General features: G+C 58.1%; 105 protein-coding genes, 2 tRNA genes, 4 pseudogenes and 1 riboswitch. Of the genes and pseudogenes, 60 read left to right on the forward strand and 51 right to left on the reverse strand.

The window, feature by feature from the left end; translation table 11 throughout:
- The first annotated feature begins 375 nt into the window (after positions 1-375).
- Positions 376-567: riboswitch (cobalamin riboswitch) on the forward strand.
- Between the two features lie 153 nt (positions 568-720).
- The 3 genes and pseudogenes from ACR0NZ_RS11425 to ACR0NZ_RS11435 all read left to right on the forward strand — a co-directional run.
- Entirely contained in the window at positions 721-1725 is a 1005-nt protein-coding gene (locus ACR0NZ_RS11425) for an ABC transporter substrate-binding protein (RefSeq protein WP_480475675.1), read from the forward strand.
- A complete protein-coding gene (locus ACR0NZ_RS11430) occupies positions 1722-2771 on the forward strand; it encodes a FecCD family ABC transporter permease (RefSeq protein ID WP_480519006.1) in 1050 nt (349 codons plus the stop codon). Before ACR0NZ_RS11425 ends, ACR0NZ_RS11430 begins: the two co-directional genes overlap by 4 nt.
- Positions 2768-3278: pseudogene (locus ACR0NZ_RS11435) on the forward strand (ABC transporter ATP-binding protein); the annotation flags it as partial. The gene ACR0NZ_RS11430 and the pseudogene ACR0NZ_RS11435, both read left to right, overlap by 4 nt.
- 891 nt (positions 3279-4169) lie before the next feature.
- Here the strand turns inward: ACR0NZ_RS11435 and ACR0NZ_RS11440 are convergent.
- The gene (locus ACR0NZ_RS11440; RefSeq protein WP_480482085.1) at positions 4170-5120 is read right to left on the reverse strand and encodes a GlxA family transcriptional regulator; all 951 of its coding nucleotides are present in this window, start codon (positions 5118-5120) and stop codon (positions 4170-4172) included.
- A gap of 166 nt (positions 5121-5286) precedes the next feature.
- Between ACR0NZ_RS11440 and ACR0NZ_RS11445 the strand changes: the two genes are divergently transcribed.
- From ACR0NZ_RS11445 to ACR0NZ_RS11460, 4 genes are read left to right on the forward strand one after another with little or no spacing between them, the layout of a single operon-like run.
- Positions 5287-5997 (forward strand): GntR family transcriptional regulator, encoded by a 711-nt coding sequence (locus tag ACR0NZ_RS11445; RefSeq protein WP_480493700.1) that lies wholly within the window; start codon positions 5287-5289, stop codon positions 5995-5997.
- Positions 5998-6004: 7 nt separating this feature from the next.
- A complete protein-coding gene (locus tag ACR0NZ_RS11450; protein ID WP_480493698.1) occupies positions 6005-6922 on the forward strand; it encodes a dihydrodipicolinate synthase family protein in 918 nt (305 codons plus the stop codon).
- A gap of 5 nt (positions 6923-6927) precedes the next feature.
- Positions 6928-8424: an aldehyde dehydrogenase gene (locus tag ACR0NZ_RS11455; RefSeq protein WP_480519008.1), complete on the forward strand. Its 1497-nt coding sequence runs from the start codon at positions 6928-6930 to the stop codon at positions 8422-8424.
- Entirely contained in the window at positions 8421-9761 is a 1341-nt protein-coding gene (locus tag ACR0NZ_RS11460; protein ID WP_480519010.1) for an NAD(P)/FAD-dependent oxidoreductase, read from the forward strand. Before ACR0NZ_RS11455 ends, ACR0NZ_RS11460 begins: the two co-directional genes overlap by 4 nt.
- 9 nt (positions 9762-9770) lie before the next feature.
- Here ACR0NZ_RS11460 and ACR0NZ_RS11465 read toward each other — a convergent pair whose 3' ends face one another.
- Entirely contained in the window at positions 9771-11318 is a 1548-nt protein-coding gene (locus ACR0NZ_RS11465) for a trimethylamine methyltransferase family protein (RefSeq protein WP_480519012.1), read from the reverse strand.
- Between the two features lie 228 nt (positions 11319-11546).
- Between ACR0NZ_RS11465 and ACR0NZ_RS11470 the strand changes: the two genes are divergently transcribed.
- From ACR0NZ_RS11470 to ACR0NZ_RS11480, 3 genes are all read left to right on the forward strand, one after another.
- Complete coding sequence (locus tag ACR0NZ_RS11470; protein ID WP_480519015.1) at positions 11547-13013, forward strand: flavin-containing monooxygenase; 1467 nt, start codon at positions 11547-11549, stop codon at positions 13011-13013.
- Positions 13014-14015: an alpha/beta fold hydrolase gene (locus tag ACR0NZ_RS11475; protein ID WP_480519017.1), complete on the forward strand. Its 1002-nt coding sequence runs from the start codon at positions 13014-13016 to the stop codon at positions 14013-14015.
- Between the two features lie 55 nt (positions 14016-14070).
- Positions 14071-14147: transfer RNA gene (locus ACR0NZ_RS11480), tRNA-Met, on the forward strand.
- Between the two features lie 58 nt (positions 14148-14205).
- Here the strand turns inward: ACR0NZ_RS11480 and ACR0NZ_RS11485 are convergent.
- Positions 14206-14763, reverse strand: a complete 558-nt coding sequence (locus ACR0NZ_RS11485; RefSeq protein ID WP_480519019.1) for a ZrgA family zinc uptake protein — start codon at positions 14761-14763, stop codon at positions 14206-14208.
- Positions 14764-15011: 248 nt separating this feature from the next.
- Between ACR0NZ_RS11485 and ACR0NZ_RS11490 the strand changes: the two genes are divergently transcribed.
- The 10 genes from ACR0NZ_RS11490 (at position 15012) to speB (ending at position 26043) form a co-directional block, all read left to right on the forward strand.
- A complete protein-coding gene (locus ACR0NZ_RS11490) occupies positions 15012-16283 on the forward strand; it encodes an imelysin family protein (RefSeq protein ID WP_480519021.1) in 1272 nt (423 codons plus the stop codon).
- A gap of 93 nt (positions 16284-16376) precedes the next feature.
- Positions 16377-16670 carry a (2Fe-2S)-binding protein gene (locus ACR0NZ_RS11495; RefSeq protein ID WP_480476910.1) on the forward strand — a complete coding sequence of 98 codons (294 nt, stop codon included), beginning with the start codon at positions 16377-16379 and terminating at the stop codon, positions 16668-16670.
- Positions 16618-17103, forward strand: coding sequence for a bacterioferritin (gene bfr / locus ACR0NZ_RS11500; protein ID WP_480519023.1), 486 nt, complete (start codon positions 16618-16620; stop codon positions 17101-17103). The genes ACR0NZ_RS11495 and bfr overlap by 53 nt, the downstream gene beginning before the upstream one ends.
- A complete protein-coding gene (locus ACR0NZ_RS11505) occupies positions 17063-18610 on the forward strand; it encodes a di-heme oxidoreductase family protein (RefSeq protein ID WP_480519025.1) in 1548 nt (515 codons plus the stop codon). Before bfr ends, ACR0NZ_RS11505 begins: the two co-directional genes overlap by 41 nt.
- A 3-nt stretch (positions 18611-18613) precedes the next feature.
- Positions 18614-19624 (forward strand): imelysin family protein, encoded by a 1011-nt coding sequence (locus ACR0NZ_RS11510; RefSeq protein WP_480519027.1) that lies wholly within the window; start codon positions 18614-18616, stop codon positions 19622-19624.
- A 3-nt stretch (positions 19625-19627) separates the two neighbouring features.
- Positions 19628-20713 carry a DUF1513 domain-containing protein gene (locus ACR0NZ_RS11515; protein ID WP_480519029.1) on the forward strand — a complete coding sequence of 362 codons (1086 nt, stop codon included), beginning with the start codon at positions 19628-19630 and terminating at the stop codon, positions 20711-20713.
- A 100-nt stretch (positions 20714-20813) separates the two neighbouring features.
- The gene (gene speA, locus ACR0NZ_RS11520) at positions 20814-22703 is read left to right on the forward strand and encodes a biosynthetic arginine decarboxylase (RefSeq protein ID WP_480519031.1); all 1890 of its coding nucleotides are present in this window, start codon (positions 20814-20816) and stop codon (positions 22701-22703) included.
- A 22-nt stretch (positions 22704-22725) separates the two neighbouring features.
- Entirely contained in the window at positions 22726-23949 is a 1224-nt protein-coding gene (locus ACR0NZ_RS11525; RefSeq protein ID WP_480519033.1) for a saccharopine dehydrogenase family protein, read from the forward strand.
- An 85-nt stretch (positions 23950-24034) separates the two neighbouring features.
- Positions 24035-25204 carry a carboxynorspermidine decarboxylase gene (gene nspC, locus ACR0NZ_RS11530; RefSeq protein ID WP_480519035.1) on the forward strand — a complete coding sequence of 390 codons (1170 nt, stop codon included), beginning with the start codon at positions 24035-24037 and terminating at the stop codon, positions 25202-25204.
- Entirely contained in the window at positions 25201-26043 is an 843-nt protein-coding gene (speB, locus tag ACR0NZ_RS11535; RefSeq protein WP_480519037.1) for an agmatinase, read from the forward strand. The genes nspC and speB overlap by 4 nt, the downstream gene beginning before the upstream one ends.
- Here the strand turns inward: speB and ACR0NZ_RS11540 are convergent.
- Entirely contained in the window at positions 26040-26630 is a 591-nt protein-coding gene (locus tag ACR0NZ_RS11540) for an HD domain-containing protein (RefSeq protein WP_480519039.1), read from the reverse strand. The genes speB and ACR0NZ_RS11540 overlap by 4 nt on opposite strands.
- A gap of 101 nt (positions 26631-26731) precedes the next feature.
- Between ACR0NZ_RS11540 and ACR0NZ_RS11545 the strand changes: the two genes are divergently transcribed.
- Positions 26732-27565 carry a LysR family transcriptional regulator gene (locus tag ACR0NZ_RS11545; protein ID WP_480519041.1) on the forward strand — a complete coding sequence of 278 codons (834 nt, stop codon included), beginning with the start codon at positions 26732-26734 and terminating at the stop codon, positions 27563-27565.
- Positions 27566-27567: 2 nt separating this feature from the next.
- Here ACR0NZ_RS11545 and lptF read toward each other — a convergent pair whose 3' ends face one another.
- Positions 27568-28707 carry an LPS export ABC transporter permease LptF gene (lptF, locus tag ACR0NZ_RS11550; RefSeq protein ID WP_480519043.1) on the reverse strand — a complete coding sequence of 380 codons (1140 nt, stop codon included), beginning with the start codon at positions 28705-28707 and terminating at the stop codon, positions 27568-27570.
- Between the two features lie 442 nt (positions 28708-29149).
- Between lptF and ACR0NZ_RS11555 the strand changes: the two genes are divergently transcribed.
- Positions 29150-29362, forward strand: coding sequence for a hypothetical protein (locus tag ACR0NZ_RS11555; protein ID WP_480493678.1), 213 nt, complete (start codon positions 29150-29152; stop codon positions 29360-29362).
- A 164-nt stretch (positions 29363-29526) separates the two neighbouring features.
- Here the strand turns inward: ACR0NZ_RS11555 and ACR0NZ_RS11560 are convergent.
- Positions 29527-29602: transfer RNA gene (locus tag ACR0NZ_RS11560), tRNA-Trp, on the reverse strand.
- Between the two features lie 141 nt (positions 29603-29743).
- On the opposite strand from ACR0NZ_RS11560, the gene ACR0NZ_RS11565 reads away from it, so the two are divergent.
- Positions 29744-30448 carry a lysophospholipid acyltransferase family protein gene (locus ACR0NZ_RS11565; RefSeq protein WP_480506017.1) on the forward strand — a complete coding sequence of 235 codons (705 nt, stop codon included), beginning with the start codon at positions 29744-29746 and terminating at the stop codon, positions 30446-30448.
- Here ACR0NZ_RS11565 and ACR0NZ_RS11570 read toward each other — a convergent pair.
- The 5 genes from ACR0NZ_RS11570 to ACR0NZ_RS11590 form a co-directional block, all read right to left on the reverse strand.
- Positions 30445-30690 carry a MoaD/ThiS family protein gene (locus ACR0NZ_RS11570; protein WP_480519045.1) on the reverse strand — a complete coding sequence of 82 codons (246 nt, stop codon included), beginning with the start codon at positions 30688-30690 and terminating at the stop codon, positions 30445-30447. The genes ACR0NZ_RS11565 and ACR0NZ_RS11570 overlap by 4 nt on opposite strands.
- Positions 30683-32938, reverse strand: a complete 2256-nt coding sequence (locus tag ACR0NZ_RS11575; protein WP_480519047.1) for a xanthine dehydrogenase family protein molybdopterin-binding subunit — start codon at positions 32936-32938, stop codon at positions 30683-30685. Before ACR0NZ_RS11575 ends, ACR0NZ_RS11570 begins: the two co-directional genes overlap by 8 nt.
- Complete coding sequence (locus ACR0NZ_RS11580; RefSeq protein ID WP_209504694.1) at positions 32938-33417, reverse strand: (2Fe-2S)-binding protein; 480 nt, start codon at positions 33415-33417, stop codon at positions 32938-32940. Before ACR0NZ_RS11580 ends, ACR0NZ_RS11575 begins: the two co-directional genes overlap by 1 nt.
- On the reverse strand, positions 33414-34280 hold the full coding sequence (locus tag ACR0NZ_RS11585; RefSeq protein ID WP_480493673.1) for an FAD binding domain-containing protein: 867 nt from the start codon (positions 34278-34280) through the stop codon (positions 33414-33416). The genes ACR0NZ_RS11580 and ACR0NZ_RS11585 overlap by 4 nt, the downstream gene beginning before the upstream one ends.
- 125 nt (positions 34281-34405) lie before the next feature.
- Positions 34406-37618 (reverse strand): reductive dehalogenase, encoded by a 3213-nt coding sequence (locus ACR0NZ_RS11590; protein WP_480519049.1) that lies wholly within the window; start codon positions 37616-37618, stop codon positions 34406-34408.
- Between the two features lie 75 nt (positions 37619-37693).
- On the opposite strand from ACR0NZ_RS11590, the gene ACR0NZ_RS11595 reads away from it, so the two are divergent.
- Both ACR0NZ_RS11595 and ACR0NZ_RS11600 read left to right on the forward strand, forming a co-directional pair.
- Entirely contained in the window at positions 37694-38596 is a 903-nt protein-coding gene (locus ACR0NZ_RS11595; protein ID WP_480519051.1) for a LysR family transcriptional regulator, read from the forward strand.
- 130 nt (positions 38597-38726) lie between these two features.
- Positions 38727-39428: an SDR family oxidoreductase gene (locus tag ACR0NZ_RS11600; RefSeq protein WP_480487665.1), complete on the forward strand. Its 702-nt coding sequence runs from the start codon at positions 38727-38729 to the stop codon at positions 39426-39428.
- A gap of 2 nt (positions 39429-39430) precedes the next feature.
- Here ACR0NZ_RS11600 and ACR0NZ_RS11605 read toward each other — a convergent pair whose 3' ends face one another.
- The 3 genes from ACR0NZ_RS11605 to ACR0NZ_RS11615 all read right to left on the reverse strand — a co-directional run bounded on the left by ACR0NZ_RS11605 (position 39431) and on the right by ACR0NZ_RS11615 (position 42742).
- Complete coding sequence (locus tag ACR0NZ_RS11605) at positions 39431-40702, reverse strand: NAD(P)/FAD-dependent oxidoreductase (protein ID WP_480519053.1); 1272 nt, start codon at positions 40700-40702, stop codon at positions 39431-39433.
- A 176-nt stretch (positions 40703-40878) separates the two neighbouring features.
- The gene (locus ACR0NZ_RS11610; RefSeq protein WP_480482138.1) at positions 40879-42036 is read right to left on the reverse strand and encodes an acyl-CoA dehydrogenase family protein; all 1158 of its coding nucleotides are present in this window, start codon (positions 42034-42036) and stop codon (positions 40879-40881) included.
- A 142-nt stretch (positions 42037-42178) separates the two neighbouring features.
- The gene (locus ACR0NZ_RS11615; protein ID WP_480519055.1) at positions 42179-42742 is read right to left on the reverse strand and encodes a TetR/AcrR family transcriptional regulator; all 564 of its coding nucleotides are present in this window, start codon (positions 42740-42742) and stop codon (positions 42179-42181) included.
- Between the two features lie 303 nt (positions 42743-43045).
- On the opposite strand from ACR0NZ_RS11615, the gene ACR0NZ_RS11620 reads away from it, so the two are divergent.
- Complete coding sequence (locus ACR0NZ_RS11620) at positions 43046-43510, forward strand: nuclear transport factor 2 family protein (protein WP_480519057.1); 465 nt, start codon at positions 43046-43048, stop codon at positions 43508-43510.
- 11 nt (positions 43511-43521) lie between these two features.
- The gene (locus ACR0NZ_RS11625; protein WP_480519059.1) at positions 43522-44142 is read left to right on the forward strand and encodes a pyridoxamine 5'-phosphate oxidase family protein; all 621 of its coding nucleotides are present in this window, start codon (positions 43522-43524) and stop codon (positions 44140-44142) included.
- Between the two features lie 220 nt (positions 44143-44362).
- Here ACR0NZ_RS11625 and ACR0NZ_RS11630 read toward each other — a convergent pair whose 3' ends face one another.
- Positions 44363-45025: a TetR/AcrR family transcriptional regulator gene (locus ACR0NZ_RS11630; protein ID WP_480519061.1), complete on the reverse strand. Its 663-nt coding sequence runs from the start codon at positions 45023-45025 to the stop codon at positions 44363-44365.
- A 65-nt stretch (positions 45026-45090) separates the two neighbouring features.
- Between ACR0NZ_RS11630 and ACR0NZ_RS11635 the strand changes: the two genes are divergently transcribed.
- The 8 genes and pseudogenes from ACR0NZ_RS11635 to ACR0NZ_RS11670 all read left to right on the forward strand — a co-directional run bounded on the left by ACR0NZ_RS11635 (position 45091) and on the right by ACR0NZ_RS11670 (position 56076).
- Complete coding sequence (locus ACR0NZ_RS11635) at positions 45091-46407, forward strand: flavin-containing monooxygenase (protein WP_480519063.1); 1317 nt, start codon at positions 45091-45093, stop codon at positions 46405-46407.
- On the forward strand, positions 46404-47306 hold the full coding sequence (locus ACR0NZ_RS11640) for a bile acid:sodium symporter family protein (protein WP_480475601.1): 903 nt from the start codon (positions 46404-46406) through the stop codon (positions 47304-47306). Before ACR0NZ_RS11635 ends, ACR0NZ_RS11640 begins: the two co-directional genes overlap by 4 nt.
- Positions 47303-48235 (forward strand): SDR family oxidoreductase, encoded by a 933-nt coding sequence (locus ACR0NZ_RS11645; RefSeq protein WP_480519065.1) that lies wholly within the window; start codon positions 47303-47305, stop codon positions 48233-48235. The genes ACR0NZ_RS11640 and ACR0NZ_RS11645 overlap by 4 nt, the downstream gene beginning before the upstream one ends.
- The gene (locus ACR0NZ_RS11650; RefSeq protein WP_480519067.1) at positions 48232-48996 is read left to right on the forward strand and encodes an SDR family NAD(P)-dependent oxidoreductase; all 765 of its coding nucleotides are present in this window, start codon (positions 48232-48234) and stop codon (positions 48994-48996) included. Before ACR0NZ_RS11645 ends, ACR0NZ_RS11650 begins: the two co-directional genes overlap by 4 nt.
- Positions 48997-49074: 78 nt before the next feature.
- Positions 49075-51543, forward strand: a complete 2469-nt coding sequence (locus tag ACR0NZ_RS11655) for a heavy metal translocating P-type ATPase (protein WP_480519069.1) — start codon at positions 49075-49077, stop codon at positions 51541-51543.
- Positions 51540-51929, forward strand: coding sequence for a Cu(I)-responsive transcriptional regulator (cueR, locus tag ACR0NZ_RS11660; RefSeq protein ID WP_209504709.1), 390 nt, complete (start codon positions 51540-51542; stop codon positions 51927-51929). Before ACR0NZ_RS11655 ends, cueR begins: the two co-directional genes overlap by 4 nt.
- 95 nt (positions 51930-52024) lie before the next feature.
- Positions 52025-52903: pseudogene (locus ACR0NZ_RS11665) on the forward strand (NAD(P)-dependent oxidoreductase); the annotation flags it as partial.
- Between the two features lie 107 nt (positions 52904-53010).
- Complete coding sequence (locus tag ACR0NZ_RS11670) at positions 53011-56076, forward strand: aminotransferase class III-fold pyridoxal phosphate-dependent enzyme (protein WP_480519071.1); 3066 nt, start codon at positions 53011-53013, stop codon at positions 56074-56076.
- Positions 56077-56125: 49 nt separating this feature from the next.
- Here the strand turns inward: ACR0NZ_RS11670 and ACR0NZ_RS11675 are convergent, their stop codons facing one another.
- A complete protein-coding gene (locus ACR0NZ_RS11675; protein ID WP_480519073.1) occupies positions 56126-56602 on the reverse strand; it encodes a hypothetical protein in 477 nt (158 codons plus the stop codon).
- Entirely contained in the window at positions 56599-56766 is a 168-nt protein-coding gene (gene hemP / locus ACR0NZ_RS11680) for a hemin uptake protein HemP (protein WP_209504713.1), read from the reverse strand. The genes ACR0NZ_RS11675 and hemP overlap by 4 nt, the downstream gene beginning before the upstream one ends.
- Positions 56767-56983: 217 nt before the next feature.
- On the opposite strand from hemP, the gene gph reads away from it, so the two are divergent.
- Complete coding sequence (gene gph / locus ACR0NZ_RS11685; protein WP_480519076.1) at positions 56984-57643, forward strand: phosphoglycolate phosphatase; 660 nt, start codon at positions 56984-56986, stop codon at positions 57641-57643.
- 329 nt (positions 57644-57972) lie between these two features.
- Positions 57973-59676 (forward strand): SulP family inorganic anion transporter, encoded by a 1704-nt coding sequence (locus ACR0NZ_RS11690; RefSeq protein ID WP_480519078.1) that lies wholly within the window; start codon positions 57973-57975, stop codon positions 59674-59676.
- A gap of 7 nt (positions 59677-59683) precedes the next feature.
- Here the strand turns inward: ACR0NZ_RS11690 and ACR0NZ_RS11695 are convergent.
- The 4 genes and pseudogenes from ACR0NZ_RS11695 to ACR0NZ_RS11710 all read right to left on the reverse strand — a co-directional run.
- Positions 59684-59872: pseudogene (locus ACR0NZ_RS11695) on the reverse strand (D-lactate dehydrogenase); the annotation flags it as partial.
- A 34-nt stretch (positions 59873-59906) separates the two neighbouring features.
- Positions 59907-60356, reverse strand: a pseudogene (locus ACR0NZ_RS11700) (integrase core domain-containing protein); the annotation flags it as partial.
- Positions 60357-60472: 116 nt separating this feature from the next.
- The gene (locus ACR0NZ_RS11705) at positions 60473-61039 is read right to left on the reverse strand and encodes a tetratricopeptide repeat protein (protein WP_480519080.1); all 567 of its coding nucleotides are present in this window, start codon (positions 61037-61039) and stop codon (positions 60473-60475) included.
- A 30-nt stretch (positions 61040-61069) separates the two neighbouring features.
- A complete protein-coding gene (locus ACR0NZ_RS11710) occupies positions 61070-61552 on the reverse strand; it encodes an Lrp/AsnC family transcriptional regulator (RefSeq protein WP_480519082.1) in 483 nt (160 codons plus the stop codon).
- Between the two features lie 108 nt (positions 61553-61660).
- Here ACR0NZ_RS11710 and putA point away from each other — a divergent pair, with 108 nt between their 5' ends.
- On the forward strand, positions 61661-65059 hold the full coding sequence (gene putA / locus ACR0NZ_RS11715; protein WP_480519084.1) for a bifunctional proline dehydrogenase/L-glutamate gamma-semialdehyde dehydrogenase PutA: 3399 nt from the start codon (positions 61661-61663) through the stop codon (positions 65057-65059).
- Between the two features lie 42 nt (positions 65060-65101).
- Positions 65102-65845, forward strand: a complete 744-nt coding sequence (locus tag ACR0NZ_RS11720) for a rhomboid family intramembrane serine protease (protein WP_480519086.1) — start codon at positions 65102-65104, stop codon at positions 65843-65845.
- A gap of 18 nt (positions 65846-65863) precedes the next feature.
- Here ACR0NZ_RS11720 and ACR0NZ_RS11725 read toward each other — a convergent pair whose 3' ends face one another.
- Both ACR0NZ_RS11725 and ACR0NZ_RS11730 read right to left on the reverse strand, forming a co-directional pair.
- Complete coding sequence (locus tag ACR0NZ_RS11725) at positions 65864-66649, reverse strand: inositol monophosphatase family protein (protein ID WP_209598002.1); 786 nt, start codon at positions 66647-66649, stop codon at positions 65864-65866.
- A 98-nt stretch (positions 66650-66747) separates the two neighbouring features.
- Positions 66748-67653 carry a LysR family transcriptional regulator gene (locus tag ACR0NZ_RS11730; RefSeq protein ID WP_480475573.1) on the reverse strand — a complete coding sequence of 302 codons (906 nt, stop codon included), beginning with the start codon at positions 67651-67653 and terminating at the stop codon, positions 66748-66750.
- Positions 67654-67747: 94 nt separating this feature from the next.
- Here ACR0NZ_RS11730 and metF point away from each other — a divergent pair, with 94 nt between their 5' ends.
- Positions 67748-68614, forward strand: a complete 867-nt coding sequence (metF, locus tag ACR0NZ_RS11735; RefSeq protein ID WP_480519088.1) for a methylenetetrahydrofolate reductase [NAD(P)H] — start codon at positions 67748-67750, stop codon at positions 68612-68614.
- 229 nt (positions 68615-68843) lie between these two features.
- Positions 68844-69509, forward strand: coding sequence for a DnaJ domain-containing protein (locus tag ACR0NZ_RS11740; RefSeq protein WP_480519090.1), 666 nt, complete (start codon positions 68844-68846; stop codon positions 69507-69509).
- Positions 69510-69557: 48 nt separating this feature from the next.
- On the opposite strand, the gene ACR0NZ_RS11745 is transcribed toward ACR0NZ_RS11740, so the two are convergent.
- Entirely contained in the window at positions 69558-70076 is a 519-nt protein-coding gene (locus tag ACR0NZ_RS11745; protein WP_480519093.1) for a YHS domain-containing (seleno)protein, read from the reverse strand.
- 248 nt (positions 70077-70324) lie between these two features.
- Here ACR0NZ_RS11745 and yghU point away from each other — a divergent pair, with 248 nt between their 5' ends.
- The gene (yghU, locus tag ACR0NZ_RS11750; RefSeq protein WP_480519095.1) at positions 70325-71203 is read left to right on the forward strand and encodes a glutathione-dependent disulfide-bond oxidoreductase; all 879 of its coding nucleotides are present in this window, start codon (positions 70325-70327) and stop codon (positions 71201-71203) included.
- A gap of 59 nt (positions 71204-71262) precedes the next feature.
- Here yghU and ACR0NZ_RS11755 read toward each other — a convergent pair whose 3' ends face one another.
- A complete protein-coding gene (locus ACR0NZ_RS11755; protein ID WP_480519097.1) occupies positions 71263-72051 on the reverse strand; it encodes an SseB family protein in 789 nt (262 codons plus the stop codon).
- Positions 72044-72631 carry a uracil-DNA glycosylase family protein gene (locus ACR0NZ_RS11760; protein ID WP_480519099.1) on the reverse strand — a complete coding sequence of 196 codons (588 nt, stop codon included), beginning with the start codon at positions 72629-72631 and terminating at the stop codon, positions 72044-72046. The genes ACR0NZ_RS11755 and ACR0NZ_RS11760 overlap by 8 nt, the downstream gene beginning before the upstream one ends.
- Before the next feature lie 249 nt (positions 72632-72880).
- Here ACR0NZ_RS11760 and ACR0NZ_RS11765 point away from each other — a divergent pair, with 249 nt between their 5' ends.
- From ACR0NZ_RS11765 to ACR0NZ_RS11780, 4 genes are read left to right on the forward strand one after another with little or no spacing between them, the layout of a single operon-like run.
- On the forward strand, positions 72881-73540 hold the full coding sequence (locus ACR0NZ_RS11765) for an ABC transporter ATP-binding protein (RefSeq protein ID WP_209504732.1): 660 nt from the start codon (positions 72881-72883) through the stop codon (positions 73538-73540).
- Complete coding sequence (locus tag ACR0NZ_RS11770) at positions 73518-75101, forward strand: capsule biosynthesis protein (protein ID WP_480519101.1); 1584 nt, start codon at positions 73518-73520, stop codon at positions 75099-75101. The genes ACR0NZ_RS11765 and ACR0NZ_RS11770 overlap by 23 nt, the downstream gene beginning before the upstream one ends.
- A gap of 5 nt (positions 75102-75106) precedes the next feature.
- Positions 75107-75940, forward strand: a complete 834-nt coding sequence (kdsA, locus tag ACR0NZ_RS11775; protein WP_480475557.1) for a 3-deoxy-8-phosphooctulonate synthase — start codon at positions 75107-75109, stop codon at positions 75938-75940.
- A gap of 15 nt (positions 75941-75955) precedes the next feature.
- Complete coding sequence (locus ACR0NZ_RS11780; protein WP_480519103.1) at positions 75956-77452, forward strand: phosphomannomutase/phosphoglucomutase; 1497 nt, start codon at positions 75956-75958, stop codon at positions 77450-77452.
- A 47-nt stretch (positions 77453-77499) separates the two neighbouring features.
- On the opposite strand, the gene ACR0NZ_RS11785 is transcribed toward ACR0NZ_RS11780, so the two are convergent.
- A complete protein-coding gene (locus tag ACR0NZ_RS11785; protein ID WP_480519105.1) occupies positions 77500-79455 on the reverse strand; it encodes an AsmA family protein in 1956 nt (651 codons plus the stop codon).
- A 95-nt stretch (positions 79456-79550) separates the two neighbouring features.
- On the opposite strand from ACR0NZ_RS11785, the gene rimO reads away from it, so the two are divergent.
- Complete coding sequence (rimO, locus tag ACR0NZ_RS11790) at positions 79551-80939, forward strand: 30S ribosomal protein S12 methylthiotransferase RimO (RefSeq protein ID WP_480519107.1); 1389 nt, start codon at positions 79551-79553, stop codon at positions 80937-80939.
- A 138-nt stretch (positions 80940-81077) separates the two neighbouring features.
- Here rimO and ACR0NZ_RS11795 read toward each other — a convergent pair whose 3' ends face one another.
- On the reverse strand, positions 81078-81266 hold the full coding sequence (locus ACR0NZ_RS11795) for a hypothetical protein (RefSeq protein ID WP_209504738.1): 189 nt from the start codon (positions 81264-81266) through the stop codon (positions 81078-81080).
- A 226-nt stretch (positions 81267-81492) separates the two neighbouring features.
- Between ACR0NZ_RS11795 and ACR0NZ_RS11800 the strand changes: the two genes are divergently transcribed.
- Complete coding sequence (locus ACR0NZ_RS11800) at positions 81493-81735, forward strand: CDGSH iron-sulfur domain-containing protein (protein ID WP_480519109.1); 243 nt, start codon at positions 81493-81495, stop codon at positions 81733-81735.
- Here the strand turns inward: ACR0NZ_RS11800 and ACR0NZ_RS11805 are convergent, their stop codons facing one another.
- The 5 genes from ACR0NZ_RS11805 to ACR0NZ_RS11825 all read right to left on the reverse strand — a co-directional run bounded on the left by ACR0NZ_RS11805 (position 81736) and on the right by ACR0NZ_RS11825 (position 83672).
- Positions 81736-81996 carry a DUF6455 family protein gene (locus ACR0NZ_RS11805; protein WP_480475547.1) on the reverse strand — a complete coding sequence of 87 codons (261 nt, stop codon included), beginning with the start codon at positions 81994-81996 and terminating at the stop codon, positions 81736-81738.
- Complete coding sequence (locus ACR0NZ_RS11810; RefSeq protein WP_480493648.1) at positions 81996-82265, reverse strand: DUF6455 family protein; 270 nt, start codon at positions 82263-82265, stop codon at positions 81996-81998. The genes ACR0NZ_RS11805 and ACR0NZ_RS11810 overlap by 1 nt, the downstream gene beginning before the upstream one ends.
- Positions 82266-82279: 14 nt before the next feature.
- Entirely contained in the window at positions 82280-82531 is a 252-nt protein-coding gene (locus tag ACR0NZ_RS11815; protein WP_480475543.1) for a DUF6455 family protein, read from the reverse strand.
- 68 nt (positions 82532-82599) lie between these two features.
- The gene (locus tag ACR0NZ_RS11820; protein WP_480475541.1) at positions 82600-82968 is read right to left on the reverse strand and encodes a YigZ family protein; all 369 of its coding nucleotides are present in this window, start codon (positions 82966-82968) and stop codon (positions 82600-82602) included.
- Complete coding sequence (locus ACR0NZ_RS11825; RefSeq protein ID WP_480493647.1) at positions 82965-83672, reverse strand: M48 family metalloprotease; 708 nt, start codon at positions 83670-83672, stop codon at positions 82965-82967. The genes ACR0NZ_RS11820 and ACR0NZ_RS11825 overlap by 4 nt, the downstream gene beginning before the upstream one ends.
- Positions 83673-83793: 121 nt before the next feature.
- On the opposite strand from ACR0NZ_RS11825, the gene ACR0NZ_RS11830 reads away from it, so the two are divergent.
- Complete coding sequence (locus ACR0NZ_RS11830) at positions 83794-84033, forward strand: hypothetical protein (RefSeq protein WP_480493646.1); 240 nt, start codon at positions 83794-83796, stop codon at positions 84031-84033.
- On the opposite strand, the gene ACR0NZ_RS11835 is transcribed toward ACR0NZ_RS11830, so the two are convergent.
- Positions 84030-84305, reverse strand: coding sequence for a DUF167 domain-containing protein (locus ACR0NZ_RS11835; RefSeq protein WP_480519110.1), 276 nt, complete (start codon positions 84303-84305; stop codon positions 84030-84032). The genes ACR0NZ_RS11830 and ACR0NZ_RS11835 overlap by 4 nt on opposite strands.
- Positions 84306-84439: 134 nt before the next feature.
- Between ACR0NZ_RS11835 and ACR0NZ_RS11840 the strand changes: the two genes are divergently transcribed.
- Both ACR0NZ_RS11840 and ACR0NZ_RS11845 read left to right on the forward strand, forming a co-directional pair.
- Positions 84440-85018 (forward strand): nitroreductase family protein, encoded by a 579-nt coding sequence (locus tag ACR0NZ_RS11840; RefSeq protein ID WP_480519112.1) that lies wholly within the window; start codon positions 84440-84442, stop codon positions 85016-85018.
- The gene (locus ACR0NZ_RS11845; RefSeq protein WP_480519114.1) at positions 85015-85713 is read left to right on the forward strand and encodes an EI24 domain-containing protein; all 699 of its coding nucleotides are present in this window, start codon (positions 85015-85017) and stop codon (positions 85711-85713) included. The genes ACR0NZ_RS11840 and ACR0NZ_RS11845 overlap by 4 nt, the downstream gene beginning before the upstream one ends.
- Before the next feature lie 6 nt (positions 85714-85719).
- Here ACR0NZ_RS11845 and ACR0NZ_RS11850 read toward each other — a convergent pair whose 3' ends face one another.
- Positions 85720-85992, reverse strand: a complete 273-nt coding sequence (locus ACR0NZ_RS11850; protein ID WP_480519116.1) for a DUF1467 family protein — start codon at positions 85990-85992, stop codon at positions 85720-85722.
- 24 nt (positions 85993-86016) lie between these two features.
- Positions 86017-86421: a methylmalonyl-CoA epimerase gene (gene mce / locus ACR0NZ_RS11855; protein ID WP_480519118.1), complete on the reverse strand. Its 405-nt coding sequence runs from the start codon at positions 86419-86421 to the stop codon at positions 86017-86019.
- Positions 86422-86557: 136 nt separating this feature from the next.
- On the opposite strand from mce, the gene ACR0NZ_RS11860 reads away from it, so the two are divergent.
- On the forward strand, positions 86558-87277 hold the full coding sequence (locus tag ACR0NZ_RS11860) for a response regulator (RefSeq protein WP_480519120.1): 720 nt from the start codon (positions 86558-86560) through the stop codon (positions 87275-87277).
- Positions 87278-87457: 180 nt separating this feature from the next.
- Here ACR0NZ_RS11860 and aspS read toward each other — a convergent pair whose 3' ends face one another.
- From aspS to ACR0NZ_RS11880, 4 genes are all read right to left on the reverse strand, one after another.
- Positions 87458-89233: an aspartate--tRNA ligase gene (gene aspS, locus ACR0NZ_RS11865; protein WP_480519122.1), complete on the reverse strand. Its 1776-nt coding sequence runs from the start codon at positions 89231-89233 to the stop codon at positions 87458-87460.
- A 79-nt stretch (positions 89234-89312) separates the two neighbouring features.
- Complete coding sequence (locus ACR0NZ_RS11870) at positions 89313-89834, reverse strand: CPBP family intramembrane glutamic endopeptidase (RefSeq protein WP_480519124.1); 522 nt, start codon at positions 89832-89834, stop codon at positions 89313-89315.
- Entirely contained in the window at positions 89831-90478 is a 648-nt protein-coding gene (locus ACR0NZ_RS11875; RefSeq protein WP_480519126.1) for an aminotransferase class IV family protein, read from the reverse strand. The genes ACR0NZ_RS11870 and ACR0NZ_RS11875 overlap by 4 nt, the downstream gene beginning before the upstream one ends.
- Entirely contained in the window at positions 90433-91560 is a 1128-nt protein-coding gene (locus ACR0NZ_RS11880) for an aminodeoxychorismate synthase component I (RefSeq protein ID WP_480519128.1), read from the reverse strand. The genes ACR0NZ_RS11875 and ACR0NZ_RS11880 overlap by 46 nt, the downstream gene beginning before the upstream one ends.
- Positions 91561-91738: 178 nt before the next feature.
- Here ACR0NZ_RS11880 and carB point away from each other — a divergent pair, with 178 nt between their 5' ends.
- Positions 91739-95092 (forward strand): carbamoyl-phosphate synthase large subunit, encoded by a 3354-nt coding sequence (carB, locus tag ACR0NZ_RS11885; RefSeq protein WP_480475517.1) that lies wholly within the window; start codon positions 91739-91741, stop codon positions 95090-95092.
- Between the two features lie 65 nt (positions 95093-95157).
- On the opposite strand, the gene ACR0NZ_RS11890 is transcribed toward carB, so the two are convergent.
- Genes ACR0NZ_RS11890 through ACR0NZ_RS11900 form a run of 3 tightly spaced genes read right to left on the reverse strand, consistent with a single transcriptional unit; the run spans position 95158 to position 99718 of the window.
- On the reverse strand, positions 95158-98205 hold the full coding sequence (locus ACR0NZ_RS11890; RefSeq protein ID WP_480519130.1) for an efflux RND transporter permease subunit: 3048 nt from the start codon (positions 98203-98205) through the stop codon (positions 95158-95160).
- 11 nt (positions 98206-98216) lie between these two features.
- Positions 98217-99254, reverse strand: a complete 1038-nt coding sequence (locus tag ACR0NZ_RS11895; protein WP_480493636.1) for an efflux RND transporter periplasmic adaptor subunit — start codon at positions 99252-99254, stop codon at positions 98217-98219.
- The gene (locus ACR0NZ_RS11900) at positions 99251-99718 is read right to left on the reverse strand and encodes a MarR family winged helix-turn-helix transcriptional regulator (RefSeq protein WP_480475511.1); all 468 of its coding nucleotides are present in this window, start codon (positions 99716-99718) and stop codon (positions 99251-99253) included. The genes ACR0NZ_RS11895 and ACR0NZ_RS11900 overlap by 4 nt, the downstream gene beginning before the upstream one ends.
- Positions 99719-99879: 161 nt before the next feature.
- On the opposite strand from ACR0NZ_RS11900, the gene ACR0NZ_RS11905 reads away from it, so the two are divergent.
- A complete protein-coding gene (locus ACR0NZ_RS11905) occupies positions 99880-101004 on the forward strand; it encodes a beta-ketoacyl-ACP synthase III (protein ID WP_480493634.1) in 1125 nt (374 codons plus the stop codon).
- Between the two features lie 26 nt (positions 101005-101030).
- Here ACR0NZ_RS11905 and ACR0NZ_RS11910 read toward each other — a convergent pair whose 3' ends face one another.
- Both ACR0NZ_RS11910 and ACR0NZ_RS11915 read right to left on the reverse strand, forming a co-directional pair.
- On the reverse strand, positions 101031-102833 hold the full coding sequence (locus tag ACR0NZ_RS11910; protein ID WP_480519132.1) for a hypothetical protein: 1803 nt from the start codon (positions 102831-102833) through the stop codon (positions 101031-101033).
- Positions 102834-102992: 159 nt separating this feature from the next.
- Entirely contained in the window at positions 102993-103454 is a 462-nt protein-coding gene (locus ACR0NZ_RS11915) for a hypothetical protein (RefSeq protein WP_480475505.1), read from the reverse strand.
- A 355-nt stretch (positions 103455-103809) separates the two neighbouring features.
- On the opposite strand from ACR0NZ_RS11915, the gene ACR0NZ_RS11920 reads away from it, so the two are divergent.
- Positions 103810-104388 (forward strand): thymidine kinase, encoded by a 579-nt coding sequence (locus ACR0NZ_RS11920; protein WP_480519134.1) that lies wholly within the window; start codon positions 103810-103812, stop codon positions 104386-104388.
- On the opposite strand, the gene ACR0NZ_RS11925 is transcribed toward ACR0NZ_RS11920, so the two are convergent.
- The 5 genes from ACR0NZ_RS11925 to ACR0NZ_RS11945 all read right to left on the reverse strand — a co-directional run bounded on the left by ACR0NZ_RS11925 (position 104385) and on the right by ACR0NZ_RS11945 (position 107592).
- A complete protein-coding gene (locus ACR0NZ_RS11925; RefSeq protein WP_480519136.1) occupies positions 104385-105335 on the reverse strand; it encodes a 2-hydroxyacid dehydrogenase in 951 nt (316 codons plus the stop codon). The genes ACR0NZ_RS11920 and ACR0NZ_RS11925 overlap by 4 nt on opposite strands.
- Positions 105335-105673, reverse strand: a complete 339-nt coding sequence (locus ACR0NZ_RS11930) for a tRNA-binding protein (protein ID WP_267362951.1) — start codon at positions 105671-105673, stop codon at positions 105335-105337. The genes ACR0NZ_RS11925 and ACR0NZ_RS11930 overlap by 1 nt, the downstream gene beginning before the upstream one ends.
- Entirely contained in the window at positions 105666-106481 is an 816-nt protein-coding gene (gene proC / locus ACR0NZ_RS11935; protein WP_480519138.1) for a pyrroline-5-carboxylate reductase, read from the reverse strand. Before proC ends, ACR0NZ_RS11930 begins: the two co-directional genes overlap by 8 nt.
- 39 nt (positions 106482-106520) lie before the next feature.
- Positions 106521-107021, reverse strand: a complete 501-nt coding sequence (locus tag ACR0NZ_RS11940; RefSeq protein ID WP_209598027.1) for a type III secretion system chaperone family protein — start codon at positions 107019-107021, stop codon at positions 106521-106523.
- A 322-nt stretch (positions 107022-107343) separates the two neighbouring features.
- Positions 107344-107592: an accessory factor UbiK family protein gene (locus tag ACR0NZ_RS11945; protein WP_050604795.1), complete on the reverse strand. Its 249-nt coding sequence runs from the start codon at positions 107590-107592 to the stop codon at positions 107344-107346.
- Positions 107593-107689: 97 nt separating this feature from the next.
- Between ACR0NZ_RS11945 and lgt the strand changes: the two genes are divergently transcribed.
- From lgt to ACR0NZ_RS11970, 5 genes are all read left to right on the forward strand, one after another.
- On the forward strand, positions 107690-108580 hold the full coding sequence (gene lgt, locus ACR0NZ_RS11950; protein WP_480519140.1) for a prolipoprotein diacylglyceryl transferase: 891 nt from the start codon (positions 107690-107692) through the stop codon (positions 108578-108580).
- Positions 108577-109644 carry a class I SAM-dependent methyltransferase gene (locus ACR0NZ_RS11955; RefSeq protein WP_480519142.1) on the forward strand — a complete coding sequence of 356 codons (1068 nt, stop codon included), beginning with the start codon at positions 108577-108579 and terminating at the stop codon, positions 109642-109644. Before lgt ends, ACR0NZ_RS11955 begins: the two co-directional genes overlap by 4 nt.
- Positions 109641-110399: a peptidoglycan editing factor PgeF gene (gene pgeF, locus ACR0NZ_RS11960; protein WP_480519144.1), complete on the forward strand. Its 759-nt coding sequence runs from the start codon at positions 109641-109643 to the stop codon at positions 110397-110399. Before ACR0NZ_RS11955 ends, pgeF begins: the two co-directional genes overlap by 4 nt.
- A 270-nt stretch (positions 110400-110669) precedes the next feature.
- Positions 110670-110798, forward strand: a complete 129-nt coding sequence (locus tag ACR0NZ_RS11965; RefSeq protein ID WP_267362961.1) for a hypothetical protein — start codon at positions 110670-110672, stop codon at positions 110796-110798.
- 329 nt (positions 110799-111127) lie between these two features.
- A complete protein-coding gene (locus tag ACR0NZ_RS11970) occupies positions 111128-111910 on the forward strand; it encodes a Hint domain-containing protein (RefSeq protein ID WP_480475489.1) in 783 nt (260 codons plus the stop codon).
- Positions 111911-112029: 119 nt separating this feature from the next.
- Here ACR0NZ_RS11970 and ACR0NZ_RS11975 read toward each other — a convergent pair whose 3' ends face one another.
- Positions 112030-112530, reverse strand: a complete 501-nt coding sequence (locus ACR0NZ_RS11975; RefSeq protein ID WP_480493624.1) for an Lrp/AsnC family transcriptional regulator — start codon at positions 112528-112530, stop codon at positions 112030-112032.
- Between the last annotated feature and the right edge of the window lie 132 nt (positions 112531-112662).

Here is a 112662-nt window from a genome sequence, read left to right on the forward strand (position 1 = left end):
AGCGGTCCAGTCCTGCGCCACTGGGCGGTCGAGCTAGCGGTCTCGTCAGCGCCGGTTAGCGGTTCTCTAGCGGTCTCGTAACGGGTCTCTCTAGCGGTAAAAATACCCGTCGCTTCGCTCAGCAGAATGCCCCCGAAACCGCCCCAGTTTCTCGGGCTAGTTGGAAAAGCTCTTGGGTTTCATCGGACGGCAAGGATTCCTACCACCCCAGCCATGATTTTCCTATATATCACACACCGACGTCCTCGGGGCGGATTGTAGCGCCTTCTCAGCGGCTTGTCTGACGTCAGCACCATGTTGAGACGCGCAGGTTCATGCCCTTGGGAGAAAATGGGAAAGACCCCCGAGTTTTTTCTTGCCGCAGAGTAAGTGTTAAGGTACCCGCGTTTTACCGGTCCCGATGTGGCTAAGAGGGAATCCGAGGTGCCTTTTGGTGCCAACCGGAACTGCCCCCGCAACTGTAGGCGGCGAGCGCTGTCCATTCCGTCACTGGGCCATTTCGGTCTGGGAAGACAGGACAGACAAAGACCCGTCAGTCAGGAGACCTGCCGGTATGAAACCGAAACACACCGGGCGGGGTTGTCCGGGGAGGTTGCCGAAGAAACGCGCCGGGCGGGCTATGTACCACTCTGCGCTCACAGCAGGCAGAAAAGCGTCTGTTGCTTCGGTAAATGCCCATTCACCCGTTCTCTGGTCATTGACACATGGAGATCGATTGTCATGTTTCTACGCACTGGCCTGATTGGCCTTTCCTTGCTGGCTACCAGCGCTGCCGCCGAAGGAAACTTTCCCTTAACCATCGAAAACTGCGGTCACTCGGTCACGTTTGACGCGCCAGTGACGTCGTCAGTCACGGTCGGCCAAGCCGCGACCGAGGTGCTTTATGCGCTGGGTCTGAGTGAGCAGGTTCTTGGAACTTCGGTCTGGTTCAACGAGGTGCTGCCTGAATATGCCGAGGTGAATGCCAAGGTAGAGCGTCTGGCAGACAATGATCCCAGCTTTGAAAGCGTTGTTGCCAAGCGGCCGGGACTGGTCGCAGCGCAATATGAATGGCATGTCGGACCCGAGGGCATCGTCGCCACGCGTGAGCAATTTCACGAACTGGGTATTCCAACTTACGTGATGCCTGCGGATTGCGTCGGCAAAGACAATACGGTCGGCGGCGATGGCACCCGCCTGCAAGCGTTCTCGACCGATACGCTGTATCAGGGTATCGAAGAACTGGCGGCAGCCTTTGATGTGTCCGAACGCGGCACGGACCTGGTTGCCGAGTACAAGGCCCGTGAAGCCGCAGCCGTCGCCAAGGCGCAAGCCGTGAAGCTGGACGATGTGTCCGCCGTATTCTGGTTTTCCTCTCCTGAAATGGAAAGCGATCCGTTTGTGGCCGGGCAGAAGGGCGCACCGGGATACATGATGAGCACATTGGGCATCCGCAACGTCGTCGAGACGGATGAAGAATGGCCAACAGTGGGCTGGGAAACCATTGCCAAGGCCAATCCGACGGTGATCGTGATTGCCAAGATGGACCGCCGTCGCTTTGCTGCGGACGACTACCTGAAAAAGCTGGAGTTCCTGCGCGCTGATCCGGTGACCAGCCAGATGGATGCGGTCAAGAATGACCGGATTGTCGTTATGGATGCGCAGGCCATGGACGCCACCATCCGCGCAATCCCGGCACTGGAGGATCTGGCCGAGAAGCTGGATACCATCGGAAACAACTTGTGAACGAGGTCGCCGCAATCTTTCGGCAGGGTTTCAAGGCCGCGTGCCTAACTGTGCCACTGTTGATTGCGGCGGTCCTTGCGGGCGCGATGATCGGGGAAACCTCGTTGTCGCCCGATTTGGTTCTCTCCGTTCTGGTCAACAAGCTGGCCGGAGCGGACCTGCCCGTCGACCCAATTGATCAGGGTATTATCTGGAGCTACCGGATTCCTCGCGCTCTGGTCGCTGCGTCCTGCGGTGCCGGTCTGGCTGTCGCAGGGGTCGTGTTGCAGGCATTGCTGCGAAACCCGTTGGCTGACCCTTATATTTTGGGCATTTCTGCCGGGGCCTCGACGGGTGCCGTGGCTGTTACCATCGCTGGTTTGGGCGGGGGAGCTTTGTCGCTGTCTTTTGGCGCGTTCAATGGCGCGCTTTTGGCTTTCGGTTTTGTCGCGTTGCTGGCCCGAGCCTCCGGCGCAGGCGGCGGGCGGGCTGCGACGGCGCAAATCGTTTTGGCGGGAATTGCCGGGTCTCAGTTGTTCAATGCGCTAACGGCCTTCATCATCGCCAAATCCGCCAATGCCGATCAGGCGCGCGGGATCATGTTCTGGCTGATGGGAAACCTCAGCGGCGTGCGCTGGCCGGATGTATATCTGGCCATTCCGGTGGCCCTTGCCGGCTGGCTTATTTGCCGCTTTCACGCCAGAGCTTTGGACGCATTTATTTTCGGCACTGATTCAGCGGCCTCGCTGGGCATACCGGTGCGGCGGGTGCAGGCAACCCTGATCTTCGCCACCGCGCTGACAACAGCGGTCATGGTTTCGATCGTCGGGTCCATCGGCTTTGTCGGGCTGGTCATCCCTCATGCTGCCCGGTTCCTTGTAGGACCGGGGCATCGCAGGCTTATCCCAACGGCCGCCTTGATCGGAGCGGTCTTCCTGATCGGCGCCGATATAGTGTCGCGCATCATCATCCCGGGTCAGGTTCTGCCGATTGGGGTGGTTACCGCCCTGATCGGTGCGCCTGCCTTTGCCGTAATTCTGGTGCGCGGCCAGAGGAACGCCCAATGAAGATCGAGGCGCAAAACCTGACATTTTCGGTTCGCGGCAAGACTTTGCTGTCAGACGTATCGTTTGTCGTGGAGCCCGGCGAAACACTGGCTTTGGTCGGACCCAACGGTTCGGGCAAATCAACTCTGATGCGCCTGTTGGCGGGTTTGGCACGTCCGGTTTCGGGAAAAGTCGTCATAGCGGGCCATCCCGTTTCGCATTTGTCGCGCAGACAGATTGCCCAACGGATTGCCATTGTTGAACAACAGGCTGATACAGCCGAACGCGTAACTGCACGGTCCGTGGTCGAGCTGGGCCGCACGCCCTGGCTGTCGGCCTTACGGCCCTGGCGCGCCGAAGATACCAGGCAAGTCGACAAAGCCCTGCAAACTGTGGAAATGGCCGATATGGCACACAGAGAATGGGCAACATTGTCTGGAGGAGAGCGCCAGCGGCTGCACATCGCGCGGGCTTTGGCGCAGCAACCGGGCCTTTTGCTTTTGGACGAACCGACCAACCATCTGGACATACATCACCAACTGTCGATCCTGGACTGTGTTCGAATTCTAAAAGTGACAACGGTGATGGCACTGCACGATCTGAATCAGGCAATGGCCTGTGATCGCGTGGCTGTTTTATCAAAAGGACAGCTGGTTTCTCTTGGCCCGCCCAAACAAGCCTTGTCTTTGCAAACCGTTTCAGAAGTTTTCGGTGTCAAAGCACAGTGGGGGTATAGTGCCGGCAGGACAGAACGGTTTCTGTCCTATCATCTGGACTGACGGATCCCGATCGCTTCTGGTCGCACAGGATATCAGCGTCGTCAGCGCGCCATGCCAGATACGTACAATCTACGGCCTCGAAGGCGTATTCCAACGGCGAGCAAGCTTGATCTGGGTTTCCTCACAAACTGCAAAATTGCTCGTCGAATGCTGTCTAGATTCTAACAGAAATAGGATTTGTTCGTTTTCTTGCCTTCCAAGATGATCGGCAGGCGCGTCGTCCGAGCGTTGGTCGACCAAACCCTTATGGTATGTTCACTACTTGATTTGAACCGTGAAACAGATTCCTTTCGGAAACCACTGGGACCTGACCCAATTCTCGAAACGCCATCAGCTTGAACAGATTGCGGCGACCGCACGTCGATATTGCAGATTACCCACAATCAAAGCCTCAACTTGAGCCTTAAATTAACGGTAGATTAACGAAACAGGGCACAACAAATCTCTGGATGACAAGTTCTTGATATACTTATGCCTATATCGAGATTTATTGGTGGGTAATCCTGCCGGTCTGTTGACTAGTCCAGTTTTTAACGAGGGGGTATCCCGGCAGGATCAGGGGGTGCCAGATCGGGCCAGTTCGAGGCCAACAGATCGCGGCACCCCCGCCGGTAAGCGCGAACCAGCAACTCATCTTTCTTCAGTTGATCTTGTTGCGCTGCGCGTGGGGTGTGATGCCAAAACTGGATCGGTATACCCGAGAGAAATGCCCCGGATTTTCGAAGCCGCAGGCCACGGCGACTTCGGTAACCGACGCCTCGGTTTGCAATAGCAGTTTCCGGGCCCGTTCCAGCCGCATCTCCATAAAGTATCTTTTGGGGGAAGTATTAAGGTATTTGCCGAACAACCGTTCCAGTTGACGGGTGGAAATACCCAAAACACCGGCAATGAAGGATGGTGAGACAGGAGTTTCGAGACTGTCCTGCATAATATCTATCGCTTTTGCCAGATGGGCATTGCGCATTCCATTGCGCGATTGCAGCGAGACGCGCTGCTTGGCGGTCGCATTACGCACAGTGTTATAGACCATCTGATCCGCAACATCAGTGGCCAGTTCTTCGCCATGGTCGCGTTCGATCAGATGCAGCATCAGGTCTGCGGTCGCGGTTCCACCTGATGCGGTAATGTGTTTTTCGTCGGCGACAAAGACGCTGCGCACCAGATTGACATCCGGAAACGCCTCCATGAATGCGTCGTGGTACTCCCAATGGATCGCCGCCTGCATACCATTGAGGAACCCGGCCTCGGCCAGCAACCACGCCCCGGAACACAATGCCCCGATCCGCGTTCCGCGCGCGCGTTCGCGCCGCAGTGCAGCCAGAAGGGAACGAGTCACGTGGTCACGCATGTGAATGCCCGACAAAACAAAGAGTTGATCGCACTTGGGCAGTTCCTCAAGTCCGGAATGCACAAGAGTGACGGATCCATTGGAAGACACGGCCTGCTCGCCCTGTTCGGATACAAAAGACCAGCGATACAGCTCATCGCCACTCACTAGGTTGGCGATCCTCAGCGGTTCGACCGCACAGGAAAAGGCGAGGTGCGAAAACTCCTCGACAAGGATGAAGGCGAAGTGCTGCGTCTGAAGCATGAGCAGGACCATTTCCAAACTGGGCCGACGCCCAAGCGTGAGTCTATTTTGCAGACACCCATGCTGCACGAGATTTTTTTGTATACAAGTTGTATTTTTTAGAAATACAAAAATACGACCACCGCGATTCGGACACGGCAGCCAGAGGACATAGTGAGGCCAAAGGATGAAAGACGAAGCCAAGTCGCGCAAAAATGCGCTCAGAGAACACCTGAAGATGTCCATCCTGACGCTGCGCCTTGGTCCAGGTGACGATCTGGATGAGGCGCATTTGTCCGATGAATTCGGCCTGTCGCGCACGCCTCTGCGCGAGGTGTTTCGTCAACTGGCAGGCGAAGGCTATCTGGATCTGCGAAAAAACCGCAGCGCCCGTGTTTCGGAAATGTCCTACACCACACTGCGCGATTTCTTCCTTGCCGCGCCGATGGTCTACGGGGCCATCCTGCGTCTGGCGGCAGTGAACGCGACTAACGCGCAAATCGAAGAATTGAAAGCGGCTCAGCACGCGTTCAAAGCTGCCCTTCGTTCAGGGTCGGTCGAGGATCGCGCACTTGCCAACAACCGTTTTCATGACGTGACCGGAGAGATGTCCGGCAATGTCTACCTGCTTCCGTCATTCAACCGGCTGCTGATCGATCATGCACGGATTGGCATGACGTTTTATCGGCCGCAGACAGTTGAAATGTCGGAAAACCTATCGCTGGCCAGCCAACAGCATGACGCGATCATCGCAGCCATCAAGGCACGCGATGAAGCTGCGGCGGCGAAACTGGCCGAGGATCACTGGAACCTGTCCCGGGATCAGATCGGGATGTTCGTGATGCCTGACGCACTGGATGTCGCAATGGGTATCCCGCCACTTTCGAAGCCCGCATGAGGACGAAATGAACCCGATTTTCAAGTTCGAAGGAATTTATACTCCTGTGGTCACCCCCTATCACGACGATGGCAGCGTGAACTGGGACACCCTGTCCGACGTGATCGAATACCTGATCGAAAATGGTGTGCACGGCCTGATTTCCGGCGGATCCACGGGTGAGAATTATGCCCAGACCGTGCCGGAGCGGCTGGAACTGGCCAAATTCACGCATAAGCAACTGAAAGGGCGGTTGCCCTTGGTCGTTGGCACGGGCGCGATGCTGACTTTGGACTCGATTGCACTGGCCGCTGGCGCGCGCGATATCGGCGCGGACGCCATCCTGTTGGCCAGCCCGCCCTACTCGGTGCCGACGGATCGCGAAAACGCGCTGAATGCACTGGCCATCGACAAGGCCGCCGACCTGCCGGTGATGCTGTACAACTATCCGCACCGTACCGGCACAATGATGGGAGAAGAGTTCCTTGACCGCGTAGGTCGTAGCCGAAATTTCTGCGGCATCAAGGAAAGCTCGGGCGATATCAACCGGGTGCATCTGTTGGCCCGGGATTATCCGCATATCCAGCTGGGCTGTGGCATGGACGATCAGGCACTGGAGTTTTTCGCCTGGGGCGCACCATTCTGGGTCTGCGGCGGTTCGAACTTCCTGCCAGCGGAACATGTGGCGCTGTATCAGGCCTGCGTGATCGAAGGCAACTTTGCCAAGGGGCGTCGGATCATGTCAGCGATGATGCCGCTGATGCGGGTGCTGGAACAGGGCGGCAAGTTTATCCAGACCATCAAGCATGGCGTCACCATGAACGGGATCGACGCGGGTATCATGCGGCCTCCGCTGAAGGGCCTGAACAAAGATGACAAGCGCGCGCTAGAACAGGTGACGCGCGTGCTGAGAAAGACAATCGCCGACATCGTGGCTGAGGGGTGACAAACATGGATCTGCTGACACAGGACGAGTACAAATCCATCGCCGCAGGTCTGAGCCTGCCGACAGGCGCCTTTATCGACGGCGCGTTTCGTCCGGCGGTTTCGGGCCAGACCTTTGCGACAGAGAACCCTGCAACCGGTGAAAAGCTGGCCGATATCGCATCCTGTGGCGCGGAGGATGTGGACTTTGCCGTCAAGAAAGCTCGTGAGGCGTTCGACGATGGCCGCTGGTCCAAACTGCACCCCGCCGAGCGCAAGGATGTGCTGATCCGGCTGGCCAAACTGATGGCTCGCAGCGCCCGTGAACTGGCGGTAATGGAGAGTATCGACAGTGGCAAGACCATCTACGACTGCGAAACTGTTGATGTGCTTGAGACAATCCACTGCCTGAAGTGGCACGCTGAGGCGATTGACAAGATTTACGATCAGGTTTCGCCCGCCAGCGACGATCACATCGCCATGGTGGTGCGCGAGCCAATCGGCGTTGTGGGTCTGGTGCTGCCGTGGAATTTTCCGCTGCTGATGCTGGCATGGAAGATCGGGCCAGCGCTGGCGGCAGGCTGTTCTGTTGTTGTAAAACCGGCGATGGAAACCACTTTGACGGCCCTGCGCCTTGCCGAATTGGCGATGGAGGCCGGCTTGCCGCGCGGTGTCTTGAACATCGTTCCCGGTGGCGGGGCCGAGGTGGGCGAACCCATTGGGCGGCACATGGATATCGACATGGTGTCCTTCACAGGCTCAACCGTGACCGGCAAACGTTTTCTGACCTATTCGGCAGAAAGCAACGCCAAAGAGGTGGTGTTGGAGATGGGGGGCAAGAACCCTGCTATCGTCATGGAGGATGCCGAAAACCTCGACCGTGTGGCGGCGCATATCGTCAATGGCGCATTCTGGAACATGGGTGAGAACTGCTCGGCCTCGTCACGCCTGATCGTGCATAAGAAAGTGAAGGCTGAGCTGCTGGAGCGCATCGCGCATCACGCCAAACAATGGAACATCGGCGACCCGCTCGACCCCGAAACCCGCATGGGCGCACTGGTGAGCGAAGACCACTACACCAAGGTTTGTGGCTATCTGGATCAGGCCGAGAACGTGGTGATCGGTGGCAAAGCGGACAACGGGTTTGTCGAGGCCACCGTGGTCGAAGTGCCCGGCAATGACGCTACTTTGGCGCGCGAGGAAATCTTTGGCCCTGTCTTGTCGGTAATTGAAGTCTCGGGCTTTGATGAAGCGATCCAGATCGCGAACGACACCGACTATGGCTTGTGCGCCTCAATCTTTACGGCCAATGTCAAACGTGCCATTCGTGGTGCGCGGATGATCCGCGCAGGCACCGTGACAGTGAACAGCTTCGGCGAAGGTGACATCACGACACCTTTCGGTGGCTACAAGCAATCGGGATTTGGTGGCCGTGATAACTCGATCCATGCTCATGACCAGTACACACAGTTGAAAACCATCTGGATCGATCTGGCCGATGACGCGGATGAGGCCGTCGGTTGAGCCGACACGACGCCAAAAGGCTACCCCGGCAGACAGGCCCGTCGGGATGGAATACGATTCTGCCGCCCCAAACACCTCTGGCGGTGCTGGAACGGGACCTGACCGCGGATATCACAATAGTTGGTGGCGGGTTTGCCGGGCTCAGCGCGGCGCGGCGGCTGCATCAATTGGATCCTTCTCTGAAAATCGTTCTGCTGGAAGCCGGTCGTTTCGCGGAGAGCTCGGCAGGCCGGAATTCTGGGTTCATGATCGACCTGCCCCATGACTTGGCCTCGGACAACTACGCAGGCAAGGGGTCGGACGCGGATCGCGCCATCATTGCGCTGAACCGCAAGGCCATTGCCTTTGCGACAGAAGTGGCCTCCGATTGCGGGCTGCCACAGGAAATGTTCGACCCCTGCGGCAAATACAATGCAGCCGCCACCAAAGCGGGCGACGCGTATAACCGCGCCTTTGCCGCGCATCTGACCAAACTGGACGAGCCGCATAAGCTTTTAGATCAGCAGCAGATGCAAGAGGTCACGGGCAGCCCGCACTATACCTCGGGGCTTTATGCGCCGGGGACAGTGATGATTCAGCCGGCGGCATATGTGCGAGCGCTGTCCGCCCGTCTGGCCGGGCAGATCGAAGTGTTCGAGCATTCACCCGTTACCGGTTTGGAACAACAAGGCGCAGGCTGGGTGGTCAGCACCAACAAGGCCAAGGTGAGCACCGGGCGGATAATTCTGGCCAATAACGGCCACCTGGAGAGCTTTGGGTTCTACCAGCGGCAATTGATGCACATTTGCCTTTACGCCTCGCTCACAGCCCCGCTGAACGAGGCGCAGATCAAGACACTGGGCGGGAAGTCGCGCTGGTCGGTGACGCCAGCGAACCCGATGGGGACGTCAGTACGGCGCATTTCCGGCAGCTATGGGGATCGCATCCTGATCCGCACCTGCTCCAGCTTTCATCCAACAATCGAGACCAGTCCAATGCGACTGCGCAATGCAGGCTGGGTGCATGACCGAAAGTTCAGGGAACGCTTCCCGAATCTGCCGGATGTGCAGATGGAACATCGCTGGGCCGGGATGCTTTGCCTCAGCCGCAATGGATCGGCCGCGTTCGGTGAGCTTGAGGACGGTGTCTACTCTGCCTGTTGCCAGAACGGTCTGGGCATCGCACGGGGAACACTGCAAGGCATGGGCATCGCTGAACTGGTGCTGGACCGGCGGTCTGACATCGCCGATCATTTTCTGGCGCAGCCGGACTTGCCGCGTTTGCCGCCCGAGCCATTCGCCTCGCTTGCCGCCAACAGCTATCTGATCTGGAAAGAGTGGCGATCCGGCAAAGAATGAACTTGACCGTCAGTAATTCTGGTTCAACTCATCCGCGGCCGGGATTTCTCTCTCGCGGCGGGCGATATAGTCCAGAAGGGCGTCGTTCTTGGCCTCATCCAGCTTGGGTTCCTGATACTCGGCCAAAAGCTTCCTCGCGTAGTTCAGGGCGCGCTCGGTGATTTCAACTTCGCCTTCCGCCACCCATTGTTCGATCGAGTTGTTGTCAAACAGTTCGGGCATGAAAAAAGCCGTCTGAAAATTCTCCTGGGTGTGCGGATGCCCCAAATAGTGCCCGCCGGGACCTACATCCGGAATTGCGGCCAAGCCTTCGTCAAAATCATGCCATTTAGGCCCCTCCGCCATCCGATAGGCCATCGCGCACTGTTCCGCGTCCACAACAAACTTGGCGACCGAACAATGCATCCCCGCCTCGTTCCAGCCTGCCGAATGCCAGATGTAGTGGGCCCCTGCATGCAGAACAGCGCCCAGAGTTGTCGCGGATTCGTACCCGGCCTGCGCGTCAAACGTCTTGGCCCCGCCCAGCGTGTTCGAGGTGCGCCATGGCACATCGTAAAAGCGCGCCATCTGGCCAATCATGAAATTCATCAGACTGATTTCAGGCGTCCCTGCCATCGGCGCACCGGATTTCATCGAAACGGTTGACAGATAGTGCCCCCAAATCGCCGGACAGCCCTTGCGGATCACCTGCGTATAAGCCAGCGCCGAAAGCGCCTCAGCGGTCAGCTGTGCCACGGTTGCGGGTACCGATGCGGGCGTATTGGCACCGCCCAGAACGAAGGGCGAGCACAAAACCGGCTGATTCCGGCGGCAGAAGGCGCGCATTGCACCCAGCATGGTTTCATCCCAGACCAGCGGGCTGTTGCCATTGCAGTTGCCCGTTGTAACCGGGTGGTCATCAATGAACCCTTCGCCGAAAAGGATATCGCACATGTCCATCACGTCTTCGGCATTCCTGGGCGAGGTGGTCATTCCCATGAAGGTTTTGTCCGAGTATTTCATCGACGAATAAGTGATGCGCAGGTGCCGCTGGCTGATCGGGTGATCGTAAGGTTCGACGATATGATGGGCCGAACTGTGCAGTGCGGGCATCATGTGCGACAGTTTATGAAACATCGCCAGATCGTCCAGCGTCGGGTTCCGGCGCACGTCGTCAAGATCACGCAGAAACGGCGCGCCGGTCATCGGCACGAAGATCGAGTGCTTGCCGCCGAGAGCGAGGTTCTTTTGCGGATCGCGTGCGTGATAGGTGAATTGCGCCGGAATGGTCGCGATCAGCTCGCGCACCATGTTGCGGTCCAGAAAGACCAGCTCTCCGTCAACCTTCGCGCCCGCTTTTTTCCAGTCTTCCACTGCGGTCGGGTCGCGAAACTGGACACCAACGTTCTCCAGAATATTCATGGCGGCCTTGTCGATAAGCTCAATCTGGCTTCCGTTCATAACTTCGCAATGCGGGATGCCGCGGGTCAAACCCGGCAGCATGTCGAAGTTCGGCGCGGTGCGAAGAGCGCGGCGCGCCGAACGCCCACCGGCGCGTGCAAGAGTACGGGTCGACAAGGGGCAATCCTCCTGTTTTGAATCAGACTGACGGAAATACGCCGCGTTCACCTCTCTGATTGCGATATGTGTTTGCAGGAAGCGACACCGCCCTGATGACGGTTTTTCGCCGCGCCTGTTCACGTAAGGTCGTTCGGTCATTTTATCTTGTGTGACCTACTTCACTGCCAATCACGTGCAGACATCTGCAACAGAAATCCATAAAGTTGTTTCAGGAGGGGCACTTCAATGCACCACGCGACAGAGATGCTGATCATCGGTGCCGGGTTCTCAGGGCTGACGATGGCGCTTGAGGCACGCAAACACGGCATCAAAGATATCGCCATTCTGGAAAAGGCTGAAGATATCGGTGGCACGTGGCGCGAGAACACCTATCCTGGCGTCGCCTGCGATGTGCCTTCACATCTGTATTCCATGGCGACCCACCCTAATCCGTACTGGAGTCGCGCCTATGCCGGTGGCGCAGAGATACAGGAATATCTGCAAAATGTCGCGCATCAGGAAGGATTGTATGATCTTTGCCATTTTGGGCAGGAGTTGAAATCGGCGAAATGGGATGGCACGCTTTGGCAGGTTGAAACCATGGATGGCCAGTTCTGGTCGGCCCGGTTTCTGGTCTCGGCCATTGGCGCGCTGCATCATCCCAGCATTCCCGACATTCCCGGCACCGACAGCTTTCCCGGCCCCTGTTTTCATTCGGCCAAATGGGATCACACCGTCGATCTGACCGGAAAGCATGTGGCCGTTGTCGGCACCGGGGCGTCAGCCGTTCAGTTCGTGCCCGAGATTGCCAAGGTTGCGCGCTTCGTCACCGTTTTTCAGCGCAGCGCGCCTTACGTTATGCCGCGCCCTGACGGCCCGATCGCGCCATGGGTGCGCAAACTTTATGCCTACCTTCCCCTGCTTCCCCGCATCCGGCGCAAACTGATTTTCATGTTCTTCGAGTTCCGTCACCGCGTGTTCAGGGGCGAGGAACGCGCGATGAACTTTGCCCTAAAAATGTGGCGCAAGTCGCTGGAAGGCGCGATTGCGGACCCCAAAGATCGGCGCATTCTGACCCCGGACTATCGAATTGGGTGCAAACGCATTCTCAGTTCAAATGACTGGTATCCGGCCCTGGCCCGCGACAATGTCAGCGTCATTCCGCACGGCGTCGCCAGTATCGATGGAAACAGCATCCTGGCGACAGATGGCACCAGGACAGAGGCAGACGCGCTGATCTGGGGCACCGGGTTTCAGGTCACCAATGTCGTTGAAAGGTTGGATATCACCGGCACAGATGGGCTAACGCTGCGGTCGGCCTGGGCGAATGGGATGTGTGCACATCTGGGTACAGCGATAGCCGGTTTTCCCAACTTTTTCATCCTTCTGGGGCCTCATACCGGGTTGGGGCATAATTCGGTCGTGCTGATGATTGAAGCTCAGGTCGGGCATATCGGCCGGGTTCTAATCGAGATGCAACGCAAGGAACTGTCGGTGATCACTCCCGATGCGGTGAAACAGGCGGCCTTTACGCAGGAAATGCATGACCGCCACGCGGACAGTGTCTGGCAGATCGGAGGCTGTACATCCTGGTACATTGATGCGAAAGGGCAAAACACGACGCTTTGGCCCGGAACAGTTGCCGAGTTTCAGAAACGCATGGCACAATCAGGATTGGAGCAATACAACCCCGTTAGGACCGGAGACAGCTAGATGACATTTATTCTTAGCGTGGTTACGGCCTTTGCCGTCTTTCTTCTGGCCATGGCCCTGTGGACCCGGCGGATAACCCGTCAGGGGCTTAAAACCGTGCCGCAGATGGGCCAGATCGTGTCCGTGCAGGGCGGCAGCATCCACTATGTGGAAATGGGCAATCCGGACGCGCAGACGGTTGTTCTGATTCATGGCCTGGCTGGGCAGTTACAGCATTTTACCTACGCGTTGGCGGATCAACTGGCCGAGGATTACCACGTCATCGCGCTGGATCGCCCCGGTTGCGGATATTCAACCCGGGATACGGCAGAACTCGCACAATTGCCGCAGCAGGCCGCGATGATAGCTGAGTTTCTTGAAACCAAAGGCGTGAATCAGGCCGTGCTGGTCGGGCATTCACTGGGCGGTGCGGTGTCGCTGGCACTGGCTTTGGATTACCCCGAGCGGGTATCCAGCCTCGCTCTGTTGGCACCACTAACGCACAGGCTGCCTGAAACACCGGTGATCTTCAAGCCGCTCGAAATCCGGACCAAATGGCTGCGCAGCCTGATTGCCAACACGATTGCGGTTCCCATGGCCTCAAAAACAGCACCGCACAGTCTGGGTGTGGCATTTGACCCTGAAACCCCTCCAAATGACTTTCTGGACCGTGCTGGTGGTGCGCTAGGGCTGCGCCCGTCGGCCTTTGTCACGGCCTCGCAGGACGTTATCGGGTTGGATGCCAGCTGCGATGCGCTGGTGGCCAGATACCCCGAGCTGTCTGTCCCCGGCGGGATATTGTATGGCCGCCAGGACGCGCTTCTGTCCCCTGCCCTTCACGGACCGCCGATGGCCAAATATGGTCTGAGCTATGAAGAGCTTGACGGTCTGGGTCATATGATCCTGATCACAGAACCGGAAATATGCGCCGCGTTTATCCGCAGGATGGTGGACGCCACGATATTCCGTCAGACGTCCTTGCAGGACCCGGTGACAGAGCCCGTGAAAGAATTCCCCGGTTAGGGCGATTTCCCTCTTGACCCTCCCCGGCCCCTCGCTTACATCGCCTCTCACTCACGGCGGAGTAGCTCAGTTGGTTAGAGCAGCGGAATCATAATCCGCGTGTCGGGGGTTCAAGTCCCTCCTCCGCTACCAAAATCCCCCGACCTTCGAACTAAAACACCACTTCTGGTTTCTCCTTGAATTTCAGCGTTCATCGATCCGGCCGAAGATCGAGATATGGTGCCGCGCGTGTAATTTCGACAGCGTCCTGAACCCCGCTCGTATTCAAGTGGATGTTCAGCTGGTCAGTCCCACTGAACCGCGCGAAATAGGCGAACTCGATCATGTTCAGCCCACCCATATCTTGACACTGAATGACATAGTCTGCCTGAAACTCCGAGTGACTCTCTGCCGTTGTGGAGCCTGTGACTGCGTTCGCCTCACCTTTCTGCTGTGTGATGCCGTATGTCAGAACCACATGGGCGGCCACCGTAGAGCACCCAGCTTCGGGCGGGGTTACGAACAGGTCTAGCGGGTCGGAAAGTTCTGACATTGCTATGGCCACACGCGTGCGGTTGTCATCGTTTTCAACCGGGGATTCAAACCCGACGATGTCCATGCTTGGCACCCTCAGCGCCAAGGCGAACCCGGTGTCAGAAAACACGATATCGATCTGGCCCGAACCATGGTGATGAGGCGTGGAAATCTGCGTTGCTTGCGCCGCAAGTGCCGCAGGAAACAGGAACAAGGCCAGAACCACGCGCTTCATGAACCACAAACCACCTACAAAGAATCACTTGGCTGATTTTAGCCGGAAACATGTACCGCACAATGTCATCCGCCGGATCAAGACCTCGTCAGATATGGGGATGGTGACCACCAGGCCAGCAACTCCATTTCCCGATAAAAAAACTCAGATTGACAATGTTGACTTTTTAACTCAGTTATTTCAGCGAAAGCCGCCGCGGGAACAAACCCGCCTGATCTGACAGTTCTGACTAGAAAGTAATGACCTCAATGACCAAGTTGTTTGCAACAGCCAGCGCTTTGACATTTGCGACAGCCACTTTTGCTTTTGCAGGGGATGTGCCTGCAAAAGCGGATATTCTGGAAACCTATGCCGATATTGCCGAAGCCAAGTATGACGACAGCCTGATTGCGGCAAAGGCTTTGCGGGATGCAGTCGATGCGCTGATTGCAGAACCCTCGGACGTGACTCTGACTGCGGCACGGGCAGCATGGGTTGCAGCGCGTGTGCCCTATCAACAGACCGAAGTTTATCGCTTTGGCAATGCAATCGTTGATGACTGGGAAGGCAAAGTAAACGGTTGGCCGCTGGATGAAGGTCTGATTGACTACGTCGACGCGGCCTATGGTGGTGCGACGGATGAGAACGAATTTGCGGTTCTGAATGTCATCGCCAACCCCAGCTTCGAACTGTCGGGCAAAACCATTGACGCCAGCACGATTACTCCGACCCTGCTGAGAGAAACCCTGCACGAAGCTGATGGTATCGAAGCCAACGTCGCAACCGGCTACCACGCTATCGAGTTCCTGCTGTGGGGTCAGGACATGAATGGCCACCGGGCAGGTGCAGGCAACCGTCCAGCCACTGATTATGCAAACGGCGATGCCTGCACCGGTGGCAATTGCGACCGTCGTGCCCAGTATCTGAGCGCCGCAACCGACCTGTTGGTCAGCGATCTGACCTGGATGACCGATCAATGGAAACAAGGCGGCGCGGCGCGCGCGGCGCTGATGGAAAATGAAACGGCGGGTGTCAGTGCGATCCTGACCGGTATGGGTTCACTGTCCTACGGTGAACAGGCGGGTGAGCGGATGCGTCTGGGCCTGATGCTGAACGACCCGGAAGAAGAGCATGATTGCTTTTCGGACAACACCCACAACAGCCATTACTACGATGGGCTGGGCGTTCAGAACGTCTATCTGGGCAGCTATACCCGCATCGATGGAACACCTGTATCGGGCGCATCACTGGCCGAATTGGTAAACGCAACAGACCCGGAACTGGACGCCGAGATGAAAGCGAAACTGGCCGTCACGATGCAAGCCCTTGGCAGGATCAAATCGACCGCGGAAGCAGGGTTTGCCTATGACCAAATGCTGGAACGCGGCAACGAAGGCGGTGAAACCCTGATCATGACCGGCGTCAACGGCCTGATCGACCAGACCAAGACAATCGAGCGCATCGTGACCGCACTGGAACTGGACCAGATTGAATTTGAAGGATCAGACAGTCTGGATAACCCCGACGCGGTATTCCACTAAACAAGAACGCGCGCCGGGGGCTTGCCTGCCCCCGATACACTCAACACGCTGACCCGCCAGCCCACTGAGCCACACAAACTCAAGCCAACATCCATGATTGTCTGCCACTGCACCAACATCTCGGACCACGACATCCGCGCCGCCATCGACTGGATGCGGACAGCCGACCCCCGAACCATCATCACCCCGGGCAAGGTTTACCGTGCTCTTGGAAAATCGGCGGATTGCGGCGGATGCATGCCTCTGTTTCTGGACACGATGCGGTCAAGCGATAATCTCGAAGTACCCATGCAACTCCGCGCCCTGCGCGCGGCAGTATCACAGGAGAGTGCAGATGAAGGGCGATCCAAAAGTCATCGAATATCTCAACAAATCTCTGCGGCATGAACTGACTGCTGTCAGCCAATACTGGCTGCACTACCGGTTGCAGGAAGACTGGGGACTTGGCCACATGGCCAAGAAAAGCCGCGAGGAAAGCATCGAAGAGATGGGCCACGCGGACATGCTAATCGAACGGATCATCTTTCTGGAAGGCTACCCCAACCTTCAGAAGCTAGACCCGCTTCGGATAGGTCAAACACCAAAGGAAACGCTGGAATGTGACCTTGCGGCCGAGATTGATGCACGGGCCTTGTACAAGGAAGCGCGCGAATACTGTCGGGATGCCGGCGACTATGTCTCGATGTCGCTGTTCGAGAAGTTGATGTCCGATGAAGAGGGTCATATCGACTTTCTCGAAACGCAGCTCGACCTCTATGAAAGGATCGGCGAAGCCAATTATGCGCAACTCAACGCATCGAAAATGGACGAAGGCGAATAGCTTTGTCGCCCTGTCGGTGGTCGCCTTTGCGGCCACCCCTTCCCTGTCAGCCGAACTGGTGGATCTGCATCTGAACGTCACCCCCCGCACTGACGATGAACGCGCCCGGATTGCCGTTGTCACGGCGCCGCCCCAGGATTTCAGCGCACCGCAGCAATTTGAAGAACTGCCCGCCGGGGCCGCGACAGTTCGAGTTCGTACGGACGCGGATGCGTTCTCGCAACCCTCAGACAACTTGAGCTTTGAACAGGAGCTGAATTTCAAGGTCGGAAACGGGCTGTTCAAGAAGGTTTGGGTTTCGTCGCCCTCATCGACGCTCGCCTCTGACGGGTTGGGGCCGCTCTATAACGCGCGGTCATGCCAGCGCTGCCATATCAAGGATGGGCGCGGGCACACGCCAAACGGGCCCGATGACAACTCGGTTTCGATGTTCCTGCGGGTCTCGATCCCCGGCACGTCGGAAGATGGCTATGCAGCGATCGAAGAATACATCGCCACTGTGCCCGAGCCTACCTATGGTGGGCAAATGCAGGATTTCGCACTGGCAGGTCATCCAGCGGAATACCGGCTGGACATCTCGTACGAAGAAATCCCGGTAGCGCTTTCTGACGGTGAAACCGCCTCACTGCGCCGCCCGACTTATCAGGCAGCCGGTCTGGGTTATGGTCCGCTGCACCCGGACGCGATGCTAAGCCCACGGATCGCGCCGCAGATGATCGGGCTTGGCCTGTTGGAAGCGATCCCGGTCGAAGACCTGCTTGCCAGGGCCGACCCCGACGATTTGGATGGGGACGGCATATCGGGTCGCCCGAATATCGTCTGGTCGGTCGAGTTTGACACCCCAATGATGGGCCGGTTCGGTCACAAGGCGGGGATGCCGACAGTTATGGAACAATCGGCTGCTGCTTTTGCCGGGGATATCGGCATATCGAACCCGCTCTACCCTGCTCCGCACGGGGACTGCACCAATGTGCAGGTGAACTGCATCAAAGCCCCGCACGGCGACGATGATGAGCGCGGCTTTGAGATCGATCATCAGGGTATGGACCTGGTCGCTTTCTACAGCCGCAATCTGGGCGTGCCGGGTCGCCGCGACGTGGACAACCCCAAGGTTTTGCGCGGCAAAGAGGTATTCCATGCGACCGGCTGCGCGTCATGCCACACACCGTCACACGTCACCCATCGGATGGAAGACCGGCCCGAGCACAGTTTTCAGTTGATCTGGCCCTACACCGACCTGTTGCTGCATGACCTGGGCGAAGGTCTGGCCGACAATCGCCCCGAGGCCCGAGCGACAGGCCGGGAATGGCGCACGCCGCCTTTGTGGGGCGTTGGCCTGACCGAACGCGTCTCGGGCCACACGGAGTTTCTGCATGACGGGCGGGCGCGCACCTTGCTAGAGGCGATCCTGTGGCATGGCGGTGAAGCACAGGCTGCCCGTGATGCCGTAGTCTCGATGCCCAAGGCAGACCGTGACGCCCTGATCAAATTTCTGGAGAGCCTGTGACCCATGCGTTTTCTTACCCTTGTTGCAGTGTTGTTGATGCCACTTGCCGCGCAGGCACAGGATCGCGCACCGGTCCTGATGGATGTGACTGAAACGCATATCCTGCCCCGGTTCGACACCCTTCCGGTAATGACCGGCGCGCTTGTCGGCACATCATTGGTTGTGTGCGACCCGACCTCACCGACGCTGCGCGCGGCCTACGATGCGGCTTTCGACAGCTGGATTTCAGCCAGCCACCTGAGGTTCGGTCCGACTGAGGTCGATGATCGCGCTTTCGCCATGGCTTTCTGGCCGGACACGAAAGGGTTCACATCCAAAACTCTGTCCCAGCATATCGAGGCTCAGGATGAAGCCGTGCAAAGCCCGGACGCCTATGCCGAAACGTCAATCGCAGGGCGCGGGTTCTTTGCCCTCGAACGGATGTTGTTCGATCCCACCTTCGCGGAACAGGGCAATGCCGAATATCGTTGCGCGCTGATCAGGGCGATCACGGCGGACATAGATGCCAATGCCCGGGCGATGGCGCAGGACTGGCACAGCTATTCCCCTAGCCTTACCCAACCCCGAGAGAACAGCCGCTACCGGACGCAGGACGAAGCGATGCAGGAATTGTTCAAGGCCCTGTCTACCGGCCTTGAGTTCACGGCTGACACTCGGCTGGGTCGCCCCATGGGGACATTTGACCGCCCCCGTCCGAACCGGGCAGAAGCGTGGCGGTCCGGGCGGTCTTTACGCCATGTAGAACTGTCGCTGATATCCTTGCGAGATTTAGCCGCACGGCTGTCTTTTGATCACCCCGAAATCGCGTCGGAACTGGACGCTGCGTTTGCACGTGCCATCCAGAACGCTCAATCCATTGACGATCCCTCGCTGGCCGGGGTTTCAGATCCCCAGGCCCGGTTCCGGATCGAGGCGCTTCAACAGTCGATCCACGATATCAGCACCATCGCCGTGACCGAGCTGGGTCCGACATTGGGGATCAGCGCAGGATTCAACTCGCTGGACGGAGACTAACCCATGACGTCACGCCGCCATTTTCTTGCCGGTCTTGCCGCGACCACGATTTCCCCGATCCGCGGGTGGGCCTCGGCCGGTTCGCCTGATTTTCTGGCCGCAGGGCTGTTTCCCGACGGGTCCTTTCGACTTGCCGGGTTGAGCACATTGGGCGCGATCGTGTTCTCCGTGCCTCTACCCGGACGCGGACATGCGGCCGCTGCCCACCCGCACAAAGCTCTGGCGGTCGCGTTTGCCAGGCGTCCGGGCACCTTTGCCATCGTCATCGATTGCGCAACCGGCGCGCAGATTGCGCAGCTAAAGGCCCCTGAAAGCCGACACTTCTATGGCCACGGCACATTCTCGGCAGATGGCGCGTATTTTTATGCCACCGAGAACGACTACGAAGCCGGGACAGGTATTATCAGTGTCTGGGACGCAGAAAGTTTTTCGCGTCTGGGTGAGTTTTCATCGGGCGGAATAGGCCCGCATGACATGCGCCTGATGCCCGACGGGGAAACGCTGGTGATTGCCAATGGCGGGATCGAAACGCACCCCGAAACCGGGCGCACAAAGCTGAACCTGCCGACGATGGCACCCAACCTGAGCTATCTCACCCTGTCGGGCAGGATCCAAGAGCAGGTGTCGTTACCTGACGAGCTTCACAAGAACTCGATCCGCCATCTGGCGGTGCGGAGCGACGGTCTGGTTGGCTTTGCCATGCAATGGCAGGGCAGCAAGTCCGAACACCCGCCCCTGTTGGGCCTGCATCGTCAGGGTGAAGCCCCGCGCCTGCTTGCCGCGCCGGATCACGAACAAAGCATGTTGCAGGGATACGCTGGCAGCATCGCATTTTCAGCCGACGCCGAGACGATCGCAATCACCTGTCCGCGCGGCAATGCGCTGCACCAGTTTGACACAACCAGTGGCACATTCATCGGCGCCTTCGCGCTTGAGGATGTCTGTGGGCTTGGGGCCGGTGCGAACGGGTTGGTCTTTACCACGGGAACAGGCGCCTTCGGGACATTGACGGGCGCGCGCCCAGCTGTTCGAACCCGCGCCGAATGCCAATGGGACAATCATCTGATCCCAATCCACCCGTCCGCGTAAAATTCGGAATCCCCAATCAGATAGTTTACACTTGGAAGAATCAAACTGCTGCCGTATTGGCGGGCGCGAAACTGGCACCCTACGTTAAGGACCGACTTGATTGAAACAGACGCCCGACGCACCGCATTCCATCTACGGAGTTGAGAAATGGGGCAAAGGCCTCATCGAGGTGACCGAACAGGGCGAGATCGGTCTGCGCAATCCCATGGCCCCCGAGACAGCGGCGATCAGCCTGCCCGGTATCCTCAGCGATCTGGACGACCGCGGCATCAAGGCACCGATGGTCCTGCGAGTCGCGTCTTATCTGGAACACGAAATCGCCCATCTGAACGAGAGCTTTCGTGATGCGATTGCGCGCGTGGGCTATAATGGCAGCTATCGCGGCGTATTCCCGATCAAGGTGAACCAACAGGCCCAGGTTGTTGACCGGATCGTCGAGTTTGGAAAGAAATATAACTATGGGCTCGAGGCCGGCTCCAAACCTGAACTGGTGATTGCGCTTGCGCATCGCCTGGCCCCTGACGCGCTGATCGTGTGTAACGGTGTCAAAGATGCCGAATTCATCCAATTGGCTATTCTAAGCCGCAAGATCGGGTTCAACACGGTCATCGTTCTGGAAAGCCCGAAAGAGGCCGACACGGTAATCGAAGTTTACAACGAACTGGGCATCGAGCCCCTGATCGGTGTTCGGGTGAAGCTGACCAACCAGATCAGCGGCAAATGGGAAGAAAGCTCGGGCGACCGCTCGGCCTTTGGGATGAACACCGATCAGCTTATCGCCACGGTAGACAAGCTGAAAGACGCAGGCTTGCTGCATTGCCTCAAGCTGCAGCATTCACATCTGGGCAGCCAGGTTCAGGATGTCAACGATGTGCGCCGTGCTGTGGGCGAAGCCTGTCGCTATTACACCGAGCTTACGCGCGAAGGCGTGCCATTGACTCACCTGGATCTGGGTGGCGGCATGGGGGTCGATTACACCGGCGAAAAGAAAGCTGCCGAAAACTCGATCAACTACACGGTCGAAGAATACTGCGCCAATGTCGTCGAAACCGTGGCCTACGCCATGGACGAGGCAGAGGTGGGCCATCCGACACTGGTCACGGAAAGTGGGCGCGCGGTGGTGGCGACGTCCTCGATGCTGGTCTTCAACGTGCTCGAAAGCACGCTTTACGATGCGCCCAATGGCCCCGAGGTTGATCCGGATGACCACCACTTGGTCTCGGACCTCGCCGCGGTGCACGGATACCTCTCCCGCGACCGTCTGCAGGAATGCTGGAACGACGCCACCTTCTATCGTAACGAGCTGCGCGCCCTGTTTCGTCGCGGCTATGTCGACCTGCGTCAGATGGCGCGGGCCGAACGGATATACCTGTCGCTGATGGCCCGGCTCAAGGCATTGGCCGCGTCAGAGGATCTGGAAACGGACCTGAATGACCAGCTTGAAAAGGTTGCTGATATCTATCACTGCAACTTCTCGCTGTTCCAGTCGTTGCCAGATGTCTGGGCCATCGACCAGCTGCACCCGATCGTGCCGTTGCAATATCTGAACCAGATCCCCGACCGTCGCGCCGTGCTGTCCGATATCACCTGCGACAGCGACGGCAAGATCGACCGGTTCATTCTGGCCGACGGTGTTTCCCCCAGCCTGCCGGTGCATTCCCTGCCCGAAGAGGACGAATACTTCATGGGTGTCTTCTTCGTCGGCGCCTATCAGGAGACCTTGGGCGATCTGCACAATCTCTTTGGTGACACCAACGTCGTCACCATAGACCTGCGTCGGGACGGTGGCTTTGACCTGCTGCACGAACAAGAGGGCGACACGATCAGCCAGGTTCTGTCATATGTCGAATTCGACCCGCAGGATTGCGTCGCCGCCTTCCGCAAAATGGTGGATGAGGCGATCTCGACCGGCACCTTGAAAGCCAAGGACCGCAAAACCCTGATGAGCGCTTACCGCGACTCGATCAATGGTTACACCTATTACGAATAACCCCTGAGAGGAGATCACCCCCATGGGAACTTTGAGTGGCAAAACACTGGTTGTCGGCGCAGGTGGCGTATCCCACGCTGCCGTGCACAAGATGGCAATGAATTCAGATATCTTCACCGAAATCACGCTGGCCAGCCGCACGAAATCGAAATGCGACGCTATCGCCAGGTCGGTGAAAGACCGTGTGGGCGTTGATATCGCGACCGCCGAGTTGGACGCCTACAAGGTCGAAGACACTGTAAAGCTGATCAAGGAAACTGGTGCTGAAATCCTCGTAAACCTCGCCCTGCCCTATCAGGATCTGGTGCTGATGGACGCATGCCTTGAGGCGGGCATTCATTACGTTGACACCGCGAACTATGAGCCCGAGGACGAGGCCAAGTTCGAATACCACTGGCAATGGGCCTATCAGGAACGGTTTAAGGCGGCCGGTTTGACAGCCATCCTTGGTTCGGGCTTCGATCCCGGGGTCACATCGGTCTTTGCCAAATGGTTGAAAAAGCACAAGCTGGACACCATCCGCCAGATCGACGTGCTTGATGCCAATGGCGGTTCGAACGATCAGGAATTTGCCACCAACTTCAACCCCGAAATCAACCTGCGCGAAGTACTGGCCGAAGTGCGCCACTGGGAAAACGGCGAATGGAAACATTCTCCCGCCATGACCCACAAGGTCGAGTTCGATTTCCCCGCCATCGGCCCCAAGAACATGTACCTGATGTATCACGAGGAACTGGAATCGCTCTCGACCCACTTCCCCGAGATCGAGCGTGCCCGTTTCTGGATGACATTCGGCGACGCCTATATCATGCATGCCAAGGTCTTGGAAAACGTAGGCATGACCCGCATCGACCCTGTGATGCATGACGGTAAGGAAATCATTCCGATCCAATTCCTGAAAACCCTTTTGCCTGATCCCGGTGATCTGGGCGCGGAAACCAAGGGCAAGGCCTGCATCGGCGATATCGCCACAGGTCAGGCCAAGGATGGCTCGGGCGAGAAGACCTATTACATCTACAATATCTGCGATCATCAGGAATGCTATGCGGAAGTCGGCAGCCAGGCCGTCAGCTACACCACCGGTGTCCCCGCCATGATCGGCGCGGCGCAGGTGCTGAAAGGCAACTGGACCGAGCCCGGCGTATGGAACATGGAACAGCTCGACCCGGACGACTTCATGGCCATGCTGAACGAACATGGCCTGCCATGGCAGGTCCATGAACTCGACGGCCCGGTCACCTTCTGATCCGCTTCAGCTTCATCTGGCCCTAAATATCCCGGGGGTCCGGGGGCAGCGCCCCCGGCCTCTCCACCAAACGGAGACGCCGGTTATGTCCGACATGATGACCACACAGGCCGGAGACGCCGGTGCCTTCCGCAATTTCAACCTCTCCCGTGTACCCAGCCCTTGCTTTGTGGTCGACGAAAAAGCGGTTGAACGAAACCTGAAAATCCTCGCTGATGTCGGAACCCGTTCCGGCGCGCATGTTCTCAGCGCGCTCAAGGCGTTTTCAATGTTCTCACTGGCCCCGTTGGTGCGCCGACACCTTGTGGGCACCTGCGCCTCGGGTATCTATGAGGCCCGGCTGGGCCGCGAGGAATATGGCGGCGAGGTTGCCACCTTCTGCGCCGGGTACAAAGACGCGGATTTCGACGAAATCCTGTCGTTGTCCGATCACGTCATATTCAACTCCCCTGCCCAAAAGGATCGGTTTCTCGCCAAAGCCCAAGCCGCCAAAGTGCACATTGGCCTGCGCATTAATCCGGAACATTCCGAAGGCGAGGTTCCGAAATACGATCCCTGCGCCCCGTGCTCGCGCCTTGGCACACCGGTCAGCCAACTGACCGTCGACACCCTGCGCGGTGTTGACGGGCTGCACATGCATACGCTTTGTGAACAAGGGTTTGCGCCTTTGCAGCGCACCTGGGACGCTGTCGAACCGAAGCTCAAACCGTACCTTGATCAGCTCAAGTGGCTGAACTTCGGCGGTGGCCACCACATCACCCGCGACGATTATGACCGCGACGGGCTGGTGGCCTTCATCCAAACCATCCGAGAAACTTACGGTATAGATGTCTATCTCGAACCCGGTGAGGCTGTGGCGCTGGACGCAGGTGTTCTGATCGGTGAAATCCTCGACCTGCCGACCAACGGCATGAACCTCGCGATCACCGATATTTCGGCCACATGCCACATGCCCGACGTGATCGAGGCCCCCTATCGCCCTGCCCTGATGGATGAGGCCGAAACAGGCCATACCTATCGCCTTGGCGGCCCGTCCTGTCTGGCGGGTGACGTTATTGGCGACTACACCTGGGACAAGCCGCTGGAGATCGGGCAACGTTTTGCCTTCCTCGATCAGGCGCACTACTCGATGGTCAAGACGAACACTTTTAATGGCGTCCCCCTGCCCACAATCGCCCTGTGGAACAGCGAAACGGACGAGCTGAAGATCATCCGGCATTTCGGATATGACGACTTCAAGGACAGACTCTCATGAGCATTTTTCTCGACAGCGAATTGACCACATCCGAACGCACCGAAGATGCCCGCTTTCGCGTGATCCCGGTGCCTTTGGAGCGCACGGTCTCTTACGGTTCCGGCACGGCCAAAGGCCCCGAAGCGATTATCGAGGCCAGCAATGAACTGGAACGCATCACCGGTCACGCGGAGCCCTGTGTCGAAGGGATTTTCACCGAAGAACCGCTGAATTGTGACGGCCCGTTGCCCGAGGTGATGGAACGCCTTGCGCACCGCACCGAGGCTGCAATTCGGGCCGGAAAGGTGCCGGTCACTTTGGGCGGCGAGCATTCCCTCAGCTATGGCGCAGTGATAGGTGTAGCCCGTGCGCTAAACCAACCCATCGGCATCGTCCAGATCGACGCCCATGCCGACCTGCGCAACGCCTATCAGGGCGAAAAACACTCCCACGCCTCAGTGATGCACCTGCTTGCCGAAGAAGGCGTGCGGCTGGCCCAGTTCGGTGTCCGCGCTTTTTCAACTGAAGAGGCCCAAAGCCGACTGAAAAACCACGTCTTTCACGTGGATGCCGAGGAACTGGTGACAGGTAACATCCATTCGGTTGACCTGCCTGCAGACTTCCCCGAGCTGGTCTATGTCAGCTTCGACGTTGATGGGTTGGATCCATCGCTGATGCCCGCCACCGGAACACCGGTGCCCGGAGGGTTAGGCTATTATCAGGCGCTGCGGCTGGTCGAACACGCGCTCAAGGGGCGCAGATGCGTGGGCTTCGACGTGGTTGAGCTGGCCCCGGACGGCAATGCCGCCTGGGACTTCACCACAGCTCAGATTGTCTATCGCCTGATGGCCGCCTGTTAATCTTCGGCAGTTTCGTTCAGCTCCATATGGCCTTCGCCCTTGCTCAGGATGCGGCGCAGCATGGGTTCAAAAAACTCCAGCGGTTTCGTCGGATAGTCTGGGTCAAACGCCTTCTGATCATATTCATGGCAGAAATAGCGACAGTCTTCCCAATGGGGGCTGTCGCGATACTTGTCGCGCGCGTTGCGGTCGCCGCCAAGGTGGTGATTGTAGTAGTAACCCTGAAACACGCAATGGTGTTCGAGTATCCAATAGGTTTTCTCGCTGACATAGGGCTTCATCATCGCCGCTGACAGCTCTCCATGGTTGTAGGGTGACAGAATATCGCCGGTATCGTGGATCAGAGCGGCGACCACCAACTCCTCATCCGCGCCATCCTCATAAGCCCGGGTCGCGGCCTGAAGGCTGTGCTGATACCGGTTGACCGGATAGGGTGTCCATTCCTCGTCCAACGACCGAATAGCGTCGAGGATGCGATCCGGCAGAGCCGCATTATACGCCTCTTCATAATCCATAACGGCGTCCCAGTCGGCCTTGGTGGCATTCTCAAAACTGGTCCAGGTCGGTTTGTGGCTTTTGTCCAGCATGGCTGATCCCTTGGCGTGTTTCCTGAAGTCGACAATATTACGAGTCGCAACTTCAAAAAAATGAATTGATTTTATCACAATGATCAAAAAATACTCTCGATATGCGAACCAAAGCTTTGGAAACCTTTCTATGTGTGGCAGAAACGGGTGGTTTTCATGCCGCTGCCCGTAAGCTGAATGTGACTCAAACGGCCGTCAGCGCGCGCATTCATCTGATCGAAGAAGAAACCGGCAGACCACTGTTTACCCGCGGCGCCGGTGGTACGGCGTTGACCGAGTTTGGCAGACAATTCAAACCGTATGCAGAACAAATATTGTCCCTTTGGGCCTTCGCGTCGCGCGATTTACCGTTGCAGACACAGAACCGTCCGGCGCTGCGGTTAGGTGGTCAGCTCAGCATCTGGGACCCTTTGCTCGTGGATCTGGCTGTTCGGTTCGAACAGCGCTTTGACAAACTGCTGCTGACACTGAATTACGATCACGATCTGAACATGGTTGAAGCTGTGGCGACCCATGTGCTGGACGTGGCGATCACGCATGAAACGCCATCAGACCGACGCGTCACCTATCACGAACTGGAACCGGAGCTTCTAACCCTCGTCAGAACCCCGCAAGCAGCAACGGCAGAAAACGATTTGGTCTTCGTCAATCTTGAACTTGGAGAGATCTACCAAGATCACGTTAGATCGGCTGCGCGACGTGCCTCAGGGCAGACCTTGTTTCTTGGCAATTGCATGATGGCGCTACGATATGTCCTGCAAAGAGGCGGATGCGGCTACTTCCCCGACTACGTCATTTCGCAACATCTGGCTTCGGGTGCGCTCGAACGGGTCGAAGACAGTGTAAGCCTGCCGTTGCCGATGTATTTGGTCGCCCGTGGCGATCGCGAAGAATTCGACGACATTCGTTGTTGTCTGAAAGAACTTCGAACCTGAAATCAAGCGGGTGTTGGGATGACCTCGGACCCGCGCGCACGTTTCCGCAATAGCGGACGACCTGCGACAAGCAGAAAACAGCACGAGATCAACACACCCATAACGGCAGGAAGGTAAAGCAGTGCCCAAAGCTTCGGGTCATCGATCACAACCGGGGACACAAACCCGCGTACGCCTTCAAGCAGCACAAGAATGGTAAAGGCACCCAAAATCTGAGGCCACAATCCAAACCGTGAAAAGCTGCCCAGCATCAGGGTTGAATACCCCGCCAGCGACACGGCGATGCAAATGGCTATCCAGGAAAATCGCTGATGCAGTTCTTCGATCAATTTACCCTGGCTGAACCCCTCGGTTTCTGAAATCGTATCCCGGTTGAGGATCAGATCAGAGGTCGGAATGGCTTCGAGGCTGCGGTTCGTCAACGGGCTTGCGTTCGTCAGTTGCGAAATGTCGTATGATGCGTCCTGAAACAGGGTCGAGGAGAGAACCCTGCCCGCCTTGTTCAGGCGCAGCGCCACCCCGTCGACCATCACCAGATGAATTCCCGCGTCGTTATTGACCAGATAGGCCGTCACACTGGAATAGCTGACTGCGTTTTCCGGGTCGCGCCGATCGGATACGAACACCTCGTGCAACGTACCGTCCAAATCGATGCCACCGATGTAAACCGTAACATCTTCGGCGGGGTGCAGAAATTCGCCTTCATTCAACAACTGCGCTGTCACATCTCCTGCTACTTCGGCTTGCCGGTATTCCAATTGTTGGACCGATGCAGGGCGCAGGAACACACTGATGGCAGCCATCATCAGACCGGTGATCACACCGAACAAAACAACGGCCCGCGCTAGTCGCCACGGGCTTGACCCGGTTGCCAGCATCACTGTCATCTCGCTTTCGCGACTCAATCTGTTGGTCGCATAGACGGCAGCCGCAAATACCGCCATCGGCATAACCGTACGAACAAGCGTTGGCAGGGTAAGCGCGGTGAATTCAAGAAACACCATAGCGGACTGGCCACCGCTGATGACTTTGTCAAACAGGCTGACAGAACGGGTGATCCAGAAGACACCCACCAGGACGAGGGTGAAGAAGCCGAATAAAACCAGCAATTGCCGCAGAAAATATCCATCAAAACGCGACATATATCCTCATCCGGCTGATTGCGTCGTGGCCGGACAATAAGTCAATCGCCCACCCAAGGAAACCTCGATTACCGCCTCAGAACCGGCATCGACGGCAACCTAGTTATTCGGACATAGGAAGGGCGCGCTCAACCACAAGCGCGCCCCGGCCACAGGAGGGAAAAACAAAACAGCGTCATGTACCGAACGTGAGCGCCAACTCGTAACAGTTGTAAGTAAAGCGGGATTCTAGTGATTGGTCTGTGATTTAGTTCACCTTTGAACCGGTCACATGAACACTCTTATGGACAAGAACCCCAGCAAAAAGTTAACGACACGTTAACGCCTTGTTTCCAGCCCATTCACTGTACTACCCACATAGTGATACCTGTCGGTTTTGGGAATGTCCGTGACAGGACGATTGCAAATAACAGTATCAGTTGGCACAAGGGGTCCGATGGCAATGCATAAACCTTCGACATCAGAAGCCGCTGCACTGAATGCGCAATTACTGAAAAAGACCGACTCGGATTACGATGTCGCTATGTGGGCCGCGTGTGCATTGATGGCGCTCCACTCAGACAAACCAGCGGTGTTTCAAGAATATCAGAATATGTGGGCTGAAAAACTGGATGCGGTACGCCCGCACGAAAAAACAGGTGCCAACAAAAGATAACAACAGGTCACGATGGCCTCGCGTCATTGTAGCAGTGTTGTCGAAGCCAATGCTGCGACTAGTATTGATCCAAGCGCGAAATAGCTGAAGACAGGTATAGCGAACTCAAAGGCTGAAACCCGTTCATCCTTGGAAATCACAACTTAGTATTCGGACAATTTCAATGGCAGGGGCAGCAGGGTTCGAACCCGCGACCTACGGTTTTGGAGACCGTCGCTCTACCAACTGAGCTATACCCCTGTAGTGAGCCCCAGATATGCCAGCCGCGCGGCGGACTCAAGAGGCTTTTTCAGATTCCGATCCACGAAATGTCCGGACAAACAAGTTGCGCAAAATGCGTGGTGCGCTAAGACAAGGACCGGTTAGCAGAAGGAACCCGGCGTGAACCTCCGTAAGAAGATTGCAGACAGCGAAGCTGTGCTAAACTGGGTGGCGCGTCGGATTGCAAATTATATTCGGCTGGTACACCGCAACACACGTTGGCAGCGCATCGGCTATGAAGAACTGGACCAGTTGGCCGAACAGGGTGAGCCGGTCATCGTTGTTCTCTGGCATCAACGGCTGGTGCAGTCGCCTTATTTTTTCCCGCTGGACAAGGGGCGCATCTGTTCGATTACATCTTCTGCGCGGGCTGGCAGCATGGTGGGTCGCGTGCAAAAGTTGTTTGGAATGGACACCATTGCCATGGCCAGCAAGGCACGCCATGTCGCCCTGTCGCGACAGGTATTAGGCAAAATGAAACAGGGGATATCCATTGGCATAGCGGCGGACGGCCCCCGTGGGCCAGAGCGGGTTTTGTCGACGGTTCCTCTGGTTTGGGCGCGAACATCGGGTAAACGTGTTTTTGGTATTACCTTTTCGGCGAAACATGGGCGCGAAGCAGGAACATGGGATCATCTTTTGATGCCCCGGCCATGGGGTAACGAGGGGGTATTTCTGTGCCGGGAATGGACAGAAACAGTTCCTCGGAAAGCCAGCGAAGACGAAATAGAAACGCTGCGTTTGAGTCTCGAACAACACATGAACGATATCACGGCCGAGGCAGACCGAATGGTCGGGCGCGAGCCTTGGTCGCCTGACGCTTAACCGCCCCTCAGTCTTTGCATCAAATAGACTTCACTGCCTTCGGGAATCGGTTCGGTCAGCCCGGTCGCGATCACGCGCCCGTCGACAGCGATAGATACGCCAGCGTCGATGGGTGCTTGAAGCTGCGGATACGCACGCACGAGCGCACGCAGCAACTCTCCGGTGGTTTTGGCCTCGACCTCAACCACCTGCTGGCCCCCGGTCAGTGACCGGAGGCCGGACCAGAGGTGAACCTCAACCATTGCCCTTGAGAGCGGCCAGAATGCGTGGCGGCGACATCGGCAGCCGCTTCATTCGCACGCCAGCCGCGTTGGACACAGCGTTGGCGATGGCGGCCAGTGGCGGCACGATACCCGTTTCGCCCACACCGCGAACTCCAAATGGGTGGCCCGGATTCGGAACCTCGACGATCACGGTGTCGATCATCGGCAGGTCGCTGGCCACCGGGATGCGGTAGTCGAGAAAGATCGAGTTCTGCAATCGACCGTCTTCGCCGTAGATATATTCCTCGTTCAGGGCCCAGCCGATACCTTGCGCGGCACCGCCCTGATACTGGCCTTCGACATAGGTCGGGTGGATCGCTTTGCCCGCGTCCTGAATGACCGTGTAGCGGGTCACACTGGTCTTACCGGTTTCCGGGTCAACCTCGGCATCGACGATGTGGGTGCCAAAGGACACGCCAGCACCTTCGGGGGTTGCCTCGAAATGGCCCGAGATCGGACCACCGGTTCGGCCCATATCAGCGGTGATATCGGCCAGCGGCATCGGATCGAAATCGCCTGCATTCGGGCCTGAGGGCACCGCACAGCCGTTTTCCCATTTCACCGCATCAACCGGGATGCCCCATTTGGCCGCAGCCCGTTCGCACAGTTTCTCGACCGCGTGCCTCGCAGCCTTGATAGTTGCCAGCCCTGACGCATAGGTCACGCGAGAGCCATGGCTTACGTCATTGTAGCCCAGTGTGGCCGTATCGGCGATGGTCACCCGGATATTCTCATACGGGATGCCCAGAACCTCGGCCGCCATCAGGGCCATCGATGCGCGCGAACCACCGATATCAGGCGTTCCGACCATCACCTGAGCCGAGCCATCCTCGGACAAGGCAAGCGACACGCTGGTCTCGCCACCATGGTTGAACCAGAAGCCACAGGAAATACCGCGCCCCTGCCCCGGCTTCAGCGGAGCCGAATAATGAGGATGCGCCTTGGCTGCTTCTAGCGTTTCGACAAGACCGATGCGCTCGTAGGTCGGTCCATAGCTGGCCTTCGTGCCCTCATGCGCGGCGTTTTTCAGGCGTACCTCAACGGGGTCGAGACCCAGCTTGTTGCACAACTCGTCAATCACCGACTCGACCGCAAAGGCACCCATCGGTGCACCCGGCGCGCGGTACGCTGCCTGCTTTGGGCGGTTGGCCATAACGTCATAGCCGATCTGCTTGACGTTGGTCAGGTTGTACGGCGCAAAGGCACACATGGCAGTCATGTCGCCCGGCGCGCCGGGAAAGGCTCCGCCCTGAAGGCGGAAGATGCCCTGAGCCGCCGAGATCGTGCCGTCTTTCTTCATGCCGATTTTGACGTCCATCGAGGCAGACGAAGTCGGACCAGTAGCCCGGAACACCTCGGACCGGGTCATCACAAGCTTGACCGGGCGATTGGCCTTACGGCTGAGCGCTAATGCGACGGGTTCGATGAAAACGGTTGTCTTACCGCCAAACCCTCCGCCGATCTCAGACGCAGTGACACGCAACTGCGAGGTTTCGATCCCCAGAAGCGCGGCACAGGTTTTCTGCGCAATCCAATGCCCCTGCGTCGTGCACCACAACTCACCCTTACCGTCATTACCCAATATGGCCAAACAAGCGTGCGGTTCGATATAACCCTGATGCGTCGCTTCGGTGACGAAACTGTCTTCGATGACCAGATCAGCTTCGGCAAATCCGGCCTCGACATCGCCGTGACCGCTTTCATGGTAGCGGACAACGTTCGGGTGCATTCCTTCCGGCACGGAATAATCCGCAGCTCCTTCGCGGATGACAGGCGCATCCGGTGCCATCGCCTTATCCACATCGGTGACGTGGGGCAGCACTTCGTACTCGACCTCGATCAGCTTGAGCGCGTCACGAGCCGCCAATGCCGAAGTCGCAGCAACCGCTGCAACCGCGTGCCCGTCATATAGCGCTTTCTCACCGGCCATAACGTTTTCCAGAACGTTATAGAATTCGCCTTCCAGACCGGGTTTGAACGGCACGTCAGCAAAGTCGGCACGCGTTACAACAGCTTTGACATCCTTATGCGCCTCGGCTTTCGACGCGTCGATCTTCACAATCCGCGCATGAGCATGAGGTGAGCGCAGGATCGCGCCATGCAGCATTCCCGGGGCGTAGGCATCCGCACCGAATTTGGCGCGACCTGTCACCTTGTCCAGACCGTCCGGGCGGTTGGGGCGGGTGCCGACAAAAGTGAAATCTGATTTACGATCGTCCAGAGCCATTACGACGCCTCCCGCATCTCAGCCGCCGTATCCATCACGGCGCGAATGATCTTGTCATATCCAGTACAACGGCAGAGGTTGCCTGCCAGCCAATACCGCGTTTCTTCCTCGGTCGGGTTCGGGTTTTTCTCCAGCAGAGACTTGGCCGCCACCAGAATGCCTGGCGTGCAGATGCCGCATTGCAGGGCGGCGTATTCGATCATCTTCTTTTGCAGCGGATGCAGAATATCACCGTCGGCAATGCCTTCGACGGTTTCGATCTGCTTACCCTCGGCCTCGACACCCAGCATCAGACATGAACAGACCAGACGGCCATCAACGGTGACCGAGCATGCGCCGCAATCGCCGGTGCCACACCCCTCTTTCGCGCCTGTCAGGTTCAACTTGTCACGCAGACAATCCAGCAGGGTTTCACGCGGATCACACAGGTATTCGACCGCATCGCCATTCACGGTGGTGGTTACGTGGAACTTTTTCATGCGTCTTCTCCCTTCGCGCGGGCATAAGCAATTTTTGCGGCGCGCTTGGCCAGAACGCCTGCGACCTCGGTACGGAACGCGATCGTGCCGCGCTTGTCGTCAATCGGGTTACAGGCGGCAGAGGCGGCGGCGGCCAGCGCTTCCAGGGCTGCATCATCCAGCGTGCTGCCGATAATGGCCTTGGCACAGTCTTCGACCAGCAGAACGGTCGGGGCCACAGCGCCCAGTGATACACGGGCCTCGGTGATGGTGTCGCCGTCAAGACGCAGGTTCACGCCAACGCCAACCACAGCGATGTCCATTTCGGTGCGGGGGATGAACCGCAGATAGGCATCGCCGCCGTTTTCTCCACGTGCCGGGATATTGACCGCCGAGATCAGCTCGCCTTTGGCCAGCGAGGTTTTGCCGGGGCCGGTCGGAATATGCTCGACCGCGACTTCGCGAGTACCGTCCGGACCGGTCACGGTGACGGTCACACTAGCTGCGACCATGGCGGGCACGGAATCAGCCGCAGGTGAGCCGTTACACAGGTTACCGGTCGGTGTTGCGCGCCCCTGCACCTGGGTTGATCCGATCAGGTCCATCGCCTCGACCACACCGGGCCAGTCACGACCCAACTCTGGATGCTCGCTCATTTCGGCACCGGTTGCGGCAATTCCCAACGTCCAGCTTCCATCAGCGTTGCGGGTGATGTCGTGTACACCGTTGATTTTCTTGATGTCGATCAGCGTATCAGGCGTCACCAACTCCGAGCGCAGCTGCACCAATACGTCAGTGCCGCCCGCCAGAAAGCGCGTGATGCCCGTCGCATTTGCGGCCAGAGCCGAAGCCTCGGCAAAGCTGGCGGGGCTGTGATAATCCATAATGCTACCTCGCACCTGTTGGTCAGGGATATCTGGGTTCCGGGCGACGTTAATTCACCACCCACCTGACGTCCATGGGCCGAGCGACCAAATTTCACCGTCCAAAGGTCGCTTTCTGACCATGCTTACAGATCGAGCTCGATCACACCATCCGGCGCCACAGCGCGGCTTTGGCACAGAATCATGGCCCCTTGGCGCTGCTTTTTGGACAGCACGAAATCCCGATGCTCGACCTCGCCCGAAAGGACACCACATTTGCACACACCACAGATACCATCGGCACATTTCACATCCACGTGGAAACCCGCCTCGTTCAGAACCTGCGCGGCATCCTTGTCTGCGGGCACCGGCAGCGTTCTACCAGAACGCGCGAGTTTCAGGGTAAATGGGTGATTTTCGTATTCCGGGGTTTCCGGGACAGAGAAATATTCAAGATGTCGGGCCTCTTCGGGGAAACCCTGATGTTCGGCCGCCTGCATGACGCCATCCATGAACCGATCAGGCCCGCACGTATAGACGTGCCATCCCTGCTGATACCCCGAAAGGATCGCATCCAGATCAGCGCGCGTGCCTTCATCCGAGAAATGGTAGTGGACGCGGTTCGCCCAGGGCATCCCCGCCAGATCATCCAGATACCCCGCACCGCCCCGCGTCCTGGCCGAGTAGTGCAACTCGAAATCCATGCCCAATGCATGCAGGCGATGAGCAAATGCGATCATCGGAGTGATACCGATACCACCCCCCATCAAAATGGTTCTGGACGCCTCTTCGTCCAGTTCGAAATGGTTGATCGGTTTCGATATGAAAACCTTGCGCCCTACGTTGAAAATTCGGTGCAGCAATGCCGAGCCACCCCGCCCTTCATCCTCGCACAGAACACCGATCTGATAGGTTCCCCGTTCTGACGGGTCGCCGGACATGGAGTATTGTCGCAGGAACTCTGGCGCGATAAGCACATCCAGATGCGCGCCTGCGGACCATTCCGGAAGCGGCGCACCGTCAAGGGAGGCAAATTCATACTTGGTGATGTCAGCGGTCATCTTGTCGACCTTAGTCACAGCGACCCTCATCACCGGCGCATCACCTGCGACCTGATAGCGATGAATGATCGACATATCCCCCGCAGCTTTGCGCGCCTTGTACTCTTTGGCTGTCACCAAAGCCTCATAGGCGGCAATTCCTGCCTCGCGATCCATTGCAAACGGATAGGGCCAAGGGTGCGGGGCCAAATAGGCCGGGTAGACCGCCAATGTCTGATCCTCGTATCTAAGGTCCAGATCCTTTTGCAGATCGCGCCGGTTCAAAGGGTGTGTTGTTGGCCGATACGCCCCGTCGGGCTGCAACTCGATATCCCACCACCATTTCTTGGTGTCGTTCAGACCGCCATTGCCAACCGCATCATCCAGCTTGGCCAATGCAGGCGCCGCAGAGGGGATGTTCATCGCGGCCCAGCGGAACGGGCGTTCCTTGAAGATACCCTCAAGGTTCCAGGGGCAGGTCTTCATGCACCGCCCGCACATCGCGCCGCCCGGAGTGGTCACGCGGTAGGTCGCGCATTTCTGGCTGTCGGATTTCCAGATTTCATAGCCGTTGAACATCAGCTTTGGCCCAGCCGTGATCGCGCCCGATGGGCATTCGCGCGCGCATTTGTTGCAAGACTCACAAAAGCTTTGCAGACCGAAATCAATGGGCCTGTCATGCGCGATCGGCATATCGGTGGTCACCACGCCTGATTTCAGGCGGGGCCCCAGATAGGGGTTCAGGATCACTTCGCCGATCCGGCTGACTTCGCCCAGACCGGACAGCAACAAAAGCGGAGGTTGCAGAACTTCGCCATCCATCACCGTGTGCGCCTTGGCTTTGTAGCCCAGATTGCGGATCTGCTGAGCAATCACGCCACCCAGCAAGGAGAATCTCAGATAGGCGCGCATCGATTGAGCGACGCTGATCCAGTCGTCGCCGCTGGCACCCTCCATAGTCTCATATCCCTGATCGATGATCATGCTGACGGCCTGATCATGGGGCGGTACGATTTCTTCGCCGGTCGCGTCATGGGAATACCAGGCCCATTCCGGGCAGCGGCTGAGACCCACCGCATCGACCCCCAGAAAATAAGTCGCAGCCTTGAAGTTTGCTGCGTTGCGTTGCGCGTCAGATTGCTTGGACGCGTCAGCGCTTTCACCGTCCTGCAACAGCACAAACGCACCCAAAGCGCGGCGTTGGGCAAAACTCGGTGCTGCCTTGCGTACGTAGTACCCACCTTTGGCCGCGTCCTGTAGCGACTTGCCCATATCTCCAAACTGCGCCCGGGCAAACATATCCGCACGCTTGGGCACGCGAGCGACATTCTCTTCGTCAATAAAGGTCGTAGGTGTCTCGACCCGTTTGAGTTTCTCAAACGGATGTGCCCCGTCCACATAGCGCCGCTTGGCATAGGGGTCACGGTTGAGGGCGTTCTTGGCAAAGCCCGTTCCCAACCACCATGCCGGCCCCTGCGTCCGGAACCAGGGCTGATCGGCCATAGGCTTGAGCGGTTTGTCATGGGCGATCGGCATCTCAGTCGTCACAGCGGCCAAACCAAAGCGCTTGCCCAGCCAGGGCACGACGACCTCGCCATTCTCGACCGAAGCCAGCCCAGCGGCAACCGCCAGCTTGCCCAAATCAACGTCGGTCGACATCATGCTGTGCGCCCGCGCGTCAAAGCCCAAAAGGCGGATGTAATTGGCGATGACCACCGCGTTCTCGGTCGCCAGCAGACAGGCACGATGATCCTGGGCGTCGACAATCCAATCAGCTCCGGGTTCGGACAGGTCGGGGTCGCGGTTGTGTTCGTAAAGAAAGACAATGCTGTGCCGATGGCTGTCGATTGGCTTGGGCGCGGCCTCCATACTGTCTTTCAGATCAGCCATGATGACGTCGATCCCGGATGCCAGCGTTTTGGTCTGACGGGTGCGCAAAGCGTGGGCAAGCCGGTCAATATCGGGATTGCGGCGGGCCTCGGGCAACAGCGCATCAGATGGCAGCGGTCCGCACCCCATCATCGACGCATCGTTGAAATAGCCGAATGCTTTAATGTGGTTGGCCCGTTCCTGCGGGTTCGATGGAATCTCCGAGGCAACCGGGTTCACCATTCCGTCGCGGATGGCGTCCATCATCGCCTGAAACTCACCCATCGCATTGACGATGCTGTCAGGGTGTTCCGGTCGGCGGAAACTCAGCTCGGCCAAAGGGGGCACAAGCGACAGATCCGGCATGTCATTTTGCCGGGCCAAACGCTCCAGCGGGTAACCGCCCATATGAACGGGCCGGTTTTTGTCCGAGAATAGACGGATCCCCATCGAATATCTCCTGTTGATGCCCGTCCCGTACCCCGCCATGGACAGCAATACCATTCATGATTAATCATAAATAGTATGAGCAAAATTGATTTCACTGACCTTGATGGCAAGGTTCTACGCATTTTTTTGACGATACTCGAGGAAAGCTCGGTCTCGAAAGCCGCAGATCGGCTGGGGGTTACGCAATCTGCGATCAGTCATACACTGGCCAAACTACGGCAGGTTCTGGGCGACCCGCTCTTTGTTCGTTCAGGTCAGGGTCTGACGCCTACCGAACGCGCCCTGTCCCTGAAAGAGCCTGCGCAAAAGGTGCTGGACGGGATGCGCGCGCTGACCGACGGCCGACCGTTCGATCCGTTGTCGGAACAGATCAACATCCGCATTGCCACTAATGACATGCCACGAGAGCTGATCTTTCCACAGCTGCTGCGTCACACCCGCGCCGAAGGCGCGCGCCTGCGGTTGGAATTCATCCCATCGGGTGTGCCCGATCCCGAGTTGTTGCGCAGCGACCGGTGCCAGTTGATGCTGACCCCGCTGCCGCCCGACGGACCAGATATTTTCCAGAAAAGACTGATCGAAAGCCCGCTGATGGTGTTCTACGACTCGACGCAACGCCGACCACCGGGCAGCTGGCAGGACTATTGCCACAGCGACCATGTCGAGGTGCGATTTGCCGATGGCCGAAACGCCCGTGCCGTGATGCGCGGCGTTGATCAAAGCCAGATCAATCCTGCGGTTGTAACCCTGCCGCATTTCAACGCGATCCCGGCCTTTGTGCAGGGCAGCGACCTGATCTCGACAGATACGGCACTGATGAAACAGGGCCCACTTGCCGCGCTGGATTGCGCACCGTTACCTTTCGCCTGCCCGCCTGTGTCCATCTATATGGTCTGGCATCAAAGATCGACCAATGACCCCGCCCATCGCTGGTTACGCGGCCGGATAGAAGCCATCGCAACGTCCCTTCAGACCTGAGACAGCCGTCAGCTGCGCATGACCCGGGCCAGGTTCGGCTGCGGACACGGTCACGAGTACTCAACAAAACTGATTGGTCAAACCGCAAATCATTCGCCATCCTGAAACCAAATCAAAACGGAGATCTCAGATGGAGAAAGTAGCACTCATCACAGCAGGCGGCAGCGGCATGGGCGCGGATTCCGCGAGGCGGCTGGCCGCAGACGGTTTCAAGGTCGGGATTATGTCATCCTCGGGCAAGGGCGAAGCGCTGGCGCATGAGTTGGGAGGCGTCGGTGTAACCGGCTCGAACCAGTCCACGGTGGATCTGCAAAAGCTTGTTGATGCGGCCATGGCCCATTGGGGGCGCATTGACGTCTTGGTCAATTCCGCCGGCCACGGCCCCCGTGCTCCGATCCTTGAGTTGACGGACGAGGATTGGCACACCGGTATGGACGTCTACTTTATGAATGCGGTCCGCACCACGCGGCTTGTGACACCGATCATGCAGGCGCAGGGCGGTGGATCGATCATCAATATCTCGACCTTCGCTGCATTCGAACCTGACCCGGTTTTCCCGACCTCAGGTGTGTTTCGCGCCGGGCTGGCCGCGTTCACCAAACTGTTCTCGGACAAATACGCTGCCGAAAACATCCGCATGAACAACATCCTGCCCGGTTTCATTGACAGCCTGCCCGAAAAAGAAGAATTCCGCGCTCGCATTCCCATGGGGCGCTATGGGCGCAGTTATGACGAGGTCGCCTCGGTCGTGGCCCTGCTGGCATCCGAAGGCGGTGGCTACATCACCGGGCAGAATATCCGGGTTGATGGTGGCATTACCCGCTCGGTCTGAATTCAGATCCGCGCCTTTATCAGATGCGTCAGCGCCGCGCCGGATTCAAAAAAGGCGCGGCGCACGCGCGTCCAGCTTTCGCGATGCTCATGCACCGCAGGAACGGGCAAAAGCGAAAGCTCACCTGCAAGAAGACTTTCGGCCATCATTCGCCCGAACACCGTGCCAGGGCCGATACCACGGCCGGAATATCCGTGCGCGGCCAGAGCGTTGGGGCCAATCTGCGTGATTTTCGGGATATGGTCCGAGGTCATGGCAATCCGCCCGTGCCAACCCTGTTCAAACGGCTGATCGGCAAGCTGAGGATAAAGCTCAGCCAGTTTGCGTCGGACCCATCCGGTATGCGCGCTGCGTCCTGCATTCCCCAGATCACCCATGCCGCCAATGATCATCCGCCCCGCCTGATCCAGCCGGAAGGACGTCATGATCAGCCCGGTATCCCAGCATCCTTCTGCCTGCGGCAGAATGCTGGCGCGCAGATTATGCGACAGCGGGGCCGTAGCGTATTGAAAGTAATAAACGGGAACATAGGCAGGCGCAGTATCTGGCAAGCCAAGGTGATAGGCGTTGGTTGCCTGAATGACGGACTTGGCCCTTACAGTCCCGCTCGGTGTGGTCAACACCCATTGCCCACCTTCGTGCCGAAGGGTCTGCACCGCGCTTTGTTCATGGATCTGCACCCCGGCCTGAGACGCGGCACGCGCCAATCCCATGACATAAGCCAAGGGTTGTATTGTTCCTGCGCGAGGGTCGAACAACGCCCCATGAAAAGCATCGCTGCCGGTCCGGTCACGGGCCTGATCCGCCGACAGCAGCGCTACCGGCGCGCCAGACCCGCTTAGCTGCGCATGTCGCGTTTGCAGGTCCTTCAGGCCCGAGGCGGAATGCGCGCAATGCAGGGTTCCGTTGCGAATGGGCTCACATGTGATGCCGTGTTCTTCGATCAGGGAAAAAACGTCTGACGGTGCTTTGCCCAGCAGATCGATCAGGCGATCACCAGCCTCTGCACCGATATGCGCGCGGATCTCATCCGGTGGCAGCCACAGCCCGGCATTGACCAGACCGACATTGCGCCCTGACCCGCCAAACCCGATCTTCTGCGCTTCAAGCAAACAGACCGAAGCGCCGGTACGGGCTGCCGTCAAGGCAGCTGAACACCCGGTATATCCGCCACCTATAATGGCCAGATCGACAGTTTTGTCACTGCTCAGCGGCAGAGCAGTGACTGCTTCGGTACATGTAGTCCGCCACAAGGCTTGTTCGGGATCGTTCACGTCAGACCTCTGAGTCTTTTCGGCGGATCATCATACCGCTGCACGTCCTTTGCAAGTGGGCAACTGTGGTCGGGTCAACAACGAAAAAACCCCGCAAGCACGGGCCTGCGAGGTCCAACAGAAGCGAGCATTCCGTCAGGAATGATGACATCAGGCAAGAGGCCGCCCGGATACCTTCAAACGTCAAGCGACCGTGCGATCACCTCTTTCATGACCTCGTTGGTGCCGCCGTAAATCATCTGCACGCGGGCGTCTGCGTAGAGACGGGCAATTGGGTACTCCATCATAAAACCGTATCCGCCGAACAGTTGCAGGCACTCGTGCATGATTTCGTTCTGCACCTCCGAGCCCCAGTATTTGGCCATCGAGGCGGTGGCCGCGTCCAGTTCGCCTGCCTCCAGTTTGCCGATACAGTCATTGACGAAACTGCGCAGAACCTCGGCCTTGGTCTTGCATTCTGCAAGTTTGAAACGCGTGTTCTGGAAATCCATCACCCGCTGACCGAACGCTTTGCGCTCCTGCACGTACTTTACCGTTTCGGCAATGGCAAAATCGATCGAACCCAGCGCCATGATCGCGATATTCAGCCGTTCCCATGGCAGTTGCTTCATCAGCTGATAAAACCCCTGACCTTCCTCAGCCCCCAGCAGGTTCGTCATCGGTACTTTGACATCTTCAAAAAACAGCTCGGCCGTGTCGTTGCCCTTCATCCCCAGTTTTTTGAGGTTGCGCCCCCTGCGAAACCCCTCGGCCCCTTCGGTTTCGACCACGATCAATGACACACCCCGCGCGCCCTCGGACTTGTCAGTCTTGGCGGCCACGATGATCAGATCCGCCGTCTGGCCATTCGTGATGAAGATTTTCGAGCCATTCAGCCGGTAGGAGTTTCCGTCTTTCTCGGCCGTTGTGCGCACAGCCTGAACATCCGAGCCGGTGCTGGGTTCCGTCATGGCAAGTGCACCGACCATTTCGCCCGAAGCCAGTTTGGGCAGCCATTTCCGTTTTTGATCTTCGCTGCCATAAGCGGTAAGATAATGGGTCACGATCGACTGAATACCATAGCCCCAGCCGGCGTCGCCCCGTGCGCCCTGTTCGTACGCGGTGATGGCGTCAAAGCCCATACCACCGCCGACGCCGCCATATTCTTCGGGGATTGCACCAGCCATCAGGCCGGTTTCACCCGCTTTGCGCCAGAAGTCGCGATCAACGGCCCCGTTTTCAACCCAGGTTTCGATATTCGGCGACAGTTCGTCATCCATGAACCGGCCAGCCATATCCGCGAACATGCGGTGTTCGTCGGTGACCCATGCCGCGGTCGAAGTGAAAAGTGACATCAAAGGCTCTCCAAACAGTCTTTCGCAAAAGCCTAACGGTCGGCCCGATTCCCGCCAATCCACGTGACGTGGCGTTCCGACTTCGAACAACGCAACGTTTCTTTGCTAAGTAACTAAAAGAACCTGCTTGTTTTTAAGGAAATTAACTCAGCGCCAATGCCAGCAATTGCTGTGCTGCATCCCTGGCGTCTTCCGCAGGATCACAATTCTTGAGCAAAACCGCGGACACGATTGCCCCTTCCTGCAACAACACGATCTGGCTGGCGAGTTTCTGAGGATCACGCGCACTAGCCTGTTCAGCGACGGACGTGAAATGCTCCAGCAACAGCTGCTTATGTTCGGCAGCCTGCACATGGATCGGATGATCTGTATCCTGATATTCAGCCCCGGCCTTGATGAACATGCAGCCCCGGAACCCATCCTCCTCGAACCATTCCTTCAAGGCATCAAAACTAGCGATGAGTTGCTCGGCCGGTGTTTCTGCCATCTCTTCGATGCGCCGATAGAACCACTCGCGAAAATTCTCATCCCGCAGGCGCAGAGCGGCTACGATCAGGTCTTCCTTGGTGCGGAAATGTTTGTACATCGACGTTTTCGACACGCCCGTTTCGGTCACCAGCTTATCCATGCCGGTCGCGTGAAACCCGTCGCGGTAAAAAACCTTCAGGGCTTTGCTGACAAGTTCATCCCGTTTGTTTGGACGCATGATTCGGCTCCATGGTGTACCGTTCTGTACATATTACCCCGAAACATGAAGTACAACCGGCCTAACACAACTCATTGTTTTCATTAGAATTCATGGCTCGCCTTAAACCGCGCGGGAAATTTTCTGCTTTTCCCCTTGCAAAAGTTAACAGATCGGTACACTTTATTAGAAAGTTAACCGATCAGTACACCAGAGGATTTGACCGATGAAACGTCGCGCCAGCATATTCCCCCCTCAGTACGTTCCATTTCTTCTGACACTGGCCATCCTTGCCGCCTCTCTGACCTGAAAGCCCCCTGCACCATGTCCCGCCCCCCACTTCCCCCCTTCACGTTCGAAACTGCCACACAAAAAGTACGCATGGCCGAAAACGCCTGGAACAGCCGCGATCCCGACCGCGTCACCCCCGCATACACAGATGACAGTCAGTGGCGTAACCGGGCGGAATTTCTGTCAGGACATGGCGAAATTCACGCCTTCCTAAGCCGTAAATGGCACAAGGAGCTGGACTATCGACTGATCAAGGAACTCTGGGCCTTTACCGGTAATCGCATCGCCGTTCGTTACGCTTACGAGTGGCACGACGATAGCGGTCAGTGGTTCCGGTCTTATGGCAACGAGAATTGGGGATTTGCCGAAGACGGGCGCATGTCGCATCGGCATGCCTCGCTGAACGATCACCCCATAGCCGAAAGCGACCGCTTGTTCCATTGGCCATTGGGTGAACGCCCCGATGACCATCTCGGGCTTTCTGATCTGGGTCTTTGAAAGGACATACCGTGCCGCGTGCGTTTTCCGAACTGACCTTCACCCCTACCGTCCGTGCCCATCAGGAGCGGATGGGATCGGCAAAAACCTATGCCAAATTCATTGAAAGTGGCCCGCAACAGGGCCATTTGTTCGGCGAGCCGGAAAAACAGTTCATTCAGGCGCGCGACGGGTTTTATCAATCCTCGGTGTCTGAAACAGGCTGGCCTTATGTGCAGTATCGCGGCGGGCCGGTCGGGTTTCTGAAAGTACTGGGGCCCCAAACCATCGGATATGCCGATTTTTCGGGTAACAAACAGTATATCTCGCGCGGGAATCTGGACGGCAACGATCGGGTCGCGTTGATCCTGATGGATTACGCCAATCAACGTCGTTTAAAGATCCTGGGGCGTGTCGAATTCACGGAGGGTCAAGCCGCCGCTGCCAGCTTGTATCCAGAAGAGGCCGAAGCCCCTGCAGAGCGGGCGGTGATCATACGTGTTGAGGCGCTTGACTGGAACTGCCCGCGCCACATCACGCCGCGTTTCACCGAAGCCGAACTGCGACCGCATCTGAACAGTTTGGGCCAGCAACTCGCGCAGTTGCAGGCTGAAAATGAAAGGCTGAAACAAGAGCTGTCAAAGCTCTCGTGACGCGTAAGACACCACAGATTTTATTGAGTATAAACAGGGAATAAGCCAATGGTTCGTTCGGTCTTTCAGCTTTCTGCGGCGTGCCTTGCCGGAGCGGCCCTGATCCTTATGATAATGATGTTTGGTTTTTTTGCTTCGCCTAGCGCCGTCCGAACATCACCACCTTCTGTGTTCAGCACCATCCTGTTCAACCATTTGCAGCAATAGCAATGCCGCGCGTTCAACCTCGACTGGTCTGAACCATCGCTTCGATACCGGCTGCACAAAAATCGATCAGGCGTTCCACTTCTGACACCCTGCCGCCTTGCGACAGGGCCCCGACCCGCCAGCCACTGTTGAGATGCGCCAGCATTGCCGAAACGGAATAGACCTGGCCGCTGGCCAGCAGCGCAGGGTCAACATCTGGATAAAGAGCAGCGATTTCGTCGATAAAAAGCCGGGCGGTCGGATCGAAACACTCTGCCGCGACATCGCGCCAGCGGGGATCGACCGAGACATGCGCCACAAGGCGCCCATAGGCCATCCATCCCGAACCGCCTGTTTCTGCCAGTTCCACATAAGGCCGGATAAAACTGTCCAAGATTCCGCGCAGTGTCAGTGGACCCGCCCCTTTGGCCCTGTTCAGCGCATCGGTTCTGATCTGTGCCAGCTTGCCAGCACGACGTGCTATGGCGCGAAAAAACAGCTCCTCCTTGCCGCCGCCATGGTGATGAACAAGGCCAACCTGAACGCCTGCAAGCGCAGCGATATCGCGGATCGACGCACCTTCGAATCCGCGTTCAGCAAAGACTGTTTCGGCGGCATCCATGATCCGCGCTTTGGTTTCCAAAGACCGCTTGGACGGTGCCCTTTGTCTTGGTTTTTCTACGTTTTTCAGCGTCATGAATTTCATCTTGCCTTATTTTGGTCGTTCGTTCAATTTAAACCTCACGAACTTTGGGAGGGTTCATGACAGAAACGCGCGACGAATTCGCCCTGATCGGGGCGGGACCAATGGGTTTGGCCGCGGCCAAGGTGCTGAAAGAACAGGGGATCGCATTCCAGGGGTTTGAGTTGCATTCGGATGTGGGCGGTCTGTGGGATATCGATGCCCCAAGATCAACCATGTACGAGTCGGCGCACCTGATCTCGTCCAAACGCATGACCGAATTTGCGGATTTCCCCATGGATGACGCGGTCGCCGAGTACCCCTCGCACCGGGCGATGCGCGACTATTTCCGCGCATTTGCGGATCGTTTCGGGTTGCGTGAGAATTACAAATTCCATGCAGAAGTCACTCAAGTCTCTCCGCTGGGCAATCCGGGTGACGGTTGGCGCGTGTGCTGGCGGGATCAGGATGGCGACCATCAGGCCAAATATGCCGGCGTACTCATTGCGAACGGCACCCTGTCGGAACCGAATGTACCCAGCTTTCCGGGTACGTTTGACGGCGAGTTGATCCATGCCTCACAATATCGGTATCCCAGTCAGTTCGACGGCAAGCGTGTGTTGGTTGTGGGCGCGGGTAATTCCGGCTGTGACATCGCAGTGGACGCGATCCATCACGCGAAACGCTGCGATCTGTCGATGCGGCGAGGGTATTATTTCGTCCCGAAATACGTCTTTGGCAAACCCGCTGACACAATGGGCGGAAAGATCCGTCTGCCGATGTGGCTGAAGCGTAAGGTCGACAGCCTGATCCTTGGCTGGTTTGTCGGCGATCCGCAGAAGTACGGCTTTCCCAAACCGGATTACAGGCTGTACGAAAGCCACCCCGTGGTGAATTCGCTGGTTCTGTATCACGCAGGCCATGGCGATCTGAGAATCCGCCCGGACATTAAACGGCTGGAAGGCCACACCGTGCATTTCAAGGACGGCTCCTGCGACGACTATGACATGATCCTCGCCGCGACCGGATACAAACTGCACTACCCGTTTATCGACAAGGACCTGCTGAACTGGCAGGGCGATGCCCCGCATCTGTATCTGAACACAATCCATCCCGAACGGGACGATCTGTTCGTGCTGGGCATGGTCGAGGCCACAGGTCTGGGCTGGCAGGGCAGGCACGAGCAGGCCGAGATGGTGGCGCGCTACATCAAGGGGCTTCGACACGGCTGCCCCGTGGCAGCCGATCTGCAAGCAGAAAAGCAAAAAGACTATGCGCGCGCCACCGGAGGCATGAACTATATCGACCTGCCCCGCATGGCCTATTACGTGGACAAGAATACGTACAGAAAGGCTGTCACCGGCTGGATCGACCGACTGCGGAAGGCCATCGCATGAGTGGCATTGACCAGATCACACTGAATTTCAGTCCGGCGTCTCTGACGCTGTTGAATGCCATTCTGGCAATCGTGATGTTCTCGATTGCCATCGACCTGACGCCTCGGGATTTTGACCGTTTAAGGCGCGCGCCCAAACCAGTGGTTGTCGGATTGATTTCACAACTCGTCGTCCTGCCTGCGCTGACCTTTGTGATGGTGTGGATTACCGCACCGCAACCGTCAATTGCGCTTGGCCTGATCCTTGTCGCGGCCTGCCCAGGGGGCAATATCTCGAACTTCATCACCCACCGCGCGGGCGGGAATGCAGCGCTTTCGGTGTCGATGACAGCCTTCGCCACCATCGGTGCAATCTTTATGACACCATTCAACATTGCGCTTTGGGGCGGGCTTTACCCACCGACCCGCGCAATCCTGCAACAGACCCAGATCGACCCAATGCAGATCGCAATCCTGGTCGGTCTGATGCTGATCCTGCCGCTGGTTCTGGGAATTACGCTGAATCAACGCCTTCCCGCCTTGACGGCACGGTTACGCGCACCGCTGCAACTTCTGTCTATGGGTATCTTTGCTGGGTTTATCGTACTTGCTCTGGCTGCCAACTGGGGGTTTTTCCTTGGGTTTGCCGGGGCTGTTGCCGGGCTTGTGATCCTTCACAATGCCCTGGCGCTGGGGGGCGGTTGGGTTGTGGCCACTCTGACCGGGCTGTCCCCCTTTGACCGCCGCGCCATCACCATTGAGACCGGAATTCAGAACTCTGGACTTGGGCTTGTCCTAATCTTTGCATTTTTCAACGGTCTTGGCGGCATGGCCGTGGTCGCCGCATTCTGGGGAGTATGGCACGCTATCTCGGGCCTGGCTTTGGCGTCGGTCATGGCACGAACCGAGGCCGCACGATGACCCGCATCCTGATTACCGGCGCTGCCGGGATGGTCGGGCAAGCGCTGTTACCCGAATTTGTGGGGCACGAGGTCTTTGCAACCGATCTGAAACGCCCGGATAACCTGCCGGAAGACGTCTCATTTTTGTCCATGGATGTTACTACCGACGCTCCTGCACGTGTGATTGCCAATGTGAAACCGGATGTGATTGTGCATTTGGCTTCTGTCGTGACGCCGCCACCGAAGATGGCGCGCGCCGTAGCCTATGCTGTCGATGTCGAAGGCACGCGCAATGTGGTGAATGCCGCTATCGCAAACGGAGTGCGCAGATTGGTCGTTACGTCGTCCGGTGCCGCTTATGGCTATCATGCAGACAATCCTGTGCCGTTGCGCGAGGGCGATTCATTGCGCGGCAACCCCGAGTTTCCTTATTCAGATCACAAGTGCCAGGTCGAACAGATTCTGGCCGAAGCCCGCAGCGCCGCCCCCGATCTTGAGCAGGTTGTTCTGCGCGTGGGCACGGTTCTGGGGGCTGGAACCGAAAACCAGATCACCGCCCTGTTTCTCAAGCCACGTTTGCTGGCGGTATCCGGCAGCGACAGCCCGTTTGTCTTTATCTGGACCCGGGATCTGGCACGCATCCTTCAGCGTGCAGCAACCGACGGGCCAGCCGGGATTTACAACGTCGCCGGTGACGGCACGATGGGCGTGACCGACTTGGCCCGCGCCTTGGGAAAACCGGTTCTGCGCCTGCCCGCATGGGTGTTGAAAGCGGCCCTAGCCGTAGCGCGCCCACTGGGTTTATCTCGCTATGGGCCGGAACAGGTACGGTTCCTTCAATATCGGCCAGTTCTGGACAACTCCGCCCTGAAATCTGAATTCGGCTATGTGCCCGAAAAAACCAGCGCCGAGGTTTTTGCGCTCTGGCAACAGCAGGCCGGGTTATGAAAACCGCGGTCATCTCCGGCGGTGCGGGCGGTTTGGGACAGGCTCTAAGCCGCGCATTGCAAGCCCGTGGGTGGCGGGTGGTGCTGTTGGATCTTGATGTATCCGGTCTGCAAACAGAACCGAACCAACTGCCAATTGCCTGTGATCTGACTGACCCCGAACAGCTCGCCAACGCAGCTCAAAGGGCGATCACGTCAAGCGACAGCATTGATCTGGTCATCTACAACGCCGGGGTTACTCAAATTCGGGGGTTTGATCAGGCTGACACGGCCAGTCACCGTGCACTGTTCGATATCAACTATTTTGCAGCCGTTGAGATGGCTCGTGCATTCTTGCAGCCTCTCCGCGTGTCAAAGGGAACGCATCTGGCTATCTCGTCGGTGGCTGGTTTCGCTCCGCTTTGCCATCGCACGGCTTATGCAGCCTCGAAACACGCGCTTGAGGGTTTTTTCAAATCGCTTCGATCCGAAGAAAAGCCACATGGTGTTCAGGTTCAGATTGCAGCGCCGTCTTTTGTGGCCACCAACCCTGACAACGCAATGGAGCAACCCGACGGAACCGCGCGCCCCGGATCGGCCAAGGACGGAATGGACGAAATGAGCCCCGAGAGCGCCGCCGTGGCGATCCTGCGCGGACTGGACAAATCGCAGCCCATGATCCCGGTCGGACGCGTTGCACACATGTCGTGGTGGCTCAACCGTCTGTCACCACGCCTGTATCAGCGCTTAATGGAGCGTAACATGCGCGGGCCGGGATCGTAGAATTTTGCCGCGACCCCCTTGACCTTCCTGTCACTGGAACCCCCATCTGGAGGGCAGAAACCACGTGGGATGAGTCGCATGGCGCAAAAAGCACTGACAGAACTGAAAGTCACCGGCATGGGATGCGCGTCCTGTGTGGGCCGTGTCGAGGCTGCGCTGCGTAATGTATCTGGTGTTGATGCGGCCTCGGTCAATTTCGCGACCAAGACGGCGCAGGTGGAATTTGACGGGCCGGTTTCGTCCCTGACTGCGGCGCTGGATGCAGCCGGCTATCCGGCTGAAACAAGTCATGCGGATCTGAGCATCGAGGGCATGAGCTGCGCATCCTGCGTTGGCAAGATAGAGCGCGCGTTGGCGTCCACCGCTGGCGTGATCGAAGCGCAGGTCAATCTGGCAACTCGGACGGCTTCGGTGACTTACGCCACAGCTGCAACTACGCCCGAGGCGCTGGCTCAGGTTGTTACCGGAATTGGATACCCTGCGCGTATCCAAGGCGTTGCCGGACCAGAAAGCCGGGAAGACAATGATATTCAGCGGCTGGTTCGTTCCACAATACTGGCAGCGGCACTGGCCCTGCCCGTATTCATTCTTGAGATGGGCGGGCACGTGATCCCCGCCTTCCACCATTGGATACAGGCGACCATGGGAACGCAGACGAGCCATTTGATTCAATTTGCCCTGACCTCGGCTCTGCTGATCGGACCGGGCCGTGTGTTTTACCGCAAAGGTATCCCGTCGCTGATGCAGGGCACGCCGGACATGAACGCGTTGGTAGCACTTGGGACCGGCGCGGCTTATCTGTATTCGGTCACGGCCACTTTCGCGCCCGACCTGCTGCCGCAGGGTACGGCCAATGTCTATTTCGAAGCGGCCGCGGTGATCGTGGTTCTGATCCTTCTCGGCCGGTTGATGGAGGCACGCGCCAAAGGCAAAACAGGGGCTGCGATCCGAAAACTGGTGGGTTTGCAACCAAAAACCGCACGGGTCGAATTAGACGGACAGATACAGGACCGGCCAATCGCCGAAATCGTTGTCGGAGATATCCTGCACATCCGCCCCGGCGAGCGTGTACCGGTGGATGCCGAAGTGCTTGAAGGCACCTCTTACGTTGATGAGAGCATGATCACCGGCGAGCCTGTGCCTGTTGGCAAGTCGGTGGGAGCGCCTGTTGTCGGCGGCACCGTGAATGGCACCGGCGCTCTACGGGTAAGCGCCACCCGGGTCGGTGGCGACACGGCTCTGGCACAGATCATTCGTATGGTGCAGCAGGCGCAGGGCGCGAAACTGCCTATTCAGGGGTTGGTGGATCGGATTACCTATCGCTTTGTTCCTGCGGTCATCGCTGTTGCGGTGATCACCGTCGCGCTCTGGCTGATCTTCGGCCCCAGCCCGGCCCTTCCCCTTGCGCTTGTCGCAGGTGTTTCAGTTCTGATCATCGCCTGCCCCTGCGCAATGGGGTTGGCGACCCCAACCTCGATCATGGTGGGCACCGGGCGTGCGGCAGAAATGGGCGTTTTGTTCCGCAAGGGGGATGCGTTGCAACAGCTTCAGCAGGCGCGCGTCGTCGCGTTGGACAAGACCGGAACCCTGACGCTGGGGCGCCCCGAACTGGACAGCGTGACAACGGCTAAGGGGTTTGACCGGGAGGAGGTTCTACGGCTGACCGCAGCCCTTGAGGCAAGGTCGGAACACCCGATCGCTTCCGCCATCACCCGAGCGGGGCCCGCGACACTGCCAGAGGCATCGGATGTCCGTTCGCTTACCGGGCTTGGCCTGCAAGGGTTGGTCGAAGGCCGCGACGTGTTAATCGGGTCGCACCGGTTGATGCAGCAGAGTGGGATCACCCTTGGAGCTCTGACGGATGAGGCCGAAACCCGTGCCGCTCAAGGGGCAACTCCTCTGTTCGTGGCTCTGGATGGGCAGGCGGCGGCCACTTTGTCCGTTTCTGACCCGATCAAGCCCGGCACAGTGGAGGCGCTGGACCGGTTGCACCAAATGGGGCTAACCGTGGCCATGATCACCGGTGACAACGCGCGCACGGCGCAGGCTCTGGCCGACCGGCTGGGGATTGATCATGTCACTGCCGAGGTACTGCCTGATGGCAAGGTAGATGCAATAACGGCTTTGCGGGACCGGTTCGGAGTGCTGGCCTTTGTCGGTGACGGGATCAACGATGCCCCCGCTCTTGCGGCGGCTGATATCGGCATCGCCATCGGTACCGGCACGGATGTGGCCATCGAAACAGCCGACGTTGTCCTCATGTCCGGTGATTTGCGGGGCGTCGCGAATGCGACCGAGATCAGCCGCCGGACAATGAAGAATATTCGCCAGAATTTGGGCTGGGCCTTCGGATACAATGTCCTTCTGATACCGGTGGCTGCCGGTGCGCTGTACCCGTTTGGCGGCTATCTGCTATCCCCTGCACTGGCGGCTGGTGCAATGGCACTGTCGAGCGTTTTTGTGGTCTCGAATGCGCTGCGCCTGCGCCGCATTCGCGCCAGCCTGCCGGAAACATCAGGTACGGCCACCAAAGAGGTGCACGCATGAACATCGGAGATGTTTCCGCCCGCACTGGCCTGCCCGCCAAGACGATCCGGTATTATGAGGACATTAACCTGATCAAACCAATGCGCGACGACAATGGCTATCGCCGGTTTCGCGACCAGGACGTGCATAAGCTGAACTTTCTGGGTCGCGCCCGGGCGCTTGGGTTCACCATCGAGGATTGCCGGACCCTGCTGGCACTCTACGAAGATGAGACCCGTGCCAGTGCCGACGTGAAACAGGTTGCACGCGACCATCTTGTTCAGATCGAAACCAAGATCGCAGACCTGAACGCCATGCGCGATACGCTAAGTCACTTGATCGACGCCTGCGCCGGGGACGACCGGCCCGATTGCCCAATCCTACGAGATCTGGGTGGGAAAGGCTGACTTGGGGTTGCCCTTTGGGCGCAGCTTTGCTTTGTCTTCGCCAGAGATTTCGGTCAGGCCTGTTTCGCTGAAGCCGACCGAACAGCGGAGAGGATCACAAAATGGCAAAAGTCGCGTTCCTTGGCCTTGGTGTCATGGGCTATCCCATGGCCGGACATCTGCAAGCCGCAGGCCATGACGTCACCGTTTACAACCGTACGACTACCAAGGCCGAGGCCTGGGTCGCGCAGCATGGCGGCGCGATGGCGACCACTCCGGAAGACGCCGTCACGGGTGCTGAGTTTGTCATGGCCTGCGTCGGTAATGACGACGACCTTCGCGCGGTTTGCACCGGAGAGGGCGGCGCGTTTCAGGGCATGTCCGACGGGGCCATTTTTGTCGACCACACGACAGTTTCGGCAAAGGTCACGCGCGAACTTTATGCGGCTGGCCAATCTGAGGGTATCGCTTTTGTGGATGCCCCCGTTTCGGGCGGTCAGGCGGGCGCTGAAAACGGCGTTCTCTCAATTATGTGTGGCGGCGATCAGGCAGCTTATGATGCGGCTGAACCGGTGATGAACGTCTATTCCAAAATCTGCCGTCGACTCGGAGCCAGCGGCGCGGGCCAGATGACCAAGATGTGCAACCAGATCGCGATTGCCGGACTGGTTCAGGGTCTCAGTGAAGCATTGCACTTTGCCGAAAAAGCGGGCTTGGACGGAAAGGCCGTTGTTGAGGTGATCAGCCAGGGTGCGGCGGGCAGCTGGCAGATGGCAAACCGGTATGAAACCATGCTGGATGATCAGTTCGAACATGGCTTTGCTGTTGACTGGATGCGCAAGGATCTGGGGATTTGTCTGGATACGGCCAATGAAACCGGTGCGTCTCTGCCGGTGACCGCTCTGGTCGATCAGTTCTACAAGGACGTGCAGAAACTGGGCGGCGGACGATGGGATACGTCATCGCTGTTCAAACGTTTGCGTGCCTTGGATTGAGGGGCCAGGGGGCTGTCTGCCCCCTCTTGTCCCTTTGGGCCAATTCACCCCCGAGGATATTTCCGGCCAGATGAAGAGGATCCCGGATGAGCGGGACGGAGAAAGAAATGAGCGATTTGGTGAACTTCTGGGCAGACGCGCTGCGCCAACACTGGGGGCTGGACGCACGGTTGACCCGGCTGGATGGCGAGTATGACCTAAACTTTCTGGCGCAGGCCAGAAATGGCCAGGACTATGTGCTGAAAGTCATGCGCGCGGGGTGTGACGCGGGCCTGGTAGATCTTCAAATCGAAGCGCTTGCGCATATCGCCTCGGAAGCACCGGGGTTGCCGTTTCCCAAGGTGTTCCCGGCGTTGAACGGCGCAATGTTGCCGGAAATTTCCGATTCCGAAGGGAAATCGCGGCTGGTGTGGTTGCAGGAACGCCTGCCCGGGCGCTGCTATGCACAAGCGAACCCGAAATCCGAAGAGCTGATCCTGAAATTGGGTCGTGTTTTGGGCGCAACAGATCGCGCGCTGGAGGGGTTTCAGCATGAAGCTTTGCACCGCCCAGATTTCAAATGGGACCTGACACAAGCGGGTTGGATCAGTGACAAACTGGGCGCCATCAGCGATCCCGCGCGTCAGGCGTTGCTTCGGGATATCTGCAACGAATTCACGGCGATCACGGATAGGCTTGAGGGCCTGCCGAAACAGGCCATTCACAACGACGCCAATGATTATAACGTTCTGGTTGAAGGCGAATTGGGCGAGCGGAGGCGGGTTTCCGGCCTGATTGATCTGGGTGACATGTGTGCAGCACCGCGCGTCTGTGACCTTGCGATCGCCGGGGCCTATGTGGTGCTAGATCATGCCAGACCCGAGCGGGCATTAACTGCTCTCATACGGGGGTACCATGCCGCAAACCGACTGCAAGCCGAGGAGATCGACCTGATCTGGCCTCTGCTGCGGATGCGACTGGCAGTATCTGTCCTCAACTCGACCCTGATGGCGGTCGAAAACCCGGACGATCCATATGTGACAATCTCGCAGGCACCTGCGTGGCGGTTTCTTGAGAATGCATCCGTCAACGGCGGACTGATGTCTGCGCGTCTTCGGGCAGCGTGCGGGCTGCCGGTCGTGGACGGCGCAGAACGCATCCATGCGTATCTGCAAGAACATCGCGGCCGGTTTTCCCAACTGTTCGGTCAGGACCTAAGCGATGTTCCTATGGGGTCGTTGTCGGTTGAAAATTGTGTGTGGCCCCAGAACCCTTTCCACATGCCATTGGCCGAGGCCGCACATGTTGGTGAAGAATACGGCGAAGGGCTGTGGCTGGGCTATTACAACGAACCCCGCCTGATCTATGCCGAGCCGGGATTTCGCAAAGGGCCTTGGAAAGCCTCGGATCGGCGAACAGTGCATCTGGCGGTAGATGTGTTTGCACCTGCCGGGACAGTGCTGCATGCGCCAATGAGCGGGCGGGTCGAAGTGGTCGAGAACCGAGATCAGCACCTCGATTACGGTGCGGTGATAATCCTGCACCATGGAACGCCGGATGGCGATCCGTTCTACACGCTCTATGGTCATCTGGACCCGGAATGCTGTGACCGGTTGAAACCCGGCGATCCGGTGGCACAGGGGGCGGCGTTCGCCCGGTTGGGCGACGCCAGCCAGAATGGCGGATGGGCACCGCATGTGCATTTCCAGCTGGCGCTGACAACCAATGGCATGGAGGCGGATTGGCCCGGTGTCGGCGATCCGGATGAGATGGAGTTGTGGCACGCAGTCTGCCCGAACCCGGCGGCCTTACTGAACCTGCCGGATGACAAGGTTTTCTACCAACCCACCGACAAACAGGCGATCCTGCAGGGTCGCCGCGATCACTTTGGCGGCAACCTGTCGCTGACTTATGATGACCCTGTCATGCTCGTACGCGGGTGGAAACATCACCTGTTTGACGAATGGGGCCGCCCCTATCTGGACGCCTATAACAACGTCCCTCATGTGGGTCATGCGCATCCCCGCATTCAAGCTGTAGCGGCGGATCAGTTGAAGCGGATGAACTCGAATACCCGCTACCTGCATCCGGCACAGACAACTTTTGCTGACAAGATCCTGTCCAAACTGCCCGATCACTTCGAGGTCTGCTTCTTCGTCAATTCCGGAACTGAAGCGAACGAACTGGCCCTGCGGCTTGCCCGTGCCCATACCGGCGCCAAGGGGATCGTGACGCCAGACCATGGCTATCACGGCAATACGAATGCGGCTGTGGCGATATCGGCCTACAAGTTCAACAAACCCGGTGGCATCGGGAAAGCCGACTGGGTCGAACTGGTCGAGGTTGCGGACGACTATCGCGGTTCGTTCAAGCGTGACGATGCGGATCGGGCGCAGAAGTTTGCCGATCTTGTGGACCCGGCCATTGCTGCCTTGCAGGACCGGGGTCAGGGTCTGGCCGGGTTCATCGCTGAAACTTTCCCGTCTGTCGGTGGACAGATCATTCCGCCCAAGGGTTACCTGCCTGCGGTTTATGAAAAAATCCGTGCCGCCGGGGGTGTCTGCATTGCAGATGAGGTGCAAACGGGTCTGGGTCGCCTGGGTGAATATTACTTTGGCTTTGAACATCAGGGCGCGCTTCCTGATATCGTGGTGATGGGTAAGCCAATTGGTAACGGGCACCCTCTGGGTGTGCTGGTCACGACGCGGGCGATTGCCGACAGCTTCAATAACGGGATTGAATTCTTCTCGACCTTTGGCGGATCGACGCTGTCTTGCCGGATCGGCAAGGAAGTATTGGATATCGTCGATGACGAGGGCCTGCAGGACAATGCACGTCAGATGGGTGACCGCCTGATGACCGGGCTGCGCCAGATCGAAAGCGACTTTGGTTGTGTTGGCGATGTACGGGGCATGGGGCTGTTTCTGGGTGTTGAGCTGATCAATCCCGACGGAACCGAAGGAACCGAGATTTGCAGCTATGTCAAAAACCGGATGCGCGATCACCGAATTCTGATCGGCAGTGAGGGACCAAGGGACAACATCCTGAAAATCCGCCCACCGCTGACGATTGAGGCCGAGGATGTGGACATGATCCTGTGGGCGCTAAGGGACGTGCTGTCCGAGGTCGGTGACTTCTCTCCTGCTCCGGTTTGCGATCACGACCATCACCATGCGGGATGCGGGTGCTGCTGAAGGATTGACCCCGGCGCTTTGCCGGGGTTTGACCGTCCTGCAAGCACAGTCAATGCAAAACGGCAGTGCGGGTATCGTGGCCTGTCGTCGGAATCGCATTTCCCGTTGTCATACGCCGGAGCGTCAGGCCCAGTTCCTCCGACAGGGATGCCAGAGCAGGCGCAAAATCCGGGCGCACGATCAGTGACGCCATCATCATCGCATCTTCGCGTGCCCCTTCAGATGCAGCCGCAACCATTTGGGCAAAACAATTCTCATCCGCGCCCAAACATGCACACCCCAGACCGTGCCTGATTAACGGACGTCGACAATGCGTAGCGCAAAGCGAACACAGACGATCCAGCGTCAGCATGGCGGCACGCCCATAATCTGATCCCAGCGCTATGCGAAAATCGCTCGCGACATCAGCGCGACCCCTTTCGCCCTGACTCCACATCCGCAGATACATCACCGCACCCGCTTCGACTGGATCAAGGTCCGCCAGACGGCCGACCGCGGCACCGCCGCGCAATGAATGCGCGCTCATTTCGTCAGGATCAGTTTACCCGCACGGGTGATGCGCAGGGTATACAATTGGTCGCCCAACTCGATATGGGCCAGGTGGCCACCCTTGGTCAAATCCTCGGCCTTGTGCGCAGGCAACATCGAGACAGCATAACCTTGGGTTGGGGTCGGGTTCTGTACATTCATCGGGGCATCTCCAGAGCGAGTCGGCATGGTGCCATACCTGTTGCGTTTCGTTTGATCTGGCTGACCCGAGAGGGTTGGCTTTCCGTTTCTGACATTAAATCTGATTGTTTTAGTAAGGTAAGTCAAGCGCTGTTTCAAATCAGGTGTCATTGAGCCGATTGCGCCCTTGAAAACGACGGGTTAAGACTTGGTACAAGTATTGAAAGGCAAGCAAAACGTGACCGCAGCAGTTGTTTTTGATCTGGATGGAACGTTGGTCGACAGCGTCGGGGACCTGGCAGCAGCGGCCAATAAAACGCTGAATGGCGTCGGTCACGATCCTGTACCCGTTGATGTGATCAGAGGGTTTGTTGGCAATGGCCTTCCCAAACTGGTCGAGCGCCTGATGCGACACTGTGATTTGTCCATGGATCGCCACGCGGAACTCACACAACAGACACTGAAGCATTATAATGCGGCCGTCAGTGCAACGACCGTGCCTTATCCCGGAGTTCCCGAAGCCCTGGAAACACTGAAACAGATGGGGTGCTTTCTTGGTATCTGCACCAACAAACCCGAAGCACCCGCACGTCACGTGCTGGAGGCGCTCAACCTATCCCGGTTCTTCGACGTTGTTTTCGGCGGTGATACATTGCCAATTCGCAAACCGGATCCGGGCCACCTGCTGGAAAGCTTCAAAGCACTTGGGACCTCGGGCACACGCTTGTATGTCGGCGACAGCGAAGTCGATGCAGAAACAGCTGTAAACGCCAGGATACCGTTTCTGTTGTTCACGGAAGGGTACCGCAAAACCCCGGTGGCCAGTATACCGCACACCGTTGCGTACAGTGCGTCCGAAACACTGCCGACACTCGTGACCAAATTGATCCAGAACTAAGTACGTTCACACGATGTCAGTCATCAAACGAATGGCTTGGGCTTTCGCGAACCCCTAAAAGTTAAGAGGGGCCGGTCGAGGGGGTGTGACCAGCCCCTCATCGGGGAAAGTAAATACCGTGTTTGTGTGTGGTAAGTACGGTAAGTCATGTGTACCCCCGATCGGCAGCCAGCGAAATTGGGGGATTCCCGTAGTTCGGCGAAAATAACTGAAAAACTGGAAAAAACAGCAATTCAGGCCACCCAATTTACCTGTGAAAATTTGCCTATAAGATGGCTTGACGGTTCGAACATTCAGTTCTCGGGCTGAATGCGGGTGAAAGGCAACCCATGGAAAAACAGGCCAGAAATCAGAGAGCGGCGCATCTGCAAGTCCTGCAGGGCATTCTGCCTTTTGACTGTGCGCGCCTTCCGGCGGAAATGCTGGCTGGTCTGAGTTTTGCCTGTCTCGCGATCCCCGAAGTCATGGGTTACACCAAAATCGCCGGCACTCCGGTCATGTCCGGGTTGTATACGATCCTGATTCCCATGGCTCTGTTTGCGCTGTTCGGATCGTCCCGACACCTTGTTGTCGGTGCCGATTCGGCGACAGCAGCCATCACCGCCTCGGGGCTGGCGGGCTTGGCGGTGTCCGGAACCTCCGAGTATCTGGCACTTGCGTCCTTGCTGGCACTTATGGCTGCCATGCTTTTGATAGGTGCGCGTGTCATAGGACTAGGGTTTCTGGCCGATTTCCTGTCCAGAACGGTATTGGTCGGCTTTCTGACCGGCGTAGGCATTCAGGTTGCGACAGGTCAAATCCCCGGATTGTTGGGCATCGAATCCGCTGGGCACGGAACACTTGCGAGATTGACGGACGTTTATTTCAACATATCCAACATCAACTGGCCAACCGTGATCGTCTCATCAGCCGTGTTGGGCATTGTCCTAGGATGCACAAGACTGTCGCGCAAAATCCCGGGGCCATTGGTTGCCATAGTCGGGGTGGTCCTGTGCAGTTGGGCCTTTTCATTCGGCACTTCCGGAATCTCGGTGTTGGGAGAAGTCGCCGGCGGTTTGCCCTCCTTCTCGATCCCGGACGTGCAGTGGAGCTGGACCTTGTTCAAACAACTGCTTCCCACGGCCCTGTCCATCTTCGTTGTCATTCTGGCACAAAGCGCCGCCACATCGCGGGCATACGCCTCAAGATATGATGAGACATTCAACGAAAACACGGACCTGATCGGACTGGGTCTTGCAAATTTCGGGGCTGCATTCACGGGAACATTTGTGGTCAATGGCAGCCCCACAAAGACTGAGATGGTCGCCAGCGCCGGAGGGCGCAGCCAGGTAGCGCAGCTGACAACAGTGGTAATAGTCCTGTTGGTTATCCTGTTTATGACCAAGCCTTTAGCCTATCTTCCCACAGCAGCACTGTCGGCCATCGTTTTCCTGATCGGTCTCAAGCTGATCGACCTGCACGGAATGGCAACAATTTACAGGCAGGCCCGGTCCGAGTTCTGGGTTGCCACGGCAACTGCCACCGTGGTCGTTCTGGTTGGGGTCGAGCAAGGCGTCATTTTTGCCATGGTCCTGTCTCTGGTCGACCACACGCGCAGGGGATATCACCCAAAGAATTCGGTAGTATTGCGCACCGAGTCCGGTGGCTGGCGTTCAAAGGGATTGGAAGCGCCAAACCAGTTCGAACCCGGTCTGGTAATCTACCGGTTTTCACACGGTATGTACTACGCGAACATGCAGATTTTCACCGAGGAAGTGACAACAATCGTTCAGAACGCAGACGGCAAACTGACATGGTTCTGCATCGACGCCTCGGCAATTGACGTTGTCGATTTCACAGCCGGGTTCACTTTGTGCAGTATCGCCAATTTCCTGCGATCCAAGAGGATACGGCTGGTTTTCACGCTGGTCGAGCCAGATGTGAAAGCCGAGCTGGATCGCTACGGCATCACAGAACTGATTGGTGAAACTGCGTTTTATGAAAACGGCAAAGCCCTGCTTGATGCCTATCACACGCGCCCAAATCCCATGTGACCGTTAATCACCTGTAGCTTCGCGCCCTGGACATCTTCCCGTTCCCCGGATTGAAAGAGTTGGTCGGATCGCAGCATTTGTAATGCGCCGCCAAATCGGGTTTGGCTTTGTACATGTGCCCCACATAGTGTTCGGCAGGATATTCCGCACCGCACTCGTCAAACAGGGCCAGCATTGCCGCCTTCAGCGCGCTCGGTCGCGTGCCCCTATCGGGTAGTCCGGTTTGTTTGTTAGTGCATCGTGGGCCTCTGGTCTATCGGGACGATGCTTTCGGGCGCAGGCGGGCAGGAGCCCAACGCGCTGTGCGGCCTGACGGTGTTGTAGTGGATACGAGATTGCTCGATCAGAGTTTGCGCCTCCTTTAGGCTTTAGAAGATTTCGCCGTTGAGCAGCTCGTCCCGGAACCGGGCGTTGAAGCTTTCGCAATGACTGTTCTCCTAGGGTGATCCCGGTTCGATGTAAGCCGTCTTCGCCCCGACAGCTGCAATCCACTCCCGCACCTTCTGGGCGATAAATTCCGGCCCATTGTCGGATCTTATGAATGCCGGCGGGCCGCGGAGGATGAACAGGTCAGTCAATGCATTCAGCACATCTGTTGAGTTGAGCTTACGATCGACGCGGATCATCAGCGCCTCGCTGGTGTATTCGACAATGATGTTCAGCGTCCGATACACGCGCCCGACAGCCAGAACCCATACCACTGGATAGCCAGCCAACAACTCCGAAGGGGTCCAACACAACCAGTTTGCCCGCAAAAAGGTTCGGTTTCCCTTGCGGTTCTTTCGAAAACCCGGCGTCAGATATCTTGACCGGGCGGTTCCAAAAGACCGCCGGGTTCTAACAATGCCCGCTCTGACAGCCATGGGTTAAGTTCTAGCGCCTCGGCAAGGGCAGCGCGCGCGTCGTTAAGGCGCTTCAGACCCAACAATGACAAGGCGCGACCGCTCAGCGCACCTATATGGTTCGGCGACAACTCGATCGTGACATTCAGATCCTGCAAAGCAGCAGCGAAGTCTTGTCTGAGGTAGTTCACAAACGCACGCTGATTGTAGCCTTCAGCGTAGTTCGGGCAGTAATCGACAAGCTGGTCAAGCTCTTCCAACGCGCCCAGTAAATCCCAAGCCTCCCGCCGTGCCATTCCCCGGTCCAGCAAGCCTTGCGCACGCGCATCCGGCGCGTCCGTCCAAAGCTCCCACATCTGGTTGGAAATGGCGCGCGCATCAATTTGCGATTCTGCCTTCTGAACCTGATTGATTAGCGCATCCACACCTTCTGAATGATCCGGAGCATCAGGGCAGGACTGGGCGTGCGCCGCACAAGACAAGGCAACAACAGAAAGAGCAGAGAGGAAAGCGTGTGTCATGTACCAAGGATGGCTCGTAATCCTGATCCGTCAAGCCTGATGCTCGAACCCACCCAAACTGCCGGCTTCCTTAACCGCCTCCATCGCCACAAAGGTCGAGGTGCTGGCGACATGCGGCATGGATGAAATCTTTTCGGCCAGAACACGACGATACTCTGACATCGTGGCTGTGCGGACCTTCAACAAATAGTCGAAATTCGAAGCAATCATATGGGCTTGCTCGACCTCGGCAGTTTTTCGGACAGCCGCATTGAACTCGGCCAGTGCCTTTTCGCGAGTATCGGTCAGGCGCACTTCGACAAAGGCAACGTGGTCCAGCCCCAGTCTGATCGGATCCAGCATCGCCCGGTATCCTTTGATCACCCCGCTTGCTTCAAGCCGTTTCAGGCGCGCCTGTGTCGGTGATTTCGACAGACCAATTTCGCGCGCAAGATCGGCGACCGAAACGCGCCCATCCTCGGCCAGAATTCTCAGAATCGACCGGTCAAACCGGTCCAGGTCAGGAAAGTTCATTTGTGCTGCTCTCTGGCGAAATTTCAGGTGTTCCGCCTTCAATTATCGTAAACTCAGGCGATTGTCCTGAGTTTTCGCAGGTATATTGGCACAAAGACCGGAGGACTCATGTCTCATACCCTGCGTACATTAATCGACACCTCAACCTATGCTGACCAGTCGGCGATCCTTGAAACCCTGATCTCTCAGGCCGGCCTGAGCGCCACAGACCGCGCCGCCATCAGCGCCGCCGCCGCGCAGCTTGTGCGCGACATCCGCTCCAGCACGTCTCCGGGGTTGATGGAGGTGTTTCTTGCCGAATACGGCCTGTCCACCGACGAAGGCGTCGCCCTGATGTGCCTGGCCGAAGCGCTGTTGCGCGTGCCGGATGCCGACACGATTGACGCGTTGATTGAAGACAAAATTGCCCCTTCGGACTGGGGCAAGCATCTTGGGCACTCGTCTTCATCCTTGGTTAACGCCTCAACCTGGGCCCTGATGCTGACGGGCAAGGTTCTGGACGAAGGCAAGGCCTCGCCTGTTGGCGCCCTGCGCGGGGCCATCAAGCGATTGGGTGAACCCGTGATCCGTACCGCCGTGTCGCGTGCGATGAAGGAAATGGGGCGGCAATTCGTGTTAGGTGAGTCCATCAACGCCGCGATGGAGCGTGCGCGCGGGATGGAAAACAAGGGATATACCTACTCCTACGACATGCTGGGAGAGGCCGCGCGAACCGAGGCGGACGCCGCACGATATCACCTGTCGTATTCACGCGCCATCTCGGTCATCGCCGAAGCCTGCACCCATGAGGATATCCGCGCCAACCCGGGAATTTCAGTCAAGTTGTCAGCCCTACATCCCCGTTATGAACTGGCGCAGGAAAAGCGCGTGATGGATGAACTGGTTCCCCGACTGCGGGCGCTGGCCCTTTTGGCCAAGGCCGCTGGTATGGGGCTAAACGTCGACGCCGAAGAGGCGGATCGCCTGTCTTTGTCATTGCAGGTGATTGAAGCGGTGATGTCCGATCCGGCTCTGGCTGGCTGGGATGGGTTCGGCATCGTGGTTCAGGCTTATGGGCCACGCGCTTCGCTGGTTCTGGACACGCTCTATGACATGGCTGAACGCCACGATCGCAAGCTGATGGTGCGTCTGGTCAAAGGCGCCTATTGGGATACCGAGATCAAACGCGCGCAGGTCGAAGGCGTGGATGGCTTTCCCGTCTTCACGCACAAGGCGGTCACCGATGTGTCCTATATCGCCAATGCGCGCAAGTTGCTGGGCATGACAGACCGGATCTACCCACAATTCGCCACCCACAACGCCCATACAGTCAGCGCCATATTGCACATGGCCGAAGGTCAGCCTTTTGAATTCCAGCGCCTGCATGGTATGGGTGAGACATTGCATCAGCTTGTGATGAACAGGCAGAAAACGCGTTGTCGCATCTACGCACCGGTTGGTGCGCATCGTGACCTGCTGGCCTACCTTGTGCGGCGTCTGCTGGAAAACGGCGCAAACTCATCCTTCGTCAACCAGATTGTCGACGAAAACGTCCCGCCGGAAGTGGTTGCCTCGGATCCGTTTGTTACGGTGCTGACACCGCCGCCCCCACTGCCCACCGGGCCCGAACTGTTCAAGCCGGAACGCCCCAATTCCAAAGGTTTCGATCTACACCACACCCCGACGCTGGACAAGATTGATGCAGCGCGGGATCAGTTCCGTGCGTATCACTGGTATGCACAGCCGTTGCTGGCTGACGCTGCCAAACCCCAGGCGGATGAGCAGGTAATCAACCCGGCGAATCCTGCCGACAAGCCGGGCGCGGTCGCCTCGGCAAGTGAAGCAGATGTGGAACTGTCGCTGGCTTCGGCAAAGCCGTGGCAGGCCCCGGCAGTCGAACGTGCCCGCATCCTGAACTCTGCCGCCGATCTTTATGAAACGCATTACGGCGAGTTATTCGCCCTGCTGGCGCGCGAGGCTGGCAAGTCGCTGCCTGACGCCGTGGCGGAACTGCGTGAGGCGGTGGATTTCCTGCGTTACTACGCCGCCAACATACCTTATGCCGAGCCCGCTGGAGTATTCACCTGCATCAGCCCGTGGAACTTCCCGCTGGCGATCTTCTCAGGGCAAATATCGGCAGCTTTGGCAACCGGGAACGCCGTTTTGGCCAAGCCTGCGCCGCAGACACCCCTGATCGCGCACCGCGCCATTCAATTGCTGCATGAGGCTGGTGTGCCGCGCGACGCGCTGCAATTGCTGCCGGGTGGTCCGGCCGTGGGCGCGGCGCTGACATCGGATGCGCGCGTCTCGGGCGTGGCCTTCACCGGTTCAACGGCAACCGCTCTCAGGATACGGTCGGCAATGGCTGGGTCCATGCGCCCCGGCACCCCGCTGATCGCGGAAACCGGCGGCCTGAACGCCATGATCGTTGACAGCACTGCACTTCCGGAACAGGCTGTGCAATCGATCATTGAAAGTGCCTTTCAATCCGCAGGCCAGCGGTGTTCGGCACTGCGATGCCTGTACCTGCAACAGGATATCGCAGATGACGTGCTGACCATGCTCAAAGGGGCAATGGATGCCCTGCGCATCGGGGACCCCTGGCTGATCTCTACCGATTGCGGCCCGGTGATCGACGCGCAGGCCCGGCAGGTCATCGCCGATCACGTCGCTACGGCACGGGCCGAAGGACGCGTTCTGAAAGAGCTGCCGCTGCCGCCCGAAGGCATCTTTGTTGCCCCAACGTTGATCGAAATCTCGGGCATTGCCGCGCTGAAGCGTGAGATTTTTGGCCCCGTGTTGCACGTGGTAAGATTCAAAGCGCAGGAGATCGACAAGGTCATCGCGGATATCAACGCAACCGGATACGGGCTGACCTTTGGCCTGCAAACCCGGATCGACGACCGGGTGCAGCATGTGACCGAAGCTATCCATGCCGGAAACATCTATGTAAACCGCAATCAGATCGGTGCCATCGTTGGCTCCCAACCTTTTGGCGGTGAAGGGCTGTCAGGCACCGGTCCGAAGGCGGGCGGCCCGAATTACATGGCCCGGTTCTGTGCACCGGATCGGCAAATCACGACAGAAACCTGGGAGCATTTGGGAGACCTACCTGCTCCTCAGGGCCAGCCTGCCCCAATCCGGACCCGTTCTCTGCCCGGCCCAACCGGAGAATCGAACCGGCTGAGCGAATATCCCCGCCCGCCTCTTCTGTGCATGGGGCCGGGGGAAACGGCAGCGCGCGCGCAGGCTGACGCCGTACTGGCGCTGGGTGGCACGGCCATTCAGGCAACCGGAATGCTTGACCTTCACCGGTTGGAGAACCTGACCGGTATCTCGGGTGTCCTTTGGTGGGGCGACGCTGAAACCGCGCAGCAGATCGAACAGCACCTGGCCCGCCGGAACGGTCCCATTGTGCCCCTGATTCCGGGCAGACCCGACCGCGCGCGTGTGCTGGGTGAACGCCATGTGTGTGTCGATACGACCGCAGCCGGTGGAAACGCTGCGTTGTTGGGAGGTGCGGCATAAGCTTGCCTTGACGCTGGGCGCGCAAAAGCCCAGCGTCACCTCATGTTTCCGATCCGCGACCATAACCCCTCAGGGCGCACGCCTTATGTTGTCTACGTCTTATTGGCGGCCAACATCCTGATCTTCCTCAGCTATGTGGGGATCATGAATGATGCGCCACTTATCAACCGGCTGTTCTTCGATTACGCCATCATCCCGGCGCGGGTCAGCGACGGGGTTGGTCTGGAAACCCTTGTAACATCCATGTTCCTGCATGGGGGATGGATGCATCTGGCCGGGAACATGCTGTTCTTATGGATATTCGGCGACAATCTGGAAGACGAAATGGGCCATCTGCCCTTTTTGCTGTTCTACCTGGTCGCAGGTATCGGCGCAGGTCTGATCCATGTGGTTACAGGGCCGGACTCTCAGGTGCCTACCGTCGGCGCCTCGGGCGCGATTGCGGGTGTCATGGGGGGATACCTGCTGCTGTTTCCCAAGGCGCGTGTGGATATTCTGCTGATCCTGGTTGTCTATTTCAGGGTCTTTACCATCCCCGCCTTCATCATGCTGGGCGTATGGCTGGCGATTCAGTTCTTTGGCAGCGTCACCAGCAACCCGGACGAAGGCGGTATCGCCTACTGGGCCCATACCGGCGGGTTTGCCGTGGGGTTGATCTTATGCGTACCATTGTGGCTGCGGCGCGGCGGCGTGCAATTCTGGAACCGCACGCACGGGCATCCGCCCCACCCAGAGACAAAGTACAAGCTGTCGCAGTCTCGTATACCGCGCGTTCCGCGTCGATAAAGCTGGGCTAAGGGGCGATCAGCCCCGGATGACTTTGGAGAATTGATCAAAGATCGGTTCATTCGAACAGATCACTTCACCATCTTCCAGCGCGTTGCCTTCAGGGTTCAGGGCCTGCACGAAGCCGCCCGCCTCTTTCACGATGATGATACCGGCGGCGATATCCCAGGCGTTCAGGCGGCGTTCCCAGAAACCTTCGTACCTGCCCGCAGCCACATATGCCATGTCAAGCGCCGCAGCACCCCAACGGCGCACACCGGCGCAGGCGGGCATCAGACGCGCCAGATCCTGCAGGGTTGCAGGCAGGTCAGAACGACCGCCAAAAGGCAGGCCGGTTGCAAAGATCGATTCAATCATGCGGTGACGCCCCGACACACGAATTCGGGTGTCGTTCATCCACGCACCTTCGCCTTTTTCAGCAAAGAACATCTCATCCTTGGCAGCATCATAGATCACGCCGGCAACGATCTTGCCCTTATGTTCCAGTGCAATCGAAATTGCCCAATGGGGCAGGCCATGCAGAAAATTGGTGGTGCCGTCCAGCGGATCTACGATCCAGCGGCGGGTCGGGTCTTCTCCGTCGATGGAACCGCCCTCTTCGGCCAGCCAGCCATAGGTTGGGCGTGCGCCCAGCAATTCGTCCTTCAGGATGGCTTCGGCCGCGATATCGGCCTTGGAGACAAAATCGCCCGCGCCTTTCATCGACACCTGCAGATTCTCGACTTCACGAAAGTCCTTGACCAAAGAACGCCCCGCCTTGCGCGCGGCCTTGATCATGATGTTGAGATTTGCACTGCCAACCATTGTAAAAGGGCTCCTGTCCGGTCAAACCGCGCGTATACTGCCGCAAGGCTTCCTTGCCAAGAGGAATGATACGCATAACAGACCCGCAGAAAACGCCTCTACCGGGATTGCAGCTTGTGCGCCTCTTCGCGGGCCAGTTTCACCAGTTCCTGCACGTAGGGTTTATCCAGATCATCTGATCGGACCGCTGCGTAAAGGCGACGCGTGATCCCCTCTTTGGTCAGGGGCCGGGTCACATAGTCCGAGTTGTATTTGACCTCGCGCACGACCCAATCCGGCAGAACCGAGATGCCTCGGTTTGATGCCACCAGAAGCAGGATCACAGCTGTCAGTTCCACCTGCCTGATCGAGGCAGGTTCGACCCGTGCAGGGATCAACAATTGGCTGAACACGTCCAGACGTGTGCGCTCCACCGGGTAGGTGATCAGAGTCTGGCCTCGGAAATCCTCAGCCTCGATATAGGCTTTTTCCGCCAGTGGATGGGCTGATGCAGCGACAAAGACGGGGTTGTAGTCAAACAGCTCCACAAACTCGACACCCGGCAGATCTTCGGGATCGGATGAGACCACCAGATCAACCTCTTCCTTCTGCAAGGCTGGAAGGGCGTCGAAGGCCAGACCGGGTCGAATATCTACATCCACGTCGCCCCAGGATTTCCTGAAGGATTCGAGAACCGGAAACAGCCATTCGAAACACGCGTGACATTCGATGGCGATATGCATCCGTCCGGTACGCCCGTCCCGCAGCGATGAAAACTCATTCTGTGCCGCCTCGACCTGCGGCAGGATCTGCTCGGCCAACCGCAGCAGACGCAAACCGGCGGCTGACAGCTTCATCGGCTTTGAACGTCGCAGAAACAGCTCGACCCCGGCCTGATCCTCCAACCCTTTGACCTGATGACTCAATGCGGATTGGGTGATGTTCAATTGGTCGGCAGCGCGTGCCAACCCACCACATTCATGGATCGCCTTGATGGTTCGCAGGTGCCGGAATTCAATGTGCATCTCAAGTATCGTTCATGTTGTTGTTGAATAATATGAGTTTGTCTCACAATGCCTGTCATGGCACAAGATAGTCAGTTGATCCAGTGAGGCAGCCATGTCCAAACCCGAAATTTCATTCGAGTTCTTTCCGCCCAAAACTCTGGAGGCTTCTTTCCGCCTTTGGGATACGGTCCAGACATTGGCACCGCTGGAGCCTCGTTTTGTTTCCGTCACCTACGGTGCAGGCGGTACGACCCGGGAACTGACGCGCGACGCGGTCGCAACCCTGCATAAATCGTCTGGCCTGAACGTCGCCGCGCATCTGACCTGTGTCGACGCTTCGCGGCAGGAAACGCTGGAAATCGCCGACACATTCGCACGTGCGGGCGTGCAGGACATCGTGGCCCTACGGGGCGACCCGCCGAAAGGGCACGACCGGTTCGTCCCGCACCCCGAAGGCTTTAACAGTTCGATTGAATTGATTGAGGCGCTGGCTGAAACCGAAATGTTCAGCATCCGTGTCGGGGCCTATCCTGACAAGCACCCTGAAGCTGCGGACATGTCAGCAGACGTGGACTGGCTGAAGGCTAAACTTGACGCGGGCGCTGACGAAGCGCTGACGCAATTCTTTTTCGAAGCCGAAACCTTCTTCCGTTTCCGTGACGCCTGCGCCAAGGCGGGCATCGACAAACCGATCGTTCCGGGCATTCTGCCTATTGAAAACTGGGCAGGCGCGCGCAAGTTCGCCAAAAGCTGCGGCACGCATATTCCCGATTGGGTCGAACAGGCCTTTGAAAAGGCCGTGCGCGACGGGCGTGAGGATCTGCTGGCAACTGCGATCTGCACCGAGTTGTGCTCGGACTTGATCGAAGGTGGCGTGGACAAGCTGCATTTCTATACCCTTAACCGTCCCGAACTGACGCGCGATGTGTGCTTTGCCCTTGGGATCACGCCACAGGTCGATCTGCAAAACGTCGCCTGACATCTGAAAAATCCAATGAGTCGCCCGGGTTACGAACATGCCCGGGCGTTTTCCTTTTCTTATACGCGACCTGTTTCACAGTCGCATCCGCGAATTCACGCCTTTGCGGAACAATGGAATCTTCGCATCGCGATTGTTGTCAGCTTCTCTCTCAATCAACCGTGAGATTTGACAAAACCATGCCATCGGCAACACTAGGGGTGTGTAGTTTTTAATGAGTGTTTTGAGTATGGAACCTGTCGAAAAGGTCAGGGCACGCACGGATGCCCTGGCAGATCTGGGCCTGAACCCGTCTGCCAATTCCAGTGAAATACGAGAGGCTTGGCGTCACATCGCCTTTCACACGCATCCTGATCATAAGGAAGGCGACAGTTCCGGGTTTTCGCGCGCCAAGGCAGCCTATGATTTTCTGCGCAAAGAAGGGCTGGCGACAAAGGGCGGCGCCGCTGCTGGCCCGCCACAACCACGTCGGGCGCGGTTGAAAAAACGTATCATCGAGCTTCCGCAGGAGGATATTGCCGCCTGTGAGGCGATGCTGAATCCTGGGCAAGCGCTGTCGCATATGAACAGTCAGCCTGGTATTCAACCCAAATGCTGCAGTAGTGTTGCTGACCATGTTCCCGACGCGGTCGGATGCTATGGGCGACACCTGACTTTCTTCGTCACAACACCGGTCAATCAGGGCGCAAATCGTGTGGCTTTGCCAACGACCGTTCTGACCAGTGCGCGGCACACCACAGCGGAAATCCTGAGCTTTCAGTCCAGCGACACAGGCGCTGGGGAAGTAGTCATTCCCGATACGATCCGCGAACGCAAATTCCCGGGTGCCAAAAGCGTCAGGATCCGGTTTGATGCAGATCAGGCGATACGGGATCAGTTCTGGCTTGCTGGCTGAACGAAAAGCCCGGCTGGTTAAGCCGGGCTTTGTGCATTTGCGGCCGGGTCAGTTTTTCACCGGGCCTTCCGAGGTAAATTTCGGGATAACGCTGGTCGAGGCGTCAGACGGCTCGATACCCGGCCAGTTGCCTTCAGCAAGGTTGATGTTGCCCGGAATGTCTTCTTCGAAGAACCCGACAACCACATCCGTGATGTTTAGATACAGCTTGTCGTCAACGATCCGCCACAAGTTCGGGTTTGCCGGAACCTTGCCGCCGCGCGACACACCATAGGCGCAGTGCCCATCATATTGCGGGGCATAATAGGCCGGGTTTTCCAGAAATTTGTCGCGGTTTTCCTCAGACGAGAATGCCCAGGTTGCACCATTGTACTCGGCAGTGATGCTGGCCTTGCCACGCACGCCTTCGTGCTGCGGTTGTCCTACCGGTACCTGATCCAGGTTGCGATAGGCGACCACATCATACCCCGAGACGGCAAACCCCGTGCCGTCAATATATTGCGGCCCGGCAAATGCCGGAACGGCCAGGGCCAGGGCCGCAGCAAAGGTCAAAGCAAAGCGTTTCATGTAGTTTATCCTTTTCGTACCAGCGGTATCGGTGACGCCGTGATGGCGGGTCTGGCAAAACAATATGCGATTCTCATTCTGTTCGTAGCCCTCCTCGCGCCGCTGTGACCCCTCTCGAGCAAACGTGAGAGTTTGGTCGCGGATTATTACAAATTAAGCCAGAAAAGCTGGGTTGGACTCGGCGGATTGCAACACTACCTGTAAGACTGCACCGAACGCGGCCCGGACAAAGGCATGAAAGGCAAGACATGAGCGACCAATCTTCGTATACCCCTCCAGCAGTCTGGACATGGGACAGTGAAAGTGGCGGGCAGTTCGCCAACATTAACCGACCTATTGCCGGCGCAACCCATGACAAGGACTTGCCGGTTGGACGCCACCCTTTGCAGTTGTATTCCCTTGCCACGCCCAACGGTGTCAAAGTCACCGTAATGCTGGAAGAGTTGCTGGCATTGGGTCACGAAGGCGCTGAATACAACGCCTGGCTGATCAACATCAGCGATGGCGACCAGTTCGGTTCAGGGTTTGTCGAGGTCAACCCAAACTCGAAAATCCCCACCCTTTGGGATCGCTCTGGCGACAAGCCGGTTCGGGTGTTTGAAAGCGCCTCGATCCTGTTTCATCTGGCTGAGAAGTTCGGAGAGTTTCTGCCCGGGTCCGGGCCGGAACGGACCGAAGTCATGAACTGGCTATTCTGGCAAATGGGCAGCGCCCCTTATCTGGGCGGCGGGTTTGGCCATTTCTACGCCTACGCGCCTGAAAAGTGGGAATACCCGATCAACCGCTTCGCGATGGAGGCAAAACGCCAGTTGGACGTTCTGGACAGGGAATTGGCGAACAAGACCTATATCGCGGGCGAGGAATATACGATTGCCGACATGGCGATCTGGCCGTGGTACGGTCAGCTGGTTCTGGGCCGACTTTATAGCGCGGCAGAGTTCCTTGACGCGGAATCCTACAAGAACGTGGTGCGTTGGGCCAAGGCGATTGACGCGCGGCCTGCGGTTCAGCGTGGCCGTATGGTCAACCGCGCCTTTGGCGAGCCGCACACGCAGCTTCACGAGCGCCACGACGCCAGCGATTTCGAAACACGCACGCAAGACAAACTGGAAGCTGCTGCGGAATAGCAGCGTCCCATCCTAGTGCCACGCGGCGCAATATGCGCCGCGTGTTTGCGTTTTGGTCGTTACTTCAGAATTGGTGGTTTCGCGGGATTGCTGCCCGGTACCTCGCGCACCAGATCTGCAACCTGCGGTTCGGGCAGGTCAAAGCGAAGCCCCGTCTTCGCTAGCAGCGCGGCAGCGGCGTCATCTGTGGCAAAGAACCCGACATCCATCGCCCCCGCCTCGATCCCTGAAAACGTCAACGCCTCCGAAGCTGCCTTGGCCAGCGCTGGCTCGGCCCCTTCAACCGCTCCGACAAACCCTAGCAAATGACCCTGAGCGCCCGCTTCTGATTTCGTGGCGACCAGATAGGCCGCACTGGCAAGGCCGCCAGCAGTTGCCAGCTTTGCATCAAGGGCGGTCAACAGGCTGTCTGGCAAACCGGCGGGCGGCATGAACTCGGCAAGCTTTTCCTCGACCTCTTCCGGGCCATGCAGCAACGTTTCGGCCAGCCAGCCCAAGGCCTCGGCAGGCACCAGCATGGATGATGGGGCAGTTTCCAGGTTCAGGCCCAACCCGATCTCCTGCCCTGCCAGCATCGCCGACAACACACGCCCCGACAGCGCAACATAAGGCACAGGCCTCCCCGCAAACTGCGCCAATCGTTCCTCGCGGTCGAAAGCCAACACAAAGCGCCCGTCGGCCACATCGAACACTTCGGGCGAGATGTTTTCGCCCACCGCTTCTTCTGTCAGCATCAAGAACAGCTCACTATCAGCAAGCCGTTCAAAAAACCGCAGACGGGCAGCATCGTTCTGCGGATCTGCCAGCATCGCGGTATGCGCCGTGTCCAACGCTGTGGTTTCAGTCATTCAGCACCTCTTGGACCCGCGCGCGCAGAACCGGCAGTAGTTCTGCCTCGAACCACGGGTTTTTCTTTACCCATGCCGTATTCCGCCAGGACGGATGAGGCAAGGCAAAGACCCGCGGCGCATGGTCCTGCCAGTTCCGAACGGTGTCCGTCACCGAACCCCGCGCGCCCAGATGATATTTATGCGCATGACCACCGACCAACACCGTCAACGGCACCTGCCCCAGTTCCTGCATCACCCTGTCATGCCAGGTATTGCCGCATATCGCGGGCGGAGGAAGGTCAGAGCCGCGGGCATCATAGCCGGGGAAACAGAATGCCATGGGCACTATCGACACGAGGTCACGATCATAAAACACAGGTGCATCGACCCCAAGCCAGTGGCGCAGCCTGTCGCCTGACGGGTCAGTAAAGGGCTGCCCCGACTCGTGCACGCGCGCACCCGGTGCCTGCCCTGCGATCAGGATGGGTGTTCCGCGCCGAAACCAAACCACCGGGCGGGGTTCATGAGCAGTTTTGGTTTGCGCAAAGGACGCAGCGCACAGGCGGCACGCGCGGATTTCGCCATCTAGATTTTCCATCTGGTTGCGTAACCTCCCAAAGCTGTTTTGCAAAGATCAGGTGTGAAACCACATAATAAAGGTGCGGCAGATTACCAGAAGTGCAGCGGAATTGCCGACAACCGATCAGTTGTTTGCGGGTTTGGCAGCAACGCATTGAACATTTGTTTCATAATTCGACATAATGTAGCCAACATGGATTGGTAAAAACCATCCTTTCTGACCGCCTGAAAGCGCGGCGACACAACGGAAACGAGCAGCAGGCCCCGAATGCTAGAGTTCGACAATGTCAGCAAGTCCTTCTGGACCGGGACGCGCCGCAAGGTGATCCTGGACAGGGTCTCGTTCCGTGTCGAACTGGGTACGTCGCTGGGCGTTCTGGCCCCGAATGGTACTGGCAAAACCACACTGATCAACATGATGGCCGGTCTGGAAAAGCCCGACGAAGGTGTGATCCGCCGCGAATGCCGGGTCTCTTTTCCCATGGGTTTTACCGGGGGTGTAACCGGCAAGTTGTCAGCGCTTGAGAACGCGCGATACATCGCCAAGATTTACGGCATGGACCCGGACTATGTTGAGGCGTATTGCAAATGGCTCTGCGGCTTGGGTGAATATTTCGAACAGCCGTTGTCTACCTATTCTTCGGGGATGCGATCACGATTCACGTTTTCTTTGATGCTGGCGCTGGATTTCGACATGTATCTTGTCGATGAAGGGATGCCAGCATCTACCGATGTTGAATTCAACGAAAAGGCAGGGGCGATCCTGAAGGAAAGGTTGCGCACTACGACTTTGGTGATCGTGTCGCACAGCCCGACTGTATTGGAGAAATTCGCTCAGCAAGCCGCCGTTCTGCTGGACGGGCAATTGTACATGTTTGACTCCTTGGAAGAGGCAAAGCAGCTATATGACTACGAAACCCAAGGTTAGAAAGTACAACTGGCGCAACAATCGTCAGGTGGAAGATTCGGCCAAGGCGCGTGCGGATGCAATCTCTCGCATACGGGGCGCGACGCAAGGCCAGGCACCAGCGGCCGAGGCTCAGCCAGGCACGCAAATTGACGACATCAAGCGCGAAGGCCTGACAGGCCGCCAGTTGCGCATCGCGCGAAAACTGGCGCAGAAACACGGACTGGCAGCAACATCGGACTATGATGCGGTGCGCTTGCTGCGCAAGAAAGGCATTGATCCGTTTCAGCGCACGAACCTTCTTGATCTTGCCGCGGCAAAGCCCTCGGCACAGGGCGACAGTTCGAAGGTCAAAGACAAGATCAGCATTCAGTTGCCGCAATCCATTGGCGCAAGCACACCGAACCTTCCGGGACCCGAGCTCAGCCCGGCTGAGCGGCGCAACCTTGAAATCGGTCAGATTCAGAAGGACATCGCGCGTCGACGCAGGCGTAAGCTGTTTGGCCTTTTCGCACGTTTGGCCGCTTTTGTGTTCCTGCCGACCTTTGTTGTGGGGTTCTATTTCTATCGCATCGCCACCCCGATGTATGCCAGCGATTCCGAGTTTCTGATCCTGCAAGCCGATGGCGGGCCAGGCTCTATCGGCGGGCTGCTTGCCGGGACGCAATTCGCCACCACGCAGGATTCCATCTCGGTTCAGTCTTTCCTGGAGTCGAAAGAGGCTTTGTTGCTGCTGGATCGGGACGCAGGGTTTTCCGATGTCTTCAGGCAGGAAAAGATTGATCCGATTCAAAGGCTTTCACCCGACGCCACGCTGGAAGACGCATACAAGCTGTTCAAACGCATGATCACCATCGGGTATGACCCAACCGAAGGGGTCATTCGGATGGAGGTTGTAGCACCGGACGCACAGACCTCGACCGAGTTCTCGGAGCGTTTGATCTCTTACGCCGAAGATCGGGTGAATGCCCTGTCCGGCAAGAAGCGCGAAGACCAGATGCGCGATGCATTGGAAAGCTTTGAAGCGGCGCAGGAGGCGCGGCGGCAGGCGCAGGAGGAATTGATCGAGCTTCAGCTTCAAGGGGCGGTGCTGGACCCCGAGAATGTCATTGCCAGCCTGCGCGCCCGCATCAACGAGATCGAGATATTGGTGCAGGACAAAGAGCTTGAACTTGCCGCCCTGCAGGACAACCTGCGCCCGAACAAAGCCAAGGTTGACGGTGTCAAGGCTGACATTGCCCGGCTTGAAAAGGTGCTGGAACAACTGAATGCCGAGATGCAGGATGCTTCCGATGGCGAAAATTCGCTGGCGCGGTTGAGCGTGCGCATCCAGATCGCTCAGGCGGATCTGGCGGCGCGGGACATGATGCTGCAAACGGCAATGCAGCAAATGGAATCGACCCGATCCGAAGCCAATCGGCAGGTGCGTTATCTGACCGTCTCGGTGAACCCGATCCCCAGTCAGGAACCCAGCTATCCGCGCAAGTTCGAAAATACGATTTTGGCATTCCTGTTGTTTGCTGGTATCTACCTCATGATCTCGCTTACCGCGTCGGTCCTTCGTGAACAGGTATCCTCATAAGACTCATGAAACATGTAAAAATCTCCGACCTGACAGTCGGCAACGACCTTCCGCTGACCATCATTGCAGGCCCCTGCCAGCTTGAAACGGCAGACCACGCGCAGATGATTGCTGGCAAGATGAAAGAGGCCTGCGACGCAGCCGGTGCGCAATATGTCTTCAAAGCATCTTATGACAAGGCAAACCGGACCTCGCTGTCCGGCAAGCGCGGCATGGGCATTGATGCGGGGTTGCAGGTTCTGGATAGCATCCGCAAATCGATGGGCATTCCGGTCCTGACCGATGTTCATACCGAAGCGCAGTGCGCCATCGCCGCCGAGGCGGTAGACGTCCTGCAAATCCCGGCGTTTTTGTGCCGCCAGACGGATATGCTGCTCGCTGCGGGCAATACCGGCGCAGTGGTCAATGTAAAAAAGGGTCAGTTTCTCGCGCCGTGGGAGATGCCCAATATCGTGTCCAAGATCGAAAGCACGGGGAATCATAATATCTTGCTGACCGAACGTGGCACTTCTTTCGGCTATAACACGCTGGTGGCTGATATGCGGTCCCTGCCGCAAATGGCCCAAACCGGTTATCCGGTGGTGATGGATGCGACCCATTCCGTGCAGCAACCGGGTGGAAAAGGTGGATCCTCGGGCGGGCAACGCGAATTTGCTCCGGTCATGGCGCGCGCCGCCGTGTCGCTGGGTATTGGCGCGGTGTTCATTGAAACACACCAAGATCCGGACAATGCCCCTTCGGATGGGCCCAACATGATTCCGTTGGATCAGATGCCCCAACTCATTGACACTTTGATGCGCTTCGATGCGCTGGCCAAAGCTGATCCTATTCAGATTTAACGATTGAGACTTGTTATGACCAAACCGATTCCCGAGGTAACACCAAACACCTGGAGCTTTCTCCGCGACGCAATGATCAAACCCACCGGGTTTCGCGAATACGACGCCCGATGGAAATATCCGGAAGAGATTAACCTGCCGGGCCTGACGGCGCTTGGCCTAGGACTTGGCACGCAAATGCGCAGGCGCGGGATCGAGCCCGTGATCGCTGTAGGAAACGATTACCGTGACTATTCACTGGCGATCAAAAACGCCCTGATCCTGGGTTTGATACAGGCCGGTATCCGCGTGAAAGACATTGGCCCTGCGCTTAGCCCGATGGCCTATTTCGCACAGTTTCATCTGGATGTACCGGCCGTGGCGATGGTTACGGCGAGCCACAATCCAAACGGCTGGACTGGGGTCAAAATGGGCTTTGACCGCCCTTTGACACACGGCCCCGACGAGATGTCTGAATTGCGCGACATCGTTCTGAATGGCGAAGGTCAGACGCATGCGGGTGGATCTTGGGAATTCGTCGAGGGCGTGAAAGAAGCGTATATCGACGACCTCGTCGGCGATTTCAAAGTGTCCCGCCCGCTAAAGGTTGTCTGCGCAACCGGAAACGGCACCGCTTCGGCCTTTGCGCCCGAAATCTTCGAACGGATGGGGGTTGAGGTCGTCCCCAGCCATAACCGGCTGGATTACACTTTCCCGAATTACAACCCGAACCCCGAAGCGATGGAAATGCTGCATGACATGGCGGCAACGGTAAAATCCAGCGGTGCCGATCTGGCACTTGGGTTTGACGGTGACGGTGATCGTTGCGGCGTCGTCGATGATGAAGGTGAAGAAATCTTTGCCGACAAGGTGGGCGTGATCATGGCCCGCGATCTGGCCAAGCTGCACCCCGGATCGACCTTTGTCGCAGATGTGAAATCTACCGGCCTGTTTGCCAGCGATCCCGAGCTACAGGCCCTTGGCGTCAAGGTAGATTACTGGAAAACCGGCCACAGCCACATGAAACGGCGCGTCAAGGAAATCGGTGCGCTGGCTGGGTTTGAAAAGTCGGGCCATTACTTTCTGGCCGAGCCGGTCGGGCGCGGTTATGACTGCGGAATGCGCGTCGCGGTCGAGATCTGTAAACTGATGGACCGCAACCCGGATCAAAGCATGTCCGACCTGCGCAAAGCTCTGCCCAAGACCTGGTCGACGCCCACCATGTCACCCTATGCGGCAGATACCGAAAAATACGATATCCTGCAGCGACTGGTCGACAAGCTGGTTGCCAAAAGCGAAGCTAATGAGACATTTGCTGGCCGCGCGATCAAGGAGGTCGTTACGGTGAACGGCGCACGTGTGATTCTGGACAATGGCAGCTGGGGGCTGGTGCGGGCTTCATCCAACACACCCAATCTGGTGGTCGTGTGTGAAAGCAGCGAAAGCGAAGCTGAGATGCGTGCGATCTTTGCCGATATCGATGCGGTGATCCGAACCGAACCCAGTGTTGGCGATTACGACCAGACCATCTGAAGAAAACTGCTTGGGACATATCTGATTGCCCCAAGCGCAACACTTGCTCAGTTGCCGCCAAACAGTTTGAGCAGCCCTTTCTTCGCCTCTTCTTCAAGCTTGTTCTTGAGCGCATCTTCGATCTGATCGCTGTCCGTGATGGTGGTGTCCAGCTCGTTTCCAACCTTCTCGAAAACTTTCTGTTTCGCGTCGTTTTCCAGCTCTTTGACCTTCACATCTGCCGCCGCTTCGATGACCTTGGACAGGTCCGGCTTGATTGACGGGTTGCTCCACGGGCCAACGATGCGCACAGGCACCGAGATGCCCTGCCCCGAATTGGCACGCAAAGCTACAGGCGTGAACAGATAATCGATATTGCGCGCACCCAGCCCCACGACCCCCTGACCATCGGCACGGTAATTCTTGAGCGACATAAGCAGATCGTTATTCGTCAACACACCCTGATCAATGGTAAAGCTGGCCGACAGGCTGTTGAACACAGTTGTCCCGCCCGATCCGGTCCCCTGCCCCATAAGTCGATCCAGATCGAAACCGGATATTACCCCCGTCCCGACATCCAGATTTCCCTTACCGCTGAGAGACCGCATGATTTGATCCTCAGACTGACCGACACCCAGAAACTCAATGGTTCCTGCCGCGCTTCCCGACAGGCGTTCGACACCGGCCAACGTTGACAATGCCTGTTTCAGATCAATCTCACTTGCCGTCACCTTGCCGCCCACGGACAGGCCATTGCGATTGTTGGCAACCACCTGCCCGTTCAACTGACCCGAAAACAACGTCGCCGGATGCATCGCAAGAACCGCCCGCGCGTGATCCAGTGTCAGCGTCAGGTCACTTTTCCCAAACGTCATGCCGGGAACTGCGATTGAGTTGGCCGTCAGGCGAATATTGCCATTCGCCAAAGCCAACGCGGATGCGTCGATTGGGTCTTTTGACCAGCCCTCCTGAACTGGTGAGGCAGATTGAGACGCGCCACCCAACCCAGCGCCGGTTTCGGATATCTTCGACAGGTCAAGATTGCCCGCATCCAGGCGTGCGACGATCTGAGGAGGATCGGAAATGGTGATATCCGCCTCTCCGACAAACCGGTTGTCATCCAACTGCGCTGTCATGTTCCGCAGGGAAATCCGACCGTCCCGCGTATAGGTCATTTGCGCAGAGATATCGGCAACGTTACCCAATCCCGACGGCACAGCCACGCCCGCCTGACCGAAGGCCGCCAGCATCTTTTCTGTATCTTGGGTGATGATCTTTGTGGTTCCGTCCATCTCTCCGGCCAGATTGACGTGGCCGTCAAAGCCAATCTTACCACCCGGTGCAGTCAGGGCCAATTCAAGCGCGGTTACGGACCCTGCGGCAAAGGCTGGCAAGTCCGGAATCTTCAGATCGACCTGAACAGCACCTCCGGGTACAGGCATTGATGCCTCCATTACCATCGGTGCAGTGACCTGAGGCCAACTGGCCGACAAGGTTACATCAGGAAAGTCCATCTGCGTGGCACCGTCTTCCACATAGATCAGTCGCGCATTATTAAGCTGCAACTCTTCCAAAGTTACGGCCGACGATGCGCTGGCCGGAACCGTCCCTGCAGACGGTGTGGCCGTCGCGGTGGTCACAGGCGCGCTCAGCTCCCAGTTTCCGCGCCCTTGCGAACGCTCCAGCCGCAGCACCGGGTTTTCCGCGAAAACGCGTTTGATCCGCAGATCCCCATTCAAAAGCGCAGCAGCATCCACGCCCACTGCAAGGCTATCAGCGCTCAGCATCGGCTCTGGCCCGGCCCAGCTGGCGTTCCCAAAACGCACGGGCCCGGTTTCCATCCCCAGCACCGGCCAGAACGACAGGCGCACGTCGCCGCTCAATCTCAGTTCGCGCCCGGTCTGGGCTTTGACCTGCTCAGCCAGAATCGCGCCAAGCTTGTCTCCGGGCATCAGCAAAAGCGCGCCAATTACCAGCGCAATCACTGCCACAACAATAAACAGGATGCGTATCAGCCATTTCATGATCTGCTCTCCGCCTTTTGGCTTGTCTTTGCCGCGATCATTCAAATCGCACGTCACATTTGCAAGAGGAAGCTTTCCCCACTATATGCCGCGCCATGACGACGAACCCGCCAAACCTCCGCCCCGACCTGGCTCCGGCCGCCCGGATCACCGAGACACCCCGTTCAAACCAGCCGACGATCGGCATGGTGTCGCTGGGCTGTCCAAAAGCTTTGGTCGACAGCGAACGCATTCTGACCCGGCTTCGTGCTGAAGGATACGGCATTTCGCCCGATTATGCCGGGGCCGATGCCGTCATTGTGAACACTTGCGGTTTCCTCGACAGCGCCAAGGCAGAATCGCTGGATGCGATCGGAGAGGCGCTGGTTGAAAACGGCAAGGTCATCGTCACCGGCTGTCTGGGCGCCGAACCGGATTACATCCGCGAGCACCACCCCCGCATCATGGCGGTCACCGGTCCGCATCAGTACGAACAGGTACTGGATGCGGTTCACGCCGCCGTTCCCCCTGACCCTGACCCGTTCGTCGATCTGCTGCCCGCCAGCAGCGTTCGATTGACCCCCCGCCACTACAGTTATCTGAAAATCTCAGAGGGCTGTAACCACAAATGCAAGTTCTGCATCATCCCCGATATGCGAGGAAAACTGGCCAGCCGTCCGGCCCATGCGGTTCTGCGCGAGGCGGAAAAGCTGGTCGAAAACGGCGTGCGCGAACTGTTGGTGATCTCGCAGGATACTTCGGCCTATGGGCTGGACCGGAAATACGATGTGAACCCGTGGAAAGATCGCGAGGTCCGCAGCCACATCACCGATCTGGCCCGTGAACTGGGTCAGATGGATGCCTGGGTGCGGCTGCATTATGTCTATCCCTATCCACATGTGCGCGAGTTGATCCCCCTGATGGCGGATGCCGGGTCCACCATATTGCCGTATCTGGATATCCCGTTCCAGCACGCCCACCCGGATGTTCTGAAACGGATGGCCCGCCCCGCCGCAGCGGCCAAAACTCTGGACGAAATCCAAGCCTGGCGCGCAATCTGCCCCGATATCACCCTGCGTTCGACCTTTATCGTTGGCTATCCGGGTGAGTCCGAGGCCGAATTCCAAACCCTGCTGGACTGGATGGACGAGGCGCAACTGGATCGTGTCGGCTGTTTTCAATACGAAAACGTGGACGGTGCGCGCTCAAACGACCTGCCCGATCACGTCCCGGCCGAAGTCAAGCAAGAGCGGTGGGATCGCTTCATGGAAAAGGCTCAGGCCATTTCAGAAGCCAAGTTGCAAGCTAAAGTCGGACAAACGCTTCAAGTAATCGTCGACGACGTGGATGACGAAGCCGCCACCTGCCGCACCAAGTCGGACGCGCCCGAGATCGACGGCAACCTGTTCATTGACGAGGGCTTCGAAGGCCTCAAACCCGGCGATATCGTCACCGTCGAAGTGGACGAGGCAGGGGAATACGATCTGTGGGGGAAACCCGTTTAACGCCAGTAGCCTGCCCCATAGTGTTTTCGGGTCAATAGTTACGAAGTACAGCTCAGGTAGAAAAAAACCGCCATGAATGGCGGCGAAAATTCCTGAAAAAGGTGCAGGCGGTCCGTAGTCAAACCGCCTGCGAAAAGCTTACTGAGAAACCGGGTTGCAGACGGTTTGACCTGCTTCGGTTGTTGCCAGTTCATAGCCTGCCGAGCAGCTGGCCGAGCCATACTTGTCATAGTCGGGTTGTACGTAAACAGGGGTCGGTTCTTCCTGCTGCGCACAAGCGGTCAGGACCAGGGCAAATGCGCCAACGGCTGCAAGTTTCAGTTTCATGTCCGTCAATCCTCTATTACTTTTCTGATATTGCCCAGCTTTTCGGGCCGCTTCCAGAGTACGGGCTGAACGGCAATCTGGCAACTAAAACGGTCACTTCCTTGTGAGGAAGAGCGATTCCATGCCAGTTCGAAGCCCAAACGATGATCCTTGCGGCATTACAGCTACCTTTTTGTCTGCATCGTCCTAAACTGTGTGACGTTTCAGCCAAATACGGAGAAGCCACATGTCAGACACACCCGTTATTGCCCAGAAAACCCCTTTTCCAGTCGAAGTTGCCGAAGGAAAAACCTATTTCTGGTGCGCGTGTGGAAAGTCGAACCGGCAACCCTTTTGCGATGGCTCACATAAAGACAGCGGGTTCGAACCGGTGAAATATACGGCCGAGACCAGCAAAAAGGTTTTCTTTTGCGGGTGCAAACACAGTGCGAACGCGCCGTTGTGCGATGGAACCCATAAAGACCTTTGATCAGCCCTTCAATCTGTTCAGTGTCTCTGAATTTGCACAGAAATCCGGGGCCGTTTCCGCTGGATTCTGCCGCTGAGCCAGCCAGTTGGCGCATTGCGCATCACAGCCCGAGGCGCGACAGCGCGTGACCAGCTCAGCGTATCCTTCGGGCGACAACCGCCCTTCGGCCATGGCTTCGCTCAGTGAAATTCCCATGCTGCGGGAAACAGAGCGCGTCAACCAAAAGTGCTTTTCGACCTCACCCAGAATATCCCGAGGCATCACGCGTCCTCCGCTTGCAAAGCTTTGATGGCCTTGAATCGACCGCGGTTCGGGCATGTGCACGGGGCATGATCAATCTGTTCGCGCCGTTCCAGCGACTCCGGACAGGTTCTGGCCCAGGTACAGCCGCGACACTGTTGCACGATCTCGGCCCAATCCTCATGTTTCAGTTGACCATCCCGATAGGCTGCGGCCAAGTCGGCTCCTGTGACCTGACCCATCCGCAGTACCAGACGAAGGTGGGCCATGATTTCACCGAGTCGTGGCATGGCGAACCTGACAGTTAAGGCATCAATTTGTGCAGTAACTCCTGGTTACGGCAGTATTCCGGTGTCCGCCCAGCGGTCGCCATTTTGTTGAGCAGATCCTGACAATGATCCGGGTTTGGACAATCGGTACATCGCAGAACTGCCTCGGAAATCTGGTCGAAAGACACCTTGCCACCAATGGCTGCTTCCTCAAGATCGATGTCCAGCATTCTGGCCATGTCGTCCACCAATCCGGCATGAAGCCTCAATGACTCTCGGGTGGGCATGCTGTATCCTTTCCCTTTCGCGCTTTACGAAATCGTAGCGCATCAGGGGCGTCATACTTTGACACAGGTCAAAATTGGGCGCCGATGTGATCCAGATAGGCCCGGGTTGCATCCTGAACGCGGCGAAAGCGGTCCCCGCCCAGCTTTTTGCCTCCGTACCAGCGGGTGACGATGATCACGTGATTGTCCAACCCTGCACGCTCGATCATCCGCAGGATTACCATACCGGCCCCGCTTTCCCCATCATCGGCCTTCAGTGCTCCGGTCGGCAAAGAGGCGGCCCAGGTGTTATGTGTGGCCTTGGCATAGGATTTATCGGACTTCAGTTGATCCAGAACCGCGTCAACTTCCGCGCGCGACGCCACAGGCGCGCCAGATACCGCATATTTCGACCCGCGATCCGTCAAAATTACGCCAAGGCGCACAAGATCGGTCATTGCGTCAGCCCCAGTTGCGTGGCGGTTTCAAGCACGATGTGCACGCGCTGCGCGTTTGGTGGGTGGGTGCCCAGAAACCTGTCGCCAGGATCCGGAATCCGGTCAAAGAACTTCGCCCCAACCAGCGGGTTGTAGCCCGCATTATGTGTAATGATCGTTCCCATCTGGTCAGCTTCAAGTTCAAAAGCCTTCACATAAGCCTGAACACCAACCTGCGCGCCCACTTTCTGAGCCTCTTCTATGTCGGCGGCGTCACCCCCGCGCAGCTTTTCCGCCTTTCCAAACTCAGTGGCGCTTGCGCTGGCATTTTCGCTTTGCCGTGCGATGTGCCCCAGAACGTGATGGGCCGCCTCATGTCCCATGACAAAAGCCAGTTCGTCTGCGTTTTGCGTAGAACGGATCATCGCAACGGTAAAAATGATGGTAGGTTGCCGCTGGTCGTCCAATGTCTGAAAGGCATTGGCGGATGCGCGCGGATTCAGGTCAACGAGAATCTGGAAATCGCATTTCTGAGGCCTTGGTTGCTTCAAACACTGGCTGCGGGCCTCAGCCACGATGTTCTGGCTGACTTCGCGAAAGGTCTGGGCAACATCCTCAGAACCCGGCCCTTCACCCAGCCAGTCCGCGGCAGGCTGCAAGCGCAATGCACCTTCCGCACAGGCCGCAAGCAGCAGGGGAAACACCAAAACAAAGCGTCTGCGCATGTTACATCCTTCGGCTCGGTCTGACTGCGATTTCAACATAGTACCTGCCGCTCAGAGTGACCACACAATGCTTTGAAACGAACGTCTTGCATTGCGCGTCGACGGCTTGCACTCTGTCCTTATGTTTTCGATTGAGCATGAATTCGACTCGACGGTCATAACGCTTGTGGACGAAGGTGAAAAACCCTTGCAGGAAGATGTTGTGATCAACAATTTCGCCGAATGCGTCACGCTGGAACAGTTTGATCCGCGAACCGACCAGGTGCAAAAGATCACCTTGTCGCCCGAACAGGTCCGCGATCTGGCCGCAGCGCTGGACCTGCCCGAGGGTGTTTACCAGATCCGTGAAACGGAACCTTAGGGCACATAGACAAACACCTTGTTGCGCGCGGTTTGCCCCTGCTTGAGTGTCAGTGTCGAAGGGGCAACGCCAAGACATTTCGCAAGGATCGCCTGAACTGCATGATTGGCTTTGCCACTGTCAGGCGGAGCCGTGACAAATACCCTGATCTGCCCGCCTTCCACGATCACCCGGTCGCGCGCGGCCTTAGGTGTTACTTTCAAGTGAAACACTGCCCCAGCGTGCGCCTGCGCGCTGAGATCCGGCAGATCTCGCAGTTTGGGTTTCGCCATTGTCGCCCCTTCCCTCAATAGTCTTGCATGATGGGCGGTGGGATGAAATTGATCCACGCGATCCGTCGCCGCGCCCTTGAAACCCTCGGCATGCCGACCAAGATACAGAGACGTGATGTAAAGGAAGTTAACATATGTCCATGGAAAACCCCGCTGCTCTGGAGTTTTTGCAGTCGCGCCGGTCCCGACCCGCCAAGACACTGGTGGCCCCGGCCCCGACACGGGATGAGTTGCGCCCCTTGCTGATCGCAGCTGCACGCAGCCCCGATCACGGAAAACTGGAACCCTGGCGATTTATCGTTCTGGAACAGGGGGCCATGGCAAGACTGGCAACCCTGACCGAGACCTGCGGGCAAAGGCTGAAGAAAAGCCCGGAAGATATTGCAAAAGCGCGCAGCCAATTCGACATGGGGCATCTGGCCGTAGCCGTAATCGAAGTACAAAAACCGTCTGAGAAAATACCCGCAATCGAACAAACCTATTCTGCGGGCGCGGTCTGTCTGGCCCTGCTGAATGCCGCGCTGGCCGCGGGCTGGGGTGCAAACTGGCTGACAGGTTGGCAAACCCACGACCACGACTTCTGTGTCGACGCCTTTGGCCTTGCCAAGAACGAGCGTGTCGCCGGGCTGATACATATCGCCACCGAAGGAACTGCCCCACCCGAACGCCCGCGGCCCGATGTGGCAGCCATAACGGAATGGATCACAGAATGATCATCCTGAACGCCTTTTTCAGCGCACTAAGCCAGATCGGAGATCCCAAGTTCCGTGCCGTTCTGCTGCGCGGTGTAGGTTTGACCATCCTGTTGCTGGGTCTTGCATGTGCCGGTGCGATCAAGTTGATCAACTGGTTGTCGGGCAGTGAAATCTCGCTGCCATTTGTCGGAGCTGTCCCGTGGTTGAACGACGTTCTGAACTATTCAGGTATCGTTCTCGTCCTGGCCCTGCCTGTTTTCCTGATGGTACCGGTGGCGTCAGCCATCACATCGATCTTTCTGGACGAAGTGGCGCAGGCGGTCGAGGACAAGCATTTTCCAGCCTTGCCACCTGCACGACGCATCCCGGTGTCGGAGGCCCTGTTTGACGGCCTCAGCTTTCTTGGCGTGCTGATTGTCGCAAACCTGCTGGCGCTGATCCTCTATGCGGTCTTCACCCCGTTTGCGCCCTTCATCTTCTGGGTCATGAACGGGTTCCTGTTGGGGCGGGAATACTTCACGCTGGCCGCCATACGCCGGATCGGGCGGGATGGCGCGCGCCAATTGCGGGCCCGACATTCGACCACGATCTGGGTCGCCGGAACCCTGATGGCCATTCCGCTGTCGATACCGCTGTTGAATCTGGTGATCCCGATCCTTGGCGCGGCGACATTCACCCATATTTATCATGCTGTGTCAGGCCAAAAGGTCTGACACAGATTACCTCGGCTCCAGTTGGTTCAACCAGTCGAGGTCCCGCACTGAAATCACACCGGAAATGATGATCCCGGCAATGATCGCCCACAAAACCACAGCAATGGCGGTGGTGATCCACATCTTGGCTTTCATGTGATGGACTTCCGGCGCACCCGCATGGGTGCCCGGAACGATATCGTTCAGGTCACCCTGAGTTTTGATGCGAATGGGCAGCACCACAAGCAACGTCATGAACCAGATGACGGCGAACAGCACCAATGCAGCAGTAATGGTCACTTCAGGTCCCCCGGGTTTTGCGGATCATACCTGTTCCAGCTCGACAAGGCAGCCGTTGAAGTCCTTGGGATGCAGGAACAACACTGGTTTGCCATGTGCGCCGATCTTGGGCTCACCCGACCCTAGAACACGGGCGCCGGTCGCTTTCAAATGATCACGGGCGGCGATGATGTCGTCGACCTCATAGCATACGTGATGAATACCGCCTGCCGGGTTCTTTTCCAGAAACCCGTTGATCGGGCTGTCGTCGCCCAGCGGGTACAAAAGTTCGATCTTGGTGTTGGGCAGTTCGATGAACACAACCGTGACGCCATGATCCGGCTCGTCCTGCGGCGCGCCGACCTTGGCGCCCAGCGCATTGCGGTACTGCTCGGATGCCGCCTCAAGGTCGGGTACGGCGATGGCAACGTGGTTCAGACGTCCAATCATGTCACACTCCTGATGTCCTGCTTTGCGTGGGTTATGGGGGTTGCTCTGCAAAAGGACAAGTGCGCCAAATCGCGCGTTAACGTCGTGTTAGCCAGAAGTTCCTAGCGTGAAGCATCTGCTGGATAGGAGAGCTGCCATGGACGATTCGGGCCTCATTGCCACCACCGCCGCCACGCCCACCGCAACGCGGCCCTTGCTGGGACAGACAATTCTGGTTGTTGAAGACAGCCGATATGCCTGCGACGCGATCCGCCTGATGTGCCTGCACAGCGGCGCACGTATCCGACGCGCTGACTGCCTGAAATCGGCACGGCGACACCTGCAAATCTATCGCCCTTCGTTCATTCTGGTTGATATGGGCCTGCCCGACGGGTCCGGAGCCGACCTGATCGCCGAACTGGCCGAAGCTTCACCACGGATCAGCGTGATCATGGGCCTGTCGGGCGACGACGCCACCGAAAGTCTGGCGCACGCAGCCGGGGCGGACGGATTTCTTTCCAAGCCAATAAAATCATTGTCTTATTTTCAGAAGTCCATTCTGGAGTGCCTGCCCGAGGATCGACGCCCAAGCGGGCTCCACTCGGTTCGAGATGAAGTCATCCGCCCCGACCCGATGGCCTATCAGGACGATATGGCGCATATCGCCGATGTCCTTACCGGGCCCAACGATCATCGCACGTGGGATTACGCTGCCCAGTTCCTGCAAGGGGTCGCACGGGAAGCCGATGACAGACCGTTGGCAGAAGCCGCCCGAAAGCTGGCGCTGTCACGGGCGAACGGCGCACCGATCACCGCGCAGGCAGCGCAGGTCGCCGGCATGGTGCAGAACCGCCTGGAACAAAGAAAGGCGATTTGACGTGATTGCAGCCTACTTCATCACTGCAACGCTTCTGTGCATCTGGGCCTATCGCCAAACACGGCATGCTGCACGTTCAATTCGTGTCAACCGAGGTGATTTGAACAACCCGCTGGACTGACCCGCGAATACTCGCTGGCATCAAAATGAAACCGCCCGCTAAATGCGGGCGGCTCTCGTTCAGTCCTGCGGAATGAGGCGCAAACCCAGTTCCATCAGCTGATCTGACGTCGGGTCCGACGGCGCATGCATCATCAGGTCTTCGGCCCGCTGGTTCATCGGGAACATCATGACCTCGCGGATATTGGCCTCATCCGCCAACAGCATCACGATCCGGTCGATCCCTGCAGCGCAGCCACCGTGCGGCGGCGCACCGTAGTGGAAGGCGTTGAACAGGGCACCAAATCGGGATTTCACTTCATCCTCGCCATAGCCCGCCAGTTCAAAAGCTTTCAGCATGATTTCCGGCTTGTGGTTCCGGATCGCACCCGACACCAGTTCGTATCCGTTGCACGCCAGATCGTATTGATAGCCGCGCACATCCAGCGGATTGCCCTGCAGCGCTTCCATGCCGCCTTGCGGCATCGAAAACGGGTTGTGCTCAAAGTCGATAGCGCCGGTTTCTTCGTCTTGCTCGTAGATCGGAAAATCAACGATCCAGGCAAAGGCAAAGCGGTCCTTCTCGGTCAGGCCAAGCTCATCCCCGATCACGTCGCGCGCTTTGCCTGCAACCTTTTCAAAGGCTTTCGGCTTACCACCCAGGAAAAATGCAGCATCGCCGACCCCCAGACCCAATTGCTGGCGGATCGCCTCGGTCCGTTCGGGGCCGATGTTCTTGGCCAGCGGACCTGCGGCTTCCATCCCTTCGCCCTGATCACGCCAGAAGATGTAGCCCATCCCCGGCAGACCCTCTTTCTGGGCAAAGGCATTCATACGGTCACAAAACTTACGGCTGCCACCGGTTGGCGCGGGGATAGCGCGAATTTCGGTACCTTCCTGTTCGAGCAGTTTTGCGAAAATCGCAAAACCAGACCCGCGGAAGTGGTCAGAGACCACCTGCATTTTGATGGGATTCCGCAGGTCGGGCTTGTCCGTGCCGTACCACAGCGCCGAATCCTTGTAGGAAATTTGCGGCCAGTCCTGATCAACCTTGCGGCCACCGCCGAACTCTTCGAAGACGCCGGCCAGAACGGGCTGGATCGTGTCGAACACATCCTGCTGCTCGACAAAGGACATCTCGAGGTCGAGCTGGTAGAAATCGGTGGGTGAGCGGTCGGCGCGCGGGTCTTCGTCGCGGAAGCAGGGCGCAATCTGGAAATACTTGTCGAAGCCCGAGACCATGATCAGCTGCTTGAACTGCTGCGGGGCCTGCGGCAGTGCGTAGAACTTGCCCGGATGCAGGCGCGACGGCACCAGAAAGTCACGCGCGCCTTCGGGCGAGGATGCGGTGATGATCGGCGTCTGATACTCACGGAACCCCTGATCCCACATACGCTTGCGCATGGAGGCCACAACGTCCGAGCGCAGGGTCATGTTGCGCTGCATCGCCTCGCGCCGCAGGTCGAGGTAACGATAACGCAGGCGCGTTTCCTCGGGGTATTCCTGATCGCCGAACACCATCAGCGGCAGTTCCTCCGCAGCCCCCAGAACTTCCAGTTCGCGCACGTAAACCTCGATCTCGCCGGTGGGCAGTTTCGGGTTCACCAGTTCGGCGGCACGCGCCTTGACGGTTCCGTCGATGCGGATGCACCATTCGGAACGCACCTTTTCCAGCGCAGCAAAAGCGGCGCTGTCGCCATCGCACAAAACCTGTGTCACACCAAAATGATCGCGCAGGTCGATGAACAGGACGCCCCCGTGATCTCGGACCCGATGCACCCAACCGGACAGGCGAACGGTTTCACCGACATTGGCGGCGGTCAGTGCGGCGCAGGTGTGGCTGCGATAGGCGTGCATGGATCATATCCCTTCGGGCGCAGAATTCGTCGCGCCGATACACCCTGTCAGGCCCGGAAAGTCAAGGCGGGTCGCCCTGTCAAAACGGCCTTTGCACGTTGCCTGAGTAGAAATAGACACCCAGCCCGACCGCAAAGATGATATTACCCACAATCACGTGCAACAGCACCGCAAAGAAGAACGAGCCGCGCTGCCTGTAGGCCCATGTAAACAGCAGCCCGCCCGCAAATGTCATGAGGGCGACAATCCAGCTCCAATACATCAGATGCGCGAACGAGAAGATGGCAGCATTTAGCACATAAGCCGCGCGCCCCTCTGGCAAGATCGCGTGATAACGATGGAAGAACAGTGGGCGGAACAGCACAACTTCGCGAAGCGACCAGTTGGCCCAATCATAGCGCAGCTCGGCCCATTGAAAGCCTGGTGTCCAATGCAGCAGCAATATCCCTATCCCGGTCAGGGCAAACAGTGCCGGAAACATCCTGTTCATAGGAAACAAAACCGCGATGACCAGCGGCGGGACAATATTAAACAGGCCGAACTCAACCCTTAACCGCGGCAATGCAACCGGAGACCCGACCATCGCGCCGTCTTTGATCACGTGTCTGTCAGCTCCACCCGGATCAGCCCGCGCAGTGAATTGCCCATGTAGACAGTTTGCGCATTTTTCAGGTCGCTTAGGGTCAGCACGGCCTCGGACACTGTTTCTTTATCCAGCAACTCTTCGCGCAATATGCCAGGCAACAGACCGCTGGACAGCGCAGGCGTCAGAATACGGCCATCCTGCTTTTCGACGAAAAGGTTGCTGATGGTGCCCTCGCACAGTTCATCAAGCTCATTCAGGAATAACACTTCGTCTATGCCATCCGTCAGCGCGGCGCGGGCATCGTCATATAGGGCGCGGCGGCTTGTCTTGTGACGCAGCCAAAGATCATTGGAAGCCAGCCGCTGGTCAGACAGGGCTAGGTGCCAGACCGGAGGGTTGCTGGCCAGAACCCCGGTCGTCAATTCGAATGCACCCGATGCATCCAACGTCAAACGACACCGCAAGGGGGTGTCGCCCAACGCGCCATCCAGCGCGGCGGTCGCTGCATCCGGGTTGAAGGGAAGGCCAAAGGCCGTAGCGGTTCGGGCCATGCGCGCAAGGTGACGGTCTTTTCGGACAAAGCCCTGATCTGGCCGAAACGCCAGCGTTTCGATCAGGCGGAAATCAGGCTCAGCTGGCGGGCGAAGCGGGCTTTCCATAGCGCCTCCTCATATTCTGCCGGGGCGGTGCTGTCCCAGACAAGGCCCCCGCCCACGTTCAGGGTGGCCTGATCGCCTTCCAGCATCAGCGTACGAATGGCCACGTTGAACTCGGACCGGCCATCAGGCGCGGCCCAGCCGATGGTGCCACAATAGATGTCGCGCGGCCAGGGTTCCAGCCCGGCCAGAATTTCCATGGCGCGAATTTTGGGCGCGCCCGTGATCGAGCCGCAGGGAAACAACGCCATCAATATATCGCTGAGCCCTGCGCATTTGAGCAACTGGGCACGGACAAGTGAAACCATCTGATGCACGGTCGCATAGGTTTCCACCTTGAACAGTTCAGGTACATGAACGGAACCGGGCAGCGCGACACGGCTGATATCGTTGCGCAGCAGATCGACGATCATCAGGTTTTCCGCCCGGTTCTTTTCGTCCGTGGTCAGAAACGACCGGCGTCGCATATCCTCATCCGGGTCTTCGCTGCGCGGCTGGGTACCCTTCATCGGTCGTGTTTCGATCTTTCCATCCGTGTCCGTGAGGAAGAACAACTCCGGCGAGCGGCTGAGCAAATCGGGTAATCCGACCTGCTGCACCAGCGCGCCATGCCCAACGGGCTGCCCCGCTGCCAGTGTCGCATAAAGGGCTTCACTGCTGCCCGAGACGGTCAGATCAATCGGAAAGGTCAGGTTCGCCTGATAGATATCACCAGCACCGATGGCATCATGCACCACTTGAAAGGCTTCGCCATAACGCGCCTCATCCCAGCGCGGCTGAAACACGCGCACCTCGCCCGCAGGCGTCGGTAAAGCAACCCGATCCGGTGCGCCGTAAACCCCAAAGCACAGCAGGGGCAACCGACGCGCATCCGGCAAAAGATCGATCAGCCGGGGTTCAAGCACATATCCCAGTTCATAACTGGCATAGCCAGCCAGCCAGGCCCCGTCCGCGCGCGCCTCATCCAGCGCCGCCAGAGCCTGGGGCACGTCCTCCGCAGTATCTGCGCGGATAATCCGAGACGGGCGCTGAAACCGGGTTCCGCGACCGGCTGGTCCCTGATCAAAACGAATACGCAACTGCATCCTCTTTTGCCGTGAAGGGCGATATAGAGAATACTCTGGCAGGGGAAAGGGGGGAAAGCGGCAATTTCGCTTCTGTTTCCGATACCCCTTGAACCTTTCTGCGTGGTCCCTATAACCCACGACAATTTGGGCGCTTGGGCGGTGCCCGCGACTCGTGCAAAATCGAAGGGGCCAGGCCATGCCGAAGAGAACCGACATCAAGTCGATCATGATCATCGGGGCGGGTCCCATTGTTATCGGTCAGGCTTGCGAGTTCGACTATTCCGGAGCGCAGGCCTGCAAAGCCCTGCGCGAAGAAGGTTACCGGGTTATTCTGGTCAACTCGAACCCGGCGACAATCATGACTGACCCCGGACTTGCCGATGCCACCTATATCGAGCCGATCACGCCCGAGGTCGTCGCCAAGATCATCGAAAAGGAACGCCCTGATGCCCTGCTGCCCACAATGGGCGGGCAAACCGGTCTGAACACCTCGCTCGCGTTGGAAGAGATGGGGGTGTTGGACAAGTTCGGTGTCGAGATGATCGGTGCCAAACGCGACGCCATCGAGATGGCCGAGGACCGCAAATTGTTCCGCGAAGCGATGGATCGGCTGGGGCTGGAAAACCCTAAAGCCACCATCGTGACCGCCCCCAAGAAGGCCGACGGCTCTGCCGATCTGGACGCAGGTGTCCAGATCGCTCTGGACGAGCTGGAGGAAATCGGCCTGCCTGCCATCATCCGCCCGGCCTTTACCTTGGGCGGCACAGGCGGCGGTGTGGCCTATAACCGCGAGGATTATATCCATTTCTGCCGCTCGGGCATGGATGCCTCGCCTGTCAACCAGATCCTCGTCGATGAAAGCCTGCTGGGCTGGAAAGAATACGAGATGGAAGTGGTGCGCGACACCGCCGACAACGCCATTATCGTCTGCTCCATCGAAAACGTCGACCCGATGGGCGTGCACACGGGTGACTCGATCACCGTGGCCCCTGCCCTGACGTTGACCGACAAGGAATACCAGATCATGCGCAACGGCTCGATCGCCGTGCTGCGCGAGATCGGAGTGGAAACCGGTGGCTCGAACGTGCAATGGGCGATCAACCCCGATGATGGCCGCATGGTTGTGATCGAAATGAACCCGCGCGTGTCGCGCTCTTCGGCGCTGGCCTCCAAGGCGACGGGTTTCCCAATTGCCAAGATCGCTGCGAAACTGGCCGTGGGTTACACGCTGGACGAGCTGGACAATGACATCACCAAGGTCACGCCTGCGTCGTTCGAACCTACCATCGACTATGTCGTCACCAAGATCCCGAAATTCGCGTTTGAGAAATTCCCCGGCTCTGAGCCTTATCTGACCACTGCAATGAAGTCGGTGGGTGAGGCGATGTCCATCGGCCGCACCATTCACGAGTCCATGCAAAAGGCGCTGGCCTCGATGGAGTCCGGCCTGACCGGGTTTGATGAGATCGAAATTCCGGGGCTGAGCATCGGCCTGTGGGATGAGGTCGAAAGCAGCGACGACAAGGCACATGTCATCAAAGCGATCAGCAAGCAGACCCCCGACCGCCTGCGCACTATCGCACAAGCCATGCGTCATGGCCTGACCGACGACGAAATCTTCGGCGTTACCAAGTTTGACCCCTGGTTCCTGGCCCGCATCCGCGAGATCACCGAGGCAGAGCGCACTGTGCGCAAGGACGGTTTGCCAGTGACCGAAGAAGGCATACGAAAGCTCAAGATGCTGGGCTTTACCGATGCGCGTCTGGGCAATCTGTCTGGCCGCAGCGAAGATAACGTACGCCGCGCCCGCCACAATTTGGGCGTTACCGCGGTTTTCAAACGCATCGATACCTGCGCCGCCGAGTTCGAAGCGCAGACACCCTATATGTACTCGACTTACGAAGCGCCGATGATGGGCGATGTCGAATGCGAGGCACGCCCAAGCGACCGCAAGAAGGTCGTTATTCTTGGTGGTGGTCCGAACCGGATCGGTCAGGGGATCGAGTTCGATTATTGCTGCTGCCACGCCTGCTATGCGCTGACCGAGGCCGGGTACGAGACCATCATGGTCAATTGCAACCCCGAGACGGTTTCGACCGACTATGACACATCGGACCGTCTGTATTTCGAACCGCTGACCTTTGAACACGTCATGGAAATCCTGACGAAGGAACAGGAAAACGGCACGCTGCACGGCGTGATCGTTCAGTTCGGTGGTCAAACACCGTTGAAGCTGGCCAACGCGCTTGAGGCCGAGGGTATTCCGATTCTGGGTACCACACCGGACGCAATTGACCTGGCCGAAGACCGTGAACGGTTCCAGGCGCTGGTCAATGAACTGGGCCTGAAACAGCCCAGAAACGGCATTGCCTCGACCGACGAAAAGGCGCTGGAGATTGCGGAAGAGATCGGTTTCCCGCTGGTCATCCGCCCCTCTTACGTTCTGGGCGGCCGTGCGATGGAAATCGTGCGCGACATGGATCAGCTGCGACGCTATATCAACGAGGCCGTTGTGGTCTCGGGCGACAGCCCCGTACTGCTGGACAGCTATCTGGCGGGCGCGGTCGAACTGGACGTAGACGCCCTGTGTGACGGCACCGATGTCCACGTCGCGGGCATCATGCAGCATATCGAAGAGGCGGGCGTCCACTCGGGCGATTCCGCCTGTTCGCTGCCGCCCTATTCACTGTCGAAAGAGATCATCGGGCAGATCAAGGATCAGGCGTTCAAGCTGGCCAAGGCTCTGAATGTTGTTGGCCTGATGAATGTGCAATTCGCGATCAAGGATGATGAGATCTATCTGATCGAAGTGAACCCGCGCGCGTCGCGCACCGTACCGTTTGTTGCCAAGGCCACCGACAGTGCGATTGCATCGATTGCTGCACGCATCATGGCGGGCGAGAAGCTGGCCAACTTCCCGATGCGCCCTCCCTATCAGGAAGGCAAGGACACCAAGATCGCGGACCAGATGACGCTGGCCGATCCGGACATGCCGTGGTTCTCGGTAAAAGAAGCTGTCATGCCCTTCGCCCGTTTCCCCGGCGTTGACACCATCCTTGGCCCGGAAATGCGCTCGACCGGCGAGGTGATGGGCTGGGACCGTGACTTCCCACGTGCGTTCCTCAAGGCGCAGATGGGCGCGGGCATGGTGTTGCCGTCCTCTGGCCGTGCGTTCATTTCGATCAAGGATGCCGACAAGGGCAAAGCCATGCTGGAAGCGGCACAGGTTCTGGTTGACCAGGGCTTTACGCTTGTGGCCACGCGCGGCACCCAAAGCTGGCTGGACGAACAGGGTGTTGCCTGTGACGTTGTGAACAAGGTGTACGAAGGCCGCCCGGATGTTGTGGACATGCTGAAAGACGGTCAGGTGCAGCTGGTGATGAACACCACCGAAGGCGCGCAGGCGGTTGAGGACAGCAAGGCCATCCGCTCGATCGCGCTGTATGACAAGATCCCATATTTCACCACCGCAGCAGGTGCCAACGCCGCTGCACTGGCGATCAAGGCGCAGGCTGAAGGCGACGTCGAGGTGAAATCGCTACAGGGGTAAAGACCCCTGACCCAAACGAAAAAGCCCCAGAGGAAACTCTGGGGCTTTTCTTTATTTCCAATGCCTTACGCAAGCGATTCCGTCGTTTTCTTTCGTTCGTCACGGGCGAAAAACAACAGGTAAAACACCGGTGCCGCAACCATTGTCAGAACGGTGGCAAATGCCAGACCGCCCATGATCGTCACTGCCATCGAGACGAAGAACGCATCCGTCAGCAGCGGCGCCATGCCCAGAATGGTCGTGACAGCCGCCAGCATGACGGGCCGCAAACGCGACACGGATGCTTCGATGATTGACTCGCGCAAGGGCTTGCCGGTGGCGCGGACCAGATCGATTTCCTCAACCAGAACAATGCCGTTCTTGATCAGCATACCCGACAGGCTGAGCAGGCCCAGAAGTGCCGTAAAGGTGAAGGGCAACCCTGTTCCCAGCAGGCCGATCACCACGCCGTTTACGGACATCGGCACCAGCAGCCAGATGATGATCGGCTGGCGGATCGCGTTGAACAACAGGACCGAGATCAACACCATGATCAGCAGGCTCAGCGGCAATTGTCTGCCCAGGCTTGCCTGTGCTTTGCGCGAGGTTTCGAACTCTCCACCCCATTCCATCTTGTAGCCGGGTGGCAGATCGATGGCCTCGATGGCGTCGCGCACTTCGGCGTGGACCTGTGCCGCTGTCAGGTCGGGCGGGATGTCGGCGCCGACGGTGATGGTCAGAACCCGATCACGACGGTGAACCAACGTATTGAGCGATTTGTACTCGAATCCATCCACCATTTGTTCAATTGGTACAAACTTTTCCGACTGGTCCGAGTACACGACCTGATCGACAATCGAGTAATCTCCGTCCGCGGGTCGGCGCAGGATAATCGGGATCAGGCGGTCGCGCTCACGGAACACACCACCCGTGATGCCGTCGGTCGAGAATTGCAGAGTGGCGGCGATATTTTCGCGCGTGACACCTGCTGTCTGCGCCCGTTCTGTTGCATAGATCGGTTGCAGCGCCAGTTCCTGTTCGCGCCAGTCGTGATGAACCAGCAGCGCGTTCGGCGATGCGGCTGCCATGCGCTGCACCGCCTCATCGGCAAGCTGGCGCAGCACGACCGGGTCGCTGCCCGAGAAGCGGGCCTGAATCGGATCACCACCGCCGGGGCCAAAGACCAGACGCTTGGTACCGAACTCACCTTCGGGGAATTGGACAGACCCAAACGCTTCAAGATCTGCTTGCAGCGCCGGGATGTCGTCCAGGCTTGCTGTGCGGATGACCATGTGCCCATAGCTGGGGTTCGGCTTTTCGGCTGAATATGTCAGCATGAAACGGGTAGCCCCCTGGCCGACAAAGGTCGTGACCGAGACGACGTCGTCGCGTGCTGCCAGCCACTCTTCGAACACCGCCATGTCTTCGGCTGTTCGTGCAATCGGTGTGCCCTGCGGCAGTTTGTAGTGCACAAAGAACAAAGGCGTGTTGGAGTTGGGGAAGAACTGCTGTTTCATCAGCCCAAACCCGGCATAACACACCACGGTTACGCCGACGAGACCAGCAACAACCAGCCAGCGGAAGCGCAGCGCAAAGCGCAGAATCGCACCATAGATGCGGAACAGGAGGCCGCCATAAGCGTCGATCTCGCCTGCTTTGCCCTGTTTGAAGAAGTAATGCCCCAATAGCGGCGTGACGGTGATCGCTAAAACCCAGCTGAGCAACAGTGAAATGCCGATCACGGCGAACAGAGAGAACAGGAATTCTCCGGTTGCGTCAGGGCTGAGGCCAATGCCCGCAAAGGCCATGATGCCAATCACGGTCGCACCCAGCAACGGGATCTGGGTTTTTGACGCCACATCGTCGGCCGCATCGCGCGAGGACTGGCCGCGCAGCATGGAGATCTGCATCCCTTCAGCCACCACGATGGCGTTGTCCACCAGCATCCCCATGGCGATGATCAGGGCACCCAGTGAGATTCGCTCCATCTCGATTGAGAAGAGCGACATGAACAGAAGCGTGCCGACCACGGTCAGCAGCAAGGTCGAGCCGACAACAATGGCCGCGCGCCAGCCCATGAAGATGCCCAGCACGGCGACTACGATGGCCACTGACATGGCAAGGTTCACGAGAAAGTCGTTCGAGGCCTGCTCGACCACCACATGTTGCTGATAGATCGGCAGGATTTCGACACCGAAGGGAATGCTTGTGTTCAACTCCGCGAATTTGGCGTCAGCGCGTTTGCCAACCTCGACAATGTTTTCAGTGGCCAGACCCGCGATACCCAAGGTGAAGGCCTCGGTCCCGTTGTAGCGGATGATAATGTCGGGGTCGTTCTGACGGGCGCGATAGACATCGGACATGTCAAAGAGGTTGATCACCTGCCCTTGCGAACCGACAGACAGGCCCGCAATGGCCGACACGCTGTCCGACCCTTCAGCCGTCAGGATGGTGGTGCGGTCGTTATCAGAGCGCAAGGACCCTGAGGAATTGACCGAATCCGCATTGGCAATCGCCTGGTTGATTGCTTGCAGCGGGACATTCTGGTTCACCGAAATCGCCAGATCGGGTTCGACAAAGATCGCCTCGTCCGGCAGGCCCTGAACCTCGACATCCGCAACGCCGTCAACGGTCAGCAGTTCCCGCCGCAGGAAGGTTGCCAGTTCGTGCTTTTCAGCGTCCGAGAACCCTTGGGCGGTCACCGCATAGAACAGGCCGAACACGTCGCCGAACCCGTCATTCACAAACGGTTGGCCGACGCCCGATGGCAGGCCGCGCGCGGCGTCGCGCACCTTGGCCCTGAGCCGGGTCCAGATGGCGGGCAGTTCGGTGCCGTCGTATGTCGACTTGATCTCAACCTCGATCAGCGACCGTCCGGGTTGATTGACCGAGGTGATGACGTCCACCTCGCCCATCTGCTGTATGGCGGATTCCAGCGGTTCCGATACTTCCAGCGCCACCTGTTCGGCGGTGGCGCCCGGGTATTGCGTGATGACAACCGCGTTCTTGATTGTAAAGGCCGGGTCTTCCAGACGGCCAAGCGATGTGAACCCCCAGATGCCCCCAATGAGAGCAATGAGAATGACCAGCCATGTGTAAAGCGGCCGGTCGATTGAGGCGCGGGCGATGTTCATCTGTCAGCCCCTCAGTTCGCGAAACCGGCGAACCGGCGCACCGTCTGACCATCCGTCAGCACAGCGCCCCCGGCCACAACGACCTCATCCCCATCTGACAGGCCCGTCAGCACCCGGACTTCGCCGGTTTGCGTGGGCTCGATGGTCACTGGGACGCGGCGCACGGTGCCCTCATCCGCCCCTACCGGGGAAAACACCACGACGTTCAGCGCGCCGTTTGCGTCAGCGACCACGGCGGTCGCCGGGACGACGATGCCTGTGCGGTTGTCCTGCACCTGAACGTTGACGGTAACGGAAGAACCGGGAAAGATTTGCAGCCCCTTTGGCGGGGTCAGGCCAAACTGGATCCGGAAAGTTTGACCGACGCTGGAGGTTTCCGCGTCGAATTCACGGATTTCCAGCGGGAAGACTTCGTCACTGACCGGGAATTTCGCGGTGATGAAGAAGTCGTCATTCTGGCCAGAGCGTTGAAACAGGATCTCGGGCACATCGACCACGATGCGAAGTTCCGACATGTCGTGAATGCGGACGATGGGGGTGCCCGCCGAGACGGTCGTAAACGCCTCGACCGAGCGGCTGGAGACCAGCGCGTCAAACGGCGCGGTCAACGTGGCGTGTTCCAGTTCATATTCCGCGTCGCGCAGGGCGATTGCGGCCAGCTGCGCCTCGGTCTCGGCGTCGTCCACGGCCACCTGGCTGGCGGTTGTACCGCGCAGGCGCGACAGGCGGGCGACGGTGCGGTCGGCCTGTTCCTTTTGCAGCCGCGCCCGATCAAGGCGCAGCTCGAACGGTTCCTGATCCAGGCGGGCAATCAGACCATCCTTGGGAATCATGAAGCCTTCGTTGATGGGCATCTCGACAATCTGGCCGGCAACCTGAAAGGCAAGATCAACGGTCTGGCGCGCGGCGACGCGGCCAAAGAACTGCCGCGTGAAACCCGGCGCGGTTTCGCGCACCTGCATGAGTTTCACCGGTTTCGGGGTATCTTGAGCGGCAATCGGGGTTGCCAGAATGGCCAGTGCAAGGCCCAGAGAGGTCAGGAGTTTCATTTCTTCAATCCCTCGGGAATTCCCGTTTTCAATACGTTGTCGCGGATTTTGCGCGCCAGTCGCGCGAATTCGGCAGTTTCTTGTTCGTTTAGGCCCGAGGCCCTGTGAAACAGGTCCCCGGCGGCGGCGACCAGCATGTTGCGGGCCTCTTCGCCCTGCTCTGTCAGCACCAGCAACCAGGCCCGGCGGTCTTCGGGGTCACGCCGCCGCGTCAGGTAGCCCGTTTTTTCAAGGGCATCGGCTGTGGCGGTGATCGTTGACGGGACGCTTAACATATCAGCGGCCAGAACGCCCATGCGCTTGGGCTGATCCAGTTTGATCAGCATGTGGCATTCCGGGTGGCTCAGGTCTGTTTCGATACAGTCGAAGGTCTCTTCCAGTTTCCAGTACAGGGCATAGACGCCCATGATCGCCTGAATCTCGGGGCTGAGGCGGCCCAGTCTGGCGCTGATATCGTCTGGCATTGGGGGGGTCTCCGCGCGGGTTACGGGGCGATATACTTCAATTTCTGAACTATTCAAGATATGAAACTGCGCCCCGGAACGAATTCCCTTAGGTCAACATATCTTGATCAAATCACGCCATGACTGCATTTTGGGCGAATCCGAAACATTCAGGACCCGCCATGTATACCCCCGCCATCACCGGTACCGGTGTCTTCACCCCGGAAAACGTCATCACCAACGCGGAGCTTGTTGAAGCGTTCAACGCCTATGCCGACAAGCAGAACGCGAAGAATGCCGAGGCCATCGCAGCCGGGCAGATGGAGGCGATGCAGCATTCCTCGGAAGAGTTCATCGTCAAGGCGTCGGGCATTCAGAACCGCTACGTGATGGACAAGGCCGGGGTGCTGAACCCGGACGTGATGCACCCGACGCTGCGCCAGCGCAACGATGACGAGCCCGGGATCATGACCGAGATGGCAGTGGATGCCTGCAAGAAGGCGCTGGCGCAGGCGGGGCGCACGGCGGCGGATGTCGATCTGGTGATCTGTGCGGCCTCGAACCACGAGCGCGCCTATCCGGCGATTGCAATCGAGATTCAGCAGGAACTGGGTATCGACGGGTTCGGCTTTGACATGAATGTCGCCTGTTCTTCGGCCACGTTCGGCATTCAGGCGGCGGCGGATATGGTGCGGTCCGGTTCGGTGCGCGCGGCGTTGGTGGTGAACCCTGAAATCTGCTCGGGCCATCTGGAATGGCGCGACCGGGATTGTCACTTTATCTTTGGTGATGTGGCAACGGCAACGCTGATCGAGCGGATCGAAGACGCAAAAGGCCCGCATTTCGAAATCCTGTCGACCCGCTGTGCCACCGCCTTTTCCAACAATATCCGCAACAACAACGGGTTCCTGCGCCGGTCGCGCCCCGATGGTGTGATTGACCGCCGCGACATGCAGTTCATGCAGAACGGCCGGAAGGTGTTCAAGGAAGTGTTGCCGATGGTCAGCAAGCATATCAGCGACCATATGGAGGCCGAAGGGGTCAGCAATACCGACCTCAAACGCCTGTGGCTGCATCAGGCCAACAAGACGATGAACGACTTCATTGGCAAGAAGGTTCTGGGCCGCGAACCCGAGGCGGGCGAGCAACCCAATATCCTTCAGGATTATGCGAACACCTCATCCGCAGGGTCGATCATTGCGTTTTCGAAATACTCTGACGATCTGCAAGAGGGCGATCTGGGCCTGATCTGTTCTTTTGGGGCCGGGTATTCGGTTGGATCGGTGATCGTGAAGCGTCACGCCTGATCTGCATTCCGCAAAGCGCTGACGGCCTAGAGATCGGCCGCCAACTGAAAAACCTGGAACGCGGCCCCTTCCCCACGATCAATCCGGCTGAGATAGGCGGGGGTTTCACCTTTTGCCAGTTGGGATTGCAGCCCGCGCCCCTGAGACGCCCAGTCCCAGAATTCGGCACGGGGCGCAGCGGTGCACAGCAGCACATAGCTTACACCCAGTGCAGCAAGACGCGGACCGGCCTGGGACGCATCCACACGCAAAACCGCGATCTGCGCCTGAATTCCGGCCCGGTTGCGGTGATAATTTCCAGCCAGAACCGAATGATCAGTATAGCGCAGCACCTCTGCCGCATAGTCAAAATCGACCAGAACCATTCCGGCTGGCAGGTCTTGCAGGGCCGCGTAGGCCTCGGGCGCTTTGCAGGGGGCGCCGATGTTTTGCGAATCCTGTGCTACCTCGGCGACGGGTGCCGCAAGGGATGGGCGCGCAAACCGTTCCAGCTGTTTTTCCACGCTGATGCCGATCTTTGGCGAGACGCAGACGATAAAGCCTATCATAGCCAAGCCGGAGAGCGTGCGGCCATGGGTTCTGTAACTGACGTAAAGGGCCCGCAGCACCTGAGCCTGAACAGCCACAAGGGACACGCCCAGAAACGTCATCATCCGGGACTGGTACAGAAACATGGAAAACCCGGTCACAATCAGCGCCAGAAACAGGAGGTAATCCATTTTGTCTTGTGACTGGCGGGCAAAGATCAAGGCCGCCACCGCCGTGATGACAGACATGGCGATCAGGGCCGCAGCCTCGCCCAGATGCCGTTCCAGAACGACGGTGATATTCTGTGCTTCAGCGACCTGGCTGAGCCAGAAGTCGCGCATGTCCTGAGGCAGATCCGCAATCGGGTTTTCAAGGCAGTGGGGTGCAAATGCGTAAGCGCAGCCAAGTGTTACAGCGCCTATCACAAGACACGCGCCGATACGCCCCCAATAGGACCAGCCCGACCCGACCCAGGCTGCTGCACACAGGCACAGGGCCGCGATCCCGGCCGGCAGGGCCACACTGATCGTCAGGGCATCGCAGCTTGGAAACAGAAAGCCCTGACGTCCCGTTGTTGCAACGCTGGCCAGCAACAGGGTCAGCGCCAGCCCGGCTCCAAACACCATGGTGTTGCGGCGGGCGGCTGTGCCGGTCACGATCCAGTCAATCGCAAGGAACACCGCGATAACCGCGATCTGCACGATCGATTCGGTGCCGACGGACACCGAAAGGGCGAGGCAGGCACCCAGCCACCCCGCAGCAGAGGGTTTGGCCTTGCGCAGGACAAAGAACATGAGGGCCGCTGCAAACAGCAGAATCTGAACATTGTGGTGGTCAAACGAGAAATAGTCGAACTTCCGATAATGTTCGAGCGTCAGCACACCGACCACCAGTGCCGAAACCGCGCCATTGCGCCCGCCCAAAGCTCCACCGGTGACAGCAAAGGCCCACAGGGTCAGCCCCGCCAGCAGCACCGGCCAGACAAACGCAGTCACTTGCAAGGCGCTGTCGGGTGGCACGACCATCGCGGACAGCGTGTAGAGCCCGGCAATCGGCGCATCGACAAGCCGGGACCAGTGCATCAGCGTACCGTCACCGGGCCCCAGCCGATGCTGATAGGCGTCAAACCAGCCCTGCCCCGCCAGCAGGTCCTGCACCATGACCCAGCGCATCGCGTCATCGGGGCCTTCCTGATAAGCACCAAACAGCACTGTGGCCAGAAAAAGCGTATAGACAAACAGGAACGACCGCCAAACCATATGGTCTGCGAGAACGCTGTAATTTCCCTGCATTTTCTGCATGGTTTACTGCCCTTGACGATCTTGCCTGCGCCGCAGCTTATCGGAAAGACGTGACTGAATTGAGGCACAGGGTCCGGTTGGTGATCATTCCACAAAGCGCACGACATCTGCTGCAATCCGGGCAGGCGGAATTTGGCCGGTTACGGACCGCAGTCAAGCCTAGCTGACGCTTTCTTCTTCCAGGTGCAGTTTCATTTCAATCAGGACCTGCTGAAGCAAACTGGTTTCTTTCAGCAGCCTTTTGGCTTCGTTCACCGTGATGATGCCATCTTCGATTGCCGATTGATATTCAGTCATCAGCATTGCAAACCGCTGGCTGAGCGCGATGACATCCGAATTCACCCCGCCTGTGCGAGGATCCTCGGTGTTGCGTTCGCTGTAGGACAAGGTGATGTTTTTCAGATCCGCCAGCGCGGATGTCACATGCGGATAAGTTGCTGCGTTTTCAAGCCGAGCCACCGCATCCACGGGCATGAACCTGTCCGCGTGTTCGGCATTGTCCGAATAATACCGGCCCAGGGTCGCCTTGGATTTTCCGGTGATTTCACAAGCAGCTTCTATTCCGACATCTTTGACCAGCGCTTCTGTGTGTTTCTTCAGATAGGCCCCGATATCTGCCATTGATTTACCTTTATTACCTGCAAACGCCCGCCCGGTGTCCAAACCGGGGAAAGCGTCGGGAAATTTCCCATACCTGAGTCATAATTGAAATGTCATACATTGACTATCCCTCAGATAAGCGGGGGATTTTGTGAGTGAGTGGCGGCAGTTCAAGCCGGTAAAGAGTGATTGCAGGGCGGTATTGTTGGGCCTTGCTTTGTTTTGGCCACATGTTGGCCGACGGCGTCGCTGTTGCAGACGCGGGGGTTCCATCCCCTACGAGCCCAGCTCGGCCTCTGCACACGCAACGGCGACGTCGCTTCTTACGACCGATTGCTCTCTTGTTCCTTTTCGTCGGGCGTTTTAGACCCACGCCATGGCAAAGCTGTATTTCAACTATTCCACCATGAACGCGGGCAAGTCGACCGTGTTGCTACAGGCGTCGCACAACTATCGCGAGCGCGGGATGCAGACCTATCTGATGACCGCCGCCCTTGACGGGCGGGCGGGTGCGGGGCGGATTGCATCGCGCATCGGCATATCGGAGCAGGCTGACACGTTCACACCCGAAGATGATGTCTTCGCCATGATCCGATCCCGGCTGGACAATGGTTCCGTGGCCTGCGTTTTCATTGATGAGGCACAATTCCTGTCCGAGGCGCAGGTCTGGCAACTGGCCCGTGCGGTGGACGATCTGGATGTGCCGGTGCTGGCTTATGGGCTACGGGTGGATTTTCAGGGCAAACTGTTCCCCGGTTCCGCCGCCCTGCTGGCCCTTGCCGACGAAATGCGCGAGGTGCGCACGATCTGTGAATGCGGTCGCAAGGCCACGATGGTGATTCGGCGGGATGAAACCGGCAAGGCCATCACCGAAGGGGCGCAGGTGCAGATTGGCGGGAACGAGACCTATGTCTCGCTCTGCCGTAAACACTGGCGTGAGGCGGTGGGCGACTAGACCGGGTTGGGCAGCGCCCTGCCCGCGACAAAGGCCGCCACGTTATCCAGCGCCATGTGACCCATGCTGCTGCGCACCTCTTCGGTGGCTGTACCCAGATGGGGCAGCAGGGTGACGTTTTCCATATCGCACAGAGCTTGCGGCACTTTGGGTTCAAATTCGTAGACGTCCAGCCCCGCCCCCGCGATCTGACCGGTTTGCAGCGCCGTGATCAGCGCGGCCTCGTCCACCACCTCGCCACGGGCGATGTTGACCAGAATAGCCGAGGGGTTCATCGCCTCAAGAACCTGCGCATTGATCAGGTGGCGGGTTTCCGCACCGCCAGGAACAGCAAGCACAAGGAAATCGACCGAGGCGGCGAGTGTTTCAAAGTCAGGTTTGAATTCCGCCGGGAAATCCAGATCTTTTGCATTGCGGGACTGATAGGCCACCTGCATTGCAAACCCGAAATGACAGCGGCGCGCGATGGCCTGCCCAATGCGGCCCATGCCGACGATGCCCACGCGCTTGCCGGTCACATGATGGCCCAGCATCTGCGTCGGGTGCCAGCCCTGCCACTGACCCGACCGCACCAGCCGCTCACCCTCACCTGCGCGCCGGGCTGTGGTCAGCAGCAGGGTCATGGCGATATCAGCCGTGGCGTCGGTGACTGCGCCGGGGGTGTTGGTTACGTCAATTCCGGCCGCGCGTGCCGCATCCACGTCGATATGGTTGAAGCCAACACCGAAATTGGCCAGCAGCTTGCAGCGCGGCTGACCTGCATCCGCAAAGACCTGAGCCGAGAACTGATCGCCCAGTGTCGGCACGACCACGTCATAGTCGGCCAGAGCGGCCAGCATCTCCTGCCGTGACATGGGCAGGGTGTTTTCCCGGATGTTCACATCGAAATCGGCGCGGGCGCGCGATTCGACTGCCGGAGTCATCGGGCGCGTGATCAGCAGTTTCATCAGTGCATCCGCCCGCCGGTTGGAACCTTGCCGTCGGGGCCGATCAAAACGATCTCGCCGCTGTCATCGGGCAGACCCAGCACCAGAACCTCGGACATGAACTTGCCGATCTGGCGCGGAGGGAAGTTGACGACAGCCATGACCTGTTTGCCGACCAGAGTGGCCGGATCGTAATGCGCGGTGATCTGGGCCGAAGTCTTGCGCTCGCCAATCTCGTCGCCAAAGTCGATCCACATCTTGATCGCGGGTTTGCGGGCCTCGGGATAGGGTTCGGCGCGGATCACCTCGCCCACGCGAATATCGACCTTGAGGAAGTCATCGAACGAAATTTCACTCACGCGAGAGCTCCTTGGATCGGTCGGTTGCAGCCTTGACGGCACGATGCAGCAGGTCGGGAAAGCCGGTTTCCTGATGCATCAGCACCTCAAGCGCGGCTTGTGTGGTGCCGTTCGGAGAAGTCACGTTGATGCGCAGCTGTGCCGGGTCTTCGTCGGACGCCATGGCCAGCGCCCCGGCACCGGCCACTGTGGACTTGGCCAGTTTCATCGCAAGCTCGGCAGGCAGGCCGTGCGCCTCGCCCGCAGCGGCCAGAGTTTCGATCAGATGGAACACATAGGCCGGGCCGGACCCGCTGAGCCCGGTGACGGCGTCCATCTGTGCCTCATCCTCAAGGCGTACGGTCTGACCCACTGCTGCCAACAGGTTTTCGGCCTGTTCCATATCGGCCTCGGAGGCGTGTGCGTTGCCGATCAGTGCCGTGATGCCCTGACGGATGGCGGCGGGCGTGTTGGGCATGGCGCGAATGATCGGGGTGTCACCGCCCAGAACAGATTCGAAGGTGGCAATCGAGGTGCCAGCCGCAACCGAAATGAACAGGCTGGACCCACCGCCCAGTGCCTGAAGGGCAGGCAGGGCTTCGCCCATCATCTGCGGTTTGACCGCAACCAGCACCACGGCGGGGGATTCGGGCAACGGTGCGTTGATATTGACGCCCTGCGCCTTCAGCCAATCTGACGGGTAGGGATCGATGACCCAAACGGAAGCTGGCGGAAGGCCGTGTTCCAGCCATCCCGCCAGCATTGCGGACCCCATCTTTCCGCACCCCAGAAGCACAAGCCCCTGTTCGGCCACTCGCGTCATGTCCATTTGCCCCTCCCGCATTACATATCGGTTCGGAGCAAAGGTTTACGCGCGGCCGTAGGCCTCTGCAATGGCCACTTGCATGGCTTCTTCTGGCCCTCTGTTGCCCCAGGTCACCAATTGGATCGCGGGGTAGTACCGCTCGGCGCTCATGACGGCGGCATTGATCATCGTGTCGATCTGGTCAGCGCTGGCAGTTTGCCCGCCTGCAAGGACCAGACCATAGCGATAGACCATCAGCTTCTGGTTTGCCCAATAGGTAAACGCGCCTGCCCAGCACTGGTCGTTCATCTTGTTGAGCAGCTCATAGAGCTGCATTTCACGCTCGGCCGGTGGTTCCATTTCGAAGCTGCACACCATGCGCAGCGTTTCGTCATAGTTGGACCAGGCCAGTGTGATCGAGTAGGTGCGCCACTGCCCTTCAACGGCCATGGCAATCTGATCGTCCCCAATGCGATCAAAATCCCAGTCGTGATGTTCGGCCAGATGCTCAACAATGTCGATCGGATGAATGTCTTCTTCGAGATACTGCTCGGAAAGGGCCATAATGCCACCTCACTAATCTCTAGCATTTCGGGGCTGGCAGCGCCCCAGCGCTAGTTGCCTGCTCTACAAACCGGGCTTCCCCCATAGGCCTGTACTAAATATGGTGCGATGTGGCGTAAGTTCTGGCAACCCTAATTATTGGGGATAACAGCAATAAGTTGTGGACAGAAAGCAACGGCGATCAAAATATTGGTGCCAGAGTCAGCTTTATCTTGAAAAAATTATGCGACGCGTCAGAATACACAGCACCGCACAATCCGGGCTGGATTGCGCGACTGAATGCTTTGTCCAAAAAATTGTGAAAACAGGGAACGCCGGGGCGTTATTTGTCCAGTTTTGCCTCGAGCGCGGCGATGCGGGCTTCGAGTGCCGCGTTTTCTTCGCGTGCCTTCTGGGCCATGGCGCGCACGGCGTCAAATTCTTCACGGGTAACGAAATCGCGGTCGGCCAGCCAGCGGTCGATCATCGACTTCATCGCGTTTTCAGCCTCTTCCCGCGCGCCCTGCGCCACGCCCATGGCGTTGGTCATCAGTTGGGACACGTCATCCAGGATCTTGTTGCGGGTCTGCATATCTGTTCTCCGATCTCGCGGTTTACATGTATATGGGCAAAGAATGGCGCGGGCTCAAGGTTGACTTGACCTGCAAACCCCGGGCAATGAGACGCACATGCAGGCTGTTCTGAATTTCCCCGATCTGTCGCCCGAACTGTTCTCGATCCCGCTGTTCGGGATGGAGTTCGCGTTAAGGTGGTATGCGCTGGCCTACATCGCGGGCATCCTGATCGCGTGGCGGCTGGCCGTTGTGGCGTTGCGCCGCCCAACGCTCTGGCCTGCGGATGGCCCGCCGATGAAGCCCGAGCAGCTGGAGGATCTGGTCACCTGGATCATTCTGGGCGTGATTCTGGGCGGACGGCTGGGCTTTGTGCTGTTCTATCAGCCGGCTTATTACCTGTCGCACCCGCTGGAGATCGTGAAGGTCTGGCAAGGCGGCATGGCCTTTCATGGCGGATTGCTGGGCGTGATCTTTGCGTCGTACCTGTTTGCAAGACGGCACCGGATCCCTGCCCTGTCGCTGGGGGATCTGGTCGCCTACACCGTTCCGCCCGGATTGCTGCTGGGGCGGCTGGCCAATTTCGTCAATGCCGAGCTGTGGGGCCGCCCGAGTGAGCTGCCCTGGGCCGTCATTTTTCCCGGATTTGCTGCGCAGGACTGCCCCGACGTGGTCGCAGGCATGTGCGCCCGGCACCCGTCGCAGCTGTATGAGGCCGCGCTGGAGGGTGTTTTGCTGGGGGCGGTATTGCTGTGGCTGGTCTATCGGCGCGGCGGTTTTCGCACACCGGGCCTTGTCATGGGGACGTTCCTGGCGGGCTACGGCGCGTCGCGCTTTATCGTCGAGTTCTTTCGCCAGCCGGATGCGCAGTTCGTATCGCCCGGCAATACACTGGGGCTGGCCTGGCATGTGGGCGGGTACGGGCTGACCATGGGGCAGTTCCTGTCGCTGCCGATGATCGCGCTTGGTCTGTGGTTTGCCCTGCGGGCGCGGCGGCGGGCGGCATGAGCCTGACCGATCACCTGATCGCCCGCATCCGGCAGGATGGACCGCTGAGCGTGGCGGATTTTATGGGCGAATGCCTGCTGCATCCGACGCTGGGCTATTACACGACCCGTGATCCGCTGGGGGCTGCGGGGGATTTCACCACAGCGCCGGAAATCAGCCAGATGTTCGGGGAGCTGGTCGGGCTGTCTCTGGCGCAGAGCTGGATGGATCAGGGACGGCCTGCACCGTTTACCCTGTGCGAGCTGGGGCCGGGGCGCGGTACCTTGATGGCCGATATTCTGCGCGCCACACGGGCTGTACCCGGATTTCACGAGGCAGCGCAGGTTGTACTGGTTGAAGCATCGCCTGTATTGAAACAGGTGCAGGCGGAAACGCTGAAGGATTACGAGGCGGTCTGGATCGACACGATCGCCTACCTGCCCGACCAGCCGCTGTTGCTGGTTGCTAACGAGTTCTTTGATGCCCTGCCCATACGCCAGTTTCAGCGTGACGGTACGGGCTGGCGCGAGCGTCTGGTGGGTGAACGTGACGGCGGGTTGACGTTCGGACTGGGCGCAATCGGGCCGCAGGTGGCGTTGAATGACAGGCTGTCGGACACCAAGGACGGTGATCTGGTCGAACTGTGTGCTGCTGCAATTCCCATTCTGACCGTGATCGCGGGACGGATCGCCAGCCATGGCGGCGCGGCGCTGATTGTCGACTATGGTGACTGGCATTCGCTGGGCGATACCTTGCAGGCTCTGCAAAACCACGAACATTCCGATCCTTTGGCATCGCCCGGTCAGGCCGATTTGACAGCGCATGTGGATTTTGAACCTTTGGCCGTTGCGACCCGCGCCTTTGGGTGCAGGCATACGCGCCCGACACCGCAGGGCGTCTTCCTTGAACGGCTGGGGATCACCGCCCGCGCGCAAGCTTTGTCAAAGGCGCTGAGCGGTTCCGAGCTGGATGCGCTGATTGCCGCGCATCGGCGGTTGACGCATCCTGATGAAATGGGAAATCTGTTCAAGGTGATGGGCCTTTTCCCGGCCTATGCAGCCCCACCACCAGGATTGGACCCATGACGCTGGAAATTCTGACCTCGGACCTGCTGTCGCCATTTCGCCATGGGTTCTTTACCCGTCGCGGCGGCGCGTCTTCTGGAATTTTCAGCGGCTTGAATTGTGGTCAGGGGTCCTCGGATCAAACCGAGATTGTCGCGCTGAACCGGCGGCGGGTGGCCGACGCGATGGAAGTTGAACCCGAGGCAATGGTCGCGGTGCATCAGGTTCATTCGCCAACGGTTCTGACAGTCAAAGCCCCGGTTGACGGTGAAAAGCCCAAAGCGGATGCCATTGTCACAGCAACACCCGGTCTGGCCCTGACGATCCTGACGGCCGATTGCCAGCCGGTTCTGTTCGCCGATCCCGACGCGCATGTGATCGGTGCCGCCCATGCCGGGTGGCGCGGCGCGCTGGACGGTGTTCTGGAGGCGACGCTGGACGCGATGGAGGCGCTGGGGGCCGACCGCAGCAATATCTGCGCCGTGATCGGACCCAGTATTTCCCAGCGCGCTTACGAAGTGGGGCCAGAGTTTCTGGACGCGTTCCTGGCGGATTCGCCGGACAACAGCCGCTTTTTTGCCAATGGTGAAAGTGACCGCCTGCAATTTGATCTGCCCGCCTTCGGGCTGTACCGGCTGCGGCAGGCGGGAATCGGACAGGCCGAGTGGACCCGGCACTGCACATATTCCGACCCCGACAGGTTCTATTCCTATCGCCGATCAACACACGCGAACGAGGTCGATTACGGGCGGCTGATCTCCGTCATAAGATTGTGATCTTCGTCCAGATTTAGGTGCCCTGCCACTTTTCCGCCACATTTGTTGTGTTGATTGGGCATCAGAATCGTAACGAGTTTTTGCCAGTAATCAGATCGGTATCTGACGTTCGAAAATCGGGCGCTGGCGTGTTGAGTGGGAGGTCCGTCTGACTTCATTTTTCTGTCCGCAAATCATCCCGGATAAGCCTTATCCCTGCCGCAAACGCGCGTCACAAAAGGTTTACAGAGGATGTGGGGAAATACGCCCCGCTCAGAGCAGGACCAAAAAATGAAAACCAAATCACGCTTTCTGAAAGCCATGGTCGAGGCCACTCGGGACCAGAACCTGGAAATGCCGTGGAAGCGGGTAACAAGCAATTCTGTCAGGGTCGCCAGTCGCATCGCGGCACGACGCTGAGACAGAAAAACCCAGAGACCAAGCTGCCGGTCTTATCTGGGTCAACGCGTATCAGGTTTGCTCCGGCCTGATGTATCGCGCGTCACGAACGAGGGGTTCGTGACTTTTACGGAGTTGTGTGTGCGGGCAATTTCGCCCGTGATGTACGAGTTTGTCTGGGGGGTCAATGTGTTGACCATTGGAAAGCGAGATTTAGTCGCGTTGCGGGACCGTTCCGGTCATCGCCCGGGGGTCACCCATTTGTTTCAAGACAAAGAACCAGTTCGCCGGGCGCGTCTGTACGGGGGTACGCCGCGCCTGACCGAACATTTTGAGGGGACGGAATATTAATGACTATTCCAAATTCACTGGCCCGCGCGGCCAGAAATGCAATCGAAACTTCGGCCATGCTGCGAGAAATACCGCGGCCAGTTTCAAAGCCAAAGGCCCAGCTGCGCCGCTATGAAGTCAGCAGCCTGCTAAAGAATGGAGATGTGGTTCAGACCCGCCATATCGCGCCCGCCTTGCCGATGTTTGAAGACGCGTTTTGTGCCTTCACACGTGGATCTTTAGTGGAAACAGAACATGGACCGATGGCAATCGAGGATTTGATGCCTGGGGATACGGTCCTGACGCAGAATGGCGCATCGGAAACCGTGTTGTGGAAGGGATCTGTCACGTTGATCCCCGGACGCGCGGATTCACGTGGCCGGACGCGACCCTTGACGCGGATCATGGCGGATACGTTCGGGATGCAGAAGCCAATGTCGGGTGTCATTGCCGGCCCGGCGGCGCGAATCGTGGGAACACCTGCGCATTTGCGGCACCTGCATGGAGGGCAGCCGATTCTTACACCCGTGTCAGAATTTCAGGACGGGATGGGTGTTATTGAAACAATGCCGCCTACCCCCGTTGAACTGTTTCACATTTGTTTAAAACGCCATTCCGTTATTCGCGTAGATGGATTACAGTTCGAAACATATCATCCAGGTGTGAACGCGGTTCGCATGATCAGCCACTCGCTTCGGTCGATCTATCTGAACCTGTTCGCGCATATCGAGTCGCTGAACGATTTTGGCCCGCTGCTGATGCCGCGCGCCGGAGATGGTGAGATCGACGCGATGACGGCCTGAGCATGATTGTGATTACTGCATTATGGGGGGCATCATGCAGCTGGTAATAAGTTGGGTTCTATCCCTTGCGGTGGCAGCACTGTTGCCACCAATCACCGCGCAACCAAAACGTGTTGGCGTTACGCCATCCGGTTCATACGTTCTTCCAGAACGTCGAACGGTACGCCTGGCTCGTCTTTTGCGCCGCGAATAACGAGCGATGTCTTGACGCTGGCCACGTTTGGCGTGGTCAGCAACTCGCCCGTCAGAAACTGCTGAAAGCTGCTCAGGTCAGGTGCGACGCATTTCAGAATGAAATCCACTTCGCCGTTCAGCATGTGGCATTCGCGGACCAATGGCCATTCGCGGCAGCGGCCTTCGAACGCGCGCAGTTCGACTTCGGCCTGGCTGTCCAGACCGACCATGGCAAATACCTGAACCTCGAACCCCAACTCGCGTGAGTTGACCTCGGCGTGATAGCCGGTGATGAAGCCGGATTCTTCGAGTGTGCGCACCCGGCGCAAACAGGGCGGGGCCGAGATTCCGACCCGTTTTGCCAGCTCGACATTGGTCATACGACCGTCCGCCTGCAGTTCCGCCAGAATCTTGCGATCAATATCATCCAGCCGAGTCGTGACCATCAAATGCTCCTGATTTTTTCGGTTCTTATATCAGCACCCCACACGCGCGCAATAATGTTTCGCAGATGCGCAATTTTCTTTGTTTCCTTTTCGCCTTCTTCCCGTAATCACAAGGCACCCCGGCCCGAGGGG

The sequence above is a fragment of the Ruegeria sp. AE3 genome (assembly GCF_056542225.1).

Excerpts from the sequence above, each read along its gene's own strand:
- lgt (WP_480519140.1), top strand. The coding sequence starts at position 107,690 with ATGCAGGCTGTTCTGAATTTCCCCGATCTGTCGCCCGAACTGTTCTCG.
- ACR0NZ_RS11860 (WP_480519120.1), top strand. The coding sequence starts at position 86,558 with ATGGACGATTCGGGCCTCATTGCCACCACCGCCGCCACGCCCACCGCA.
- putA (WP_480519084.1), top strand. The coding sequence starts at position 61,661 with ATGTCTCATACCCTGCGTACATTAATCGACACCTCAACCTATGCTGAC.
- ACR0NZ_RS11925 (WP_480519136.1), bottom strand. The coding sequence starts at position 105,335 with ATGAAACTGCTGATCACGCGCCCGATGACTCCGGCAGTCGAATCGCGC.
- ACR0NZ_RS11540 (WP_480519039.1), bottom strand. The coding sequence starts at position 26,630 with ATGCTGGACAAAAGCCACAAACCGACCTGGACCAGTTTTGAGAATGCC.
- ACR0NZ_RS11655 (WP_480519069.1), top strand. The coding sequence starts at position 49,075 with ATGGCGCAAAAAGCACTGACAGAACTGAAAGTCACCGGCATGGGATGC.
- ACR0NZ_RS11905 (WP_480493634.1), top strand. The coding sequence starts at position 99,880 with ATGTATACCCCCGCCATCACCGGTACCGGTGTCTTCACCCCGGAAAAC.
- ACR0NZ_RS11770 (WP_480519101.1), top strand. The coding sequence starts at position 73,518 with ATGACTACGAAACCCAAGGTTAGAAAGTACAACTGGCGCAACAATCGT.
- ACR0NZ_RS11645 (WP_480519065.1), top strand. The coding sequence starts at position 47,303 with ATGACCCGCATCCTGATTACCGGCGCTGCCGGGATGGTCGGGCAAGCG.
- ACR0NZ_RS11910 (WP_480519132.1), bottom strand. The coding sequence starts at position 102,833 with ATGCAGAAAATGCAGGGAAATTACAGCGTTCTCGCAGACCATATGGTT.
- ACR0NZ_RS11780 (WP_480519103.1), top strand. The coding sequence starts at position 75,956 with ATGACCAAACCGATTCCCGAGGTAACACCAAACACCTGGAGCTTTCTC.
- ACR0NZ_RS11795 (WP_209504738.1), bottom strand. The coding sequence starts at position 81,266 with ATGAAACTGAAACTTGCAGCCGTTGGCGCATTTGCCCTGGTCCTGACC.
- proC (WP_480519138.1), bottom strand. The coding sequence starts at position 106,481 with ATGGACATGACGCGAGTGGCCGAACAGGGGCTTGTGCTTCTGGGGTGC.
- ACR0NZ_RS11970 (WP_480475489.1), top strand. The coding sequence starts at position 111,128 with ATGACTATTCCAAATTCACTGGCCCGCGCGGCCAGAAATGCAATCGAA.
- ACR0NZ_RS11820 (WP_480475541.1), bottom strand. The coding sequence starts at position 82,968 with ATGACCGATCTTGTGCGCCTTGGCGTAATTTTGACGGATCGCGGGTCG.
- ACR0NZ_RS11705 (WP_480519080.1), bottom strand. The coding sequence starts at position 61,039 with ATGACACACGCTTTCCTCTCTGCTCTTTCTGTTGTTGCCTTGTCTTGT.
- ACR0NZ_RS11785 (WP_480519105.1), bottom strand. The coding sequence starts at position 79,455 with ATGAAATGGCTGATACGCATCCTGTTTATTGTTGTGGCAGTGATTGCG.
- ACR0NZ_RS11615 (WP_480519055.1), bottom strand. The coding sequence starts at position 42,742 with ATGCGTCCAAACAAACGGGATGAACTTGTCAGCAAAGCCCTGAAGGTT.
- cueR (WP_209504709.1), top strand. The coding sequence starts at position 51,540 with ATGAACATCGGAGATGTTTCCGCCCGCACTGGCCTGCCCGCCAAGACG.
- ACR0NZ_RS11505 (WP_480519025.1), top strand. The coding sequence starts at position 17,063 with ATGCGCAACTCAACGCATCGAAAATGGACGAAGGCGAATAGCTTTGTC.
- ACR0NZ_RS11845 (WP_480519114.1), top strand. The coding sequence starts at position 85,015 with ATGATCATCCTGAACGCCTTTTTCAGCGCACTAAGCCAGATCGGAGAT.
- ACR0NZ_RS11510 (WP_480519027.1), top strand. The coding sequence starts at position 18,614 with ATGCGTTTTCTTACCCTTGTTGCAGTGTTGTTGATGCCACTTGCCGCG.
- ACR0NZ_RS11610 (WP_480482138.1), bottom strand. The coding sequence starts at position 42,036 with ATGTCACTTTTCACTTCGACCGCGGCATGGGTCACCGACGAACACCGC.
- ACR0NZ_RS11835 (WP_480519110.1), bottom strand. The coding sequence starts at position 84,305 with ATGGCGAAACCCAAACTGCGAGATCTGCCGGATCTCAGCGCGCAGGCG.
- ACR0NZ_RS11595 (WP_480519051.1), top strand. The coding sequence starts at position 37,694 with ATGAGCAAAATTGATTTCACTGACCTTGATGGCAAGGTTCTACGCATT.
- ACR0NZ_RS11955 (WP_480519142.1), top strand. The coding sequence starts at position 108,577 with ATGAGCCTGACCGATCACCTGATCGCCCGCATCCGGCAGGATGGACCG.
- ACR0NZ_RS11765 (WP_209504732.1), top strand. The coding sequence starts at position 72,881 with ATGCTAGAGTTCGACAATGTCAGCAAGTCCTTCTGGACCGGGACGCGC.
- ACR0NZ_RS11760 (WP_480519099.1), bottom strand. The coding sequence starts at position 72,631 with ATGGAAAATCTAGATGGCGAAATCCGCGCGTGCCGCCTGTGCGCTGCG.
- ACR0NZ_RS11495 (WP_480476910.1), top strand. The coding sequence starts at position 16,377 with ATGATTGTCTGCCACTGCACCAACATCTCGGACCACGACATCCGCGCC.
- ACR0NZ_RS11485 (WP_480519019.1), bottom strand. The coding sequence starts at position 14,763 with ATGAAGCGCGTGGTTCTGGCCTTGTTCCTGTTTCCTGCGGCACTTGCG.
- ACR0NZ_RS11600 (WP_480487665.1), top strand. The coding sequence starts at position 38,727 with ATGGAGAAAGTAGCACTCATCACAGCAGGCGGCAGCGGCATGGGCGCG.
- metF (WP_480519088.1), top strand. The coding sequence starts at position 67,748 with ATGTCCAAACCCGAAATTTCATTCGAGTTCTTTCCGCCCAAAACTCTG.
- ACR0NZ_RS11710 (WP_480519082.1), bottom strand. The coding sequence starts at position 61,552 with ATGAACTTTCCTGACCTGGACCGGTTTGACCGGTCGATTCTGAGAATT.
- ACR0NZ_RS11590 (WP_480519049.1), bottom strand. The coding sequence starts at position 37,618 with ATGGGGATCCGTCTATTCTCGGACAAAAACCGGCCCGTTCATATGGGC.
- yghU (WP_480519095.1), top strand. The coding sequence starts at position 70,325 with ATGAGCGACCAATCTTCGTATACCCCTCCAGCAGTCTGGACATGGGAC.
- ACR0NZ_RS11740 (WP_480519090.1), top strand. The coding sequence starts at position 68,844 with ATGGAACCTGTCGAAAAGGTCAGGGCACGCACGGATGCCCTGGCAGAT.
- ACR0NZ_RS11810 (WP_480493648.1), bottom strand. The coding sequence starts at position 82,265 with ATGCCACGACTCGGTGAAATCATGGCCCACCTTCGTCTGGTACTGCGG.
- ACR0NZ_RS11920 (WP_480519134.1), top strand. The coding sequence starts at position 103,810 with ATGGCAAAGCTGTATTTCAACTATTCCACCATGAACGCGGGCAAGTCG.
- pgeF (WP_480519144.1), top strand. The coding sequence starts at position 109,641 with ATGACGCTGGAAATTCTGACCTCGGACCTGCTGTCGCCATTTCGCCAT.
- ACR0NZ_RS11690 (WP_480519078.1), top strand. The coding sequence starts at position 57,973 with ATGGAAAAACAGGCCAGAAATCAGAGAGCGGCGCATCTGCAAGTCCTG.
- ACR0NZ_RS11490 (WP_480519021.1), top strand. The coding sequence starts at position 15,012 with ATGACCAAGTTGTTTGCAACAGCCAGCGCTTTGACATTTGCGACAGCC.
- ACR0NZ_RS11515 (WP_480519029.1), top strand. The coding sequence starts at position 19,628 with ATGACGTCACGCCGCCATTTTCTTGCCGGTCTTGCCGCGACCACGATT.
- ACR0NZ_RS11440 (WP_480482085.1), bottom strand. The coding sequence starts at position 5,120 with ATGCTTCAGACGCAGCACTTCGCCTTCATCCTTGTCGAGGAGTTTTCG.
- bfr (WP_480519023.1), top strand. The coding sequence starts at position 16,618 with ATGAAGGGCGATCCAAAAGTCATCGAATATCTCAACAAATCTCTGCGG.
- ACR0NZ_RS11755 (WP_480519097.1), bottom strand. The coding sequence starts at position 72,051 with ATGACTGAAACCACAGCGTTGGACACGGCGCATACCGCGATGCTGGCA.
- ACR0NZ_RS11875 (WP_480519126.1), bottom strand. The coding sequence starts at position 90,478 with ATGGAAAGCCCGCTTCGCCCGCCAGCTGAGCCTGATTTCCGCCTGATC.
- ACR0NZ_RS11825 (WP_480493647.1), bottom strand. The coding sequence starts at position 83,672 with ATGCGCAGACGCTTTGTTTTGGTGTTTCCCCTGCTGCTTGCGGCCTGT.
- ACR0NZ_RS11425 (WP_480475675.1), top strand. The coding sequence starts at position 721 with ATGTTTCTACGCACTGGCCTGATTGGCCTTTCCTTGCTGGCTACCAGC.
- ACR0NZ_RS11805 (WP_480475547.1), bottom strand. The coding sequence starts at position 81,996 with ATGCCTCGGGATATTCTGGGTGAGGTCGAAAAGCACTTTTGGTTGACG.
- carB (WP_480475517.1), top strand. The coding sequence starts at position 91,739 with ATGCCGAAGAGAACCGACATCAAGTCGATCATGATCATCGGGGCGGGT.
- kdsA (WP_480475557.1), top strand. The coding sequence starts at position 75,107 with ATGAAACATGTAAAAATCTCCGACCTGACAGTCGGCAACGACCTTCCG.
- ACR0NZ_RS11745 (WP_480519093.1), bottom strand. The coding sequence starts at position 70,076 with ATGAAACGCTTTGCTTTGACCTTTGCTGCGGCCCTGGCCCTGGCCGTT.
- ACR0NZ_RS11620 (WP_480519057.1), top strand. The coding sequence starts at position 43,046 with ATGTCCCGCCCCCCACTTCCCCCCTTCACGTTCGAAACTGCCACACAA.
- speB (WP_480519037.1), top strand. The coding sequence starts at position 25,201 with ATGAGCATTTTTCTCGACAGCGAATTGACCACATCCGAACGCACCGAA.
- ACR0NZ_RS11940 (WP_209598027.1), bottom strand. The coding sequence starts at position 107,021 with ATGGCCCTTTCCGAGCAGTATCTCGAAGAAGACATTCATCCGATCGAC.
- ACR0NZ_RS11915 (WP_480475505.1), bottom strand. The coding sequence starts at position 103,454 with ATGGCAGATATCGGGGCCTATCTGAAGAAACACACAGAAGCGCTGGTC.
- ACR0NZ_RS11900 (WP_480475511.1), bottom strand. The coding sequence starts at position 99,718 with ATGCCAGACGATATCAGCGCCAGACTGGGCCGCCTCAGCCCCGAGATT.
- ACR0NZ_RS11730 (WP_480475573.1), bottom strand. The coding sequence starts at position 67,653 with ATGCACATTGAATTCCGGCACCTGCGAACCATCAAGGCGATCCATGAA.
- ACR0NZ_RS11555 (WP_480493678.1), top strand. The coding sequence starts at position 29,150 with ATGCATAAACCTTCGACATCAGAAGCCGCTGCACTGAATGCGCAATTA.
- ACR0NZ_RS11570 (WP_480519045.1), bottom strand. The coding sequence starts at position 30,690 with ATGGTTGAGGTTCACCTCTGGTCCGGCCTCCGGTCACTGACCGGGGGC.
- ACR0NZ_RS11545 (WP_480519041.1), top strand. The coding sequence starts at position 26,732 with ATGCGAACCAAAGCTTTGGAAACCTTTCTATGTGTGGCAGAAACGGGT.
- ACR0NZ_RS11640 (WP_480475601.1), top strand. The coding sequence starts at position 46,404 with ATGAGTGGCATTGACCAGATCACACTGAATTTCAGTCCGGCGTCTCTG.
- hemP (WP_209504713.1), bottom strand. The coding sequence starts at position 56,766 with ATGAATGTACAGAACCCGACCCCAACCCAAGGTTATGCTGTCTCGATG.
- ACR0NZ_RS11895 (WP_480493636.1), bottom strand. The coding sequence starts at position 99,254 with ATGAAACTCCTGACCTCTCTGGGCCTTGCACTGGCCATTCTGGCAACC.
- mce (WP_480519118.1), bottom strand. The coding sequence starts at position 86,421 with ATGATTGGACGTCTGAACCACGTTGCCATCGCCGTACCCGACCTTGAG.
- ACR0NZ_RS11720 (WP_480519086.1), top strand. The coding sequence starts at position 65,102 with ATGTTTCCGATCCGCGACCATAACCCCTCAGGGCGCACGCCTTATGTT.
- ACR0NZ_RS11525 (WP_480519033.1), top strand. The coding sequence starts at position 22,726 with ATGGGAACTTTGAGTGGCAAAACACTGGTTGTCGGCGCAGGTGGCGTA.
- ACR0NZ_RS11585 (WP_480493673.1), bottom strand. The coding sequence starts at position 34,280 with ATGGATTATCACAGCCCCGCCAGCTTTGCCGAGGCTTCGGCTCTGGCC.
- ACR0NZ_RS11890 (WP_480519130.1), bottom strand. The coding sequence starts at position 98,205 with ATGAACATCGCCCGCGCCTCAATCGACCGGCCGCTTTACACATGGCTG.
- ACR0NZ_RS11675 (WP_480519073.1), bottom strand. The coding sequence starts at position 56,602 with ATGAGCGCGCATTCATTGCGCGGCGGTGCCGCGGTCGGCCGTCTGGCG.
- ACR0NZ_RS11800 (WP_480519109.1), top strand. The coding sequence starts at position 81,493 with ATGTCAGACACACCCGTTATTGCCCAGAAAACCCCTTTTCCAGTCGAA.
- ACR0NZ_RS11575 (WP_480519047.1), bottom strand. The coding sequence starts at position 32,938 with ATGGCTCTGGACGATCGTAAATCAGATTTCACTTTTGTCGGCACCCGC.
- ACR0NZ_RS11670 (WP_480519071.1), top strand. The coding sequence starts at position 53,011 with ATGAGCGATTTGGTGAACTTCTGGGCAGACGCGCTGCGCCAACACTGG.
- nspC (WP_480519035.1), top strand. The coding sequence starts at position 24,035 with ATGTCCGACATGATGACCACACAGGCCGGAGACGCCGGTGCCTTCCGC.
- aspS (WP_480519122.1), bottom strand. The coding sequence starts at position 89,233 with ATGCACGCCTATCGCAGCCACACCTGCGCCGCACTGACCGCCGCCAAT.
- ACR0NZ_RS11725 (WP_209598002.1), bottom strand. The coding sequence starts at position 66,649 with ATGGTTGGCAGTGCAAATCTCAACATCATGATCAAGGCCGCGCGCAAG.
- ACR0NZ_RS11815 (WP_480475543.1), bottom strand. The coding sequence starts at position 82,531 with ATGCCCACCCGAGAGTCATTGAGGCTTCATGCCGGATTGGTGGACGAC.
- ACR0NZ_RS11650 (WP_480519067.1), top strand. The coding sequence starts at position 48,232 with ATGAAAACCGCGGTCATCTCCGGCGGTGCGGGCGGTTTGGGACAGGCT.
- rimO (WP_480519107.1), top strand. The coding sequence starts at position 79,551 with ATGACGACGAACCCGCCAAACCTCCGCCCCGACCTGGCTCCGGCCGCC.
- ACR0NZ_RS11455 (WP_480519008.1), top strand. The coding sequence starts at position 6,928 with ATGGATCTGCTGACACAGGACGAGTACAAATCCATCGCCGCAGGTCTG.
- ACR0NZ_RS11840 (WP_480519112.1), top strand. The coding sequence starts at position 84,440 with ATGTCCATGGAAAACCCCGCTGCTCTGGAGTTTTTGCAGTCGCGCCGG.
- ACR0NZ_RS11945 (WP_050604795.1), bottom strand. The coding sequence starts at position 107,592 with ATGCAGACCCGCAACAAGATCCTGGATGACGTGTCCCAACTGATGACC.
- ACR0NZ_RS11470 (WP_480519015.1), top strand. The coding sequence starts at position 11,547 with ATGCACCACGCGACAGAGATGCTGATCATCGGTGCCGGGTTCTCAGGG.
- ACR0NZ_RS11630 (WP_480519061.1), bottom strand. The coding sequence starts at position 45,025 with ATGACGCTGAAAAACGTAGAAAAACCAAGACAAAGGGCACCGTCCAAG.
- ACR0NZ_RS11445 (WP_480493700.1), top strand. The coding sequence starts at position 5,287 with ATGAAAGACGAAGCCAAGTCGCGCAAAAATGCGCTCAGAGAACACCTG.
- ACR0NZ_RS11475 (WP_480519017.1), top strand. The coding sequence starts at position 13,014 with ATGACATTTATTCTTAGCGTGGTTACGGCCTTTGCCGTCTTTCTTCTG.
- ACR0NZ_RS11830 (WP_480493646.1), top strand. The coding sequence starts at position 83,794 with ATGTTTTCGATTGAGCATGAATTCGACTCGACGGTCATAACGCTTGTG.
- ACR0NZ_RS11965 (WP_267362961.1), top strand. The coding sequence starts at position 110,670 with ATGAAAACCAAATCACGCTTTCTGAAAGCCATGGTCGAGGCCACTCGG.
- ACR0NZ_RS11450 (WP_480493698.1), top strand. The coding sequence starts at position 6,005 with ATGAACCCGATTTTCAAGTTCGAAGGAATTTATACTCCTGTGGTCACC.
- lptF (WP_480519043.1), bottom strand. The coding sequence starts at position 28,707 with ATGTCGCGTTTTGATGGATATTTTCTGCGGCAATTGCTGGTTTTATTC.
- ACR0NZ_RS11880 (WP_480519128.1), bottom strand. The coding sequence starts at position 91,560 with ATGCAGTTGCGTATTCGTTTTGATCAGGGACCAGCCGGTCGCGGAACC.
- ACR0NZ_RS11635 (WP_480519063.1), top strand. The coding sequence starts at position 45,091 with ATGACAGAAACGCGCGACGAATTCGCCCTGATCGGGGCGGGACCAATG.
- ACR0NZ_RS11580 (WP_209504694.1), bottom strand. The coding sequence starts at position 33,417 with ATGAAAAAGTTCCACGTAACCACCACCGTGAATGGCGATGCGGTCGAA.
- ACR0NZ_RS11975 (WP_480493624.1), bottom strand. The coding sequence starts at position 112,530 with ATGGTCACGACTCGGCTGGATGATATTGATCGCAAGATTCTGGCGGAA.